Consider the following 115343-nt stretch of genomic DNA (forward strand, 5'->3'; position numbering starts at 1 on the left):
TCGATCCGCGCGGAACGCTCGCTGAGCGTTACCTTCGCGAACATCGCGGCCTGGACCTGCCTGAGAGCGTCGCGTACTCGGCGATCCGCTTTCATGCGGGCCTGCGCTATGAGGGCGGCAAGTATCTGCCGGCCGTGGTGTGCCTGCTGCGCAACATCGAGACCAACGAACCGACCGGCATTCACCGCACTTTCCTCGATCGATACACCGGCGAAAAGATCGACCGGAAAATGCTTGGTATCGCCAAGGGCGCGGCCATCAAACTGGACGCCGAGTCTTCCTCGGCACTCACGATCGGTGAAGGCGTCGAGACGGTGCTGGCGGCGCGCGCTGCCGGCTTTACTCCGGGATGGGCGCTCGGATCGAGCGGTGCTGTGCGCTCCTTCCCGGTGCTGCCGAATCTGAACGAGTTGACGGTTCTGCAGGAGAACGATCCGACCAGCCGCCGGGACGTGAAGACTTGCGCGCGTCGCTATCTCGCCGCACGCCGTCCGGTCAACGTCGTCTCGAGCAAGGTCGGTAATGACTTCAATGATTGCTGGAAGGCGTACGGAGATGAATAAGCCGTTCGACGTGCACCGGCTGGTACCGAACGACATCGTGACCGAGGACAACGCCGCCCAGCAGTTCGTCGAGTTGCATGGTGACAAGCTGCGCCACTGCCATTCTCACGGCAAGTGGTTTCGATGGAATGGATTCTATTGGGAGATCAATAACACCAACCTTGCGTTTCACCACGCCCGCGAACTGGCGCGGCAGCTCGCAGAAGACCAGAGCGATGGCAAGCGTTACAAGATCAGCGCGACCGGCTTCGCCGGTGGCGTCGAGCGATTCGCAAAGTCCGATCCGAGCGTGGCCGTCACTATGGAGTTCTGGGATCGCGACCCGTGGCTGCTCGGAACGCCGGGCGGCACCGTCGATCTCCGGACTGGGGCGCTGCGCCATGCCTCGCGTGAGGACGGCATCACCAAGGTCACGTCAGTGGCACCGGACGATAGCGGTTGCCCGCGTTGGCTTCGTTTCCTGGTCGAGACGACCGGAGACGATGGTGAATTGATCCGGTTCTTGCAGCAGTGGTGCGGTTATTGCCTGACCGGCGTCACGCGCGAGCACGCGCTGGTCTTCGTCTACGGCCCCGGCGGCAACGGCAAATCTGTCTTTCTGAATATCCTCACCACGATCTTGAAGGACTACTCCGTCACGTCGGCCATGGAGACGTTCACCGCCTCGACGAACGATCGGCATTCCACCGAGGTCGCGATGCTGGCGGGGGCACGGCTTGTCACTGCGAGCGAAACTGAGGAAGGGCGTGCTTGGGCGGAAGCTCGGATCAAGTCGGTGACTGGCGGAGAAAAGATCACTGCTCGCTTCATGCGGCAGGACAACTTCACCTACATGCCGCAGTTCAAGCTGATCGTGATCGGCAACCACAAGCCCGTGCTGCATAACGTTGATGATGCAGCCAAGCGCCGCTTTAACATCGTGCCGTTCATCCTCAAGCCGGCCACGCCGGATCGGGACCTTGAGCAGAAGCTCATGCAGGAGGCACCCGGAATCCTGAAGTGGATGATCGACGGCTGTCTCGACTGGCAGCAGAACGGGTTGGTCCGCCCGAAGTGCGTCATCGAGGCCACGGCGGAATACTTCGGCGATCAGGACCTGTTCCGGCATTGGCTCGAAGAGGAATGCATCTGCGAACCGGGGAATATCGACATCTCGGAGGCCAGCAGCGTCCTGTTCGGGTCTTGGTCTAACTACGCCAAGGCCGCGGGAAATAAGCCGGGCACGACCGCGACCTTCAAGGACAACCTGACGGCGGCGGGATTCAAGTTCTATCGCAGCGAGAAGGCTCGGGAGTTCTTTGGCATCAGCCTGAAGCCTAAGGCGTCGTTCGACGGGGGCTATCCATGAAGGGATGGATGGCTGACGGCACTGACGGCGCTGACGCAGTTTCCGGTTTAGTCGCTTATGCGCGCGCGTGGGGCGTCAAACCGAAAAAGGCGTCAGCGGCGTCAGCGGCGTCAGGTCTCGTCACCTCTCATGGATAAGCCAATCGCGCGGAATCCCACCGCGCCCGCGACGATGAAGGGACACATCACCGCGGATTCACACAGGTCCCGATCATAGTGAGGATAGAAATGCGAACTAACGATTCACAAATCTTGATCGAAATGCCAGGCGTGTGCGATTGCGACTTCGTCGGCTCATGGCTTTTGAAAGTGGCACAAGCGCAGAGCCTCTGGTCCGAAGAATTGCACGATCGTGTTTTCCAGACTTCGGCTTCCACGTTGTCTCGGTGGTTTGACCCGTTTCAACGCGCTGCACTTGAGGTTCTGAGCGCCGCGTTGTTCTCCTCCTATGAAGAGGATCCCTTCCTGGTGGTCGATTTCGATGCGACCGGGGCGTTCATCACGGCATTTGCGATGATGGTCCAGCTCGGCTTCTTCGTTTCCGACGGCGGCAGCTATCGACTGGCGATCCCGGAATCCATCACCGTCCGCAAAGTGAAGCTCGCCGCATCGAAGGTCGCGTCGAGCGAGACCGAGAGCTTGTTGCACACCCTGCCTCATCAAACTGAAGCCGCTCGGCTCACGAGAGGAGGCTACTAACCACGTCCTGGCTGCCTCGGTTTGGGTCCTTCCCAGACCGGGGCAGGCTGCGGGTAGCGCAGCCGCGCAATGCAACCCCAGAGATAGACCGTGCCTTGGACCAACGACGACAACAGGAGTAAAGATCGTGAAATTGATCTCGGCATTCGGCGCCGCCGACTTGCTAGAAGTGGACAGACAGACCGTCCGGCGTGCCCTGCGTCATGTGGCGGCCGACGCCTACGTGAAGCAACAGCCTCGTTGGCGAGTAAAGACGGTCATCGAGGCCGTCGATCGGCATCTCGGCCGCAACAGCGTGCCCCGCGCTGCCGATCAAGGTCGCTTGGATGCCGCATTCAACGAATTCGACGAAGGCTGCGCAGCTCTCGGTTCAATCGCCGATCTGAAGGCGCGCCGACAGGAAGGTCGTCGGCTTATCGGCCTCTTGGTGGAACTGGACGGCGACATGCGTTCCGACGCTCGCGCGAGCCGCGAAGATGATCTTCGCGCCTCCCTCCGTTGCGACCAGCACCTCCGAGTGGCGATGCGCCGTTTCGAGCGCCCGTGTGAGTGGACGCACGACGAGTGCTGCGAGATTCTCGACGCCATTGCGAGTGCCCCTGCGCCTTCGATTCGAGGCTCCTGACGATGGATGCCAGCATGCGAGAATCGGGCGACATCGCTGACGATGAGGATGTTGTCACTTCCTTGAAGCAGACGATCGCAGAACTGCGGGCGCGCGTTGCGGAACTCGAACAGCCGCCGCCGCAGTGGACGCCGCTGAAGCGAGCGGCATCCGTCTGTGGTCTGAATTACGAAACGGTACGTCTGTGGGCCGAGCGCGGGCTGATCGACGCCTGCCGCGAGGGCGGGCGTTGGATGGTCAACTTGACCAGCCTGAAGGCACGACAGGCGCGAATCTTTGGTGGGGCTCAGGGATAGATGTTGGCTCCAATAGAGAACTTGCCGCTCGTTGTACTGCTAGACCATGGACGGGGAGAATCTAGTCATGTCGGCTTGTCCGCTCTTGGAGGTACACCGGAAATCGCGCCCCGTTAGGGCGACCGCCGCTTTAGACCGATTGTGTTGCAAAAGTCGAAAGTTGCAGGGCTCAAGATTTTTCGCGAAAACACTGAGCAGCGAGCGATCGCTGATTCGTATGACCTCAATCGCGTTACCGAAGTCGCCTGTGAATTTTGCGTGACGCCGTGAGGTCCCTCGCATCTTGTACGCGAAAGTCGCGCCCACGGCCCGCAGAATTTTGGTCATCGGCGAAAAACGACTTTTGCAACAATATCGACCCAAAGCAGACTTCCCGTATCGCGATGGTCAAGTTCCATCAGATAATTTGGAACCGGCGTCCTGGAACCGGAATTGAACCGTATCACCGATCCTGACCTTGGCCCCTTGCCGGTGACGGAGAGACGCGACAGCGCTCCCGGCCGCGGTGCAAATGTTAGGTGGATTAAGTGCAAGCCGAGCAAGCGAAGCAGTCGGTGAAGCAGCGCACCACGGCTACTGGGCGCCAGCTCAAACCTAACCTCCGTTCCATGCTCTCGACGGAGGAGTTGCGGCGGCGTCGGTCGCGTCCGGCCAATTACGCGGCAGAGAACCAAGCTCTGATCGCTTTGGCGCAAGAATTAGCGAACTCGCCCGAAGGCATCTTGCACAAGCTCGCCGATACCGCGTTAGGTCTATGTAACGCGCACTCCGCCGGGCTCAGCCTCCTCGAGGAAGGGGACGGAAAGAGTAATTTTCATTGGCGCGCCATCGCCGGCCAGTGGGCTCCTCACTTAAACGGTGGAACACCGCGCAACTTTGGTCCATGCGGCACGGTCCTTGACCAAAACGTCGCCATGATATGCTCACATCCCGAAGTCGATTTCCCCTATTGGGAACCCATCAAGCCTGTTCTTGAGGAAGGACTCCTGATTCCCTTCTACATCAAGGCTGAAGCGGTCGGCACAATCTGGGTCGTCGCGCATGACATCAGTCGCCGCTTCGATGCGGAAGACTTGCGCGTGATGACCAGCTTGGGCGCCTTCGCAGCGACCGCCTATCAGACTTGGCTCAACCTGAGCGCGGCGCAGCGAGTCGCCTCCATCGTCGAGTCCAGTCACGACGCAATCGTCAGCAAGGATCTCGATGGGACGATAAGGAGTTGGAACGGCGGCGCGCAGCGCATTTTTGGCTATCTGGCCGAGGAAGTCATCGGCAAGCCGATTACGATTCTGATTCCCCCGGATCGCCACAACGAAGAAACCGCAATTCTTGAGCGCCTGCGCAGAGGCGAACGCATTGATTCTTACGAAACCGTTCGCCGGCGTAAAGACGGAAGTCCAGTAGATATTTCACTCACAGTGTCGCCCTTGAGGGATACGGAGGGCAGGGTCATCGGCGCGTCAAAAATCGCGCGAAACATCACCGAGCGATTGTATGCAGAACGAGCGCTGCGCGAAAGCGAGTCGAGGCTGCAGGCGGCCGTCGATCTCGTGGGGCTCGGCTGCTATGCCTGGAATCCACAGTCCAACAAGTTGCAATGGGATGATACGGTCAGGGCCATGTGGGGTCTGCCGGCGGGCGCGGTCGTCGACTACGAGGTGTGGCGGTCCTGCGTTCATCCAGACGATCTTGCGCGTGTCGAGGCCGCTATCCAGCAGAGCGCCGACCCGCGGAGCGATGGGGTCTACAATATCGAGTACCGGGTCATCGGAAAGACGGACGGCGTGGAACGCTGGATCGCGACCCGCGGTCAGACCAACTTCGAGAATGACGTGCCGGCTTCGTTTTTCGGAGTCGCCCTAGAGATCACGGATCGCAAACGTATTGAAAGCAGGCTCGAGCGCCGCGTTGAAGAGCGGACGCGCGAACTGCAGGAGAGCAACCAGCAACTACGTGCTCAAATAGAGCAACGGGAAATCGCCGAGGCCGAGTCCCAGCAACTGCAACGCCTCGAGGCGATAGGACAGATTACGTCAGGCGTCGCGCACGACTTTAACAATCTTTTGAGCGTCGTGCTCACTAACGCGCGTATGTTGTCGCGCAATCTGCGGGATGATCCCGGTGATCAGGAAGGCATGGAACTGGTTGTCGGAGCGGCAGAACGGGGTGTGAATCTCACCTCGCAACTGCTCGCGTTCTCGCGCCAACAGCGGCTTGAGCCTCAAGTTGTCGATCTCAACAGCACCATCGTGAAGATGGGTGGCCTACTCAATGCCTCGCTTCGTGGAGCGATCCAACTCCGCACGAACCTCGCCGCGGACCTTTGCCCAGCCTTTGTAGATCTAACTCAAATTCAGTCGGTGATCCTCAATCTGGTTATTAACGCGAGAGACGCCATGTGGTCAGGGGGGACTCTGACCCTCGAGACTTTCAATGCCATCACCGATAAAGAACTCTCCGGCCCGGCAGCGCCGGCTCCGGGAAAGTATGTGGGACTGACCGTCCGAGATACAGGCATGGGTATCCCCGACGATGTGCTCCCCCGCGTCTTCGAGCCGTTCTTCACTACGAAAGGACCAGGAAAAGGATCGGGTCTCGGACTCGCCCAGGTTTTTGGTTTCGCCAAGCAGTCGGGTGGAGGCATCGCGCTTAAGACGCACGTCGGCGAAGGCACCTCAGTGACGGTGTTCTTACCTTGTGCCGAAGTGGTCCCACGAGTGCGCGAAAGAGAATCTGGTGCCGAGCAAATTTCAACAGTGGAGCTAAAGCCCCGTATTCTAGTCGTTGATGATGATCGGGCAGTTCTCAGGTCAACCGTTCGAGTACTTGAGGCCCTCGGATACGCGGCGGTGCCCGCTGCCAGCGGACAGGAAGCCCTTGAGCTGATTGCAAACGGTCTGAAGATAGAGCTTGTTCTTGCGGATTTCGCCATGCCGGAAATGACGGGAGTCGAGCTCGCAAAAGCGATCTGCGCGACCGATCCCAACTTGCCCGTGATCCTCGTCACCGGTTATGGAGATCGCGAGACTTTAGAGGAGTTTCGAGAGGCGCAAGTACTTCGGAAGCCTTATGATGAAGACGGACTGATGAAGGCGATTCTAACGGCCCTAACCTAGGGTGATCTGCGTAGTTCGACTCCCGCCTGTGGCACCTAGCTGACCTGCCCAGGGCGGTCTGACGAAGGTCCGCTGTTGGCCCATCCCGTCCAATCGCAGCCCTATGCCCGATGACTGCTTCCGGCTGAACAGCGGACGCGCTCATTGGATTTCGTTGGATTGTGGCTAATGCGAACCTGTCTCGTCATTGCATAAACTAGTCGTGAAACGACAGGAGCAACGAGTGGCGATCTTCAAATCCAATCCCGACAAAACCATCCAGCGTGACATCGATTCCGCAACGGCTAACCGTGACCGGCTCTCGGCAAAGCTGAACGAGTGCGAACAAGCCATGGCTCGCCATGCGATGGTGGCCAAGGACAGCGCCCTGAGCGGCGACGATGCGGGTCTTGATGCTGCGGAGGGTTCGCTCCGCGCGGCTCAGGATCGCGCCGCTACCCTCAAGACCGCACTGACGGAGATCAACCAGCGCCTCGCCGATCTTGAGCGCGCCAAGGAGGACGCCGCCGACAAGAAGTTGCGGGCGGAAACTGCGGCGGAAATCGATCGTCTGATCGGCAAGCTGACGGAGGTTGGCACGGAATTCAACGAGACTGCGATTCGCCTGTCCACGCATACCACCAGCGCCGTCCCGCTCGTCTATGAAGCTCTTGGCCTCGATAAGTTCATGGCAACTTGTCAGGCGGAAGTGCCAGCCGCGTTGGAGTTGGTTGCCAAGCTGCTTCGTGCTCACGCGGACGCTGTGATCGCCGGCACGGCGCCAGCGACCTTGCCTCGCGGCGAGGATCAGCACGTCCCGGCGCCGGCTCAGGCTCCTGCGGAGCCGCATTTCCAGTACCGCGCCGTGAAGCCTAAACCCAGCTTCAACGGCTTCGTTCGGACTTAGAGAGGAGAATCATTTGAAATTCTGTCCGCCCGGCGCCGAACCTTTCCGCACCTTGCACCGAATTGACGGTTGGTTTGGCGGTCCCGAAGAGGTTCCTGAGGGCGTGGCTCGACTGATCGTGGGCAAGTTGCCCTCTGCCGGTCCGCGCAGCGTCGCTGAGGCTACGCGGGCGCGAATGATCGCGCGTCAGTTGAAGTACGAGTTCTCGCAGAAAGTCATTCTCGCGCGCCGCAATCGGTTCGGGCTCGAAACGCGATAATTCGTGGGCAATGTGATTCATGCCGATGTCGTAGACGAGCCACTTTCTGCACCAGATCGCGTGCGGTGATCAGCAACATCAACGATCAATGGGCACGGCGGATGTACCCAGCCTGATGATCTTCAATGGCCCTGACGCGCAATATCGTCGGGGCCATTGTTTTAGGCGCCTTCCGTTCACGCGCGGATGTCGGCTCTTAGACGCGAAGCAGAAATCATATGCTCGATCCGAGCTTTACCGGTTGTGACCCATCTGCGACATCTGGCCGGCCGGGCCGGGTCGTGGCCAATGACCAATTTCCCCCTCCACACGGTGTTATAGTCCTGCCGTTATCCCGTGCTTAGCTTGGGACACATGAGGCGGCCTGACTTGCTGGGCCGTGCGGCCCGCGTGGCGGCCAAGCGCCTGCTCGCCGCTATGAGGTGCCTACTGCTAACGAGGTGCTAACGAGCATGTTAACCTCCGGAGCAAAGACACATCGGACGTGCGCCACATCCCTGGCGGCACTATTGCTCCTATCTTGTATTTTCGAGATAGTTGCTGCGCGCGCCGTTGAGGAAGATACCGGCGTAGGTCCACCGCCCGCGCTGGCGCCGGGGCAGCCACCGCCCCTGCCCAAGCCGGGCCCGTTAGCCGAGCCCCGTTTATCAACTCAGGTCGGCTTCCCCACGGTCTTGACCAACTATGCTATCTCGCCGTCCACGCTCAGACCTGCCAGAGTCGCATTGGGTCAGAAGCTGTTCTTCGAGCCTCGGCTCTCTGGCGACGGCACGGTCGCCTGCGCCACCTGCCACGATCCGGCGCGGGCCTTCACCGACGGCAGGCCCGCGTCAGTCGGCATCCATGGCCGCGTCGGTCAACGCAACGCCCCAACCGTGTTGAACGCGCTCTATAGCAAGACGCAATTCTGGGACGGCCGGGTCAATACGCTAGAGCAACAGGCTGCGCTGCCGATCACAAATCCGTCTGAGATGGGCTCGGCCAGTATCGGCGATGCGGTGTCCGGGATCGCGGACGATAAGGACTATCAGACTCAATTCATGCAAGCCTTCGGCCGGGACGTGAACGAGCAGGATATGCTGAGCGCTATTGCAGCCTACGAACGGACGTTGGCTTCCTTCGATTCTCCCTTCGACCATTTCATCGCCGGAGACGCCAACGCGATCAGCGACTCCGCCAAGCGCGGATGGGAATTGTTCAACACTAAGGCTCGTTGCCAGCTTTGCCACGCTTTGACGGACAATCAGCTGGATACAACCCTCTTCATGGATAACGATTTTCACAACATTGGCATCGGCATCCTCCGGCATCACGTAGCCCCCTTGGCGCAGCAGGCAGAGCGCGAGCTGGCGCAAGGCCGTCTCGCGGCTATCGACACCGCAGCGATCACGAGCGAGATGTCGGTCCTCGGGCGCTTCCTTGTGACGAGAAAGCAGAGTGATATCGCATCGTTCAAGACGCCGGGCCTACGAAATGTTCTTGTGACCGGGCCCTACTTCCACGACGGGTCAATGCAAACACTGTGGGACGTAATGGATCATTACAATAAGGGTGATGGGATCACCAACCCCTGGCTCGACAAGGACATGCAGCCGTTGGCACTGACGGAGCCCGAGATCGATGATGTGGTAGCGTTTCTTGCCTCACTGACAAGCCCGCAATACAAGGTAATTGGTGACCAGGAGTATGCACGGCAACTCGCTTTATCCAAAGTGAGCCGCACTCAGCGGGATACGGCGCGGGCTTTCGGCCCGAAGCCGAAGCAGCCTGATCCGCCCCCGTTTTAATTGTATTCGGCTGGATTGCCATAATTCTTGCGATCTGAGCTGAGCCACGACGCAAGAGTCCGCTCATGGCCCAACACGGAATTCCCGCGATGTCCCCTTTCGCGCCGCTAGGGGGCACAGCGGACATCAATCGGCGTCCCCCGATTTATCGAGCGTGACGATCCCGTGGTGTCGTGGCTGATCACGACGGTGGAGATTTTGCTGCATTGATCCTAGTCTAGGTATCTCGGCCGAGTAAGGCGGCTCGCATCCGCTCATTGCTTGCAGGGCCAAGCCTCCGATTGGGCTGACCATACCGAGGATGCCGTGTTGTAACGACGCTTCGCCGGGTTTTCTCTGAGGTATTTGCAGACAACGTCGCGTGCTTGGGTCAACGTGGATTCCGCAGGGAGACAGACGGGCGCATTGTTTGCATTCAGCATCAGAGCGTCCAGAACGCCCGCAACGTAATACGTGGCCCTGATATCCTTTCGTTCACACCACTCGTGCAACGTATCGGCGCTTACATATCGCTGAATGCCGCCGGTGCTGGTCTGCGCCAGCGTTTCAGTCGTCAGAAGGGCAAGCGCCAGTGCGGTCAACATAATTGTCTTGGTCACAGGCGTTATAATTCCTCTCACCGCGACCGGGCGCACACGCCCGTATTTTGGGACGGCGCCGAAACCATGCCGAAGGGATCGATCGAGTGGCTTGATTTGATCACGCGCATATTCTTCTGCACCGTAAGCAACCCGATCGGTGTGTCGTCAGCGTTCAGTTCAACAAACGCGGTTGCGCCCATGGGGTCGGCGACAACAAAAGCCCTGTTGCCGATGCCGCGGGAGATGCCGATCCGGGCGTATTGACCGTCGCTGGAGTTGGTGTCGGGTAAAGTGGTGATGAAAATGTCTTCGCTATAGCCTTCGATTTTGCATTTCAGCACGTCGGCACGCGAAGGGATTGGCGCAATCATTTGAGCGCCTACGAAACCAGCCACCAGCGCGGCTACAACCACTTTCATTAATGCCCCCAACCTTAAACTGCCCCGCGTAGGAATGGCTTAATCATGCCGCGACCTTATCTTCCTTTTCGGTGCCGCGCATCACGATCCGCAGCGCATCATCCGGCAACGGCCGCTGCAACGCCTTCGCCTCATCCCACGACGCGCGCATCCGGACATCACGCTCCTCATCGGTGGTCAGGATCACCGGCATCGCCTTGGGAGCACTATCAACTTATCAGGTCGGGATCATCAATGCACCGACTGGCAACGCGGTGAACCTCGCCAAAGAACTCTTCCGCGTTGACGAACAAGCCCTTGTCCTGTCCATGGGGATTTGTCGCGAACGTCGGGCCATTTGGTCCGCCCCAGCCGACCCCCGCCGATGGGATGCCATTCTTAGGGTTGTCTACGTGCTCAAGCATCCAGTTGCGCACGTCACGGACGCCCACAGCTTTGAATGACTGCAAACCCGGCATTTTCCGAATGACCGCAGCTGCTCGGTGGCCTATCCAGTAAAATGTTTCGGTGAGAAGCTCGATCCTGTCCGCCCGTTCAATTTGTTCTAGTCCATAACGAGCCTGCTGCTCCTTGGGCCAAGTGGCGACACTCATCAAATCGACATTGGACGAGCACAACGGGCGGACCTCCGCGATGATTGAGCGAAGTTGCCGAAGTCGCTTGTCTGCCTCCCTGTAGATAACGTCGTTAACACCACCGACTTTTGCATACTCTAACGAACGATAGGCATCGAGCGAGGATTTTGAGCGTTGAGCTATTTCCATCACGTCGCAGCGGCCAATGGGAATGATCATGCCTCAGCGTCCTCCCGGCCACCACGTTGACGACCGATTGCTGACTGAACTCTTGGTCGGTCGCAGCGCGACCAGATGACTGCGCTTGTACGGATAGGTGTTTGACGCGAGATCGACCTGCGAAGCGGCTGCTTTCAATTTGTCGTAGGAAAGAGAGAGCATTTGGATTGCCCAACCAGCTCCCTCAAAGATCAACCTTTATTCTAAATCGATTGCCTGTGGAATCTTTTTGAAGAATGAGTTTTCGGTGATCATGGTTGGTTACCTATATCGATCTGGCCGTTCAAGCCTTGAGACAAAGCGGTCAGGGAATTTTGGCAATGACTCTGGCCGGTCCTCCGACTAGGACCTCGCGAAGCGTTGCTTCGACTGAAGGTGTCCAGTAAGCCGCCGATCCATCAACAAAGCCGTCGATCATTGGCTTTCCTGTCGGGACAGATGAAATCGCCTCGAAATCAGCGATGTGCGTCGGGACGTGATCAGCAACGTCGATCTCGAAAACATCTGCGTTCGCCCGATACCTCTGTCTGAACCGTTGCGCTTCGGCGAGTGTAGATGTTGCGTATAGGCAATCGAGTCGGCTTGGTGCCTTTGGCACAGCAAGTCGTCTGTAAATTTCTAGCGGCCCTTCCCATGCTAAGATGGTTAGCGCAAAGCCTGCATCCACGGTCGTCATCCTTGTGCGTGCCGATTTGACATGGCTGCCGTATTTACCGGGTTGAAGAACCGTCCCAATGGGATGATTGATTGGCGAAACGTGAAAAAGCTTCATGAAAAGCTGCCCTTGTCAGTAGGTGATCTTTTGTTGGCGTCGCCTGCTTCCATTCAGATGTCGAGACCGTAAAACTGCGTCAGCCATTTCATTGCCGCGCGCTTTGCGACCTCAGCACCAAGCTTGACACCTTCCTTGCCGAGATAATTGCTCATGTCGGCAAGCCAGCCCTTCGCCTTCTCTCCAAGTCCGCTTGATGATGGCTGTTCTGTTCGGATGTCGGATAGCGCCTTGATGCCCTCGGCATTAATGCCGATCTGTTCCAGGGCTTTAGAAAGGGAAGCGAAGTCGCCAACGGAGATGTTTTGATTGGTGATCTGGTTTGTGTATTCGATGTTCGATGCGATCAGGACGTCGCCGTGGAAGATGTTATTCACGACGGACCGCTCGACGACCGAGGCGGGCACGGACGTTGCTGTAGTGGCGTCGGAAGGAAGATTGTCTTTTATATCCAAAGCAAATCGGAGAACGCGGGTCCTGACCTGTTCAAGAAGAGCAACGATCACGGAGCCGGGAATACTCTGCCATGCACGGTTGAGTACCAAGTCGCTATCCTCAAAGAACTTGGTCTGGTACTTGGCGGAGAGGTGCGGATTCCAGGGAAGGTGTGAGTCCTTTGTCCGATCTGCACTATGTAAGATGCTGCAGGCTGAGCGAGGTATCCCTTCTCGATAAGCTTACGATCCTTCGGCTCCATGACGTGCAGGGAAAGTGGTTGATCGTTGAGCTGAACTGCGAGACCGACAAACGTGCCCTTGTTGACGCAATTGAAGACCCGATAACTCGGCAACTCGTCTTGGATTTCATATCCGTCAAGCTCGTTATCCAGCCAAGCCCGGAATTTCTCGTTGGGAATCTGTCGTTCGAGGATCAGGCATTTGCGCAGCAGATTTCCGATTGGCTCCTTATCGTTTGATGCTATTTCGATGATGTCGTCGATCAGTGCCATGGATGGTGGTGCTCGATTGGTGTAGTGTGGTGACCCTGCTCAGCCTACGTGGCTGTGAGGAGATAAAAGAGTCGAAGGCTCTAAGCAATCGGATGCCGCGTGAGGAAAACACAAAGCTAGCCGGTGTTCGTTGCAAGATAGAGAACTAAGGCGGAGTTGCAGTCGGTGAGTGCTGTCAGCGTGTGACCCACCACATTCCACATGTCATGAGGCACTGTTTCGTCCTCATAGAAGTTATTGACGGATCGCAGTTCTGCGGTCGCGTCGCCTAGTTCTTTGACAATCTCCTTCAGATTGGGAATCTCCGTATGTTCGCGCGCGGCTTTACGGACCGCCTTCTCCATCGCGTCTAGTTCGGTGATATGGCTCTGTAGCGCTCTAATAGTCTTCTCGCGAAACATTCGTTCGTCTGCATCCATAGCTCTCGTCCTTTCTCAACCAAACGATTCCATTGCCCGGCTCATCGCGGGAGGCGTCCGGTCTTCAACCCGACTTGCGGCCCCACGCGAATCGGGAGGCTGTACGTTGGCACAATGCAGGGTAGCAACGCGAGGATCGGGAGGCTTGTCCCGGTTATTCACAGGTTCGATCACTGCATCGTCGGAGCCGCTGGCACGATCTCGATCTTAGCCGACTTGCCGCAGCCATCCGACGAGACCACGGTTGCCGTCAGCGGCGGAACATCTTGAGCCGGTTGGGCTTCGCCGGCCCGCTGCAGATCCGTTCGACGCCGTGGGGACCGTAGCGCGTGACGCTGGCGGTGCCGCGCGCGTCGATGACAACGAGATGAAACGGGCCCTCAAATTCGCCCCCCTCGACAAAGTCGGAGATCAGCCTGGCGAAGCGCTGTTGGTCTTGCGGCGACATCAGCGGATGGTAGCAGAGCGTAACCGTACCGGGGAACTGTGTTATAAACGCGCGAGAAAGGCGAGTCGATGACTTACCCTCAATCTACGCTTCAGGAGCTGGCCGAAAGCGAACGGCAAATGGTGCTGGAGGCCGAAGGTCGGTTCGGAAAGCATTGGCTCGAAGCCCGCGCGAGTTCGATTTTTCTTTCGCGTTGCATGATTGCGATAGATCACGACCGGATGCATGTCGGCCGCTTTAGCGCGATCCTGAAGAAGCACCATCTACTAGCGATCATGTCAGCCGTTCGCCTGCACAAGTCGCAAGCAATGTGGAATCTACGACAAGTTCTCGAAGCTGGCGCGCACGCCGCCTTCGCTATCGCCAATCCCGACGACGAACATTTCTTCAAGTGGGAAAACGGCGTGCTCGTCCTTCCGCCGAAACTTCCCGGCAAGCGTTACGATTGGCTAGCGCAAAACCACAAACCGTTTTCCGACGCAATCAAAGCCAAAAAAGATTTGCTCAATGAGTCGCAGACTCACGCGAACGTCGTCGCGGCGCATGGCGTCTTCCGCATGGAAGGGAATCAGGTTCAAGCGCCGTTCTTCGACGTTGAAGACGAATATCACGTCAAGATTGATCTATGGCTAGCGGCGGCCGTCGCACTCGACGTGATGAAGCTCTTCCGGGAAGTGAACCAAGGGCATAACGTCATCGAGTTCGTCGAAGGCTTCGATGGGCACCTGACGACGTTGGAGAACAGGGTGATGGCCCTCATGGACGAGATGAAGGCGACCGAACGATGGCAACGAGCGGAAGCCGCGCGGCTGGCAGCCGAGGCGGCAACCAAAGACGTCTAGGCGCACGCCGGACTCGCGCATTTCGCCGAAGGTGATCTTTTGAAGGTAGGTCGTCATGGCACGCGCGTCAGGTGTCAGCGTCGCGAGAAGTTTTCGCCATCGCCTTCTCAACCTATCGGCAAGCTGGTTCAGATGCTGCGCCAGCCGGTCGAACATGTCCCGCTTTGTGGGGTTCGTTGCGAGGTCGCGGATCAGGGCGGCTTCAGCCGCATCCTTGCGGAGTTTTTCCAAGCTGGCTTGATAATCTTTCATGGCCTGCCATCCCGTCTCACAATAGCTTTTTTTGAGCCGGCGCGATGGGCTTTCTGATCAACAGCGGTGGCGTGCCGATCAGCCCGGATTTTTTGAGCAGCCCGTCGTCGAATGTCTCCAGCGCGTGAACCTTTGCTTCGAGCGCGGTGGCGATGTGGATGGCGTCTTTGGGCTTCACGCCGTGATCCCAAACCAACTCTTGAGCGCTTTCGGACACGACCCTCGTCACGTTTCGAAGCCGCATCGACGATCTGCGAAAAAACCGACGAACAATATCGGCCTTGTCCTTTGCAACCGGTGGCGCGTTGCGCATCCAGAGCACTTCCGCAATCGCGAGGGTAGACGTGACGATTAGCACGTCGCCAGCATCAGCGCGGAGCAGCGTGCCCTCACATAGCTCCGCCTTGCCCGGCTCCGATTGGAGCCAACCGAGAAAGGCGTCGCTGTCCCAATAGATCAATTCAACTGGCAAACTTAATTACGGAGAATTCCTCTCACGTCCCCTGCTGTCGGCAACTCGCTGTCATCGGGCAGGCTGACAACGCTGGCCGCCTCGATGCTGATCGGCATTCCGTTTTTGCGATAGTGGATCACGCCGCTAACCTCGACGCGCTTCCGGAATTTGTCGAACACGTCGGCAAGCAGGTGCTCCGGGAAAAAGCAGCGAACCTTCTGCTTCAGCATGGCGTCGCGGATTTGAAATTGCAGGGTGCCGCTGCTGCTCTCGGTGATCGTTTCCAAGCGGCCTTCGATGGTCCCATAGTCTTTATAGTCGGCGCGAAAATCCTCGCGGATGATGCTCGCAATTTTCGGGTCTAGCTCGACCGGCTTCTTGTGAACCCAAAGACGGACCGGAATCATGTGGCCCTGCGTGCCTTCGGAGATTTCCGCCAAGGTCCGCAGGTGCTTGACGGCCGCCTCTGGCAAACCGGAGTCGTCGATGTCACCTTCGGCAATGCGCTGAACACCCTTCTCCGCGCGCGCGAGAACAGCGTTCACCACCTCAATCGGAGTGGCCGGCATTGGATCAACGCCGAGCAACGTGCTGCCCTCGCGAACGCGCACGACCCATCGCGCCGGCTCACCCTCCGGAGCAAAGCTCGCACTCACTTCCTGTATGTATCCGAAGAACGCGCGGGCAGCCGTCATGAACCGCTCGGGAGATAGATTGGCACCTATCTCCAGCGTGAGTTCACTCGGTATCTGGTCGGCGGTGGCCATGACCCATCAACCAATCTGCTGCTCGCGTCCCCATGCAAACTACGCGCATTATCCGTCGCTGGCGTCAATCATCCGTTACGCCGTCACATAGGTTGGAAGGGCCTAGATCTCCCGCTATCGACCCGATCCGACCCAGACGTCGGCAGGCATCGGGCCGCCTGCACTCCATCGGGCTCCACAGAAATTCATATAAAGCGCCTTGGTCGCACGCCGGTCGGATCGCGACACAAATGTGGACACAACAGCGTCAGAGCATTGAAATATCTAAGCTTTCTGCGCCCATACTCCTCCTGCGCAGTGGTTGGACGGCTTATGCCGCGCTCTCCCGGGAGCCGAGTTCCTTCTGGCCTCCCTCACCCCAGCGAAAGTCGCCGACGCCGCGCCGGTTGACGCGACTGCCGCATTCGCAAGAGCTTGACCGTAGCAACGACGGTCAGGACCACACGGTTTTGCCGTACGCACGGCCCGCTATTTCGCCGCAGTTTTTCCGGCCCTGTCGACGGAGCCGGAAACTTACAGACGAGACGAACCTGACAGCGCCGCTCATCCGGCACGAGGCCTCGGGGCTCACGGAGAGCAATCCGCCCTGCCCTTGACCTCTCGCGCCCGACGCTGCCGCGTCCACCGCAAGCCCGGCTCGCGACAGTGACGACACAAGATCGCCCCTCAAGGATGAGCCGGGATGGACGACACATACGCCATTTCCGAATTTCGGTAAAGTGGAATATTTCTTGCAGGCGCGGCTTGACACCGGCGCAGCTCGGAATGACCCGGTGTTTTGCCCGACGGCCGGGGCCGGCGGCGTGACTGGCGGCCCGCCTGTGCGGAGCGGCGGCGGCATGCCCCACCGCATCAACACCATCTCGCATGTGCAACCTCTACAGCATCACCACTAATCAAGCCGCTATCGCCGCATTGTTTCGCGTCGTCAACCGATACGTCGGCAACCTCGCACCGATGCCCGGCGTGTTTCCCGACTATCCTGCGCCGGTCGGGTCGCAAGATCGCTACGTCGCGCACCGTGCAGGATAGATGCCATCAAAACGGTGCCAGCAATGCCGCTTTAGCCACACTTACCGGTGAGGACCTGATCTTGAAACGTAGGAGAGTACGTCATGCCGCTGACCGATCAGTCGCGAAATCATGTTGGCGAACTGAACGAGAGAAAAAATTGCGAGGAATTCCAAAATCATTTCGAAAAGCCTCCGGGTTCGAAAATTCGCTGTCGTAAAACACGCCCCAGCCCGGAGACCGCAAATCTAAAACTGTTTGTTGCGGCGTAAACGCAAAATGGAACAGTTCAACGAAGAAACAATAAATCAGTTGCCTTTCGGCAACAGCATGAGGAGATTGCGGCGTTCTCGAAAACACGCTGTCATTGCCGCCGGTCGCCCACGTCGCGCCAGCATCTATCCGTACTGTTCATCGAGTGGCGGCTCGCCGCACTTGTCGGCCATCTCCTGACAGATGCAAGCGATCTCGAACATGACCCGCCCGATGCTGCGACGGATCGCAAGATCCGCCGCGCGGCGGACACCGCGCCAGGTAGGCTCGACAGTGCGGTCAGGGTGACACCGGCAATTCCCTCGATGAGCGCATCAACATCTGCCCGCCGCACCAGTTCGCGCCTGCTTCTCCATCAGCCGCAGTTGCAGCATCTCGGTCTTGCCCCTGACGTGATCAGCACCAGCGGCGATTGCCGCCACTCGCGGCAAGCATCGAAGGTAGGCAACGCGGCCTCTGGTCGAGCGGGAAGCCGTCACCCTGCCGCTGGATCACGCTTTCGGCCTCGAGCTTCCCTATGTAGGTCCGACTGCAATCGAGGTGTTGCGCCAATGCCGACGCGCTGACCGTCGCGGGCTTTCTGGGGCCGGGTCGAGGGGAAGGCTTGGCGATGGACGCGACTGTCTCGGTCGTCAGCGTCATTCCTGCTACGTCGCGCAGGATAGCCCACTTCCGCTTTCGGCGGCATAGCGGACCACGACCAGACTTACCACAGGCTAACTCGATCTCGAATGGACCAAAACCGCCGTGTCGACGTGCCTTAGGGCAAGCGAACTACTCAGAATTGGTCAGCAACTCTGTCCACTTCGTCACACGTTCGCAACAGCAAGCCACAAACTGTAATTGCGCTTGTCGTTCGCCACACTTAAGGCAATCCACGCTCTCACCGTTCGTCAGGTCATTGCTGAAGTCGCGGCTCCTCGAAGGGGGAACGATGAGTGACAGCATCAAGCGAGCCAACGTCGATACAAAAGCGCCGGAGGTCAGCGCGACAAACGCGGCAAGATATTCGGTCCGCTTGCGCAGGGGGTGAGGTTCGCGCGCATCTGGTGGCAACGGCGGCAGTAGCGGCCTTGCTCGCGGCGACATCCGCACACGCGCAAGATGCGACTTGGCTGCGCAATCCCGGCTCCGGAGATTTCAACACCGCCGGCAACTGGAACCCCGCCACAGTGCCGACCGGTATTGGCACCGCGTTCTTCGGGCAGTCCAATATCACCAGCCTGACGTTCAACTCGGGTGCCGCAAACAGCCTCGGCGGATTTACCTTCAATAATGCCTTCGCGGGGCCCTATTCGTTCCTTCTTGCTCCCTTGAGCAGCCTGACATTTACCGGCGCGGGCATCTCCAACTTTACGCCGAACGGCGTGCAAATTACCGTTTCGCCCCTCAGCAATTTGGTGTTCGCTAGCAACAGCACAGCGGGCACTTCGGTGGGCACTGCCGCCACCACAATCACCAACGGCGGCAACGTGACTTTTGCTGGCACCAGCTCGGCGGGCACCGCTACGATCGCGAACAACTTTCAGTTACTTTTCACGAACAGCAGCACGGCTGCCAACGCCACCATCACCACGAATGGTATAACGACGTTTGCGGGCAACAGCACCGGCGGCAATGCGCAATTGATCACGAATGCTGGGGCGAACCTGACTTTTGAGTTCACGGCGGGGCCAAATGGCGACAATCAGATCACAGCCGGATCGATCGCGGGCGCCGGCAATTACATACTTCCCGGTAAAACACTGACAGTTGGCAGCAACGATCTATCGACCGGGGTCAGCGGTGTGATCGTCGGCGCCGGCGGATCGCTAGTCAAGACGGGCAGTGGCACGTTGACGCTGTCCGGCACCAATACTTACACCGGCACAACGACGGTGAACGCCGGTTCGCTGTTAGTGGATGGTTCGATCGCATCATCGAGCCTGACCACTGTGAACTCAGGCGCTGCGCTCCACGGTAGCGGCACCGTAGGCCCGGCGAGCATTAACGCGGGCGGCTTCCTCGTTCCCGGTCCGGTGGGGACGCCGAGCAGCATAAACGTCGCCGGCAGCCTCGCGTTTCAATCCGGCGCGTTCTACATCGTGCAGGTAAACCCCTCGACGGCGTCGACCACCAATGTGACCGGCACCGCTTCGCTCGCGGGGACAGTGGGGGCCGTTTTTGCACCTGGGAGTTATGTCTCGCGCCAATACACCATTTTGACGGCCGCCGGCGGGCTCACCGGCACGTTCGACGCGCTCGCCACCTTCGGCTTGCCGGCCGGCTTCGGGGCGCGACTGGCCTACGTCGGCAACGACGCAATACTTAATCTCAAGGCCCAGCTCGTTCCCGATCCTAACCCGCCAATACCTATACCACCCATACCGGGTGGACCGGCGCTGCCGCCGCCCCCACCGGTCTTCACCGAGAACCAGCTCAACGTCGGCCGTGCCATCGACAACTTCTTCAACAACGGCGGTACGCTGCCGCCGGCCTTTGTGCCGCTCTTTGGCCTCGCCGGCAGCAATCTCACCAATGCCCTCGATCAGATCTCCGGAGAAGTTGCGACCGGTGCACAGACAGCCGCATTCCAACTCGGCAGCCAGTTTCTCAACCTGATGCTCGATCCGCTCGTCGACGGCCGATGCGGTGTTGGCCGCACGGACTATCCAGCGCTCGGCTTCAGGCCCGACTGCGAGCCTCGGCCGTCGGGACCAGCTCTTGCCTATGCCTCGATGTACACCAAGACACCCCCGGCGCCGGCGCCGATCTATGAGCCGCGCTGGACGGTGTGGGGTGGCGGCTATGGCGGGGGCAACAAGACCAGCGGCGATCCCGTGATCGGCAGCCATGATCTTTCGGCACGCACCGCGGGTTTCGCGGGCGGGTTCGACTACCGCCTTGCGCCCAATTCCGTGGTGGGCTTTGCAATCGCCGGTGGCGGCACCAATTGGAGCCTGTCGCACGGGCTTGGCGGTGGTAGAAGCGATGCCTTCCAGGCTGGCGTTTACGGCGCGACCCGCTGGGGCGCGGCCTATCTCGCTACGGACTTCGCCTTCACCAATCACTGGATGTCAACCGACCGCTTCGCCTTTGGCGGCGACCATCTGACGGCTGACTTCAACGCGCAGAGCTACGGCGGGCGGCTGGAAGGCGGCTATCACTTCGAGACGCCGTATGTCGGAGTTGCGCCCTATGCGGCGATCCAGGCGCAGAGCTTCCACACGCCGAGCTACGGCGAAATCGGCACCATTCCCAATGGCTTTGCCCTCGCGTTCGGTTCGCGCGATGCGACCGACACCAGGAGTGAGCTTGGTGCGCGCTTCGACCGGTCGCTGGCGCTCTATTCCAACGCCGTGCTGACGTTGCGCGGCCGGCTCGCGTGGGCGCATGACTGGGTGAGTGATCCCACCCTCATGCCGGTGTTCCAGGCGCTGCCGGGGGCGAGCTTCATCGTCAACGGGGCGATCCCCCCGAAAGATTCCGCGCTGACGTCGGTGGGTGCGGAGCTTCGGTTCGTCAACGGCATCAGCCTGCTCGCCAAGTTCGACGGCGGCTTCGCCTCGCACTCATCCACCTACGCTGGCACCGGCACGATCCGCTACAGCTGGTAACAACGGCCCGCCACTTCTCGGGCAGGGACTTCAGCTTATGGGCCCTTGCCGCCTACAAGTGGTTCGCGTCCGCCTTCAGCGGATAAGCGGTCTAGGGCCTATTGGGGCCCGGCCATCTCACCCGCGGTTCGCTTCGTCATTCAGAGATCTGAAAAGCGTCTTGTTCTGCAAGAGATTGTCTCATCCACGGCACCCGAAAATTAGTGCTGGACGCCAGGACCACACGGTTTTGCCGTACGCACGGCTCGCCGTTTCGCCGCAGTTTTTCCGGCCCTGTCGACGGAGCCGGAAACTTACAGACGAGACGAACCTGACAGCGCCGCTCATCCGGCACGAGGCCTCAGGGCTCACGGAGAGCAATCCGCCCTGCCCTTGACCTCTCGCGCCCGACGCTGCCGCGTCCACCGCAAGCCCGGCTCGCGACAGTGACGACACAAGATCGCCCCTCAAGGATGAGCCGGGATGGGTAACACATACGACAAATCCGAATTTCGGTAAAGTGGAATATTCTTGCAAGCGCGGCTTGACACCGGCGCAGCTCGGAATGACCCGGTGTTTTGCCCGACGGCCGGGCCCGGCGGCGCGCTCACGAATATCGTCCCGAACGCGACACGCTTCGGAACCCAGGTTGACGTCACGCCGTTCTTGAGCACTATCTGCGACAATTCGAGCACGCCTCGGACATAAAGGCGCGGCAATCTCAGGGCTTGTCGATCGCCCCGCCCCTGCTTCCCCGGAGTTCCCATGCATTCTGCCGACCGGCCGGCAACGCGCCTCGCGACGCGGCTCGCCTTTCTCGTCGCGGGCTTCGGCATCGCGTGCTGGGCGCCGCTGGTGCCGTTCGCCAAGACGCGGCTCGGCGTCGACGACGGCGTTCTTGGATTGCTCCTGCTCAGCCTCGGCATCGGCTCGGTCGTTGCGATGCTTCTGACCGGGGTCATGAGCGCGCGCTACGGCAGCAAGCCGATCATCATTGCGGGCGGACTCGGTCTGGCGCTGGTGCTGCCCCTGCTGGCGATCGCGAGCTCGCCTGCAACGCTGGCGCTGGCCCTGTTCGCTTTCGGCGCCGCGCTCGGCTCCATCGACGTCGCCATGAACATCCATGCGGTCGAGGTGGAGCGCGACGCGGGCCGCCCGCTGATGTCCGGCTTCCACGCGCTGTTCAGCATCGGCGGCTTCACGGGATCCGCCTTGATGACGGCGCTGCTCTCGCTGCAACTCGGCGCGCTCGCCTGCACGCTGATCTGCTCCGTGCTGATGCTGATTGCAATGCTGGCGGCCTGGCCGCGCCTGCTTCGTTCGGTGCAGGTGCTGGACGGACCGCTCTTCGTGCTGCCGCATGGCTCCGTGCTCCTGCTGGCGCTGCTCGGCGCCATCACATTCCTCGTCGAGGGCGCGATGCTCGATTGGGGCGCGCTGCTCGTCATCGGCGCGGGCCTCGTCTCGGAGGCGCAAGGCGGGATCGGCTACATCGTGTTCTCGATCGCGATGACGGCGGGGCGGCTCGGCGGCGACGCTGTCGTTGCGCGCATCGGGGATCGCACGACATTGTTCTGGGGCAGCATCATTGCGATCGCGGGCTTCGTAGTCCTGCTCACGGCGCCCGTTGCGGCGGTCGCCATCGGCGGCTTCCTGCTGATCGGCCTCGGTGCGTCGAACCTCGTGCCGGTGCTGTTCCGCCGGGCGGCCAGGCAGACTGTGATGCCCACGGGGCTCGCCGTCGCCGCCATCACGACCGCAGGCTACGCCGGCATCCTCATTGGTCCCGCCGGTGTCGGCTTCGTCGCACGGCTTGGCGGATTGCCGACAGCGTTCTGGCTGCTGGCCGCGCTGATGTGTCTCGTCGCGCTGTCGGCGCGCATCGTCACGGCAGAGGGCCGCCAAACATCGCGCGTCGAGGCCTGAGCGGCCTTACAAATTGCTCAGCCCGATCGACTTGATCACGGGCCCCAGGCTTGCCGTTGTCGCATCGACAATGCGCTGGAATTTGTCCGGGCTTGAATCGCCGTCCGGCTCCATGCCCTGCGCGCGGTAGCTTGCCTGAAGCGCCGGATCGCCCATGGCGAGACGTGTCGCCTGCGCGATCTTGTCGATGATCGCATCGTCCGTGTCCTTGGGCGCGAACAAGCCGAACCATCCCCCATATCGGATGTCGGGCATGCCGGATTCGACGGCGGTCGGGATCTCCGGCGCCCCGCTCAGCCGCGTTTCGGTGGTGACCGCCAGCAGCCTCACTTTCCCGGTTTGAGCCAGTTGCTGCAATTGAACGGACATGACGGCAATGATCAGCGAGATCTGGCCGCTGACGAGGTCGTTGGTTGCCTGCGAGATGCCCCGATACGGAACGTGGACGATATCCAGCCCGCCGGCCTGCTGCTTGAAGGATTCGCCAACCAGATGATTGCCGGTGCCGATGCCGGGTGTCCCGTAGGACAGCTTTCCCGGATTGGCTTTGGCGTAGGCGATCAGCTCGCGCAGGTCTGCGGCGGGCACCGACGGGTTGATGGCGAAGACCAATGCACTGCTGATCAGGCGGTAGATGGCTCGGAAATCGTCAACGGAATAGCCGGGATTTTTCGAGGTCAGGGGAATGATGACCTGCGTGCTGCCGTTGCCGAGCAGCAGCGAATAGCCGTCGGGCTCCTCGCGCGCGACCGTCGCAGCCCCGATCGCGCCGCCCGCACCGCCGATATATTCCACGAAGGTCGGCCCAAGCAGCGATGACATCTTGTCCACCCAGGGACGCCCGATCTGGTCCCCCGCTCCGCCGGCTCCATACGGAAGCACGAGGCGAATGGGACGAGACGGATAGTCAGCGGCTTGTCCGCTGCGCGGGATGGCCGCCAGAGCCGCTGCGCCCGATAGCGCATGAACGAATCGTCGCCGCGAGAAGGAAGCCATGTTCGAATTCCGGAAGTCGGTAGTCACTGTCGAGGCGGGACCGGCTCCCGAACCATCCAATCTCAGCAATCTGCTACCGTCGTCAATGCGCCATCCGGGTGAGAGCACCGGCGTCATCGCCTTGTCATGTCAGCATAACCCCTTATTTTTTAAGGGTTATTTCAGCGGACCGACCGACCCAAGCCATGCGCGCAGGGCTGCCAGCTTTGCCCACTGCTTTCGGCCAGTTTACTGTACGCCTCGTTCTGATAGACCAAAAAGTAATACATTTTGACTCCCGTTGCGGGGGCAATGGCGCGTGCCAGATCGTACCGAAGACTCGGCCATTTCCTTTGGGCCATTCCGACTATTTCCGAAGTCGCGGCTCTTGGAGAAGGAGGGCTCGCCGCTTCACGTCGGCGGCCGCGCGCTCGATATTCTGATCTTCCTCGCCGAGCGCCCCGGCGAAGTCATCGACAAGAGAGAGCTGGTCAAGCGCATCTGGGCCGACGTCAATGTCGACGAGGGCAGCCTGCGCTTCCACGTCGCGGCACTGCGCAAGGTGCTGGGCGATACCGGCAAGTCGGCCCGTTATGTCGTCAATGTGCCCGGCCGCGGCTACTGCTTTGTCGCCTCGCTCGCTCAGGCGGCCCCGCCGGCCGCTCAGCCCGCCGTGAACATCTCACCTCCCCGCTCCCTTCCCTCGCCGCTCTCCAAAATGGTCGGACGGGAGGAGATCGTCGAGAAGATATCGAACGGGCTTTCATTGCATCGCTTCATGACGGTGGTCGGCCCCGGCGGCATCGGCAAGACCGCCGTCGCCGTCACCGTCGGGCATCGCAGATCGGCGGATTTCGGCGGGCGCGTATTCTTCGTCGACTTCGGTCCGCTGAGGGATGCCAGCCACATCGCGACCACCATCGCCTCCGCACTGGGACTGACCATCAGCGCGGAGGATCCGACGCCGGCCCTGCTGACATTTCTGAAGACCGGCCCAGCCCTGCTGATCTTCGACAGCTGCGAGCATGTGCTGGATGCGTTGGCACCGCTCGTCGAGCGCATCGTTCGCGACGCACCGCAGCTCCGCGTTCTCGCAACCAGCCGCGAATCGTTCCGGAGCGATGGCGAACGGATTTTCCGCCTGTTCCCGCTGGATTGCCCGCCGGAGCGCGAGGACCTTGATGTCGCCGAGGTCCTCGCTTACCCCGCGGCCCAGCTCTTCGTCGAGCGCATTGCGCAGAGCTCGGGTCCGTTCCAGCTCAGCGCGGAAGAGGCACCGCTCGTCGCGAGCATTTGCCGGCGCCTCGACGGCATCGCGCTCGCGATCGAGCTCGCGGCCGGCCGTGTCAATGCGTATGGCATTGCCGGCACGGCGTCGCTGCTCGACAGCCGCTTCTCGTTGCAGTGGCGGGGTCGGCGCACCGCCGTGCCACGACACCAGACGCTCGCCGCGGCGCTCGACTGGAGCTACGATCTGCTACCTCCCGCCGAGAGTGCCACGCTGCGACGCCTGTCGGTCTTTGCCGGGCCCTTCGCGCCGGAGGCGGCTGCCGCGGTGGCCGCCGGCGACGGCCTTGGCGCGTCCGAAACGCTGGAGGCGATCGACAGCCTCGTCACCAAATCGCTGATCTCGCCATCCGCCTCGCGAACGCTGCGCTATCGCCTGCTCGACACCACACGCACCTATGCGCATGGAAAGCTGAACGAGCTCGGTGAGACCAGTCAGTTCGCGCGGCGTCATGCAGAGCATTTCCGCGACTTCTTCGAGCGCGCGGAGGCCGATACATCGACGTTGCTGCCGGAATGGCTGAGCATCTATGGCGCGGAGCTGGACAATGTGCGCGCCGCATTGAACTGGGCCTTCGGGCCCGACGGCGACGCCGCACTCGGGATCGCGCTGACGGCGGCTGCCGTCACGCTGTGGGTCCGCCTGTCCCTGTTCGCCGAATGCCGCGAGCGCGCCAAGACGGCGCTCACCGCGCTCGGCGACAGCGGCGGCGACGATCGCATTCGCATGCAACTCCTATCGGCGCTCGGCTGGTCGCTGATGTATGGCGAGGGCCGCGCCCGCGAGGCGCGTCCGATCCTCGAGACGACCCTGGAGCTGGCTGACAGACTCGACGACAAGGACTTCAGGCTGCGCGCGCTCTGGGGCTTGTGCATCGACCAGTTCAACAACGGACAGTTCGGCAAGGCCCGTGCGCTCGCCGACCGGTTTGCGAATGCAGCGGCGAACTCGTCGGACAGGACCGACCTCATGCTGGGCGACCGGCTGATGGCGGTGGCGCTGCATTATCTCGGCGATCAGAACGACGCACGGCTGCGCATCGAGCGCGTGAACGCGTCGCTGCATGTGCTGGCGGAGAAGCCGAAGATCTTCCCGCTCGACCTCAGGATATCGACGCAATATTTCCGGGCCCGCATCCTGTGGCTTCAGGGCCTCGCCGATCAGGCGCAGGCGCTCGCCGCCCGAAACATCGAGGAAGGTCGCGCCAACGGCCACGCGCTGACTTTCTGCAGCGTGCTGGGGCAAGCCGCTTGCCCGATCGCCTTCTGGTCCGGCGATTTCGAAGCCGCGGAGCGCCACGGCATTGAGCTGCTCGAACACACCGAGCGCCACGCCATCCGGCTGTGGGGCCTGTGGGCACGGGCCTTCAACGCGGCGGTCGTCGTAAGGCGTGGCGACGTCGCAACCGGCCTGCCGCTGCTGCGCGAAGAGCTCAATCGTGCCGGCGATGCGCGTTTCCTGCCGCGCTTTCTTCCGCTGCTCGGCGAACTCGCCGCGTGTTCCGGCGAGGCCCACCAGGTCGACCGTGGCCTCGACGTGATCGAGGACGTCCTGACCCGCTGCAACGACCGGCAGGAGCTGTGGTATCTGCCGGAACTGATCCGCATCAAGGGCGAGTTATTGCTCAAGAGCCCGCGGCATGCGGGGGACGCCGAGGCGCGCTTTCGCGAGGCCATGCACATTGCCAACCAGCAGGGCGCGCGATTCTGGGAACTGCGCGGTGCGATCAGCCTCGCGCGGTTCATGATCGGAGCCGGCCAGAATGCAGAGGCCCTGGCAATTCTCGAACGTGCATGCGGGCCGTTCAGCGAGGGCGACGGCATCGCCGATATCCGCAGCGCACGCGATTTGATCGCGCAACTCCGGACTTGACGAGGCCGGCCGAAGGCCTTCGTACCACGCCACTCGCTTCATCCTGCCCGCGGAATGAATCCGGGCACGCCGGTCTCGATCACTGTGTTGAACCGGACATTCGTCGTGATGTGGTCCCGCATCTCCCGCATGGCGTCTTCAGGCAGCGTCGAAATATCGAGATTTTCCTCGATCCGACGAGGATTGGTCGAGGTCGTCAGGAAAGCCGTGCCGCGCTGGACGGCCCAGGCCAGGGCGACCTGGGCCGGCGTCTTGTGCAGGCGCTCCGCGATGGCGGTGATCACGGGGTCAGCGAGGAGGTTCGGCTTCATGGCGTGTCCCAGCGCGGCAAACGCCTGCAGGACAATTCCATGCTCGCGACAGAAGTCGAGCAGCTCCAATTCGGGCAGGTACGGATGCGATTCGACCTGCACCATGGCGGGCCTGATCCGCGCGACCTCGACGATCTCGCGCAGCTTCTCCAAGGTGATGTCCGACAGCCCGATCGACTTGCAGTGCCCCTCGTCGACGAGGCGCTCCAGCGCCCCCCATGTCTCCGCCAACGTCACGCCTGAATCATAGATCACCTGGCCACTCGCGTCCCTCGGGTCCTGCTCGTCGCCGGGTTGAAAGGCAAAGGGGGTATGGATGATGTAGCAGTCGATCTCGTCGAGTTGGAGCCGCCGGCGACCGGCGTCGAAGGCGGGCCTGACCCGCTCCGGCCGATGATTGGTGTTCCATAGCTTCGTCGTAACGAACAGGTCCTGGCGCTGAAGCGTGCCCGCCTTGAACGCATCCTGCATCGCATCGCCGACGGCCGCTTCGTTGCGATAGCGCTCGGCACAATCGAGATGTCGAAATCCGGCCTCCAATGCAGCCCTGGTGGCCTGCCGGGTCACGTGCGGATCCGGAATGAGCGTGCCAAATCCGACTGCGGGAATCGTCACGGCCTCATGCGTGGGAATTCTCGTGTAACGAAGTGAATCGGAGGTCGTCATGGTGATACTCCTTGTTGACTGCTGGCCGCGCGATGCGGACGAAGCGATCGAGGTTGCGGACACATTTCACGACTCTCCGGCGTTAGCCGACGGGACGCGGCTTACGAAGAAAGAACACCAGCGGGATCACGACGAGCATGGCGAACATCAGGATCTCGAACTGATCGATGACCGCGACCGTGGCCGCCTGGCGCGTGACCATGCCGTTGAGGGCGGCAAGGCCTGGCTTCCCGATCGGGCCCGCGACATTCGCCGCGACACGATAAGGCGTGAGATGCTTGGCGAGCGCGACATGCACGGCCTGGGTGTTGGCATAAAAGAAGAGCTGGACCACCGCGATGCCGATGGTGCTGCCATAGAGGCGCGACAGGTTGATCAGCGCACCGCCTTCAGGGCGAAGCTTCGGATCGAGCGTTCCGAACGCGGCCCTCACGAGCGCCGGCAACAACATTCCGAGACCGGCGCCCTGGAGAAAACCTGCTTCGACGACCGGCCGCCAATCCATCGTCGGCGAATAACCGAGCATCAGCCAGTTGGCATAGACCACCAGCGCCATTCCTCCCATGAGGAACGGCCGGTAGTCGACCTGCCCCGGAACCAGGCTGGTCAGCACCAGCGCTCCCACCAGCGCCACGCCGCGTGGAATGGTCATGTAGCCGGTGGTGTCGACAGGGTAGTTGAGCAACTCCTCCAGCATCGGGGAGGTCAACGCCAATGTCGGCAGCAAGACGAAGCCGAGCGCGAAGGAGATCACCGTCGAGAGGACGAGATTGCGATCCCTGAACAGCGCCGTGCGGAGAAACTGTTCCTTCTTCGTCAGAACGTGCACAATGAAGAGATAGAAGCCCAGGACCGAGGCGATCGCTTCGACCCAGATCTCCGTCGAGGCGAACCATTCGAGGCGCTCGCCGCGATCCAGCAGCATCTGCAGCCCGATCATGCCGGCGGAGAAGGTCGTTAGGCCGAAGACGTCGAAGGGCTGGCTCCGCTCTGCCCGCTTCTCGCCCAGCAGCAGGGCCATCGTCAGGGCGATGAAGGCCGTCATGGGCAGGCTGACATAGAAGGTCGACGGCCAGCCGTAATATTCGCTGAGCCAGCCACCAAGAGCGGGGCCGGTGCTGATGCCGAGCAGCGAACAGACCGTCAATGCCAGGCCCATGCGCGCTTGCCGCGCCGCCGGCGTCGCCTCGAGCAGAATCGCCATTGAGAGCGGCGCAAGTGGTCCGCTCGCCGCGCCCTGGAGAATCCGCGCCAGCACGAACTGGATCGACGTCGTCGCCAGCGTGTCGAGGACAAGACCAAGCGTGAAGACGGCAAGGGCTGTCTGATAGACCGCCTTGCGGCCGTAGCGTCCCGCGAGCCATTGCGTGATCGACATGGTCACGGCGCTTGCAGCGATATACGAGGAGAACACCCAGCCGACCTCGTCATTGGCCATCGAGAGCGTGGCCTGGATGTGCGGCAGCGCGGCGTTCGGTATCGAAATGTTGACGGCCTGCATGTAGGTCGCCATCAGGGCGGCCGCCGAGATTGCATGATGACCGCCGGTCGCGGTCGATGGGAGGGGCGTACTCATTTCATTTGACCTCCGTCGCAAGCGCAGCCTGGAGCAGATGCAGCCAGTTGCGACGATGGCCGGTGTCGACCCGCGCCGTCACGCTGATGCCGGAGAACAGTGGCCGGGTCGGATCGGGATCGTCGAGCTCGAGGCGCACCGGCAGCCGCTGGACGACCTTGACCCAGTTCCCGGTCGCATTCTCCGGTGGCAGGATCGAGAAGTCCGACCCGGTGCCGGGACTCATGCTGACGATATGCGCCTTGAATTTTCGATCCGGATAGGCGTCGACGTCGATCGTCGCCTCCTGGCCCGGCCGCATGTGGGTCAGGCCCGTCTCACGAAAATTCGCCTCGATCCAGACGTCCCGGCTCGACATCAGTGAGAACGTGGGCGCGCCTGCGTTGACGAAACCACCGATTTGCAGATCGTCGACCTTGGTCACGATACCGTCGTCGGGAGCCCTCACCGTGGCGTAGGAGAGATCGAGCCGCGCGCGATCGAGCTGCGCCCTGGCCGCGCGGACTGTCGGATGGCGGTCGACATCGATATCGGGATCGCCGTTGAGCGCGACGACCGTATTGGCGATCTGCTGTTCGATCGATGCCATCCGATGGCGCGCGACCTTGAGATCGGTCTCGGCCCGCTCGTAGACCGCGCGCGGCGTGAAGTCGGAGGCGACCAGCATTCTCTTGCGGTCGAACTCGCGCTCGTCGAAAGAGGCCGAGTCCTTCGCCGATTGCAGTTCCGCCTGCTGCTGGCGGTAGGTCGCCTTGAGGGAGTCGATCTGGAGCCGCGCGCTGCCGAGCCGGGCCTCGGCCTGATCGACGGCGATCTGGTAGGGCTCCGGGTCAATTCGAAACAGGACCTGGCCCTGCCGGACACGCTCATTGTCGCGCACGGCGATCTCGACCGCCTGGCCCGACACCCGCGCATTGATGGTGACTTTCGCGGCGCGCACGAACGCATCGTCGGTCGAGACATATTGTTCCTGCGCCAGATACATAAAGGCGCCGAACACGGCAGCCGCGGCCGGCACCACCAGCATCAGGGGCCGGCGCAGCCGCCTCGCAAGATCCGCTCCGAACAACGGCGCCGCAGCTTCGCTCCCGCGGAAGCTGCGATCGCCCAGCCAGCCGGCGATTGGCGCAAAGTTCAAACCCATCGTCCGCGTCCTCATCTCATTTAATAACGTTCGTTACAAATATTGTACCCCGATGTGAGGATCAAGCCGCGCGACCATTGATTTTTATAACGATCCATACAAATATACGTGTGGAACATGGCAACCAGGTTCGGACGACATGGCACGGAAAAAGAGCGAGACGGGCCCGGCGCGCCGGGGACGGCCACCCGCCTACGACACTGAGACGGCCCTCAAGCGGGCCACGGAAACGTTCTGGAGGACGGGCTATTCCGGCACGTCCCTGGACAAGGTCGCGGCCGCGACCGGCATGAGCCCACCGAGCCTCTACGCGGTGTTCGGCAACAAGCACGCGCTCTATCTCGAGGCCTTGGCGCGCTATTGGGAGATCAGCCTCGCGGCAACGCGCGAGGCTCTCGCAGGGGACCATCCCTTGGACGAAGCGCTGATGCTGGCCTATGACGCGGCGCTGTCGATCTACTTTTCCGGCAAGGGATCAGCGCGCGGCTGCTTCGTGGTCGGTACCGCGGTGACCGAAGTCGCCGAGGATGCGGCGATCCGCAGCAGCGTTGCGACGGGACTGCGCGCGATCGATGCCGATTTCGAGGCCCGCTTTCGCCTGGCGCAGGACAAGGGCGAGCTGGATCGCGAGGCCGATCCGGCTGCACTCGCGATCCTTGCCGCCGCCACGATGCAGACGATCGCCATCCGCGCCCGCGCCGGCGCACGCCGCGCCGAGCTGGGGGAGATTGCCCGCAAGGCGGTGACTGTGATCTGCCGACGCCGGCCGCAGGCGCATTAAGCCGCGAGGAATGCTCGTGGTCGTACGATGAGGGGAGTTCGCACATTTGCACTCCTCGTCAAAAGGCCCTCGGCGGCCGTACGCGACAAACCGGCTAGCCTCCCACCGCGGCCGCGCGCCTTGGCAGCTTCCAGTCGGGCCGGATGAAGTGGCAGGTGTAGCCATCGGGATAGCGCTCGAGATAATCCTGATGCTCCGGCTCGGCTTCCCAGAACTCAGCTGCGGGCGCAACCTCGGTCACCACCTTGCCGGGCCAGAGACCTGACGCCTCGACATCGGCGATGGTGTCTTCGGCCACTCTCTTCTGCTCGTCGCTGGTATAGAAAATTGCCGAGCGGTAGCTCGTGCCCCGATCATTGCCCTGGCGGTCGAGCGTGGTGGGATCATGGATCTGAAAGAAGAACTCCAGCATGGTCCGGAAGCTCGTCTTCGCGGGATTGAAGATGATCTCGATCGCCTCGGCGTGGCCCTCGTGATTGCGATAGGTGGCGTTCTTCACCTGCCCGCCAGTGTAACCGACACGGGTGGAGATCACCCCCGGTTGCCTGCGGATCAGATCCTGCATGCCCCAGAAACAGCCTCCGGCCAAAACTGCGCGCTCTGTCGTCATCTGATACTCCATTCGTTTCGTCGAGATAGTCAGCGCTTGTCCGCTGCCGGATGCAAGCGCGGGTCATCATGGTCATCGTGATATTCGAGGCCCAGCGGCCCGATGGCGGAGACCTGTGTGACGTATTCGCCGGACTTCGCCCAGTGAAAATGCCAGGTCTCGCCGGGCAGCACGATGACGCTGCCCGGCGGATAGGCTTTCACCTGGTCGCCATCAAACCGCTCGCCGAGCCCGATGTAGAACACACCCGACATGACCGTGTAGATGCGGTCCTCCGGATGCTTGTGCGGCATCAATTTTGTGCCACCGGGGACCTTCACCCGGACCACGTAAGGTCCGGGTTCGCTGGGATGGCCGACCATCACGGCCAGCCGCGCGCCCGGCGGGAACGCAGGGAACGGTTGCCAAGCGATGTCCTCGGGCAAAATCGCCCGGAACCTGTCTTCGTCCGGCTGATGCTGGCGAGGCAGATCTTGACGAGACAGATCTTGGCGGGACATGGCACCGCTCCCTGTGTTCGATCAGGTCAATTTGGCGTCGAGCGTGATCGCGGCGTTGAGCACCTTCGACACCGGACAGTTCTTCTCGGCCTCGCCGGCGATCTTGGCGAAACCTGCGTCATCAAGGTTCGGCACCTTGGCGCGAAGCGTCAGTGCCGACTTGCTGATCTTGAAGCCCTTGCCTTCCGGCTCGAGCGTGATGGCGGCTTCCGTCGACAGCTCGTCCGGCGTGAAGCCGGCGAGCTGAAGGCCGAAGGCCAGCGCCATGGTAAAGCAACCGGCATGGGCCGCAGCGATCAACTCCTCGGGATTGGTGCCCTTCTCGTTCTCGAAGCGGGTCTTGAACGAATAGGGCGTCCCGGCGAGCACGCCGGATTCGCTCGACAGATGACCGGTGCCGTCGCGACCGGTGCCCTTCCAGACTGCTGTTGCCTTGCGGATCATCTCAATTCTCCTTGTTGGTTTTCAGGTTGGTTTTTGGCACCGGCGCTCGGTAGCGGAGGAAAGCGACATTGGCACGACCGCCTGTCACCCCTCCAACCGGCCGAACGCCACAGCGGTTCCGTTAGCCGCTGATTTGACCCACATGGAAGCCCAACCGGTTCTCGACGTCGCCGGCGCGGTGGAAGCCGCGCGCCATCAACGCCTTGATACGGGTTTGGCTGGCGGGACGGCCGAGCGCGGCCAGGAACGCGTCCCACTCCGGCTTGATCTCGTCATCCGGTGGCAGGCTCGCAACATCGACGAGACGCTTGGTCTCGGCGATGGCCTCCTTGTCGAACGACGCGATGCGCATGGCGAGCGCCTCGACGAAGCCGTCGAGCTCGGCATCCGGCAGCGAACGGTTCACGTAGCCGTAACGCTCGGCGAGATCGCCGTGGATGTCATCGGCACCGAGCAACACTTCGAGCGCACGGCCTCGGCCCATCAGCCGCGGCAACCGCGCCATCGGCCCGCCGCCGGGCACGAGTCCCGCGCCGACCTCCCATTGCGACAGGATCGCCTTCTCGCGGCTGGCAAAGCGCATGTCGCTCGCCAGCGCGAGCTCGCTGCCGACCCCGGTGGCACGGCCCCGGATCGAGGCAATGGAGACGACCGGCGCGCGGCTGAGGCGCACCAGCATGTCGGGCAGCGCCTCAAGGCCGGTCGGCCCGGGTGGAACGCGAAGCGAGTCCTCAAGCGGCGCCAGGAAGTCGTAATGCGTGATGAAGAAGCCTTCGACGGCGCTGGCGAATACGACCACCTTCACATCCGGATCGGTCTCGATCGCGGTGATGATGTCGTTGAGCAGTGGAAGGTGTTTTGGGCCGAAGATGTTCACCGGCGGCATGTCGAAGGTGACGCGCCAGTATGTCGGCAGGCGGCGCTCCAGACGAATGTCCTCGGTGGTGAAGATCTGTACGGGGCGGTCCATTGTTGGCACTCCTGATATGTGTGTTCGAAAAGGGAACGCACGGCAGCGCGCGTCCCCTGCTCGGTTCAGATCGACTGGCGCAGCGGGCGGAACGCGGTGCGCATTTCCGCAGAGAACAGCGCGGGCTGCTCCCAGGCCGCGAAGTGGCCGCCCTTGTCGAGGCGGTTGTAGTGCATCAGCTTCGGATAGGCCTTCTCGGCCCAGCTGCGCGGCGCGGCATAGATCTCGTCAGGGAACACGCTGACGGCGACCGGGATCTTGATGTGCTTGGGCGCGAAGAACACCAGCTTGTTCTCCCAGTAGAGCCGCGCCGACGAGACCGCGGTGTTGGTGAGCCAGTACAGCGTGATGTTGTCGATCACGTCGTCCCGCGACAGGCCCTCGGTCTTGCCGTCGAACACCCGCGCAATCATCGCAGCACTGCGTGCGTCGTGATCAAGCATCCAGGACGCAAGGCCGGCCGGCGAATCGACGAGGCCATAGAGCGTCTGCGGCCGGTTCGACATCTCGATCGCATAGCCGAGGCCATGCCTGTAGAAATCATCGAGCTGGTCGTAGGCAATGCGCTCGTCGGCCGAGAGGTTCGACGGCCGCGTCCCGCCCGGCTGAAGCGCCTTGGCGATGTCGTCGGGAACGGTGGCGGGCATGTTGGTGTGAATGCCGAGCAGCTCCGGCGGTGCGATCACCGCCATCTGCTCGGTAACGGCATTGCCCCAATCGCCGCCCTGCGCCACGTAGCGGTTGTAGCCGAGGCGTTGCATCAACACGATCCAGGCACGCGCGATACGCTGCGGATCCCAGCCGAGCTCCGTCGGCTTGCCGGAGAAGCCGTGGCCCGGAAGCGAGGGGATCACCAGGTCGAATGCATCCGCAGCCTTCGCACCATGCGCGGTGGGATCGGTGAGCGGGCCGACGATCTTCATCTGCTCGATGATCGAGCCGGGCCAGCCGTGCGTGACGACCATCGGCAGCGCGTTCTCGTGGCGGGAGCGGATGTGAATGAAGTGGATGTCGACGCCGTCGATCTCGGTGACGAATTGCGGCAAGGCGTTCAGCCGCGCTTCCATCTTGCGCCAGTCGTAGTCGTTCTGCCAGTACCGCACGAGCTGCTGGAGCGTCGTGAGCTGCACGCCCTGCGATTGGTCGGCGACGATCTCACGATCCGGCCAGCGTGTCGCTGCGAGGCGGCGGCGGAGGTCAAGCAGATCTTCCTCGGGCACGCTGACTCGGAACGGACGGATGGCGCCGCTTGCAGCGGCCTTTGCCGGACGCAGCGGCAGCAGGCTCGCCACGCTGGCGGCGACCGCGGTCATTGCGGCCTGGCTCAGCAATTGACGGCGGTCGGGATTGAGAATGTCGGCTCGTGCTTGCGTGGTCATGTCGGATCTCCCTTGCTCTGGTCGGTGACGCCAACCGAATTCGAAATCGACGCGTTGTTTCGTCGTGAACAGAGATTGGCGCAGGTCCTGGCAATTTGCTCGTTATCGGTTGTTAGGCTGCGTTAGCCGTTGCGAGTCCGGGGGATGCAAGAGAGAGAGAGAGAGAGAGAGAGAGAGAGAGAGAGAGAGCGAGCGACGATGACGATACGCGCGATGCAGAAGCGACACGGCGCGCGACGAGTTCAGCCGGCGCGCGCCCTGTCAGTGAATTCAAGAGATGAGTTCACTACAACTCAGGAGGGCAGCGGTTGACCGGCCTGCTCGCGGACGATGTAGTCGGCGTACCAGTCCGCCCAGTTCTCGTCGTGTCCGCCGGTACGCTTCTCGTGCTCACCATGCGCGACAGCGGCACGCCGCAGGGTTGCGGCCAGATCGGCCGTCGAGGCAAACGTCGTGCCGTCACCCGCGATGCGTCCAGGCAGTCGCGTCGTGACCTCCTGGAACAGCCAGCCATTGCCGTCGGGATCGCTGAACGAGGCAAACGAGCTGTAGCTGCCGCGCTTCGGGTCAACACCGCTGACCCGGACGCTGCCGAACAGATACGGCTCGTCCGGACCGGCGTGAACGTCGCCCGCACCATGGAATGGTTCGCTCACCACGATGCCGCGGTCGAGCAGCTCCTGTCGCGCGGCCGCCAGATCGGAGACGATCAGGTACAGCCCGCGCGCCGAACCTGGCGCTGCCGGTGTGACGTTCTTGCCGAAGATTACCGAACAGGCCGACCCCGGCGGCGTGAACTGGATCACGCGCCATTCGTCACCTGAGGCAAAATCGGCGTCCAATCGCCAGCCGAGGCGTGTGTAGAACGCCTTGGCGCGGTCGACATCCGACACGGGGATGACGACGATCTCGAGCTTCAGATCAACGCTACGCGATGTCGAAGACGTATTCGGAGACCTCGCCGCGGCGTCGCGGTCGATTTCGGTGGTGGCCATGTCGAACTCCCTGAGTTGAAATTGAAGCGAGCTTCAAGCGGCAGCGGGCATCACGATCGTCACGCGCGTGCCGCCCCGGCCCGCCTCGCCCTGCAACCGCGCGTCGATACTGCGTGCGAGCCCTTCAAGGATGCGGCTGCCGGTGCCCTGAAGCGGACCGGTCGCGCCGATGCCGTTGTCAGCCACCGTGCAGAGCCAGGCGTCGTCGCGGTTGGCCATTTCGATGCGGATCAGCGCATCGTTCTTGTTTGGGAAGGCATGTTTGGCTGCATTCGTGACCAGCTCCGTCAGCATCAAGGCCAGCCGATGACACTGCGATGCCGGCAGCGCCCCGCTCTCGATCGCTGCCTCGCAGCGGATCCCGGCCGGTTCCAGCACTGCCTCGGAGAGCGCCTCGCACAGGTTTTCGAAGAAGGCCTCGACGGAGACGGCGGTCAGGCTGTCACTATCGGACAAAAGCTGATAGAGCCTACCGAACGCGACGATGCGTTGCTCGAACCGGTCCACCGCGCCCGACATATCCCTGGTGCCCGGCCGCGAGAAGTCGCGGCGGACTGACGCACCCAGCAGCGTCAGGGTGTTCTTCATCCGATGGTGGGATTCTCGCAGCACGAGTTCCCAATCACGCGACTGATCATCAGGGCTGGCAATGTGTTGAGAACGAAAGAAATGGTCGCTCGTCTCCAAGCCGATAGCGGACATGATAGCCTCCCCGTTGGACCTAGGACCTAACTCGAAGCGTATACTGGATGCGTCGCGCGCGTTTTGCTCGTTAGACGTTGCAAGATTTTGTTATGATCGGCGGCATCACAAGTTGGCGGCCAGACTGTCCTCTCGACGGTCAAGCACGCTGACGGGTCGTCCCGTTCGCTTCGCAAGCCGCTCGCGTTTAAGCGAAATTTGTCACGCATAGTCCTTGTGTGGCCGGCTGATTTGCCGCGCGATTTCGCCACTTTCGACCAGTTTACTCATGACCTCGTTCTGCTAGATCAGGATGCGGACAACAGCCCCTTCACTGGATTCATTGGCGCGTGGTGGACACTAACGACCAGGATGCGGCGATTTCCTTCGGGCCATTCCGGCTGTACGCGAGGTCGCGCCTGCTCGAGAAGGACGGCGCTCCGCTTCACCTCGGCGGCCGCGCACTCGACATCCTCATTTTTCTCGTCGAGCGCGCCGGCGAGGTCATCGACAAGCGTGAGTTGATCAAGCGCGTCTGGGCCGACGTGACGGTCGATGAAGGCAGCCTGCGCTTCCACATCACGACGCTACGCAAGGCCCTGGGCGATGCCGGCGAAGGCTCCCGCTATGTCGTCAATGTGCCCGGCCGTGGCTATTGCTTCACGGGCCCGCTGGTCCGGTCCGAATCGTCGGAGACGCGGACAGGCCCGGCCGTCCCGTCGCCTCACATACTCCCCCCGCCGCTTGCCAGGATGATTGGACGGGACGACGCGGTCGAGCGGATTTCCACCGAGCTTGCGCAGCATCGCTTCGTGACAATTGTCGGCCCCGGCGGGATTGGTAAGACTTCCGTCGCGCTCGCCGTCGCGCATCGCGAACTCCAGGCCTTCGACGGACAGGTCGACTTCGTTGATTTCGGCGCGCTGACGGATGCCAGGCTCGTTCCAAGCACCATCGCCACCACGCTCGGCCTGACCGTCAATTCCGAGGACCCAATGCCGGGCCTGCTGACGGTCCTGCGCAACCGTCGGATGCTGCTGATCTTCGACAGCTGCGAGCACATCATCGACGAGCTCGCGCCCCTGGCCGAGCACATCGTCCAGGAAGCGCCCGAGCTGCATATTCTCGCGACCAGCCGCGAATCCTTTCGCACCGAAGGCGAACGCGTCCACCGGTTGTTTCCGCTGGACTGCCCGCCCCAGCGCGACGGGCTCGGCATCGCCGACATCCTTGCCTATCCCGCAAGCCAGCTCTTCGTGGAACGCATTGCCGAGAGCCTGGGCGAATTCGAACTGAGTGAGGAGGATGCACCGCTTGTCGCCGAGATCTGCCGGCGACTGGACGGCATCGCGCTCGCGATCGAGCTCGCCGCCGGACGCGTGAACGCCTATGGGATTGCCGGGACCGCCTCGCTGCTCGACAGCCGCTTCTCGCTGCTGTGGCGGGGGCGCCGCACCGCGATCCCGCGGCACCAGACCCTGAGCGCCGCGCTCGCCTGGAGCTATGATTTGTTGCCGGCAGCCGAAAGCGCGACGCTGCGCGGATTGTCGGTGTTCGTCGGGCCATTCACGATGGAGGCCGCGCTCGCCGTTGCGTCCAGCCAGGGCATCAGCGAGCCCGAGGCGGTCGAGGCGATCTCGAACCTGCTCTCCAAATCGCTGATCGCAACCTCGCCTGCGGAGCGGCGGCTGCGCTATCGTCTGCTCGACACCACCCGCGCCTTCGTCGGCGCGAAGCTCGTCGAGAACGGCGAAGCGCCCCGTGTCGCGCGCGCTCACGCCGAATATTTCCGCGACTTCCTGCGCGACATCGCGCTCAAATCCACGGGCATGCAGACCGCGGGCGGCTTCCTTCCCTATGCCGACCATTTGCCCAATGTCAGGGCCGCGCTGACCTGGAGCTTTTCGGATGGCGCCGACCGGACGATCGGCGTGGATCTGGCGGCTTCGGCGGCCCAGTTTTTCCTCGAACTGACATTGCTGACGGAGTGCTATCGCTGGACGCAGCAGGCGCTGGTCTCTCTCGATACGAATTCGATCGACCGCCGCCAGGAGATGACGTTGCAGGCCGCGCTCGGCGTCTCCGTGATGTTCACGCAGGGCAATACCGAAGCGGTCCGGTCGGCGTTCACACGCAGTCTTCAGCTTGCGCGGGATCTCGAGGATCTGCACTGGCAGCTCTGGCTGCTGCGCGGATTGCACATCTACCTGACCAGGGTCGGGGATTTTCATGGCGCGCTCGGCACCGGCGAGCAGGGCGAGAGCGTTGCACGCAAGCTGAATGATCCAGCCGCCGCGCTGAACGTGGAATGGATGCTGGGCGTCGCGCACCATCTGATCGGCAATCAGGACAAGGCCGTGCAGTTCTGTGAGAGCGCGATGGTGCACAATCCCGGCTCGCAGCGGCTGAACATCGGGCATCTCGGTTATGACGACCGCATCGTCGCGCTGGTCGCGCTGGCGCGCGGGCTCTGGCTCACCGGCCGGCCCGATCGCGCGATCGAGGCGGCGAGATATACCGTTCGCGAGGCCGAACTGCTGGAACAACCGCTCACCCTCGGCATCTCCCTGATCTGGACGATCTACGTGTTCCTCTGGGTCGGCGACTGGGCCAATGCCGAAATCCTGATCGAACGACTGATCGACCATTCGGCGCGGCACTTCCTCGGTCCCTATCACGCCGTCGGCATCGGCCAGAAGGGCGAGCTCATGCTTCGCCGCGGCGACATCGCGGGCGGGATAGAGCATCTTCGCCGCAGCCAGGCCACGCTGTACGCGACGCGGCACCGGATCATGACGACGGTATTTGCGACGGCATTGGCGGAGGGCCTCGTGGCGGAAAACCAGCCGGACGAGGCCCTGCGCACGATCAATGAGGCCATTGCGCAGATTCCAGATCATGGCGAATCCTTCGACATGCCGGAGATGCTCAGGGTCAAGGGCGACATCCTCGTCCGGTCAGGCAACGCCGCGGAGGCCGAGCGCTGCTTCCGGAAATCGCTCGATCTGTCGCGCCGGCAGTGCGCGCTCGGCTGGGAGCTGCGGGGGGCGATCAGCCTCGGCCGGCTCCGGCACCAGGCCGGACAAGCGGGCGAAGCACGCGCCCTGCTCGCCCCGCTCGTCGCGCGGTACCAGGAAGGCCTCCAGACCCGTGATCTCGTGGCGGCCAGGGATCTCCTGAGCGCGCTGAATTGACAGTATCTTCAACGGGATACCGCCCAAGCACCTGCTCGCAACTCCTAACAACTTCTAACATGCCAAGCCGCATCCGCCCCGCCATGGTGGCGGCACTTCACGGTGGATATGGCGGGACATGGCGCTCCTTGACGATGTGATTGATGCCAGCGGCGGGATGGCCCGCTGGAATAGCTTGAACCGATTCACGCTCCACCTTTCCGTCGGCGGCTCGTTGTTCTCCAGCGCCGGACATGCCAGCGAATTCAAGGACGTGACGGCGGAGGGCTCGACCCGCGCCCAGTCGGTCCGCTTCACCGGCATCACCGGGGGTGAACACTCCGGCTGCTTTCAGCCCGACGCGATCACGATCGAGAGCCTCGAGGGTGAGGTGCTGCGCACCTGGAATAACCCGAGCCTTGCATTTCCCGAGACCGGCTCGCCTGCGCTCGCGGACGAACTGCACCTCGTCTTCTTCTGCGGCGTTGCGATCTGGAACTATCTGACCAACCCATTTCTGCTCGCCCATCCCGACGTCGTCACGGAGGAGCTTCCGCCGTGGCGCGAAAACGCTGACACGTGGCGGCGGCTGCGCGCGCAGTTTCCGCCGAACCTGATCACGCTCGCGCCCGAGCAGATCTTCTACTTCGACGAGAACGCGCTGCAACGGCGGACGGATCACGATCTGTTCGGAACCAAGGTCGCACATTATTCCTGGGCCCATGACAGCTTCGGCGGCATCGTCGTGCCCACATTGCGGCGAGCGCAGACGCTGCGGCCTGATGGAAGCGTGATCGCCAAGCCCGTGCTGATGGACGTCGAGATATTCGACGCGGTGTTCGAGTAGCGGTGGCGACGCGCGAGAGCTGGAACCGTTGCTCTCAACGCCTAACAATACATAACGAGCTAACACGCGGCCTTGGGTGCAGGATCGGGCTCACGAGCAACGAACAAGTGTCGTGCTCGAACGAGACCGAGACCGTCGCACCTCCACCACGAGGGGATGCGTCATTACAGCGAACGCACTCAAGGAGATCGTCATGAAGATTCTTATGGTTCTCACCTCCCACGACCAGCTCGGCAATACCGGACGCAAGACCGGGTTCTGGCTCGAGGAGCTCGCCGCCCCCTACTACGTGTTCAAGGATTCCGGCGCGGAGATCACACTCGCTTCGCCCAAGGGCGGCCGGCCGCCCCTCGATCCAAAGAGCAACGAGCCCGAGTTCCGCACCGACCTGACGCTGCGCTTCGAGGCGGACGCTGCCGCTGAAGCCCAGCTCGACAAGACGGTGCGCCTCGACAGCGTCAAGCAGGAAGACTTCGACACGCTGTTCTATCCCGGCGGTCATGGCCCGATGTGGGACCTCGCCGAAGACAAGAACTCGGTCAAGCTGATCGAATCCTTCCTCGCCGCCGGCAAGACCATCGCGGTGGTGTGCCACTCGACCGGCGCGCTGCGCCACGTCAAGACGCCCGATGGCAAGCCTTTGGTCGAGGGCAAGGAAGTCACCGGCTTCACCAACGGCGAGGAAGAGGACGTGGGCCTGACCAATGTCGTGCCGTTCCTGGTCGAGGACGAGATGTTGAAGCTGGGCGCGGTCTTCTCGAAAACGGCGAACTGGGGCGTACACGTCGTCAGCGCGGGCCAACTCATCACGGGACAGAATCCGCACTCCTCGGGCCCGGCCGCGCAGACGCTGCTCGCCGCCTTGAAGGGCAAGCCGCTGGCGAGGGCTTCGTAAATCCTGGATGCCACATCTCGAGAGGCGCCTACGATGACGCCTCTCGACGCCACGGTATCCCTCAGAGAGGCCACGATCATGAATTGGCTTACCTTCGCCCTCTCGGCCGCGCTGGCCTGCGTGACCGTGCAGGCCTCGGCACAGGATCTGCGGTCGAGCCGACGCTCGATCAGTTATCACACGATCGATATCGGGGGTCTCAACATCTTCTACCGCGAGGCCGGGCCCGCCGATGCGCCGACCGTGCTGCTGCTTCATGGTTTCCCATCCTCGTCGCGGATGTGGGAACCCCTGCTGCCACTGCTCGCCGACAAATATCACCTGATCGCGCCTGATTATCCCGGCTTCGGCAACAGCAGCGAGCCGCCGCCGTCCGACTTCACCTACACTTTTGACAACATCGCCGGCGTGATGGGCGAGCTGACGAACAAGCTCGGCCTGACCAACTACGTGCTGTTCATGCAGGACTATGGCGGCCCGGTCGGCTTCCGCATGGCGCTGGCGCATCCAGAGCGCGTTCGCGCCATCATGATCCAGAATGCCGTCTCGCATGAACAGGGACTGAGCCCGCTCTGGGAAGCGCGTCGCAAGTACTGGGCTGATCCGGCGCATGAGCTCGAGGCGCTCAAGGCGAACTTCACATCCTTGGCCGCGACGCGCCAGCGGCACCTCGGCTCCAGCCCGCACCCCGAGCGCTACGACCCTGACACCTGGACCGACGAATACGCATTCCTGACGCGTCCGGGGCAGGCCGAGATCCAGACCGCGCTGTTCCTGGATTACCGGACCAACGTCGCCTCCTATCCGAAATGGCAGGAGTGGCTGCGCAAGGCGCGGCCGCGGACGCTGGTGGTCTGGGGCAAATACGATCCGTCATTCACCGTCGCCGGCGCTTCGGCCTATCGCGACGATGTGCCGGATGCGGCGGTCCACATCCTCGAAGCCGGCCATTTCGCGCTCGACGAGGCGACCGACGAGATCGCTACGCTGGTCCGCGACTTCCTTGCGCGTCTGGACGGGCACAAGGGCTGACGGCGACTTGCACACTGCACCGACCACAGGAGGCACGTATGACCGACAACATCAGCCACGAACGACGTCGTTTCGTCGGCAGGGCTGCGATGGCACTCGCCGCGACCCAGCTTGCGCTGAGCACGACGGCTACGGCGAAACCGGCGAAGTCCGCCACCGTCGTCAAGCCCGTCGCCAACACCTCGTTCGCGTCCCTGAAACAGATCGACGCCGGCCTCCTCAACGTCGGCTATGCCGAGGCGGGTCCCGCGGATGGCCCGCCCGTGATCCTCCTGCATGGTTGGCCCTATGACATCTACGCCTTCGTCAATGTCGCACCGCTGCTCGCCGCGGCCGGCCGTCGCGTGATCGTGCCTTACCTGCGCGGCTACGGCAGCACGCGTTTCCTCTCCGACTCGACGATGCGGAACGGGCAGCCGGCGGCGATCGCGGCCGACATCGTCGCCCTGATGGACGCGCTCGGAATCGACAGGGCGACGATTGCCGGCTTCGACTGGGGTGCGCGCACCGCCAACATCATCGCTGCACTCTGGCCGGAGCGGGTCAACGCGACGGTGTCGGTGAGCGGCTATCTGATCGGCAGCCAGCAGGCCGGCAAGATGCCGCTGCCGCCGAAGGCCGAGCTGCAATGGTGGTACCAGTTCTATTTCGCGACCGAGCGCGGCCGCGAGGGCTATGACAAGTACCGTCACGATTTCTCCAAGCTGATCTGGCAGCTCGCGTCGCCCCAATGGCATTTCGACGACGCCACCTTCGACCGCAGCGCGAAGGCGTTCGACAATCCGGACCATGTGGCGATCGTGATCCATAATTATCGCTGGCGGCTCGGCCTCGCCGAAGGCGAACCGAAATACGCCGACGACGAGGCACGGCTGGCGCAAGCGCCCGTGATCGCCGTGCCTACCATCACCATGGAGGGTGATGCCAACGGCGCGCCGCATCCGGAACCGTCCGCTTATGCGAAGAAATTCTCCGGGCGTTATTCGCACCGGACCATCAAGGGCGGTATCGGCCACAATCTGCCGCAAGAGGCGCCGAAGGCCTTTGCCGACGCGGTGCTGGACGTCATGGCCGAAGCCTAGGCGCCGGGCCGGCCAACGGCACTTAACAACGCTTAACGGGCGATCGTCTGCGCACGGGGGTATCTCTATTGGGGCGACACCAACGATGCGAGAGGAAACGGCCGGATGATTCCGCTGCTGGCGAATGCGATCGAGGCCCATGGCGGGCTCGATCGATGGAATGCCCACGAGCGACTCACCGCCACGATCGTGACGGGCGGCGACCTCTGGATATTGAAGGGCGTCGATCAGGACCAGGCGCCGCGGACGATGCGGATCGAGCTGCATCGTGAGCGGGCTTCCGTGGAGCCGTTCGGCAAGCCCGGCCAGCGCACCGACTTCAGCCCGGAGCGGATCGCCATCGTGGCTGCGGACGGCCACGTCGTCGCGGAGCGCAACAATCCGCGCGGCTCGTTCGCGCGGCACGATATGCGCACGCATTGGGATCCGCTGCATCGCGCCTATTTCAACGGCTACGCGCTCTGGACCTACATGACTGCGCCGTTCCTGCTGGCGGCGGACGGGTTCGAAGTCCGGGAGATCGCACCCTGGCGCGAGGGCGCGGAGGTCTGGCGCGGATTGCGGGCGACCTTCCCGGCCGTGATCGCGAGCCACAGCGCCGAGCAGGATTTCTATTTTGGCCCCGACATGCTCATCCGCCGGCATGATTACCGGGTCGAGATCGCCGGCAATTTTCCGGCAGCTCAGTACGTATCCGATCCCGTCACCGTTGACGGCTTCAGGCTCCCGACCCGCCGGCGCATCTATCTGCGCGGCGACGATCTGATGCCGCTGCGTGACGAGCTGATGGTGTCGATCGATCTCGCGGATTTCCGGTTCGACTGAGCCTTGTCAGGCAGATGCCTCGTCCAGCACGAGCCGTGCGGCCTTCAAATCCGCCGTCTCGAATCCTTCCGAGAACCGCGCATAGGTTGCGGCGAGATCGTCGAGCGGATTCTTGATGCCCTGCTGAAGCCGAAGCGCCGCAAGCGACATCTCGGTCCGCAATCGCCAGGACAACGCGCCCTGCTGCTCGGCCAGCGCGAGCGATGCGGCAAAGCTCGCTTCGGCGGCCCCGAGATCACCGGTCCGCGCCTCGAGGTCGCCGCGCCGGCGCAGGAGCTCGGGCATGTCAAAACCTCCGCCGCCCTGCTCGACGCGAGCGATCGTCGCGTGCAGGACTTGCAACCCTTCCGTCAACCGTCCCAGCGCCGCCAGTCCTTGCGACAGGTCTGCGGCGAACGCGGATGCGTAGAGCTCGTAGCGATCAGCATGCAGGCGCGGCAGCGCGCTCCGCAGCAAATCGACACCGTCGGCCACCTCGCCGCGGGCGATCATGGTCTGCGCGCGAAAGCCGCTCGCGACGGCTTCGTACGGCGCGAGCCCGTGCAAATTCGCATGGGTCGCGAGGCGTCCCGTCATCGTCTCGACGGCGGCCCAGTCGCCGACCCAGCCGAACACCGAGGATGACCAGCACAGCGCGATGCAATGCATCACCACATCGCGCGGCGCGGCGGCGCCGACGAGCGGGCGGACGCAATCGAGTGCGCGGTCGGGGAAGCCGCGTAGCCACAGCACCCGCGCGAGCGGAATCTGCGGCGTGCGCGAATAGGCGAAATGCCCGGGCTCCGTTCCGCGCAGCGCGGCGTCGTCGCGCACGCCTTCGTCGAGATGGGCCTGCGCCTCGGCCTGGTCGCCGGCGAGATGATAGGACACGCCGAGAAGTGCCTTGCTGCCTGCGATCCCCGCGGTGTCGCCGATCTGGCGGGCGATGCGCTCGGCCTGGCGTGCGGTCGGCACGAGGTGCCTGTAGTCGCCGGTGCGGCGATAGAACATGTTCAGCCGCGACAGCAGCCTGAACGCATTGGCGTGATCGTCGAGCGATTCCGCGATCTCCAGCCCGCGCCGCAGTGCGGCCTCGGCCTGCTCGCTGTTGCGCTCCGTGAACATAAAGGCGTGGCCGAGCGTCGACTGGAGCTCGAGCTCACATTTACCGCCCTGGTTGGCATCGTCGAGCATCGTGAGCGCGCGGCCCGACCAGATGCGCGCCTCGTTCAGCAGATTGAGCTCGACGAACAGCCTTGCGGCGCTGCCGGCGAGCGGCACGCGCAGGGCGGCACCGTCGTGGTTGGCAAAACTCCATTCCAACGCCGCACGAGCATCTGCGAGCAGGCTCGCGCGCGCCTGCAGGCGCGAAGCCTGGTCGCCCTGTTCCGCCAAGCCGGCTTCGAGCGTGCGCTGAACATAGGCCGTGTGACGGCGCGCGATCGCCGCCGCTTCGCCTGCGTCGACCAGCTTCTGCATGGCATAGGCGCGCGTGGCATCCAGCAGGCGATAGCGTCGCGATGCGCCATCGGGCTGCGCCGACACCAGCGACTTGGCCACGAGCTGCTCCAGCGCATCGACGACACGATCACCCGGCGTTCCCTCCTCCGCCGCGACCGACATCGCACCCTTGAGCGTGAAGGGGCCAGCGAAGATGGCGAGCCGCTGAAGCACGGTCCGCTCGTTGTCGCCAATCAGGCCAAAGCTCCAGTCGAGTGTCGCGCCGAGCGTCTGCTGCCGTGGCGGCGCCGTTCGCCGTCCGCGCCATTCGAGCTTGAGCCGGGAGTCAAGCAGCGCGGCCATCTCCCGCAATCCGTAGACGCCGACGCGCACGGCGGCGAGCTCGATCGCGAGCGCGATGCCGTCGAGCTTGCCGCAGATCTCGGCCAGGACCTCCGCATCCTCGTCCGTGATATCGCCGCGATGGCCTGCGGCCGCGGCACGATCGATGAACAGCTGCGCGGCCGGATAATCCAGCACTTCGCCGGCACTGAGGCGGGCGCCTTGCGGCGGGCCGGCCAGCGGAACGAGCTCGAAGATCTGCTCGCCTTCCACCAGCAGCGACTCGCGGCTGGTGGCTAGAATGGCGATGCCCGGCGCCTCGCGATAGATGTTTTCGGCCAGACGCGCGACCTCGTCGATGACGTGCTCGCAGCTGTCGAGGATGAGAAGCAGCCGCCGTCCGCGCAGGAAATTGATGATGCTGCCTGAGGGATCATCGTGATGCACGACGAGGCCCAGAGTGGCGGCAACCGTGCTCGCGACCAGCGTGGCGTCCTTCAATGGGCCGAATTCGAGGAAATGAACGTGGCCGTCGAATGCCTGCCACATGTCATGCGCGAGCGCGGTTGCAACCGTGGTCTTGCCGATGCCGCCCGGTCCTCGCAGCGTGACGAAGCGGTCGCTCAGCAGACGCGCCGACAACTCGGGCAGCACGTCGTCCCGACCGATCATCCGGTCCAGCCGATGCGGCAAGGCCGCCGGCGCCACCGCTCGTTCGGGCGCACGCAACACGGGCACGGGCGCCACGTTGCGTTCGTTACGTTGCACAGGCGCGACGAAGCAATAGCCGCGGCTCGGGACGTTGGTGATGTAGCGAGCCCCATCCTTGCCGTCGCCAAGCACCTTGCGCAGCTCCGCGACATGGACGCGCAGGCTGATCTCCTCGACCGCGAGGCCGGACCACGCGTAGCTCAAAATCTCGTTCTTCGGCACCACTTCGCCGGCACGGCTGAGGAGCAGGCGCAGAATGTCCATCGCGCGGCTGCCGAGCTTGACCGGCGCTCCGTCCCTCTCGAGCAACCGCGACCGCAGCGAAAACGGTCCGAACGAGACTGCGTCGAAATCAAGGCTCGCCCCGGCGCCATTGCCGGGCGAGCTATGTCCTGCCGGGGGTTCGGTCACTTCTGACTCATCTTGACGGCCATTTCATTCAAATGCGCGGCGACTATACCCGCCGTCGATGCAGGGTCCAGCAAGGCCCCGCGCCGGCCTCACACCGGCATATCGATCGCCGCGCGATGTTCTGCAATGTCCTCACACCGCACCGATCTGCGCAAATAATTGAAAAGCTGGACAGAATCGAACGTCCTGCGGCGGGCTGTCACACTTTATGCGCACGCACAAAATCTAACACCTCCTAATCATCACTAACGGGCTTCTTGCCTGGCTCACGCCTATCCTCTGACCGTGGAGAGCACCCAGAGTTGGCCGATCGTTGCAAGCGGCGGCGAGACCAGGAGAGGACGCGCTATGTTCAATGACTTGCAGGCAGCGCATGCCTGGATCGAATTTCCCGCCAGCCGGTGTGATCGCGAGGTCGCGCACGGGATGCGAGCAATCGCGCAGGAAAGCGGATGGCGCAAGATCGACCGCGGTCTGGACGCGGACATCACGATTTCGCGATGGGGGGACTCGCGGGCGATCTCGTCGCACGAAGCGACGACGCCGCCGGACCGCTATTTCGTCGCCATCGCGCTGAAGACCGCCCGGGTCAAGCTGACGCGTGACCGTCAGATCATCTTCGACGGCACCATGCCTGCGGGCACGCTGTACGTCAGTGCGCCATCGAAGCTTCTCGGCGTGCAATTCCAGTCGCCCTGCGCTTTCCTGCACTTCCACGTCTCCACCGCTCATTTCTCGGCGGCGCGGCCCGCGACGGAGGGCCTCAATGACCTCGTCCTGCTGCGCGACCCGCTCGCCGCCGAGCTCGCCAAGGCACTGACCGAGCATGGCGATACTGCGGACCAGCAGTTCGCACGCTGCATCGGCGAGACCCTTGCGATGCATCTGACCCGGCTCGAGCTGCCACGCGCAAAAGTCAATGCCTTGCCGAAATGGCGGCTGCGGCGCGTCGAGCAATTTATCGCCGATCACTTTGATCGCTGTATCAGCCTGTCCGAGCTCGCCAATGTCGCTGGCCTCTCGAGGATGCATTTCGCGGCACAGTTCCGCGCCGCGACCGGCTACCGTCCACGTGAATATCTGCTCAATCATCGGGTCGAGCATGCGAAGACCTTGCTCACGACGACCGAGCGGCCCCTGGCGGAGATCGCACTTGCCGTCGGCTTCAGCACCCAGGCGCATTTTTCGACCGTGTTCAAGCGCATCAGCGGCGAGTCACCGGCACGCTGGCGTCTGGCCAGCAGGACCCTGCTGCCTGCTACGGAGGCGCTTCCGCGGCGGCGCCCTGCCGCGGACATGGATTGGATGGTCGGCGCAGCGGCGTAGTTCTTTGGCGTGAGTGCCTACCACTCGCGCCGGCTCGAGCCCTTTTTCCTCCCGGGGCCTGCGAGCCTCTCGGGCCGTCCCTGCGCCCACAGAGGGCGGCCCCTTTTTCTTTCTGCCTCTCGTGTCCCGGACGCGCTGCGGTTCGCGGCGCATTTCGCGCAGCCCGGACGGAGCGCAGCGTAATCCGGCGCCTTCACACTACAGCGCAACAATCCCGGCGACGCGCCTACACCGGATCGAACGCGCGGATCGGCGGCAGGTTGCCGGTGAACTTCTCCACCTCGACCGTCGTGAGCTGGCCGGTGCAGCCTTGCGCGAAGGACGAGGTGCCGATGTCGCGGGTGAGAACATTCGGATTGCCGTGAACGCAGAGCGGCGCCTCGTCCTCGGGGTCCATCGGATCGTACCAGGCGCCGGTCGGAAGCTGCACGACGCCGGCCGCGATGCCGTCGGTGACGTGGACTGCGGCGAGGCAGGCGCCGCGCTCGTTGAACAGGCGGATGATGTCACCATCCCTGATGCCGCGCGCATCCGCATCGCGCGGATTCATGCGCGCGACCTCGCGGCCGCGATGTTTTGCGGCAAGCGAGTGGCCACCGAAATCGAGCTGGCTATGCAGGCGCGTCACTGGCTGGTTGGCGACGAGGAAGCACGGCGCGCCGGGTTTCGGCATGTCGGTCTTCTTCAGCCAGACCGGATGGCCGGGGCAATCGGCATCGCCGTGCGCGGCGATCTTGGCTGAATAGATCTCGATGCGGCCGCTCGGCGTCGGCAGCGGATGATTGACCGGATCCTCGCGAAAACTGCGCAGCCGGCCGCCGTCGTCGGGCTGTTGCGGTACGACCAGGCTGCCGCGCCGCCAGAATTCGTCGAAATCAGGCGCCTCAAGGCCACGCGCTTGAAGCGAGGCACGAGTCGGCTCGTACAGATGTTCGAGCCACTGCCGCACCGTGCGCCCTTCGGTGAAAGGTTCGCGTGCACCTAGGCGCTCGGCGAGATCGGCAAAGATGTCGTAATCGTCACGCGCAAGGCCAAAGGGCTCGGCGATCTGGTGCATCGCGACCATCAGGGGATCGTTGGTCGAATAGCCGATGTCCTCGCGCTCCAGCGTCATGGTCGAGGGCAGCACGATGTCCGCGTGCCGCGCCGTCGCGGTCCAGGCGAGCTCGTGCACGACGAACGTATCGAGCTGCGCGAAAGCCTTGCGCAAGCGGTTGATGTCCTGGTGGTGATGGAAGGGATTGCCGCCGGCCCAGTAGACGAGGCGGATGTCCGGATAGGTACGCGTCTCGCCATTGTAGCGATAGGTCGTGCCGGGATTGAGCAGCATGTCGGCGATGCGCGCGACCGGAATGAAATCGCGCACGCCGTTGCGACCCTGTCCCAGCGTCGGTCCCGGCGCGTCGTTGACGCGGCGGCCGTAATAGCCGATCGCGCCGAGCGAATAAGCATAGCCGCCGCCAGGCAGGCCGATCTGGCCGAGCGCTGCTGCGAGCACCATGCCCATCCACACCGGCTGCTCGCCATGCTCGGCGCGCTGGAGCGAATGCGAAACGGTGATCAGCGCACGCTTTCCGGCGGCGCGGCGCGCGAGCTCGCGGATCGCCTCCGCATCGACACCGCAAATCGCGGCGGCCCATTCGGCATGCTTGGCCTGCCCGTCGCTCTCGCCGTTGAGATAGCGCAGGAACACGGGCCAACCTTCGGTGTAGCGATCGAGGAAGGCCTGGTCGTGCAGACCTTCGCTCACAAGCGTGTGGACGATGCCGAGCATCAGGGCGGTGTCGGTGCCGGGCAGGCACGTCATCCATTCGGCACCGGCCTCGACGGGAAGATCGTCGCGCAGCGGGCTGACCAGGATGAACGCGCAGCCGCGCCGGCGCGCGGCTTCCATGGCGCCGCGCTCGACATGCTTGCTGATCGAGCCGCCGGCCACCATGGAGTTCTTCAGCGCCATGCCGCCGAACGCCAGCACGATGTCGGTGTTCCCGGCAATCTGCTCCCAGGTGACGTTGCGCTTGGTGATGTCCTCGTAGCCGGCGAGAATTTGCGGCAGCAGCACCGAGGAAGCGCCCGAAGAGTAAGTGTTCACCGAACGCACATAGCCGCCCATCGCGATGTTGAGGAAGCGATGCACCTGGCTCTGGGCATGATGGAAGCGGCCCGCGCTCGACCAGCCGTAGGAGCCGCCGAACACGGCGCCGGGGCCGCGCGTGTCGCGGATGCGGCCGAGCTCGTCGCCGAGCAGATCGAGCGCCTTCTCCCAACTGACGGAGACGAACTCGTCGCGGCCGCGGCGATCGTCCGGGCCAGGTCCGCGCTCGAGCCAGCCGCGGCGGATCGCCGGCTGGGCGATGCGCGCCTGATGACGCAGCGCGCCGGGGAAATTGCCGATGATGCCGTTCGGATCGGGGTCGCCCGCATAGGCCCTGACCTCGAGCCCGGCTTCGCTTTGACGCGCGGAAAACACGCCCCAATGCGAGGTGTGCGGCTTGAAGCCGTCAGACAGGTCGAGGCCGGGGTCGGGAAAGCCAATCGTATCGTCCATCGTCTGATCCTTGTTCCGGTACGGCACGGGTCCAGCCGCGACCGCGTCAATTCCGGTGGCAGTATACCGATCCGCATCCTGATGTCGTCGGGATCAGGGCCGCCGGAAACGCCGGGCTCCCGCGCGCAAGTACAGCTTGGTGACCGTCCGACCGCGCGACCAGCGGCGATTCTTGAGCCAATTTATTCTTTATTTTCAATATCTTGTGGATGATCCTCGGGGCGCTCCGGCCGCGAAATCTCTTCAAACGACATCGACATGGAAATGTGCGATATGCCGCCCATCCCCGCAGCAGCATCGGTCTCATCATGATCCAGCGCGTCTTGCCCTACGAAGGACTCCTCCACGAAGTGGTCGAGCATAATGGCGTGCTCTACATCGGCGGGATCGTCCCCGAGGACACCAGCCTCGATATGTCGGGCCAGGCCAACGACGTCCTCGGGCAGCTGGCGCGGCTGCTGAAGACGCTCGGCTCCGATCTCGCCAACGTCTTGCAGGTGACCATCTTCATGACCAACCTCAAGGAGAAGGCGGAGTTCAACGCTGCCTGGAAGGCGCACTTTGCGGAAGCCCACCTGCCGGCGCGCGCTGCGATCGGCGTGGCTGATCTCGGTCCGGGCGTCAAACTCGAGATGACGGCCATCGCGGCCCGGTAACCCAGGCTCGAGGCGCTCACTTCCAGGCGATCGTGATCGTGCTGATGTTGGAGGCGAGCTCGAGTCCGGCCTTCGGGCCTTGCAGCACGATCGTCACGCCCTTTTCGTTGCGCAGGTGGACGCCGTTCACGCCGCCGACGAGGGCGAAGCCGCCGCCGACGGAGCTGTAGGTGCCGACGAAGTCGCCGACATCGCGGATGCCCGATGCGCGGCCATCAAATCTGCCGATGGTCGCACCGGCCGTAATGCCGACGCTCAAGCCTGAGATCTTGAAGGGATAATTCCGGCCACGGTAGTTCAGCACGCCACTGCCGGTACCGCCTCCGACCAGCAGACCAGCCTTGACGAACGTCACCTGGACATGGCCGCTCGCTTGCGCAAACGACGGCGTGGCCGGCATCGCGAGCAGGAAGAGCGCGAACGTCGCAAAGCCGATTGCGATCGCGCGCCGCATGCGTTCCGATTTAAGGCTTCGCGGCATCGACCTTCTTCCAGGTTTGGTCGGGATCGAACAACGTGGTGCGTTCGGCGATTGAGGCCGTGCGGTTGCCGAGATCCTTCTGGTAGACGGTGCCGGCATGATTGACGAGAAAAGTCATCACGCCGGAATTGCCGTATTCCGCCGGCCAGGCAATCAGTGCGAAGCCGCCGATCATCTTGCCCTTGACGACATAGTTGAGCGCGCCGCCCGGCGCATCCGGGCCCTGCCCCTTGAGGATGCGGAAGTAGTAGCCGTGGTAGGGCGCGGGTCCGACGTCGCCTGCGCGATAGCCTTCTTTCGAAGCATCGGCCGCCAGCGCGCCGAGCGGGCTCGGATCGCTGTCGTCGCGCCAGAACAGGCCGTCCTTCTTGCCGGGCGACGAGACGATACGTTGCGCGTAGACGCCGGCACCCTCGCCGCGATCCTTGTCGGCATATTCATTCTGGGCATCGACATAGGCGAGCGCGGTCTGGATCGCATCGAGCTCGTTGCGGCCGATGCGGCGACGAAGCACTTCGATCCGTCCTTCGTCGGTGTCGAACGCCCAGCCCGTCTTGGTGTTGACCAGTGGAATCGGGAACGGGAAATCGTCCGGCCCCAGCATCAAGGTCGCGGTCTTGTTGCCCTCCGCCTTGATGCCGTGCTTGGCGTCGTACATCGACGTGAAGCGCTGACGGATGTCGTTGTCGGCGACCTCGTCACCGGACGAGACGATATCCTCGGCGGCCCTGCCGAGCACCTTCAGAATGTCGCTCGGTCCGCTTTTGACCGCGGCCGCGAGCGCGGCGGCCGCATCCTCCGGTGTCTTGTAGGATTGCTGCGCCTGTGCCGCCGAGCCAAGCATGGCGAGCGCCACCACGCCCGGCAGGATCGCGCGATGGAGCGATTTCAGGCCGATCATGGCGTCACCTCCGCAGGGATCTTCGCGCCGTCGGCGAGCCAATCGCGGTAGGTGCGGAACGTCAGGCCAAGCTTGTCATAATAGACGCGCAGATAGCCATCGCTGCCGCGCGCCACAGCGTCAGGCATCACCCGCTCGACTTCCTGCGCCATCACGCCGACATAGGCCTTGTCGCTGCCGATGTAGCTGAAGCGATAATAGCCGAGGCCGTTGGAGAGATGGCCGAGCAGCGTGATGTCGTGCTTCAGCGCGATGTCGGAGCGCCGGCCACCGCCGCCACCGCCGCGGCCTCCTCCGCCGCCTCCACCACGGAAGCCGCCACCACCACCACCATGCATGGCCATTCCGCCACCGCCGCCGCGCCCGGCAAAGCCTCCGCCGCCACCGCCGCGCGGCATGCTCGCCATGCTGGAGCGTCCGCGCGCCGATGCTGCAGCCGCCGCCCGGCCCGACGAGACGTTCATCGCACCGCCGCGATTGCCGCCACCGCCACGATTGGCGGCAGCGCCGCCGCCGGCACGGTTCGCAGCCTTTGCACGATCGCCGCCGCCCTTACCTGCATTCTTGCCTGCATTCTTGGCGCGATCTCCACCACCCTTGGCACGATCTCCCGCGCCGGCGCGATCGCCGCCGCCGGGCCGGTCGCCGCGATTGCCGGCACGATCACCGCGATCACCAGCACGATCTCCTGCACGGTCACCCGGACCACCACGATCACCGGCACGGTCGCCGGCGCGATCTCCCGCCCGGTCTCCCGCACCTTGGCTCGGGCGCAGCACCTGGTTGCCGTCCCGGCCGCGGAAATCCATCCGATCCGACGCGCCGGCCCTGATGTTGTTGTTGCCGAAGCGCTGCTGGACGTTGATGTTGTTATAGCGCACTCCGCCGCGATGCGCCGGATTATGCTGCCAGCCGTTGCCGATGTTGGTGGTGCGATGATTGACGTAGACGTTGCGGTTGCCCCAGTTGCAGCCGCCCCCCCAGTAATTGCCCCAGCGCCCGATCGCCCAGGCCGAGCCGAAGGCAATGCCGGCCGCGACCACGCCGGCGCCGATATAGGACGGATAGCCCCAATAATAGGGCGGGTACTCCGCGTAGGGCCAAGCGCCGTAGACCGTCGCCGGATCGTAATAGGGCACGTACATCTCGGCGGGATCGGCCTGCTGGATGACCACCACCTGCTTGCCTTCCTGGCTCTGAACGCTGACCTTCTGCTGCTTGGTCGTGACCAGCTTCTTGTTGTCGTAGGCCTTGTTGCGCAATCGCTGGATCGCGTCCATCACATCGGGTTGCTGGGCCAGAAAAGCGTCGCCGAGTTTCTGGGTCCATTCGAGCTTGTCGCTCATCATCGACAACACATCGGCGGTGCTCGCCAGCGCCTTGACGCTGTCGTCCCAGGCCTGCTTGTCGACCTCGGCCTTGAGCGCATCGCCCTTCAGCGACTTGCGCTCCTTCAGCCAGCGATCGGCCTGCACCACTTCCAGCGGATAGGTCGATGCCGCCAGCACATTGGCCAGCAGCTCGTCGGGATAAAGCGCGATCGGCGCCACCAGTGCCTCGAGCTGTTCGGGTTTCAAGAGTTCGGCGCTCGGCGGAGGCGGACTTGCGGGCTGTGCCTGCGTGCTTGGCGCCGCCGGCTGGTCAGCTGTCTGCGCGGTTGCGGTGATCGGCATCGTCAGCATCAACGCAAGCGCCATCAGGATCTTGCCGCAGCGAAACATGCCATCCTCCATCGAACTTTCCGGCCACCAAGATCGGGCCGCGGTATGGGCGTTTATTGATCAAGATCAACGAAGGGCTGCTTCGCCGCCGTGTTGCGGCGCGAGAGCAATGCCGCGCTGCCGGATCGCAAAACGTTCGCCCTAGTGGATGATCGGAAGCCTGATCGTGAACAGCGCGCCGCCCGACGGCTGGTTCTCGGCGGCTATGGTGCCGCGATGGGCCTCGACGATGGTCTTGACGATTGCAAGCCCCATACCCATGCCCTGAGGCTTGGTCGTGAAGAATGGATTGAAGATGTTCGCGAGGTCGCCGGCCGCAATGCCCGAACCGGTATCTGCGATCCTGATCTCGGCGTGGCTTCCGGCGCGCCCGGTCGATACGCTGACCTCGCGCTTCTTCATGTCCGCGTCGGAGACCGCGTCCAACGCATTGATGATCAGGTTGAGAACGACCTGCTGCAGCTGCACGGGATCGCCCTTGACGTTCAGCTCCACGGCGGCTGGCGCATATGCCAGCGTGATCCGGCGCCCGTCGGCGACGCTTGTCACCAGGCCAATGGCTTCCCGTACCGTGTCGTTCAGTTCGGTGTCCCTGATTTCAAACGGCCTCTTCTTCAGGACGCTGCGAAGCCTGCGGATGACCTCGGACGCCCGCTGATCGTCCCGCCTGATGTCGGCCAGAATCTGGCGGATCTCGTTGATGTCAGGTGAAGTGGCTTTGAGCATGAGCTCCGCCGTCTCGGCATTGGTCAGAATGGAGCCGAGCGGCTGGTTCAGCTCGTGGGCAATCGACGTCGTCAACTCACCGACGGCCGCGTAGCGATTGGCGTGGGCGAGCTCCGCCAGGCGCTGTCGCGACTCGATCTCGGCCAATTGACGGCGATGGCGCTCGTGCAGGAGCCCGCTGATGAAGCCGGCCTGTATCAAAATCACGGCCGCGATCAGCAGCATCTGCCAGCTATAGCGATCCCAGACGGTCGGCTCACGAAACAGGATTTCGCTGCCCAGCGGCAGACTGCTCTCGCTGATCCCCCAGCGCTGCAATTCCCGCCAATCATATTTCGGCGACCCGAATCCGATCGGCTCGTATTTGATGCGGGCCGGCTTCTCGCCGCCGAGGATGCGGATCGCGGCACTGACGGTCTTCGAACTGGTTTCGGCGACGGAGTGCATGGGCCCGCCGACGCTGGCGTTGCCGAAGAAAGGCTCCTGATACGAGAAGATCGGCGCGTTCGCGACAGCATGCAGCCTGTGCAGGGCGATATCGCCTTCGTGGACAACGCCGGCGGCATCGACCGACATCAACCCCCAGAACAGCACCGTGTGCGGTGGAAGCGCCGATGCGCGCTTCAGGATCTCCTCAAACGGAAGGTCGGAGTACCAGACGAGATCGAGCCGTCCTTCCAGCGGTTTCAACTCCCGCTTCACCTCGTCAATCCAGAATTTCTCGAGGGGCGAGGCACCGACCACAACGGCAACCGTCTTGGTACCGGGCAAGAGCTTGAGAATGTTCTCGAAGGCCGCCACGAAATCATTGCGGACGGACACGACCACGTCATTGTCGGTGAGATCCAGGCGGTTCACCAGCCGTTGTTCGACCACGGTCAGCACCGCCGGCGTTTCCGGAAAGAGCTTCGCGCGGTATCTCTGCACGAACCGCGCCGCGGGTGCGCCGATGCTCAGCACGATGTCGGGCGGCTTGCCCTGGTAGAGCGAACCGAGATAATCGACGAAGGGCGCTTCGGGGCCTGGATTGTTGAAGCGCGCGCTGAGCAGAGTGTGCTCCTGGACGTCGAGCGGCCAGGGCGATTGCCGCTCGAGCTCGGCCTTGATGCTCCGCGCATATTCGCTCCAGGGGCGAAACTCGCGGCCGAAGGAGTGCAGGATCAGCACGCGCTTGAGCTCGCCGCGCAGGCTGCGCTCGACGGCAGCGGCGGGGCCGGACAGGATGCAGGAGGCAAGCAGCAGGCCGAGACCCAGCCACGCGGCCACGACTGTCCGCGACCTGACCGACGCTATGAAGCTGCGCCTGCTCATCCGCCTCCCCCACGGCTTCATCCGGCCGTTGTGGCGGCAATTCTAGCCCGAATTGCGCCATTTCGACAGACCCGGAAGAGGCCGTTGCCTGCCGTCAATGGCCGCTCAGCACCAGCGTCTGGATCGGCAGCAGCAACGCCTGGATGCGCAGCAGCAGGGCATGGACCAGGCCGACGCCGTCGACGACGTGCAGCGCGATCTTTCGGCTGGTCGGCGTGTCCTTGGCAGAAATCTCTTCATGATTGCTGGTGTAGGCGTTGACGATACAGCTCGAGCCCGGCGTCACGCCCTCGAGGCCGCCTTTGTAGAGCGGCTCCAGGAACACCAGGATCGTGCCGGGCCGAACGGCGTTCTGTGCTTCCAGTAACTGCTCACCGGAGCGGAATTGGCCGGCGGCGATGTAGTCCTGCACCGTCGTGATCACCATCGGGATGATGACCCACGGCTTCGAGATGCAGGTCGCCTCCGCCACCATGCCGGTCTTCATCACCTGGGCCTCGATCTGACCGAAGCCGGCCTGAAGGTACGTTCGGCCGGCCTCCGTCGGAATCAGGATTCCCGCCGGCCGCATCAACTGGTTGACGACGTCGCCAGAGCGGACAAGGAACTGCTCGACGCGCCCGTCTACGCCGGCGCGGACCTGTGTCTTGTCGAGCTCGACCTGGGCCTGATCAAGCGCCGCCTCGGCACTCGCCTTCTGCGCCGGAAGCGAGGTCGAGACCTGCAAGGCCGCCGACTGCCGCGCGGCCGTCGCGGCATCGATGCCGGACTGGCGCTGGTCGACCAGCACCTGGAGCTTTTCGATATCGCGCTGCGGTACGATGCCGGGATTTCGGCGCTGCAGCTCGGTCTTGACGTCGAGCTCGTCCTTGGCCTGCTGGTAGTTCGCCTTCGCTTCGCCGATCTGCGCATCGGCCTTGACCACGTCAGCTTGTGCCGTCTGCATGGCGGCATCGACTTCGGCGATCTTGCGCCTGGCGGTCTCAAATGCGGCCTGCTGCTTCGACGCGTCGAGCGTGAACAGCACGTCGCCCTTCTTCACCGGCGCGCTGAAGCCGAACTTGACCTCGGCCACGCGGCCCGAGCCTTCGGGCAGGATCGGCACGGTGCGGAAATAAAGCGTCGCGTTGGATGTCGACGGATGGAAATAGAAGATCATGGTGATCAGCGACACTGTCAGCATCAGGCAGCCGGTAATGCCCCAGCGCAGCTCGTACCAGACGGAGAAGAAGGTGATCTCCTTGCCAAAGCGCTTGCCCTGGACATAGCGGCGGTAGAGATAGTCGGGCAGGATCGTCAGCAGCGAGCAGAACATCAGCTCAAACATGGCTGTGCTCCTTCTCCTTCGCGGGCCCCGGCTTTTCTGGGGGCGGCGTGTCGCCGCCTGTCGGTCGCGAGCTGGCCTGCTTGGCCGCGTCGCTGTCTTCGGGCGTCGCATCCGCGATCTTCTCCACGGAATCGGCGATGCTGCGCAGCGGACCGCCGAAGTCGGGAATGTCGATCATGGCCAGCAGCAGGCCTGCGATCCAGAAGATGTGCATGTGCGTGAAGAGCGAGATCAGGCCGAGCACGGCTACGAATTCAAATTGCAGTTTCTGCGACTTGTGCGCCATTCGCTCGGGCAGGCTGTGCAGTTTCCAATAGAGAGTACCGACCCAGAGCACGGTGCCGATCAGGAAAATTCCCATCACGACCATCAGCGGATCCACCCCGCTTCCCGGAGCGAGATAGAACGGCAGATGATGCGGGGCCATCGGATGAAGCTGATCGCTCAACGTTCTCTCCTCGACAGGCGCGTATCCACTTGAATGCGTCGAATGCAGTGTCGGTAACGGGTGGCGCAATTGCTTGATTTGGATCAACGGGCCTGGAACGGCCCCACCTAGCCTCGCCTGAAAGTTGACGTGCAACAACAGGAGCCGCCTGCCATGCCCGGCATCGATGATCTCATCCCCAGCGCCACGCAGATCCGGAAGGAAGTAGCCCTCAAGGAGGCAGAGAAGGCCGACGAATATGCGCGCCTTGCCGCCGCCGCCGAAGCCGAGAAACACGCCCTCATTGAACGCCTCACCAAGCCTTCTGGCAAGACCGAGGACGAGAAGATCAAACTCGCTTCGACCATCATCCAGCGTGCAGTGCGAAACGGATTGACGGAGGTTCAGGTCTACCGCTTTCCCAACACGCTGTGCACGGACAAGGGTCGCGCCATCAATCAAATGGAAAAGGGCTGGGAGGACACCCTGACCGGGATTCCGAAGGAAATCTTCCAGCTCTGGAGCGATTACCTGAAACCGCGCGGCTATCGCATCGCCTATCAGATCATCGATTTTCCAGGCGGTGTGCCCGGCGACATCGGCGTGACCATTTCCTGGGGTGATTGAGCATGGCCAAGGACGCGCCCGCGGAGCGGATGAAGCGGAAGGACTATGAGAAGGAACTCGAAAAACTCCAGGTCGAGTTGTGTCACCTTCAGGAATGGGTCAGAACCCAGAAACTGAAGGTCATCATCATCTTCGAGGGGCGCGACGCGGCCGGCAAGGGCGGGACCATCAAGGCGCTGACCGAAAAAGTGAGCCCGCGCGTGTTCCGTGTCTGCGCCCTGCCCGCGCCCTCCGACCGGCAGAAATCCCAGCTGTTCCTGCAGCGCTATATCGAGCAATTCCCGGCCGGCGGTGAGATCGTGATTTTCGACCGCAGCTGGTACAACCGCGCCGGCGTTGAATACGTCATGGGCTTCTGCTCGCCGACCGAACATAAGCGCTTCCTGGAATTGTGTCCGCTGGTCGAGAAATTCGCCGTGGACGCCGGCATCGTCCTGATCAAGCTCTGGCTCGAGGTCGGGATGGAGGAGCAGGAGCTCCGCTTCAAGGCGCGGATCGAGGATCCGCTGCGGCAGTGGAAGCTGAGCCCGATGGACACCGAATCGTTCGGGCGCTGGTACGATTACTCGCGCGCGCGTGACATGATGTTCGAGGCGACCGACACGAAGCATGCACCGTGGCGACTGATCCGCTCCGACGACAAGCGGCGAGCGCGGCTCAACGTCATCTCGCACATCCTGAGAACGATCCCTTACAAGAGGGTCAAGCGGGAGAAGATCAAGCTGCCGCCGCGGTCCCACAAGGGACGTTACAACGACCAGGCGAGCCTGCGCGGCCTGAAGTTCGTCGAGGAACGCTACTGAAACGCGAAACGGGCTGCGATGACGCAGCCCGTTTAGCTTGAGCGCCCTGCCGAGCCTATTTCAGCCGGATCGTGACGCCGCCGACCGCGGCCGACACCTCCGCGCCGACCTTCGGTCCACTGAGCTGAAGGATCACCCCATTGCCGTTCTGCAACTGCACGGCTCCGGCCCCCGCAGCGACGGCGCCGCCGGCGCCGCCCGCCGCGTAAGAGCCTTCGATCGACTGCGGCCCCCTCAGATTGAGGGCGCGGCCGACAAGCTTGGTCGTCGAAGCTCCGATCGTGAAACCGACGCTCATGCCTGACACGGTGAAGGGATATTGTTTGCCCCGCAACACCAAAACGCCCTCGCCGCCGCCGACGCCGACGATGAAGCCGCCCTTGGTGAAGACGACGGCGACCTGACCGGTCTCGGCACGCGACGGCGTGCTGAAACCGGCAGCGACGGCGAACGAGGTGATCAAGGCGGCGGCGATGGCAGATTTCCTCATGACGTTCATTCTCCTTTGGGTTGATATCGGAGTGATCCGGATCGACCGGCACTCCCATTGGTTCGCGTTACTTCGAGCCGCCCTCGGCCGCCTCGTAGGCGTCCCGATAGCCACGCGCAATGCTGCGAACACCGCGTCCGATATCGTCGTAGACATCGTCCGGAAGGTTTGCCAGCGACACGCGCAGCGACCATTCGGGCGCATCGAAACCGCCGCCGTTCAGCAACACAATGCCGTGGGCTTCGGCCAGTCGAAACGCGAGATCGAGCGGATGAACGTTCTTCTTCAGGTAGTCGACGGCGTCGTCGCCAATGTTCTTCCGCGCCCAGAACTCGAAATCGATCAGTCCGTAATACGCATCATAGTTGGGGTTCGGGTTCAGCTTGTCGGCAAGTCCCAGGCCATCGAGCAACGCCCACAGGCGCTTGTTGACGATTTCCATGCATGCGGCCTGATAGGCCTTCTTCGCGTCCATCATCTCCGCGAGCGAGAAAAGGCTCATCATCACCTGCTGCGGCAGCGACAGGCCCGCCGTGTGATTGAGCGCGACGTCGCGACTGTCGGCGACGATGCGGTCGATGAACTTCAGCTTGCGCGGCTCCAGCGTCAGCGGCCCGTAACGCTTGTCGAGCGCCTTCACGGCTGCCTCGGGCAGCTTCGCGATCATCTTGTCAAAGATGTTGTCTTCATGAATGGCGATGGCGCCGAGCCGCCATCCCGTGCAGCCGAAGTATTTCGAATAGGAATAGACGCCAATGGTGTTGTGCGGAAGCTCGCCCAGCAGCGAGCGGAATCCGTGAACGAAAGTGCCGTAGACGTCGTCGGTGAGCAGCATAAGATCGGGGCGCTTGGTCTTGACCAGCTTGCCCAGCTTGGCGACCGTCTCCGGGCTCACCCCCATCCCGGAGGGATTTGCGGGATTGACGATGAAGAACGCCTTGATCTTCGGATCTTCCAGCTTCTTGATTTCCTCGTCGGTGAACTGGAATTTGTTTTCCTGCGGCGCCTTGATCTGGACGACCTTGAGGTCGTAGTCCTCCAAATGCGTCATCTCGATGTAAGGCGTGAAGATCGGCGTTCCCAGCGCGATGGTGTCGCCGGGAAGCAACAGGCGATTGGCCTTCAGTGACTTGAAGAGGTAGCACATCGCCGCAGTGCCGCCCTCGACCGCATAGATGTCGAACTTGCCGGCGGGCCGCGGGTCACCGCAAACGGCCCACGTCAGATATTCGTGCACGACCTTTTCGTTGTGCACCAGCATGCGGTCCGGCACCGGATAATTGTCGCCGATGATGGAATCGACCAGCTCGTGGACGAAGGCGTCCGCATCGAAGCCGAATTTCTTGACCGCAAAGGGCAGCATCTCCGACAGGAAGGTCGCGCCCGGCATGTCAGAGTGCTTGGCGAGCCAAGCCTCGTACCTTGCCGCAATGCCCTTGGCCTGGGGCATGCCGCCAATCCCGGCCGGGTGTTCCATGACGCGCTTGCTCTCGGTGATCGCGAACTGTCCGAGCAGGAAGAAGCCTTCGCGCGGCGTGGTGGCCACCCAGTTCGGATTGCCGCGGCCGGCGTTCAGGAACGCGGATTGCGTTCGTTTCGACGTCGCCTTGGCGAGATTGATCAGTTCGTCCTTGATCTCGAACGGGCTCAGTGCCTCGAATTTCTTCAGGGTCAAGATATCGGCCATGTGACGCTCCCGAGCGGTGCGAGCTGTTGAAACGAGGTGGAGCCCTCGCCTGTGCAATCGCGCTCAGGATGATCGGCGTCCGGTGACCTCCCTTGATCTACCTCAAGGTCCTGGCCGTAGAGCGGTCCGGATCGCCCCATGTCGCAACGCAGTGAGACGATTTCGTCGGCGGGGTCGCGGATGCCATCCCCCCGCGCGCTTGACATAAATCAACATGACCGGCTCGGACGGGTCGCTTCATCCGGATCGATGCGGCTTCAGCGCTCGTCGCCGGGGTCTTCGATCCCAAGACGTCGCGCAGGAGCGAAGCGGGGCGCGTGCGACTGCGTGAAGGGGTGACATCATGATCGACTGGTTCTTTCAGACGCTCAAAAGCTATCCGGAAATCGCGATCTTCCTGTCCTTGGCCTTGGGCTATTATTTCGGCTCCTTCACCTACAAGGGCCTCGGGCTCGGTGCCGTCACCGCGACGCTGATTGCCGCCGTGATCATCGGCCAGATCGGGATCACGGTAACGGGTCCGCTCAAGCCGTTCTTCTTCCTGATGTTCCTGTTTGCCATCGGCTATGGCGTCGGGCCGCAATTCGTGCGCGGCATCGCGCAGGACGGCGTCCCACAGGCGATCTTCGCGGCCGTCGTGTGCGTGTTCTGCCTGATCGCGGCGTATGTTGGAGCAAAGCTTGCAGGCTACGATGTCGGTTCGGCCGCCGGACTTTATGCCGGCTCGCAGACGATCTCGGCATCCATGGGCCTTGCGACCGATGCCATCAACCGGCTCGGCCTGTCGCCGGAAGAGACCAAGAAGATTCTCGACGGCATGCCGGTCGCCTACGCGGTCACCTATATCTTCGGCACGGTCGGATCCGCGATCGTCCTGGCTCTGCTTGGTCCGGCACTGCTCGGTATCGATCTCGAGGCGGCCTGCAAGAAATATGAGGAGGAGCACGGGGGCAAGAAGCAGACGGGCGGTCCGGGAACGGCCTGGCACCAGTTCGATGTGCGCGCTTTTCGTGTCAATGAGCGGGGTCCGGTGGTTGGAAAGACCGTGCAGCAGGCGGAAGCATTGCTACCCGACCATCGGGTGTTCGTCCTGCGGATCAGGCAGGACGGCAAGATCACGGATGCCACCGCCGATGCCGTCATTCACGCAGGCGCCGTCGTCGCTGTGGCCGGCCGACGCGACGTTCTCGTCAGTCTGATCGGCGAGCAAGCGGAAGAGGTCGACGATCGCGAGTTGCTGGCGATGCCGATCGAGGGCGTCGACGTCTACGTGACCAGTAAGGACGTCGACGGAAAGACGCTGGAGGAGCTGTCGCGAACGGCAGGCGCTCGCGGAGTGTTCCTTCGCAAGATCACCCGTGGTGCGATCGCCGTTGATATCCCTATCCTGCCGAACACGAAGATCAATCGCGGCGACATCGTCACCATCGTGGGACGCACGCCGGATGTGGCGGCCGCGACAAAGATGCTCGGCCGCCCGGATCGCGCGACCGATGTGGCCGACGTCGCCTTCATCGGAGCCGCAATCGCGATCGGCGCGCTGATCGGCGCCATCGTCTACAAGATCGGCAGCGTGCCGTTGACGCTGTCCACGTCAGGTGGCGCCTTGATCTCAGGCCTGTTCTTCGGCTGGCTCCGCTCCGTGCACCCGACCTTCGGCCGGATTCCTTCGCCGACCGTCTGGTTCATGAACTCGGTCGGCCTGAACGTCTTCATTGCGATCGTCGGCATCTCGTCGGGACCGGGCTTCGTGGCCGGCCTCAAGGCGCAGGGCATCGGCCTGTTCCTCTGGGGCGTCGGCGTGACGACCGTGCCGCTGATCCTCGCAATGTATGTCGGAAAATATGTGTTCCGCTTCCATGACGCCATCGTGCTCGGATGCTGCTCAGGGGCGAGGACCACGACAGCTTCTCTCGGCATGATCAATGACCGCGCCAAGAGCCAGATCCCGGGTCTGGGATATACCGTGACATACGCTGTCGGAAACACGCTGCTGACAATCTGGGGAATGGTGCTTGTCATGTTGATGACATAGCAAGGCCGCCCGCGATGCTGGTTTGGCTGGAGCAGTTTCTCGTCCGCTATCCGGAGCTCGCGCTGTTCCTGGTGATCGCCGCGGGCTACTGGATCGGAAGCTTCAAGATCGGCGCCTTCAGTCTTGGTCCGGTCACGGGCGCGCTGTTCGCCGGCCTGATGGTCGGCGACTTCGCGCATGTGCCTGTTTCCAGCATGACCAAATCTTTCCTGTTCCTGCTATTCCTGTTTGGCGTCGGCTATTCCGTCGGTCCGCAATTCGTGCAGGCAATGAAGCGCGACGGGCTGAAGCCGATGCTGCTAGCCGTCGTCGTGTGCCTCACGGGCCTTGCGGCCGCAATTGTCGTCGGCAGGATACTCGGGCTCGATCCCGGTTTTGCGGCGGGGCTGATGTCGGGAGCGCTCAGCCAAAGCGCGGCGATGGGAACGGCGACCGACGCGGTCAACGGTCTCGCGGTGCCGGAGGCGCAGCGCGCCCTTTTCGTCTCGCACATCGCGGTCGCTGATGCAGTCTGCTACATCTTCGGCTATGCGGGCGTGATCATGTGGTGCACAGTGATCGCACCGGCGCTTCTGAAGATCGACCTGCGAGAAGAGGCGCTCAAGCTCGAGCAATCGCTGGGAATGAGCCGCACCAAGCCGGGTCTGGCGTCCGCTTGGCGAAAATTCGAGCTGCGCGCCTATCGGCTGGACGAGCACTCTCCTCTCGCCGGATCGACAGTCGCGGCCGCCGAAGACCGCCTGCCCGAGCATCGCCTGTTCATCCATCGGATCCGCCAAGGAGAACGCATCTTCCAGGCAGAGCCCGGCACCATCCTCGCGCCAGGCGACGTCATCACGATATCGGCTCCGCGCCAGATCATCGTAGAACTCGTCGGCTCCCGCGCCGAGGAGGTCGAGGACAAAGAGCTGCTCGACATTCCCTTGATCTCCGCTGACGTGTTCCTGATCAACACCAAGCTCGCGGGCATGAACCTGCAGGAGGCCTCGCAGCATGACTGGACACGCGGCCTCTATTTACGCTCGTTGAGCCGGGGCGGCCAAGAGCTTCCGATTGCTCCCGGCGTCGTCCTGCAGCGTGGCGACCTGCTGCGCATCGTCGGTCCAGAACCGGTCGTGGAGAACGCGGCGAAAAATATCGGTGTCATCGTTGCCCCCAGCACCAGCATCGATTTCGTGGTGCTGGGGCTCGCCATCTTCTTCGGCGGCATCGTCGGCGTTCTCGTGAGTTTTCCTGTCGGCGGCATCCAGATCGCACTGAGCACGAGCGTCGGCACGCTGCTTGCCGGGCTTTTGGTCGGCTATCTCCGCACGCTCAATCCGCGCTTCGGCCGGATTCCGGACGGCGCCGTCAGCCTGATGACGTCACTCGGACTGGCCGCGTTTGTCGGGCTCACCGGGATCCATGCCGGGCCGATCTTCCTCTCCGCCTTGCGGGAATCGGGCATCGGCCTGCTGCTCGGCGGCATGGTCGTGACCCTGCTGCCGCAGATCGTCGGATTCTGCTTCGGTCATTTCGTCTTGCGCATGAACCCAATCCTTCTGCTCGGCGGTTTGACCGGGGCTCAGACCGTGACGGCGGCAATGGCCGCGCTCCAGGAGCGCTCCGGAAGCCCGGTGCCCGTGCTCGGCTATACGCCGGCCTACCCGGTCGCCAACATCCTGTTGACGACCTGGGGCTCCGTTATAGTGGTCGTCTTCGCCTGACCTATGACGCGGCCTTCAGCTTCGGCTGCGCGCCGGGCCTGGGCTTGCCGATCTTCGCCAAGGCTTCGGCGCGCACGAGCTTGAGGCCTTCCTTGGCGTCGTAGCCATGGATCTCCTTCACATCGAGCTTGCGCATGAAGTCGATGGTTTCCTGGGTGATCACCTGCCCCGGCACCATGATCGGGAAGCCCGGCGGATAGGGAATCACGAAACTGGCGGAGACGAGGTCGGGGCCGGCTTTCAGGCGGCGGTCGATCTCGGGATCGGCGAGCCTGATATATTCGCATCCCGCCGCGTTGTAGGCCGCGTAGAATCCGCTGCGGATATCACCCTCATTGGTCTTGCTGCCGGCATCGCCACGGAAGCTCTGGTGGAAGTGCGAGAAGTTCGGCAGATCAGGCACGTCAGTCATCAGGCTCTTCACCCGCGCCTCGAAGGTCTTCTTCGCATTGTCACCGCCTTGGGCGAGGCCGCGATCAACCTCGCCCGCGATCTCGGCCAAAACCCTGACAAGATGCGCGACGTCGCTGCGGGTGTTGTTGATGTTGGACTGGATCAGCACCGAATTGCGTGAGGTCTTGTTGACCTGGATGTTGTAGTCGTTCGCCAGGATCCCCTTGAACTGCGTGCCATCGTAGCCGGCGGTGCCGCACACCAGGGTCATGCGGGTCGGATCGAGGCAGAACTCATCCTCGTCCAGGCTCTTCAGCGCGCTCGCCCAGTTCGCGCCGGCGGCCAGATAATCGGTGAATCCGCTCTGGCGATATTGCGCCGGCACCATGGCGTCGGCGCCGAGGATGCGGAAATATTTCGACAGCAGCGGATTGCTGTTGACGGCGTGACGGATGGCGAGCGCGATCTCGATCGCATTGGCCACCAGACCATACCCTTCCAGCTCCATCTGGCGCCGCGAGACGTCGAGGCTAGCGATCAACTGCTGGTTCGGACTCGTGGAGGCATGGGTAAAGACGGCCTCCTTGAACTGCTGCTCAACCGTATGGAATTCGACGTCCTTGACCGAGAGCATCGAGCCCTGACGGATCGCCGACATCGACTTGTGGGTCGAATTGGTCTGATAGACGCGCAAGCGGATCTGGCGCGGATCGGGGATCAACCGGGTCTTGAGCAGCACCTCGTTCGAGGGGTTCTTGCCGAGCGTGGCTTGTTGGGCTTCGTAAGCTGCGACCGATCTCGGATCGCGCATCCAGGCCTCGATCTCGTTGGCGGCGCCCATCGCGGTGCGCCGTCGCAGGAACGGTGAAAAGCGCGCAAAGCCGAACCAGGCCTCGTCCCACAGGAAGATCAGGTCGGGCTTGATGGCGAGGCATTCCTCCATCACCCGGCGGGTGTTGTAGATGTGGCCGTCGAAGGTGCAGTTGGTCAGATCCAGCAGCTTGACGCGATCGAGCCGGCCATCGGCCTTGGCGTTCAGCAAGGCCTGCTTGATGGTCTTCAGCGGCACGGCGCCGTACATCGAATATTCCGTCATCGGGAAGGCTTCGACATAGAGCGGCTGCGCGCCGGCCAGCACCATGCCGTAATGATGCGACTTGTGACAATTGCGGTCGACGATCGCGATGTCACCTGGCGCGAGTAGCGCCTGCACCGCCATCTTGTTCGAGGTCGAGGTGCCGTTGGTGACGAAGAAGACGCGATCGGCGCCAAGCGCGCGTGCTGCCTTGTCCTGCGCCTTCTTGATGTTGCCGGTCGGCTCCAGCAGACTATCCAGGCCGCCAGTGGTCGCGCTGCTTTCGGCCAGGAACAGGTTCAGGCCGTAGAATTCGCCCATGTCACGGATCCAGTCCGACTTGAAGACCGATTTGCCGCGCGCGATCGGCAGCGCATGGAACGTTCCGATCGGACGCTGTGCATATTTCTTCAGATTGTCGAAGAACGGCGTGTCGTAACGATCCTGTACCCCTTCCAGGATCGAGAGATGCAGCTCGAGCAGTTCCTCGACCGAATAGAAGATGCGGCGGACGACATCGGCCTCGGGATTTCCGGCCATCGCCTCAACGTCGCGATTGGACATCAAATAGAGGTCGAGCTCGGGGCGGACCCGCTTGATGACGTGGGCGAGCCGCAGCGCCGAGGCATCGGACTCGTCGTTCAACCCGGCCGACGAGGTCATCGTACGGAGCACCGGCGCGTCATGGCGTGAGCGCAGCGCAAAGCCCTCATTGATGACGACGGCTGCGAGATTGGGATTCAGGATGGCGGCGCAGAAGGCATCTTCGAGGCTGCCGACGATGACCGGCTCATAGACGAATGGATCGACCGGCCGCCGCAGCTTGCGCCATTCGTTGGCGAGCGCGGGCCAATTGCCGGACGAGAGGCCGGTGACGATCAGTGTCTCGAAATAGGGACGGCGCGCACCATGCTGCCCGGACATTTGCGGCACCAGATCGGGGGTGTCACCGTTGCCCTCGTCATTTCCGCTCCCGTCGCCGGCATGTTGGCGAAACGACCTCGTCGTCAAGGCCTGCATCATCCGTGTCGCAAGGGCGAGTGAGCCCGCCGCATCGCCAGCCGCGGCCGCGTCCCGCAGGGCTGTCATGAGGTGAAGGCCGGGATATCCGTGAAATTCCTCCGTTATGGAGAGATCGGCCAGCGCAGCATCATATTTCGCGCGATCCCCGCCACGCACCCACGCCTTTGCGGCCTCCACCAGATCGCGCCAGTTGTCCGCCCGTCCGCCGGGCCCGGAGAAGAACTGATCGATGCGCTTTTGCGCGGGCTTGGCTTCTTTGGACATGCGGCTCTCCCGATCCCATAGGCAAGGGTGATGCGGGATCGTGAGTGCGGGGCTGGTCGCTCCATTGATCCAAGTCAACGGTCGCGCATTCTGATCGGGCGGACGGACAGGACGATGCCCTCGGCATCGCAATACCGGGGCGTCAGACCGTTCGTTGCGCGGTGTTGGCTGAATCGTCGCCCAGGACGCTGTCGAGCGACCGCAGCCACTGGCCGCTGTCGGTTTTCTCCGCCAGCCCTTCGGCACGCAGCAGGTCGCGTAGCTGCGCATGCGCCCCGACGATGCAAAAGCTGACTTCGCGGACGGCCAGTTCGTCGTAGAGCTCGTGCAGCATGCGCGCGCCGGCCAGATCGATATAAGGCGAGGCTGAAAGATCGCAGGCCACCAGCCGGATGCCAGGCGACCTCCGGAGCGCGATCAGGACCGTCTCCAGGATCGTCTCGGCATTGATGTAGAGCAGCGATGCTTCGGGGCGGAATGCGATGATTCCGGCCAGCGGCTCGACGTCCTCGTGCCTGGCACTGTCCGAATAGCGGCCGCTGCCGGGCAATCGGCCAAGGAACGCGACGTTCGGCCGCGAGGCGCGCGCCAGCAGCAGGAAGATCGACGCAATCGCTGCCAGCAGGACGCCCTGGAGAATGCCGAGCAGCAGCACGGATACCAAGGCAATCGCCGCCGCGTAGAAGTCGATCCGGCTGACCCGCCACATCCGCAGCAGCGCACGCACATCCACGAGCTTATAGACCGCGGCAAAGACGATGGCCGCGAGCACCGCCTTGGGCAGGTTGGTCAAGAGGCCGGTAAAGAACAGAAGGCACAGCCCGAGTGTCACTGAGCAAATCACCAACGCCAGCGGCGTCCGTGCGCCAGCGCTGTCATTGACGGCCGATTGCGATAGGCCGCCGGCGACGGGATAGCCATGGCCAAAGGCAGCCGCGAGGTTGGCGGCGCCAAGACCCAAAAATTCCTGCCGGACGTCGAGCGGGTAGCCGTGCTTGGCGGCAAAGCTGCGGGCCGCCGAGACGCCTTCGATATAGGCCAGCAGCACGCAACCGGCGGCGAGCGGAAACAGATCGTCGAATTCCAGCAGGCCGAAGGTCGGCGTCGCCAGAGCCGGCAACCCCTCGGGTATCTTCCCGGTGACGGGCACACCGAGAGAGGGGAGACCCAGCACCGTCGCCACGACGATCGCGAGTGCGACGATGGTGATGCCGACCGGTTTTCCAGGCAGCAGCCGCTCGCCGAGCAAGAGCAGCAGTAGCGCGACCGCGCCGATCGCGAGCACAAGCGGATTGATGGTACCGAGCTGCCCCGCGAGCTTGATGGCGCGGTCGAAGAAATTGTGGCCCCCGCCAGCAACGCCGAGCAGGCTCGGCAACTGGCTCATGATGATGGTGAGCCCTGCCCCCGCCTTGAAGCCGACCAATATGCTGTCGCTGACGAGGCGCACGAGCACGCTCAGCTTGAACAGCCAGGCGATGAAGCACAACACCGCCACGGCAAACGCCGCGAGGCTTGCGATCTGCGCATAGCGCACCGCGTCCCCACCGGCGAGCGCGCCGACGGTCGCGGCGATCATCAGGGAGATCGCGGAGGTCGGGCCGATCGCAAGCTGGCGCGACGAGCCGAGCAGCGCATAGCCGATGCCGCCGAGCATGTAGCCGTAGACCCCGATCTGCGGCGGCAGGCCGGCAAGCGCGGCATAAGCGAGCGAGACCGGGATCGCGTAGGCCGCGAGCGTGATGCCTGCGACGGCATCGGATGGCAGCCATTCGCGCCGATAGGCCGCGAGCCAGCCGAACGGTGGGAAGAAACGCATCCAGCTCGCTTCAGGAGGCGAATTCATCCGGTCACCTCACGAGGCGTCGTTTCGTAGCGCAGCAGGACGATCAGCAGCGCGATCACGGGCAAACCGAGCGCGAGGTTGGGAATAATCTTGGTGGCGTAGGCACCGGCGGCGGCACCGAAGCCGAACACCGCGCACAGGGCGAAGAAAATGCCAGATTTGCGCAGTGTCCCGAGCGGCGCGTCTCCGTACACCACCGCAAAGATGTTCTCGATGGCCTGGCGCATGTTGCCGGTGATCATCACCGTGCTGCAAACCGTCCCCTTGACCTTGATGAACATTGCTGCGTGCATCGCTGCGACCACGGAAATGCCGAGCGTTCCGGCCATATCGGGCAGCCGGTTGTGCAGGATTCCGATCACGATCAGGAGCGCGATCTCGACCAGAGTGCTGATCGTGCGGGCCCGCTCGCCGGCAGCGCGGCGCAGCCAGGCGGCGATCACGATGCCGACCGCAAAGGCCAGGATCGGCGGCACGAAGTGAAACGCCTTCGCCCAGTTGCCGGCTGTCGCATAGACCCAGAGAAAGATCAGGTTGGCGGTCTGGGCATTGGCCATCACGCCGTGGATGATCCAGGTATAGGCATCGATATAGCCGCCGGCGAAGGCGAGCAGCAGGACGATCTCGACCGTCTCATCGCGGCGCACCGCACCGGCTACGACATCCAGAGTGCTCATGCTGACAATGCGGGCCGTCGCAGGTTCTGCATGCGCGCATAGGCGGCGCCCTGCCGTCGGCAAGGCTTGATCTGGATCAAGCAATCTCCCTTCCCCGCAAATCAAATCGGCCAAAGCACCGGGGGAATTGCGACCATGGAAACCGTCAGGTGGATCATCTCCACCGCTCCGGAAATCTTACTGCTGCTGGCCATTGCAATCGGCACCCTCCTCGGCCGGATCAAGATTCGCGGCTTCTCGATCGGAACGACCGCCTGTGTGCTGATCGTCGCCGTCCTGATCGGACAACTCGGAAGCTTTGCTTTTCCGCCGATCCTCAGGGCCATCCTGTTCAGCCTCTTCGTGTTCACCATAGGCTACCGCTCCGGCCCGGAGTTCTTTGCTTCCTTGAGCTTTCGGACCCTGGCGCAGGTTGTCCTGGCGCTGGTGATCGGCGCCACCGGCCTCGTCATCGTGCTCGTCTTCGCTCATGTCTTCGAGCTCGATACCGGAACTGCGGCGGGGCTGACCGCCGGCGCGCTGACCCAGTCCTCGGTGATCGGCACCGCGTCGGGCGCGCTGGCGCAACTCGGCCTGCCGAAGGCGGCGCTGGAGCAGCAGGAGGCCAATATCGCGGCCGGCTATGCGGTGACCTACGTGCTCGGCTACATCCTGACGCTGTTGTTCGTCCCGTTCGTCGCACCCATCCTGATGCGGGTCGATCTCAAGGCGGAGGCTGCGAAGCTCGAAGCCGAGCTGGCCGGCGGCGCGCCACCGAAGACCGAAAACCTGTCCTATCGCAAATTCCAGGCGCGCGCCTATCGCGTCTCGACCGGCGCGGGCTTCACGATCGCGGCGATCGAAGCCGAGATCGGCAACCGCACCGTCGTGGAGCGGATCGTCCGCGCCGGAGCAGACATCAAGCCCCAGCATGACACCCGCCTCGAAGCCGGCGACGATGTCGTGATTGCCGGCCCCACCACGGCAATCGTGGCGGCCAAGCCCCTTCTCGGCGCCGAAATCGACGCCGGCGAACTCCTGCGCAACCTGCCCGGCAACGTGACAGAGGTCCTCGTGGAAAACCGCAGGCTGCACGGCCGTTCGATCCGGGACATCGCCGAACGGCTCGGCGACGATGCGCGCGGCGTGTTCCTGCGTTCTCTGACCCGCATGGGCCGCGAGGTGCCGCTCGGTCCCGACACGCGCGTCTATATCGGCGACGTCATGACGCTGGTCGGCAGCACCGGCAATATCGCGCGGGCGACGACGCAGGTCGGACACGCCCTCAACGCGTCCGACCGGACCGATATTGCCTTCCTCACCGCAGGCATTGCCGTCGGTCTGTTGGCCGGCCTTGCAAACTTCAAAGTCGGCGCCGTCGCGCTGACGCTCGGCGGAGGAGGTGGCGCACTGATCTCCGGCCTCGTCTGCGGCTGGCTGCGGTCGCGAAACCCGACCATGGGCGCGCTGCCGCCGGCGGCGCAACAGACGCTGAGCGATCTCGGGCTTGGCGGCTTCATCGCGGCGATTGGGCTCGGCAACGGCCTCGCCGCCTGGACAGCCATTCAGGCGCACGGCCTTCTGCTGGTCGGCATGGGCATCGTCGTCACGCTGATCCCGCTGACGGTTGGGACCCTGTTCGCCCGCTACGTGCTCCGCATGAACCCGGTCGTGACCTGCGGCGCGCTCGCCGGTGCCATGACGGTCGACGCCGCCGTGACAGGCGCGTGCGACGTCGCCGAGAGCAAGACGCCGGTGCTCGGTGTCGCCGTGCCCTACGCGGTCGGCAACGTGTTGCTGACGGTGCTGGGCCCGATCGTCGTTGCCGCTACGTATACGGGGTGAAGGAGATCGCGATGCACTCGCTTCTGGCTGTAACGCTCCGGTCCCTGGCGACCACCCTGCTCGTTCTGGCCTCGCTCTCTGCCCCAACGCGGGCTGAGGACGAGGTCCGAATCCAGGAGGAGATCTGGGCTCTGCCACTGCCGTTGCCGATGTTCGCCTATCTGGTGCGCCCGGTCGGCGACGGCCCTTTCCCTCTGGTGATCATGAACCACGGCGTCTCTCTCAATCCGACCGACCGGAGCTTCTTCCCGCTGGTGGAATTCCGCGACGCTGCAAAGTGGTTCGCCAAGCGCGGCTATCTCGTGGTCGCACCGGTCGGCAGCGGCTATGGCGCCGCGGCCATCGACATTCCCGAGCGCGCGCTCTATGGGCCATTCTTTTCCAAGGTCGGAAAGTGCACGAACCCCAACTTCCATGATGCGGGCCTCGCAGTCGCCAAGGTCGATCTCTGGATCATCGACTACATGGCCGCCGAGAAACGGATCATTCCAAAGGACGTGATCGTGGTCGGCCAGTCCGCCGGAGGCTGGGCTTCCATCGCCTTGTCCAGCGTGAACCCACCACAGGTGAAGGCCATCATCACCTTCGCCGCCGGCCGCGGCGGGCGGGTCGGCGGCAAGCCGAACAACAATTGTGCACCCGACAAGCTGGTCGAGGCGACCGCGGATTTCGGCAGCACGTCGCGGGTGCCGATGCTGTGGATCTACATCGAGAACGACACGTTTTTCGGCCCCGATCTGTCGAAGCGCATGCATGCAGCATTCACGGCGGCTGGCGGCCGCGCCGAATATCATCTGATGCCGCCGTTCGGCGGCGAGGGCCATTTCTTCATCGGCTCGCCGGACGCGATCCCGCTGTGGTCGCCGCTGGTGGCGAAGTTCCTCGACGCGCAGAAATAGAGTTCAGGTTCGGAGGCACATCATGCCAAGTCCCCGCAATTGTCTCTCTGGCCTGCTCGTCGTCGCGGTCGCCGGAAGCGCGACATGTGCCGGCATCGCCGCGCCGAAATCCGCGCAGGCCGATAAACCCGCCGAGGTCGCGACGCGCGGCCAGCGCGAGGCAAAGGACATCGTCTACGGAGACTGGCAGAAGCTCTGCTTCAAGGCAGGCGGTGCGCCGACGCTGTGCCGAACCTCGATCACCGGCAAGTTTCCAACCGGCCAGACGGCGGTGCGCGTGGACCTGATCGAGCGCGAAGGCACTCCCTCGGCAAGGCTGCAGCTCTTCGTGCCCGTCGGCATGTACCTGCAACAGCCGGCGAAGCTGACCGTCGACCAGGGCAGCCCCCTCCGCATCCCCTACAGCTGGTGCCTGACCAACGCCTGCATTGCGGCCGACGTCGCGCCGCCCGCGATCATCAAGGAGATGGGGTCAGGGAAGACACTTGCCCTCGAGGTCGTCGATTCAAACCTTCTGGCATTGACGACCTCGGTGCCGCTGGCGCAGTTCGCGTCCGTCCACAAGGGCGCACCGGCCAGGACGCTGGAGCAATATGTCGACGAATGATCGGCCATGCTGCATTACGCAGCCGACGCACGCGCCACCGACTCGATCAGGGACTCCGCCGTGAACGGCTTGACCAGATAGGCAATGCATCCGGAGGCGACCGCGGCGGCGCGATTCGCCGAGCTGTCATTTCCCGTGATGTAGATCACCGGCGCAGTGACGCCCTCCTCTGCCAGTTGCCGGCGCAGGTCGATGCCGGACCTTCCGTTCAGGTCGATATCGAGAACGATGCAGATCGCCTTGTCGAAGCTGCCGTGATGGAGCAAGGCTCCTGCGGAATCGAAGAGCGTCGCGGCAAAGCCATACTCGCGGAGCAGCCTGTTCAAGCTGGTCCGAATGGAGGGATCGTCATCGACGACGAAAACAGAGCCACGCTCTGGCAAGGAAGTGTCCCTTCGAGACGGACGGACTGATCACGGCGGCGCTGGCGCCATATTCGCCTGGTCTACTTGCGTGTCAGGCAAACCGCCGCATTCGCCGCCCTGCATGGCAGCACCGCACCAACGAATTTCATATTGTCTCTTGGGGAAGTCACACCGCGGGAACTGTGCCGTGACGAAAAATCAGCTAATCGTCGCTCGTATCGAGCATTCCAAGCCGTTCCGCGATCGAAACGAGCTCCGCCAGCGAACGAACCTGCATCTTCTCCATCACCTGGTGGCGGTGCGCCTTCACGGTGCGCTCGGTGGTTCCAAGCTCATGCGCGATCTGCTTGTTGATCCTGCCGCGGACGATGAGATCGAACACCTGACGCTCGCGATGCGTCAATGCGGCGAGGTGAATGCGGAAGGTCTCGAGCCTGCCGCGATGCGCCTGCGCGGTGTGCTGGCGCACCATCGCGCGCTCGATCGCAGCGATCAACTGCTCGGAGGATACCGGCTTGGTCAGGAAATCCTCCGCGCCGGCCTTGATGGCCTGCACCGTGGTTGGCGTGTCGGCGTGTCCGGTCAGGAATATGATTGGCAACGTCGAGCCCGACGCGACCAAGCGGGTCTGCAAGTCGGGGCCGCTCAGCCCCGGTATCCACACGTCGAGCAGGATGCATCCCGGCTGCGCGTCGTCAGGCGCCGCATCCAGTAAATCCTGCGCCGATGCGTAGGTCGCAACGTCGTAGCCAGCGAGCTTCAGTCGGCGCGCGATCGCCGTCCGGAAGGAATCGTCGTCGTCCACCACGTGAACAAGACCGGGCACGCATCACCTCTTGCTGAATTCCGACAGCTTCTCAATCCGCGCAACAACCTCCCAACGGCCGTCCACGCTGTCCCTTGGTACAATGAACCTTGGGACAATGGATGAGAATGCCGCCTTAGTCGTAAATCAACTTCGGCGGGAGTGGGACGGCGTGGCGCATTCCCGGCGGCGAGAGTTTTCGTCCGACAGACCAATTCGGCGATGAGCTGAGGAGTTGGCCCATGTTCGTTCGCATCACAGCGGATTCGACGCCGCGTCCCAACTCCCTTCGTGACCTCGGCATGAGCAGCGATTCAAATACGCTCGTCAGTTTAAGCCAATTTACTTATAAAAAGGGCAGCGAAATCTACGGGGAGAGAGAGCCCGCCGAATATGTCTATCAGGTGACGTCCGGTGCGGTGCGAAGCTACAAGCTGCTGTCGGACGGCCGCAGGCAGATTGGCGCCTTTCACCTCGCCGGCGACATTTTTGGCCTGGAGAACGGCAACGAGCACCGCTTCACCACGGAAGCGATCGTCGACACTACGGTGCGCCTGGTCAGACGGCAAAGCCTCGAAATGGTGGCCGAAAGCGATGCGATGGTGGCCAGAAACCTCCTCAGCATGACCACGAACAACCTCCAGCATGCGGAGGACCACATGCTGCTGCTGGGACGCAAGACCTCGCTGGAGCGGGTCGCGGCGTTCCTGCTCGAGATGGACGGGCGATTGACGGCGTCCGGCGTCATGGCGCTGCCGATGTCGCGGCGCGATATCGCCGATTACCTCGGCCTGACGCTGGAGACCGTATCCCGCGCGCTGTCACGGCTCCATGAGCTCGGCGCCCTCGGCTTCGTCGGCAACACTCAGCGTCAGATCGTGCTGCTGGATCGGCACCAGCTTGCAAGCCTCGATCTGCAGCCTTGAGCGAGCCGACCCCGGCGAATGGCACAAACTGCACATCACACCGGTACAGTCCGATGCTAGCCTCTTCCGATGTGGAACGAGACCGCATTTCGGATCGCAGTCGTTGTGTTCGGGACGCTGCCGGTGGCGTTCACGGCCATGATCCTTTTCCTGGGGTGAGCTCGGCTCCGACCGAAGCCGCCATCGGTATCAGGGTCATTTAAGGCCAGGCGCCTGGGTTACACCGAGGTGCTCGAGAGTCTTGCGCAAGACCTCGAACAGGATGGCGGCCGACCAGCCGAACAGCAGGACACCATTCATAGCCGTCAACGGGCCGATCAGGCGCCAATCGCGCACCGGGGTGATATCGCCGTAGCCCAGCGTGGTGTAGTTGACGAAGGCGAAATAGAGCAAATCACTGCCCGGTGCGGCGGCCTGAACGACTTCATACATCCGAGCCCACACCAGAACCTCCAGCGTGTGCGCGACCTGCAACACCACGGCTGTCGCGACCATGACACCCATCAGGTGCACTCTTGGTCTCCTGGTTTGCCGCAAGCCCGCGCCGCGGGCGATCCCGACGGCGACGATGGTCACCAGCGCATGGATGCCGATATTGATCACGCTGACCAGCGTACCGACGAGGAATTGAAGAAGCATCGCGCGCCGCCAATCCTTTTCAGGTTTCCGGGAAGCTGCCTCAACGTGGCGACGGCCCGTTCAGCAAGAGCGCTAACGTGTGCCGCGCGATGGTCAATTCGTCGTCGGACGGGAGCACGTAGATTGGGATACGGCTATCGCGGCGCGAGATCAGCCGTGCGTTCTGGGCGTTGGCCTTAGCATCCAGTGTTGCACCGAGCCAGCTCAGCCTTTCGGCGATGCGCGCGCGGGTCGCTGTCGAACCTTGGCCGATCGCGCCGGTGAAAACAAAGGCATCGAGCCCCTCCAGCGCGGCCGCAAGCAGGCCGGCGTTGAGGCCAGCGCAGTAGGCGAGGTGCTCGACGGCCTGCTCCGCTCGCAAAGAACGAGCCGCTGCGTCGTCACCCGGATTGGTGAACAGAAACGCGTCGCAGGGATCGATTTCGCCTGTGGAATAGTCCGACGGCGATGCACCAAAGGCATAGAATCCATTTGTGCTTTCGACGCTGCGGCCATCCTTCAGCGCACACATCGAGCTGGTCTCGCCGAGGCACGCAACGATCACGCGGCGCGCGGCAATCCCGGGAGCCTCGAGCGTCAGAGCTCGTGCAATCGATTCGTAGCAAAGACCGTGAAACCCGTGGGGCCTTACGTCACCTGCGTAGAGTCGATGGGGGATAGGATAGCTGCCGTTCTCTACCACCTTGCCAAGATGGAATGCAGTATCGAAACAGGCGACTTGCGGCAGCGCCGGATGATTGGCCTGCATGATACGGATCGGCGCAAGATTATGCGGCTGAAGCAGCGGCGCCAGTGCAATCAGCCGTTCCAGACGCGCCATCACGGCGTCATCGATCAGGGCCGGCCGGGCGTCATCCGGTCCTCCCTGCGCGACGCGATGTCCCACGGCCAGCGGCTGGATTCCCAATTCGTCCCGCAGCCAGCTATCGACAACCGCGCATGCCGCCGGAACGTCATCGACGTCGTCGTTCTGATAGGTGCGGTGCGCCAGCGGATCGCCGTTCGCTCCGCTCGCCCTGAGGCGCGGATGGCTGCCGAGCCCGTCAAGCCGTCCCTTGATTTGCCGTTCCAGCCTCCCCTCGCCGCGTACGGAGAAGAGCTGGAAGTTCACGCCTCCTGCATTCGCATCGATGGCAAGGATTGCATCCATGGCGGTCAATCGACGCCCGTCATCGCCGGGGACGTTTGCCCGAATGCGCAATCCCGCTGCGACGTTTGATGAGCCATCGACATGCCTGAAGTCAGATCTGCCTTCACTCAATCAAGGTGCATCGGGAGTCGAGAGGATTGACTTAGGTCAAAGGTGGTGATGCGCGCGGAGATTCAGGTCTCTTCCGGCCTTTTCGGCGCAGCCGCGCGGTCGTTCCGGATCCAGGCCGCCGCGAGCTCCCAGGCGACCGACAGGATGATCGGCCCGATGAAGAGGCCGATGATTCCGTGCGCGAGCGTTCCGCCGATCACCCCGATCAGAATCACGATCGTCGGCGTGGTCAGGCCGCGCCCCATGACGATGGGCTTCAGGACGTTGTCGAGGAGGCCGACGGCGCCGAAGAAGACGGTCAGGAGCAGTGCCGTGGTCACGTCCTTGTCCATCCAGATCCAGACTACGACAGGGAAGAGAACGAGGAAGGGACCGATCTGCACGATCGACAGCAACAGGACGACGAATGCCAGCAGGCCGGCACTCGGGACGCCGGCGAGCTTGAAGCCGATGCCGGCCAATAGCGACTGCACGATTGCGACACCGATCACGCCCTGCGACACCGCGCGGATGGTCGCGCCGGCGAGCTCTAGAAAATGCTCGCTCTGCTCCGGTACGACCCGGAACAGGAAGCCGCGCACCGCGTCGACGAGCTGCGGACCGTAGGGAAAGAGGAAGCCGGCGACAAAGACCGACAGCAGGAACTGGAGCGTGCCAACACCGGCCTCACCCGCGAACGACAGCATCATCCCGGCAAGCGGTTTGAGATACGGCATCACCTGGCTCAGCGCCGCGCGAATATTGCTGTTGGCCTGGGTCCAGAGATCGTAGAGCTGGGTGCCGATCAGCGGCCAGCTCTTGATCTGTTCGGGCGCCTCCGTAAGCCTGAGATCGCCGCTGCTGATCTGGCCCGCGAGATCCCTGATCCCGTCCACTGCGCTCATGCCGAGCCAGGCCGCGGGACCAATGACGATACCCAGCGTAACCAGCGTAAGAATGAAAGCGGCGGTGCGCGGGCGGCCCCCGAGGCGCTTGGCGAGCCAGCCGAAGACTGGATAGAACGCCACCGCGAGCACCGCACTCCAGGCCAGGATTGGCACGAAGGGGCGGATGATGAGGAAAGTCCACACGATCAGCAGCGCCAGCAATCCGAGCCGGATCACGAGCTGGATGATGCCATCGGCAAACAGATACTGGCGAGGGGTGTACAAGGCCTGTGTCTCGGGCAGCGCTCCTGCTGCAAGCCTAGCAGCCCCTATCCCGCGGCAGGCTTGATACAGATCAACAGCACGCCCAATGCTCGCGCCAATACACGCTAGTCTACGACGGGCACGTCATCGACCTCTGTCATCGGATCTGCGCGCTGCAACGCTCGGATGAGACAGGCTTTGTGCTGCCGCCTGAAATCAAAAAGCCCTAGGCCACGCAGCGAAGTCCCTCAGCGGAACAGGCTCGTCTTCCATCTAGTGCCTGGGATTGAGGGCATCGTTCAGGCCGTCACCCATCAGGTTGAAGCCGATGACGAGCGCAATGATCGCGAGGCCGGGCCAGAAGGCCATCCATGGCGCCTCGCCGAGAAATTGCCTGGCAACGTCAAGCATGGCGCCCCATGACGGGGCCGGCGGAAGCTGCCCAAGCCCCAGAAAGGCCAGGCTCGCCTCGGCGAGAACTGCAATCGCCATGGTCAGCGTCGCCTGCACAATCGTCGGCGCTAGCACGTTCGGCAGCACCTGTCCGGTCAGGATGGCGAGATGGCCGAGGCCTTGGGACCGGGCCGCCGCGATATAATCCTCGGTGCAGACAACCAGCGTCTCGGCACGCGCGACACGAACGAACACCGGCACGGCGGAAATGCCGATGGCAATCATCGCATTTTGCAGGCTGGGGCCCAGGAACGCGGCGAGCGCAATCGCCAGCACCAGAAACGGGCAAGCGAGCAGCGCATCGGCGAAGCGCGAGATCACCATGTCGGTGAGGCCGCCGAAATAGCCGGCCATGAGACCAAACGGGAGGCCGATCAGCACCGCGACCGTCACGGAGACGATGCCGGCGGCAAGCGAGGCTTGCGTGCCGAAGATCACGCGCGACAGCACGTCCCGACCGAGATCGTCGGTGCCGAACCAATGTGCCGCACCGGGTGCCGCGCGAATCGCCATCCAGTCCGGCGAGTTTGGATCGTATGGCGCGATCCACGAGGCAAACACCGCCAGCACGACGAAGAACAGGATGATCGTGGCCCCGATGACGGCGGATGGTTCGCGCAACAGGCGACGAATTTCCGAAGGAGCGGCGGCGCGCGCCTGACTTGCGACCGGCACCGTCTCAATCGAGCTCATGATCTGAGCCTCGGATTGAGCAGCACATAGGCCACGTCGGCAATCAGGCTCATCAGGAGGAATACGGCTGCTGTGCAGAGCACGACCGCCTGAACCACGGCATAATCGCGGCTGAACACGCCGTCGACGACCATCTTGCCGAAACCCGGGATGGAAAAGACCTGCTCCGTCAACACCGCGCCGGCCAGCAGTTCGCCAAATTGCAGTGTGCCTAGCGTGACCACGGGAATCAGCGCGTTCGGCAACGCATGACGCAGCACGATGGTGCTTTCGCGCACGCCCTTCGCGCGGGCGGTGCGCACGTAGTCCTGCTTCATCGCCTCGATCATCGCGCTGCGGACATGGCGCATCATGATCGCAGCCGTGCCCGTGCCGAGCACCAAGGAGGGCATCAGCATCGAAAGCAGGTTGCGTCCCACGCTCTCGGACGGCGGAACGAAACCTCCGGCCGGAAGCCAGCCGAGATTCACCGAGAACAGAAGGATCAGCATGATCCCGAGCCAGAAATGCGGGATCGACAGTCCGGCAAGCCCGAACAGACTGGCACCGTAGTCGAACGGCGTTCCGCGCCCCAGCGCCGCGAAGATCCCGATCGGCAACCCGACGAGCAGCGCGACCAGCATCGACAGTATTGCGAGCTCGACGGTCACCGGCAATTTTTCCGCCAGCATGGTGCCGATCGGCAATCGGGTGCGTACCGAAGTGCCGAAGTCACCGTGCACCAGGGCTTTCAGCCAGACGGCGTATTGCACCGGGATCGGATCATTGAAGCGATACTTCTGCCGAAGATACTCGACGACTTCAGGATTACGCTCTTCACCGGCGAGCGCCAGCGCAGGATCGCCGGGCAGCAGTTTCAGCAGACCGAACACCATCATCGACACCAGCAACAAGGTCGGCAGTAGGACGGCAAGCCGGCGCAGAAGCAAGGTCTTCATCGGGGCAGACCAGTCCTCACCAGGGCGAGCGCGTCGGCGGGCGCAAGGCGCTGCGCATCAATTCACAGGCCCGACACCGACCAGACGCAAGAGACCGTCCGGCACCATGACGATGCCGCCGACCGATTTGCGGGCCGCGAAGAACCAGTTCGGGTGATGGAGGGGAATCGACGAGAGCGCCGTCAGGTAGATGTCCGTCGCTTTGGCGTAGAGTGCCTTGCGCTTGGCTTCGTCAGCCTCGCCCCGGGCCTGGTTCAGGATCGCATCGAGGTCCTTGTTGCAGTACTTGTTGACGTTCTGGGAGCCCGCGCAACTGAAAAAGGCGACCAACGTCGGGTCCGGGTCGGCGCGGCCGCTCCAGTTGCCGATATAGGCTTCGAAATTTCCGTTCATGTAGCGCTCGATGGCCGTGGTCGTTTCCATGGGCAGCAGCTTGACGTCAAAGCCGGCCTCGCCCGCCATCGACTGTATGATCTGTGCGACCCGGGAATCGCCGGCCGTATTCTCGTACTGGATCTCGACCGGCACGCGAGTCATTCCGGCGGCGGCAATCATTGCCTTGGCCTTGCCAACATCGCGAGCCGGCGCCTTGCGCGCGCTATCGTAGAACGGAGATGACGGCGGGATCATCTGGTTATCCGCCAGGAACTCGCCGTTGAAGGCAACGCGGTTGATGACATTGCGATCGATCGCCAGCTCAAAGGCCTGACGCAGCGTCGAGTTCTTGCCGAGTGGCGTATCGGCCTTCGCGCCCGCGCCGACATTGAACATCAGATGCGAGACGGCAAGTCCCTGGCCGGAATGCAAGGCGAGGTTGGGATCGTCGCGTACGGTCTTGAGATCGGTCGGCGCGATACGCTCCGCGAGATCGAGATCGCCCGCCCGGACACGCGACAGCCGCACGGTCGAGTCGGGAACGTAGTAGTAGACGACCTCGTCATAGCCGACCCGTGCGGCGTTCCAGTAGCCGGGATATTTCTTGACGCGAATGAGATCGCGCGACTTGCGCTCGGCAAATTGATACGGACCGGCACAGACCGGCGCGGCTGCAAATTCCCCGGCCTTCTCCGTGGCAGCCTTGGGCGAGACCATCATGCCGGCACGATCGCTGAGATTGGCAAGCAGCGGCACGAACGGCTCCGACAGGTTGAACTTCACCTTGTCCGCAGCAAGCGCTTCGACGCTCGCGATCGGCGCCAGTTCGGCCTTGCGCTTGGAATCCGGCATCGTCTTCATGCGCTCGATATTGAACTTGACTGCCGCTGCATCGAACGCGGTGCCATCGTGGAACGTGACGTTCTTGCGCAGCATAAAGGTGATCGACTTGCCGTCAGCGGACCACTCCCATGCCTCTGCCAGCTGCGGCACGATCTTGAGGTCGGGGGAGATATCGACAAGCTTGTCGCACAGCGCCGCAAACACGAAGCGGCCGGAGTAGGTGCCGCTGAGTGCCGGATCGAGCGCATCGGGATCGTCCTGGATGCCGACCCGCAATGTCGCGGCACTCGCCGAGACAAGGCCCGATGCGATCATCAGAATTGCCGCCAACGCCGTGCCCGTCCGCTTCATACGGAATTCCTTTCGTCGCACGCCTATCCCAAGGCATCCAAGCCTCTGCTGTGGAAGGTCAAGACAAGCACGACTGAACCTATTTGTAAATATCTCGAACAAATCGTTCTAAGATATGGAACTAAATTACAATGCACCGCTTTCGAAAGCGCAAAATCCTCGCATTAAACCCCTTGACGGCAGATCATGCGAGGTATTAGTTCGGTATGTTGACTAATTGGATTGAGGCCCATGTCAGACGCCCCCTCATCGCCCGTTGCGCGACAGCAATCCGTGCGCCTTGTGGTTGAGCGCCTGCTGCGCGATCGCTCGGTATCGCGCGCCGAAATCGCCCGCAGCACAGGCCTGTCCAAGCAGACCATCTCCGAAGTGATGCGTGATCTCGAGCGCGACGGCTGGGTCCATGAGGACGGTCAAATCCAGGGCAGCGTGGGGAGAAGCGCCGTCACCTATGCGCTCCGGCCGGACGCCGCCTTCGTGCTGGGTATCGACCTTGGCGGTACGAAACTGCATGTCGCACTTGCCGATCTGCACGGTGAGATCGTCGCCGAGAGCATCGAGCCGACATCCTGCGACGGCGGCGCTGCCGTGGTCGCACAGATCGATCGCATGAAGGATGCCCTGCTTCAGCGTGCGTCCGTATCGGCGCAACGTTTGCGCGGCGGCGTGATGGGAAGTCCGGGAATGGTCGACCCGGCGTCGGGCAGTATCGTCATCGCACCCAATATCCCCGGACTGGATAGCCTGGACGTGAGGGCCGCGCTGCGCGAACGGCTCGGGATCGACGTCGCCATCGAGAATGACGTCAATCTCGCCGCAATCGGGGAGCATTGGCGCGGCAACAGCCGCAAGGCTCGCAGTTTCGCCTTCATCGCAGTCGGCACCGGCATCGGCATGGGCATCTTTTCGGACGGTTATCTCGTGCGCGGTGCACGCGGGGCGGCCGGCGAGATAGCCTACCTGCCGCTTGGGGGCGATCCCTACGATGCGCGCGGCCTTCGGTTCGGCACCCTGGAAACCGCGATCGGCAGTGCCGGCATTGTCGAACGCTATATCGGGCTCGGCGGCGCGCCCGGCAGTACCGTGCGCGATGTCTTCGATCGGCTCGTGGTCGAGGAGGCGGCACGAGTGACGATCGACGAAGTCGGCCGGATCCTCACGACCGCGATCCTGGCGGTGCACAGCATCCTCGATTCGGAAATCATCATCATGGGTGGCAGCATCGGCGCGCGGCCCGAGTTGAAGGTCCGGATCGATGAACATCTGGCACGCTGCATGCGCGAGCCTGTTCGTATCGAGCTCAGCGCGCTCGGCAATCGCGCTACGCTGATCGGCGCGATCGGCAGCGCGATCGACCTCGTGCATCGCTCGTTGTTCGGCATCGGCAAGGATGCGGGCCCGCTGGCTCTTCCTTTCACGGCAGAAGATGTCGCCGCATGAAGGAGCAGGCGCCGAGAATCGAAGTTTTCGGCAATGCCGCCGCCGTCGCGGAACGCGCGGCCGCGCTTGTCATCGCGCGGCTGCACGATCGACGGCCGATGACCCTCGGTCTTGCGACCGGAGCGACCATGGCGCCGCTCTATGCCCGCCTTGTCGCCGCGACCCGCGCCGGCCTCATCTCATTCCGGACCGTGTCGAGTTTCAACCTCGATGAATATGTGGGCGTCGCACCCCAATCGCCCGGAAGCTTCCATGCCTATATGCAGCAGCATTTGTTCGGGCATGTGGATATGGAAGCCGGTCGGGCAAAGATCCCCGATGGCACGGCCGACGACGTCGCCGCCGAGGCCGCGCGTTATGAGGCGCAGATTGCGGCTGCCGGGGGCATCGACCTGCTGCTCCTCGGCATCGGCGCCAACGGCCATATCGGCTTCAATGAGCCAGGTTCGGATTTCGCCTCACGTACCCGCGAGGTCAGACTCGACGAAGCCACCCGCATCGCGAATGCCATCAATTTTCCCGATCCGGCGTCGGTTCCCGAACGTGCGATCACAATGGGCATAGCGACAATCCTGGAGGCTCGGAGCATCCTCCTGATCGCCAGGGGGCCGGAGAAAGCCGCCGCGGTCGCAGCCGCGATCGAGGGTCCGATCGCAGCAGCTTGTCCTGCCTCGGCGCTCCGCCTGCACGGCAACGTCGATATCCTTTGCGATGAACCGGCTGCAGCAGCCCTGGCCACGCGGCCCCAGAACAACAATCGGAGAAGGGCATGAGCTGGGGACAGCGCGATTTCATGGTGCCGGGGCGCTCACTGGCGGTTGGCGACCGGGGCATGGCCGCGACCTCTCATCCCGCTGTCACGCTCGCTGCGGTCGAGATCCTGCGCAGTGGCGGCAATGCAGTCGATGCCGCCATTGCCGCGATCGCCCTCCAGGGTGTCATTGATCCGCTTATGACCGGAATCGGCGGCGACTGTTTTGCGATCTATGCTCCCGCCTCCGGCAAACCCGTCGCCGTCAACGGCTCGGGCCGAGCGCCGGCGAAGGCCGAGCTCGGCTGGTTTCGGCAACACGGGCTGGCGTCGATCCCGGACGATTCACCCCATGCAGTCACAGTTCCGGGCGCAGTCGATGCCTGGTGCCGCCTCTCTGGCGACTATGGTTCAAAAAGCCTGGATGAGGTTCTGGCGCCAGCGATCCGCGCGGCCGAGACCGGCTTTGTGGTGACGCCCCGCGCCGCGCTGGATTGGGCACGTTACGCCAATCGCATCGAACGACATCAGACTGGCGTGCCGGTCTATCTGCCCGGCGGCGCTGCGCCCGCCGTCGGCAGCAAGCTCAATCATCCCGCACTCGGCGCGACGCTGCGCCGGATTGCGCGCGAGGGACGCGCCGCGTTTTACGAAGGTGCCGTCGCCGAAGAAATCGTCGCGACATTGAAGGCGCTGGGCGGAATGATGCAGCTTGAAGATCTCGCAAGTGCCCGATCGGAGTACGTTGAGCCGATCAGCGCCGACTACCGCGATCATCAAATCCTGCAATGTCCGCCTAATGGACAGGGCGTCGCGGCGCTGCTGATCGCCCGCATCCTTGCCGGCTTCGACATGGCCAATCCGGCGCTCAGTGAGGCGGATCGCATTCACCTCCTTGCCGAGGCAACCAAGGCGGCCTACCGGCAGCGCGACGCGCTGGTCGCCGATCCGGAATTCCGTCCGCTCGATGTCGACGCGCTCCTCTCGGAGGCGTCAGTCGCGGCGTTGCGCTCCTCCATCGACCGGAATCGTGCCAGCGCATCGGCGGATTTTGACATGCCTGTTCATCGTGACACGGCCTACGTTGCAGTCGCCGACCGCGACGGCAACATGGTATCTTTCATCAATTCGCTTTTCTTTGCATTCGGCAGCGGCATCTACGCCCCGCGCGCGGGGGTGCTATTGCAGAACCGAGGTTCGGGATTCTCCCTCCTCGAAGGACATCCCAATGCCATCGCGCCGCGAAAGCGTCCCTTTCACACCATCATTCCGGGTCTGCTGGCGAAGCACGGCAAGCCGATCATGGCCTTTGGCGTGATGGGTGGACAATACCAGGCGGCGGGACATGTGCAGATCCTGAGCGGCGTGCTCGATCGTCGGCTCGACATTCAGCAGTCCTCGGATGCGCCGCGCAGCTTTGCGTTTGATGGCACGCTGAGCCTCGAACCCACGATTCCCGGCTCCGTCGCTGACGAACTGATTGCGCGCGGTCATCGCGTGATCCGGGCGGACGAACCGCTCGGAGGTTGTCAGGCCGTGCACGTCGATCCTTCCAGGGGCGTCATGCTCGGCGCGTCGGACCATCGCAAGGACGGCATTGCACTGGCGGCGTGACCAGGATGAGAAAGACGTGATGTCGGATCGGACAGCATGAGCGAGACAACGGAGGCGATCCTGTCGATCGAGCGGCTGACGCTGGCGCTGCCCGCCGGCGGGGATCGCGCCTCTGCCGTCGAGGACGTTTCGCTGGCTCTGCATCCGCGACAAATCCTCTGCGTCGTCGGTGAATCCGGCTCCGGTAAATCGGTCTGCGCCTCTGCTGTAATGGGCCTGCTGCCCAGGGCCATTCGCCCGGTTGCAGGGGCCATACACTTTGAGGGACGCGATTTGCTGAACCTGCCCGCGGCAGAATGGCGGACGTTGCGCGGGCGACGCATCGCGATGATCTTCCAGGAACCGATGACAGCGCTCAATCCTGTGATCAGGATCGGCGACCAGATCATGGAAGCGTTCGAGGCGCACGGACAATTCACGCCAACTGAGCGGCAGGCCCACTTGCGCGCCCTCCTCGAAGAGGTCGGCATGCGCGATATCGAGCGGATCATCCGCAGCTACCCGCATCAGTTGTCGGGTGGCCAGCGTCAGCGTGCAATGATCGCGATGGCCCTTGCGCTCGAACCATCGATCCTGGTCGCGGACGAACCAACCACGGCACTCGACGTCACGACACAGGCACAGATCCTACGGTTGATCCGGGACATTCAGCAGCGGCGCGGCATGGCGGTGCTGTTCATCACCCATGATTTCGGCGTCGTGGCCGACATCGCGGACCGCGTCGCGGTCATGGAGAAGGGTCGCGTCGTCGAACAGGGGTCCGTGGAGGACGTGCTCGAGCGCCCGCAGCATCCCTATACGCGCCGGCTTCTCGCCGCGGTGCCCGGCGGGACTCCGCCGGTCCGGGTCCGGGTCGCGGATGAACCGATCGCCTGCGCTGCGACCGGACTTGCGAAGATCTATCGTGGCAGCGACTGGTTCAGCTCGCGGACCGAGGTCGCAGCCGTAAAGAATGTGACCTTCGAAATCCGGCGCGGCGAGACGCTCGGCCTCGTTGGAGAGTCCGGCTCGGGCAAGAGCACGATCGGTCGGCTGGTGATGCGCCTTACCGACGCCGATGCGGGCGTGGTCCGCATCGGCGAACTGGATTTCTCCGAGGCTCGCGGTGCCCGCCTGCGGGCCGCCCGCAAGCACGTCCAAATGGTGTTCCAGGATCCCTTCGCCTCGCTCAATCCACGTCGCCGCGTCGGGCGAATCATCGCCGACGGGCCGATCGCGCACGGCGTCCCGCCGGCGCAGGCCTTCGCGCGTGCCGAGGAACTGCTGGCGCTCGTGGGTCTCGACCCGAGCGCCGCGCGACGCTTTCCGCATGAATTCTCCGGAGGGCAACGCCAGCGGATCGGAATTGCGCGCGCGCTGGCGCTCGACCCGGAGGTGCTGGTGGCGGACGAACCGGTGTCGGCGCTCGACGTCTCTGTCCAGGCGCAGGTGCTCACCTTGCTCGAGACATTGAAGGCGCGGCTGCGGCTGGCGGTGCTGTTCATCACCCACGATCTCAACGTCGCGGCCCAGGTCTGCGATCGGATCGCCGTGATGCGCCTCGGAGAAATCGTCGAGATCAGGCCGACGGCAGATCTGCTGACACGGCCGGAGCATCCCTACACGCAGGCACTGCTGGCGGCGATCCCGGGCAGGCAACGCAGAATGCCCAATTCGGTCTGAACCACCGCATTTTCATCGAAGGAGGTCTCTGACATGCAGAAGCTCACGGAACTTCCACTGCTGCGCATCGGCCTTGTCGGCAGCGGCTTCATTGCCGCGTTCCATCTGCAGTCCATGCTCGGCGTGCGCAACGTCAGCGTCGGCGGCGTCTACAGCCGTTCTGCCGAGCGGCGGACGCGGATCGCCGACAAGGCGCGCAGTCTTGGCCTTGGGCCGGCGCATGTGTTTGACAGCATCGAAGCGATGGCAATGTCCGGCGAGGTCGATGCGCTTTGGCTGCTGACGCCGAACGACAGCCGTCTCGACATCATGCGCGAGATCCACCGCGTGACCAAGGCCGGGGCTCCCTTGCGCGCCATCGCTTGCGAAAAGCCGCTCGCCCGCACGCTTGCCGAAGCACGGGAAATGCGCAGGCTCGTCGAAGATGCAGGCCTGCTTCACGGTTATCTGGAGAACCAGCTTTTCTCGACCGCGGTGATGCGCGGCAAGGACATCATCTGGCGGCGAGCCGTACCCGGAAGTGGACGCCCCTATCTCGCGCGTGCCGCCGAGGAACATTCAGGACCGCACGAGCCGTGGTTCTGGCAAGGCGACAAACAGGGAGGGGGCGTGCTCTCCGACATGATGTGCCATTCAGTCGAGGTCGCACGCTTCATGCTCACCGCGCCAGGCGCAAAGCGCGATTCCTTGCGGCTGCTCAGCGCCAGCGCCACGACGGCCAATCTCAAATGGACGCGCCCCCACTACGCTGCCGACCTCAAGAGGCGAATGGGAGTCGATTTCACCAAACGTCCGGTCGAAGATTTCGCGCGCGGGATACTTGCGATGGAAGATGCTGATGGGCATCAATTGATGATCGAGGCGACGACCTCATGGGCGTATGTCGGCGCGGGCTTGCGCATCCAGCTTGAATTGCTTGGTCCCGAATATTCGATGGAGTTCTCCTCGCTCTCAACCGGCCTCAAGGTCTTCCTCTCCCGCGCAATCAGCGGATCAGAGGGCGAGGATCTCGTCGAGAAGCAGAATTCCGAGCAGGGTCTGATGCCGGTTGTCGAGGATGAAGCCGGCATCTACGGCTACACCGACGAGAACCGCCATATGGTGGAGGCATTCAGGCGAGGCATGAGTCCGGCAGAAACCTTCGATGACGGGGTCGGCGTCATGGAAATGCTTATGGGGCTCTATCGCTCCGCAGAGCTTGGCCGGACCATCCATTTCCCGGACCCCGAACTCGAACACTATGTCCCTCTCGTGGCGCGCTGACGGCGCGGGACGCGCCCATCGCGTCTTCCCGAGGATGGCGCGCTGCTATTTCGCCAAACGGAACTTCCCGCCCTCGACCTTGATCAAAAAGGCTGAGCGTTCATCATAGCCGTTGTGGTCGGTCTTGCTCATGTTCGACAGCCCATTGTTGAGATAGATGTTCTCCCCGCGCTCGAGTTCGTCCCGCAGAGCTGCACGAAACTCGGGCGTGCCCGGCTTCGTCGTCTTCAGCGCGTTCGGAGCAGCTTTCCCGATCAGCGCGACGACATCCCAGAGGTGAGCCGCGAACATATTGGGCTTCTGACCGTTCACCGCCTCATAGGCGGTCACGAACTGCTCCGTCGCGTGACGGAACGGGTCTCCGGCCGGAAGATCGGCCGCAACGGTAAAGGCCTCGCCGGCGAAAATAGCGCCTTCGACGGTCGCGCCTCCGAGCTTGATGAACTCCTCGCTGGCCACGCCATGTGTCTGAAAGATCTTTCCGGTGTATCCGCGCTCACGGAGCGCCTGTTGCGGCAGGACCGCCGGGGTACCTGCAGAAGCAATGAAGACCGCGTCAGGATTCGTCGACATCACCTTCAACGCCTGGCCGGTGACGCTGGTGTCCGCACGCGCGTAGACTTCATGCGTCGTCACCGTCAGGCCCAAGGTCGGTGCCAGGCGACTCACCTCTTTATAGTAACCTTCGCCATACCCATCCGAAACACCGATAAAGCCAAGCGTCTTCGCGCCGGATTTCGCGATGTATTTGAGAATGGCGCTCGCCATCAGGTCATCGTTGGGGACGACCTTGAAGGCCCAGGCCCGTTTGTCGTCCAGCGGCTGAACGATGGCGGTGGCGGCCGCAAGCGATAGCAGCGGCGTCTTCGACTCCAGCGCGACGTCGAGCATCGGCATGGTCACCGGCGTCAGGGAAGACCCGACCAGCACATCGACCTTGTCCTGGATCACGAGCCGGCGCGCGTTCTGGATTCCTTTGGTCGAGTCAGACTCGTCGTCCAGGGTGATGTAGGTCACCTTCTCTCCGCCGATCTCCTTTGGCAGAGCTGCGACAGTCTTGAGCTGGGGTTGCCCCAAGGCAGATCCCGGGCCGGTGGCCGAAATCACAATTCCGACCTTAATTTCCGCGTGCGCCGCGTATCCATAAAGTACGCAGGCCACAACAAGACAAACTCGCGTGAAACCGATCGTCATGCAGCACCTCCCTGTCCGCCCCAGTGTTTCGGCCGGCTGCATCGGACCCCGCGGGGCAGCATCAAGGACCCGGAGGAGATCGTCCGATATTCAAGCCCTGCCCCGCGGCTACGAGCAACCAGGCGAGCGACCCTAAGCGGATCGCAGGGCCGTGTCTGTCCCTATGCCTAGGGACAAGGACCAGCGTCTCAAGCCAGGCGCCGGCCTAAGCCACCCAATCGGCAGTTCACGTCGTGCGCGCCATGATCGAGCTGTCTTGCGTCGCGTTCGACGCCCCGATCGACTGGCTGGTGAGGCCGGACTATCGCGCTATTCGGTGCGCGGACGAACGCAGGCAAGATGCCTACGCCTCTGCCCGGCGCGCCTCGATCAGGCAGAATGGGCACGCGACCTTACCAATAGTCCATGCCTGCGGCCGCCGGATGCGGTCAAGCTATCGGCCCGATCGTGCGATCGGGCTACTCAGCCGAGGCGATCATCGATGTAGCGCCTGAGCGCGGACGCGGCGTTCAGCATGTGCGCACGCATTCGGCGCGCGGCGGTCTCTCCGTCACCTTCCGCGATCGCCTGCATGATGGCGTCATGCTCGTCGCGGGACTTGCGAATGCGATCGCCCTGTCGCAATTGGGTACGGCGGAAGGCGCTGAGCCGCGAACGCACGTCCTGCGCCTGCTCGGCGAGAAACGAGTTGTGCGTTGCCCGATAGATGCATTCGTGGAATTCGCGGTTGAACGCGTCATAGGCATCGACATCGTTCGCCTCGACCATCTGCAGCGAGGCGTCATGAAGCTCGATCAGATGGCTGCGCTCGAGCGGGGTCATGCGGTAGGTCGCGAGCCTGACGCACATGGCTTCCACCTCGGCGCTGGTCTCGAACATGTCCATGATGCGCTCCGGCGTCATCCGCGCAACGACGAGGCCGCGGCGGCCGCGCACCTCGACGAGGCCGCTGACCACGAGCTGGCGAAGCGCCTCCCGCACCGGCGTGCGGGAAGCTCCAAAACGATCGGCAAGCTGCTGCTCTTCCAGGGCCGAACCGGCGACGAGCGCACCTGAGGCAATCTCGTCCGTGAGCGCGTTCCGGATACGATCGGAGAGCAGCCCGCCATCGTCCTCAGCGTCGACTGCGACCTTCAATACTTCTGCCATTCAGCCTCCCGTGATCGCGCGCACCGCGAAGTAAAGGATCGAGGGCGCGACCAAGCATCCGAGCCCGGTGTGGAATGTCGCCGTCAGCGCACCGTAGGGCACCAGACGCCGGTCAGTCGCCGCCAACCCTCCAGACACGCCGCTGACCGTTCCCATCAAGCCGCCAAACACCATCGCGCTACGCGGATTGTTCAGGCCGATCATCTTCGCCACAAAGGGCGTGCCGATCATGACGATGACTGCCTTGAATACACCGGTCGCGATCGAGAGCGCAATAACCGGTGAGGATGCGCCGATCGCCGCGCCCGTGACCGGGCCCACGATGTAGGTGACCGCACCGGCGCCGATCGTCGTCAGCGATTCCGCGTCAGTGTAGCCAAACGCCGCGGCGACGAACACGCCGAGAATGAACGGCACCACCGTTCCCAGTCCGAGTGCGATTGCACCGATCACCCCGGCCTTGCGCGCATGGACGACATCGACCTCGAAGGCGGTGGCGACGATGGCGAAATCGCGCAGCATCGCTCCGCCCATCAAGCCGATCCCGGCCAGGGCCGGCAGGTCGGCCACGCCCTTCTCGCCGCCGGTGGAGATGCCTCCCCAAAAGGCCAGCGCAAGGCCCAGCATGATCGCGATCGCCGAGGCGTGAATGCGCCCGAAGGTGAGATGTTTCGAGATCGCCCCGGATATCCACATCAGGATTCCGACGGCCGCGAACGCGGTGATCAGTGCATTGGCGGCGAGAATGTGAGACATCATGGTCATCCGATCCTCCCGGACTTGAAGTGGGGCACAGGTGCAGCGAGTGCCTCGGCCTCTCGCGCCTCGATCTCGTCCATGGTCTCGACGCGACCGCTGAACCGCCCGATCAGGGCCACCATCGCGAAACACACCGCGACCGCGCCGATCCCCGCAATGACGACGACCGGACCGCCTTTTGCCGCGGCGACCACGTTCTGCTGCGCGGCCATGGCGACCACGATCGGAATGTAGAAGCTGCCCCAGAACTCGACGCCGGTCTTGAGCCCGTGGCTGAGTATGCCGTGCCGCATTAGCCAGAGCCGGGCCGCGATCAAGAACATCATGGCGATGCCGACGCCGCCGACATTGGCCTTCACGCCGAGGGCGACGCCGAGCAGGTCCCCCAGCAGGCCCCCTAAGAGGGTGCAGATCGCGAGCAGCGCTACGCCGGAAATGGTCACGGGCGCCTCCCCTCGGCGAGCAGCGCACGATCCCCAGGACTTGGACTATCTGCATGCATTCGCATCGTAAATTCCCTCCTGTGTATGCGAACATCCATCGCTTATGGATTTGTGTATACACTAATTGACATTAGAAGGCAATACGCATACATTGAGGCAATCGAAAGCCAACCCCGCATGCCAAGGAGCCGAAATGAGCGATTGGGGTATGCAAAAGGCCGCCCTGGCGGAGCGCCTGGCGGCCGGCGACCAGCACGCGAAGGGCAAGATGGTGCCCATCGCGAACCTGCCTGCATTCCTGAAGGCGGTGATCCGGTCAGGGGACCGGGTCTGCCTGGAGGGCGATAATCAGAAGCAGGCCGACATCCTCGCCTCGGCGCTCGCGAACCTCGACCCCCGGGATGTCCATGACCTGCACATGGTGCAGTCGGGGGTGGTCCTGCCCTCCCACCTCGACATCTTCGACAAGGGAATCGCGCGGCGGCTCGACTTCTCCTATTCGGGCCCGCAATCAGCCCGCATCGCGCGCATGCTGTTCGGCCGCAAGATCGAGCTCGGCGCGGTCCATACCTATCTCGAGCTGTTCGCCCGGTATTTCATCGATCTCACGCCGAACGTCGCACTCATCGCGGCGGTGAGCGCCGACAAGGACGGCAATCTCTATACGGGGCCGAACACCGAAGACACGCCGACGGTGGTCGAGGCGACGAGCTACAAGAACGGTCTCGTCGTGGCGCAGGTCACCGAAATCGTCGACAAGGTGCCGCGCGTCGATATTCCCGGCGACCTCGTGCATTTCGTGGTCGAGGCCGGCCGTCCCTTCTATGTCGAACCGCTCTTCACCCGCGACCCGGCCGCGATCACCGAAACCCAGATCCTGACGGCAATGCTCGCGATCAAGGGCATCTACGCGCCCTACGGCGTGCGCCGCCTCAACCATGGCATCGGCTTCAACACCGCCGCGATCGAGCTGCTGCTGCCGACTTATGGCGAGAGGCTCGGCCTCAAGGGCAAGATCTGCACCCATTTCGCGCTCAACCCGCATCCCACGATCATTCCGGCGATCGAATCCGGCTGGGTCGACCAGATCCACTGTTTCGGCTCGGAAGTCGGCATGGAGGATTACGTCGCGGCGCGTTCCGATGTCTTCTTCACCGGGCCCGACGGATCGTTGCGATCGAACCGCGCCTTCTGCCAGACAGCGGGCCTCTATGCCTGCGACATGTTCATCGGTTCGACGCTGCAGATCGATCTCGATGGCCACAGCTCGACGGTGACGACCAGCCGCATCGCCGGCTTCGGCGGCGCGCCCAATATGGGCTCCGATCCGCGCGGCCGCCGCCACCCGAGCGAACCCTGGCTCAAGGCCGGCGCCGAAGCCGATCCCGACTCCAATGCGGCGCTGCGCCGCGGCCGCAAGCTGGTGGTGCAGATCGGCGAGACCTTCGGCGAGCGCAAAGCGCCGCTGTTCGTCGAGCGGCTCGATGCGCTCGATCTGGCACGCGAGCTCAAGCTCGATCTCGCGCCGGTCATGGTCTACTCGGACGACGTCACCCACATCGTCACCGAGGAAGGCATCGCCAACCTCTTGATGTGCCGGAGCAAGGACGAGCGCGAGCAGGCGATCCGCGGCGTTGCCGGCTACACCGACATCGGACGCGCGCGTGATGCGAAGCTGGTCGAACAGCTCAGGCAGCGCGGTGTGATCCAGCGCCCCGAGGATCTCGACATCGATCCGCTCGACGCCGACCGGAGCCTGCTGGCGGCCCGCTCGATCAAGGACCTCATGCTGGCCTCCGGCGGTCTCTACCGCCCGCCCAGCCGCTTCCGCAACTGGTGAGGAGTTTTGCATGGAAAAGCTCAGCTTCAGACTGACTGCCCCGCGATGCGCCGGCGGCACCCGCACCCAGGCGATCGTCGGCGTCGTCGCCTCCGGCAATCTCGAGGTCCTGCTGGAACGGGCCTCGCCGGCCGACATGTGCACGATCGACATCGCAACCGCGGCCCATGGCTTCGGTGCGGTGTGGGACGCCGTGGTCCGCGACTTCGTCGCCCGCCGCTCTGCCGGGGGCTTACGCATTTCCATCAATGACGGCGGAGCCAGGCCCGACACAGTGGCGCTGCGCCTTGCGCAAGGCGTCCGCAAGATCGAGGAGCCGGAACGATGACAACGGCCAAAGCCGACAATGTTTCGCTGAGCTGGTACGAGGCCAGCGCCCGCCAGCGCATCGACGCGTTCGTCGATGCCGGCAGCTTTGCCGAACTCATCGGCCCCGAGCTGCGCGAGATGAGCCCGCATCTGGCGATCTTCGACCTGCCGGAGCAGTTCGACGACGGCATCGTCGTCGGGCGCGGCCGCCTGGACGGCGTGCCGGTGCTCGTCGCGGCACAGGAGGGACGCTTCATGGGCGGTGCCTTCGGCGAGGTCCATGGCGCCAAGCTCACGGGCCTCTTGCGCGCCGCGCGTGCGCTTCATCAGGACGTACTGATCCTGTTCGACACCGGCGGCGTGCGGCTTCAGGAAGCCAATGCCGGCGAGCTCGCCATCGCCGAGATCATGCGCGCGGTGATCGAGGCACGGCGCGCCGGCATCCACGTCCTCGGCCTGATCGGCGGCCGCGCCGGCTGCTATGGCGGCGGCAGCCTGATCGCCGGCACCTGTTCGCGCCTGATCGTATCCGAACAGGGGCGGATCAGCGTCAGCGGCCCCGAGGTCATCGAAACCAACAAGGGCATCGAGGAATTCGACTCGCGCGACCGCGCGCTGGTGTGGCGCACCATGGGCGGCAAGCATCGCTACCTGATCGGCGGCGCTGATGCGTTCGTCGACGACGAGGCGCTGGCGTTTCGTCAGGCGGCAATCGACGCGCTCAAGACCATGCGGGGTTGCGATGTTGCGGTCCTGGAAGCGGAGCAGAAACGCCTTGAGCGGCGGCTGCAGCGTTTCGGCGAGGCCGCGGACGCCGTCGAAATCTGGCAAGCACTCGGCATCGACCAGCCGACCGGGATCCCCGCACTTCCCACAGCCGCATTTCTTCGCGCGGCAAGCAACAGGGAGAACGCCGATGACGCTCGATGACACTCTGGCCAGTCTCTTTCCGAACGGCAGCAAGATCGCAACCACCGGCGCGATGATCGCGGGACAGGCGATCCTTCCCGATGGAGGCCCCGTCCACGTGCTGGGCGTCACGCAGGGTCAGCCGCTCGGCGTGGACGAGGCGATCGTGCTCGCAGGGCGCGTGATCGAGATCGTCAAATCCGGCGATCGCGCGCCGATCCTGGTCCTGGTGGATTCCGCCAGCCAGCGCATGAGCAAGCGCGACGAGCTGCTGGGACTCAGCGAATACCTGTCGCATCTCGCCAAGTCTCTGCTGCTGGCGGAAGCCGAGGGACACCGCACCGTCGGCCTGCTCTACGGCGGCAGCGCGGCCGGCGCGTTCATCGCCACCGCGCTCGCCACGGCTACGCTGGTGGCGCTGCCCGGCGCGCATCCCGCGGTGATGGACCTGCCGTCGATGGCGCGGGTCACCAAGCTTCCGATCGATGTGCTGAAGGCCAAGGCGGAAGCGACGCCGGTGTTCGCGCCGGGCCTCGACAACATGATGCAGACCGGCGGCATTCACGTTGTCTGGAACGAAAGCGCCCCCTTGGCGCCGCAGCTTGCCGCCGTGCTGCGACGGCCGCAGGGACAGGACGATCGCGCGCGGCTCGGCGCCGAGCGTGGCGGCAGGAGGAAGGCGGCCGAGATCGCCGATCGGGTTGTCACACTCGCGGCAGCCGCGCATCAGGGGGCGCAACATGGCTGAAGCCCTCCAGCGCCATACGATGGTGACGGCCTCGGCCACCGGATGGGCCGCCGCGATGAGCCGAAACCCCGCACTCGCCAGCGAGCCGATCATCGAGGGCTGGGCGCGCAGCGGCCGCCCTCTCGTGGTTCGCAGGCCGGCCTGCAACGATCCCGCAGGCATGATTCCGCTCGGCCTGCCGCTGCCGCCGGGCCACGGCAAGCGGCGTATCGCGGTCGCGCTCGCCCCCGGCGATCTCATCGCACACGCGCCGCCGCCATTGCTGGCGGATGCGGCAGCAGCCGCGCCTGCGTCGTGGCGCGAGACCATCGACCTGCTCGTCCGCCTTCTGCCGCAGACGCGCACGTTCGGCAGCCTGGCCTGGCAGCATCTCACCGGCCTGCCCTATCTGTCGGATGGATCGGACCTCGACCTGCTCTGGCCGCTGTCGTCGGCGAGGCACGCGAACACCCTGCCGTCCGACATCGCGCGGATCGCAGAGACGGCGCCGATGCGGCTCGACGGCGAGATCGTCTATCACGCCGGCGGCGTGCAATGGCGCGAGCTGACCGGCGCTGACGAGGACGAGGTCCTCGTCAAGGGCGCGGCCGGCGTTCATGTCACCACGCGTGCGGCGTTTCTCGCGGGTGGCGCGTCATGAATGTCGCGCTGAGATGGCAAGCGCCGCCGCAACGCGCGCTCCGCGCGGAGCAACTCGGTCATCTCGCATCGCTGTGCCTGAAGCTCGAAGTCGAGACCTATCCGAAGCCGGGGCTCGTCAGCCACGTCGACAACGGCGCGCATCGCGATATGGATGCCGGGCTCCTGCGCCGGAGTGCCGACACGCTGGCTCCGTTCTTCCGCAACCTCGCAGCCGCGGGCGCCGAGAGCGCCGGCATGGACCGGTTGCGCGCGATCGGGGTTGCGGCGGAGCGCGCGATGTTGGCTGCGACCTCAGGTGTGAACACGCATCGCGGCGCGATCTTCGGACTGGGTCTGCTCTGCGCCGCGGCCGGATATCGCAGCGCTCTCGGCATTCGCAAGCCGCTCGGCGAATTGGTGTCGCAACGTTGGGGCGACGCCATCCACGCAGGCCCGATATCCCTGCGCAGCCACGGCGCGCTGGCGTCACGTCGCTACGGCGCCGGCGGCGCCAGGGCGGAAGCGGCTTGTGGCTTCCCCTCCGTCTATGACATCGCCCTTCCCGCGCTGCACGCGGCGCGGACGCTCGCGCCTCGGGATGAGGAGGCGGTCCGGGTTCAGACCTGCATGGCGCTGATCGCAGATGTTGCCGACACCAATTTGTTGCACAGGGGCGGAGCTGACGGCTTGCGCTTCGCGCAGGTCAGTGCATCCGCATTCCTTGCCGCGGGCGGAATCGGTTGCCCAGGCTGGCGCAAACACGCCGACGGCATTCACCGGGCGTTCGTCGCGCGCAATCTCAGTCCGGGCGGATCGGCAGATCTGCTCGCCATGGCTCTGTTTGTGGACGCTCTCTTCGTCGATCGGCCGGCCCCCTGATGCTTGCACTGCTCTGCGGCGGACAAGGCACCCTGTCGGACAAGATATTCGATCTCGTCGCCGAACGGCCTGCTGCGGAATCGATCTTCGCCGCCGCGACTGCTTGTCTCGGCGAAGATCCGCGGAAGCTCATCAGGACGCGCAGCGCGGACGAGCTGTCCGCCAACCATGCCAGCCAGATCCTGACCGTCACATCGGCGCTCGCGATCCACGCCTGCATCGCGGACTTGCTGACTGAGGATACCGCTGTCACGGGCTACAGCGTCGGCGAGATGGCGGCCTGGAGCGTTGCGGGAATATGGACCGCCGCCGAAGCGTTGCGACTGACCGATATTCGCGCCCGGTTGATGGACGGCGTGGCGGGGCCGGATGGGCGGCTCGGCTATGTCCGCGGGCTCGAACGAACCGCGCTCGAACACCTGCTCGAGAAGCACCGCTGCGAGATCGCAATCCGGAATCCCGGCCTTCTTGTCGTGGTTGGAGGCGCGGAGCGCGATGTCATCGACCTCTGTCAGGAGGCGACGACACAAGGCGCCGCCCGCGCCGGTCTCCTCGCCGTCAAAATCGCCTCGCATACGGCGCGTCTCGAACCGGCCTGCACGCCCTTGCGGCAGGCGATTGCGACCAGCAGACGCGCTCCTGTCGCAGACCAAAGGACCCTCCTCGCCGGGGATGGCGGCGAGCGCATCTTCTCCGTGACCGATGCGACAGCAAAGCTCGCATGCCAGATCGCGCGCCCGATCGACTGGGCGGCGACGCTGGAGGCTCTCGTAGAGCTCGGGGTCGATCAAGTCCTGGATCTCGGCCCAGGACACGCGCTTGCGGAGATGATGCAGGGCTTCCATCCATCGATCCGCTGCTACGCCGCCGACGGATTTCGCACGATCGATGGTCTGCGAAATTGGGTTTCTTCCGAATAGGCAGGGCGCCCGGCGGCTCGCGATTGAGCGAACGCATGAAATTTCTCGAGAGAACTCGCCCTCGACAAGAGAAGCCTTCAGATTTCACCGCGATCGGTGCTGAAAGCTGTGGTGTTGAACAACGCCAGGCATTGCTCCATAAGCCCTGTTGCGCCCAAACCAGGGAGCCGCGCCGCCGGGGAGTTCGAGGCCCATTCTGCCTGCTGGCGTCAACTCGCAGTCGTTCAATATATCCCTGTTGGGATATTGCGCCTGAAACGAAGCTGGATTTTGAGTCGCCCACGTCGGGCACTGGGCACTTGCAGAGCCTATCGCGCCAATCGACATCATCGCTGCAATAATGGAAGTCCTGAATCCAATCATAGTCGTGCTCCGAACGGTTGTTGTTTTCGTGCGGAGCGTTCGCGCTGGCCAGAATCGGCTGCTCTGTTGAAAGCGTTTCCTTCGAATTTTTTTGGACAAGGATTACGTAGGTATGCGCTTGAGAAAAGACACGCGGTGGAAAATCACGGCTGCGCGAACGGCACTCACCGTTGCGTGACCCGCATCCACGCATGTTTGAAGCGGGGATTACGGTGCATTCAATATCCGCGGCCGCTTTCGCGGATTCGAAGACCCATGAACCAAGTGCACCGTCTCTGTAATATGTAACGCTGGATGGCGAAGACCTGCGGACGCTGAGGCTGTTCGGGCGGACGTAGAAGCAGGCCTCCATGCCTGAGCACGACAATGGATCGCCGTCGCCGATTCAAGATCGGGCCCTGACGCCTGTTCGGAAAGTCCGACCTGAACCAAAGACCGTCTCAGCTGTTCAGCTTGCGGCCGGAGCCGATCGGTTCAGGCCGAATGGCCGCTTGACCCCCGCCCCCCCGCGTAGTCGCGTCTTGACCAGCAGCAGCCGCTGGCAAGCGAATGATAGCTCGTGCAGCAGCACGGCCCACCGAATGGTTGGACTCGCGCTCAAGACGGAGACAAGCCCCAAAGCCATCAGCAGCATGCCAAGCCAGGTCCAGACCCGTCCGTCATCGCCCGCCTCTGCGGCGGACAAGGCGAGCGGCGCCGCCGAGGCGGCAACCACGTCACTGGCGGCCGGCACCGCCGCCAGGAGTGCCTCCACGTCGACCTGGACGTCGACCTGGCGCGGCGTGATCTCGTCAGCGGTGAGCCGGTCGCGTTTGGAAAGCGGGGCCGGCGACGCGCGGGTTGCGATCCCGGTGGCGAGGATGGGACTGGCATCAACCACCTGCGCGGGCACGGACGGGCTCGGCCGGGACGTATCCGCAGGTGCGGAGCGCGGCAGCTCCGCGCGCGCATCCACCACCGCCTTCCGCTTGCGCGCCGCGGTCTGGTTCTCTTCGGCCGCGGCGACACGATGTTTGGTGGCGCGTTGCTGAACCAGCTTCTTCGCCTTCTCTGTTCCTTCGGCGATCTGGAACCAGCATCTGCGCTGGCTTTCCACCCGATAGACCCAGTGCTGGCCATCGGCGGTCGACTTGCCGGGCCGCGTCAAGCACTCCGCTTCCGCGGAAGCGGGCGCGGGGGCCGTGGCGGGACCGGCATTGAAGAGTTCGGAAAGAGGGGTCGAAAACGCGGATGATGTCGAGAGACCTGCAAGAAAAGCAAAAGTGGCGCAACAAATTCGCAAATGACCGGACATGAAAAACCCCGGTGTTGCGCCCCCGCCCGGACGGGAGCTTTGGCCGCGACCTGGGTCGCAATGCGACTTAAATCCGGCAACGCGGTGGATTCATTTTGGCCGCAGGCGAGATGCAGGCGACCTGGCCGTCAGCTCGATTGTCCATTTTCGCCATCCCCTCAGGGTCGCACTTTCGAGCATCGGCCCACGCAAAGTTGCAAAGGCTGTAACTTTACCCGAACGGATGTAGCCGATGTTACGGCTGCCAGACGAAACGCTATATCCGAACTGACGACTGGGCTTTCGACCTTCCCGGGATGACATTCCGTCCGGAGTGCAGGACCCGTCCGATTGCGTGGAGCGATTGCGATGAGGGAGGCTACGATGGATTTTTCGCGGATGTCGGATGGGATCCGGCTGCATCACGCCTCTCATCGGCACGATGGGTACGATGGCGACGACGAAGCGGGTCCGGGACCGAGCGCCCCGTTCGTGACCGAGGCGGTCGGCGGTGGCGCCCTGGTCCATGGTCCCGGCCCGTCTGCAGGTCAATTTGCAGGTACTGAAGCGCACGCCGCGGGCGCGAATACCCAGCATCATGACTCCGACCCGATTCAAGCCAAACATCCCACATCGGTGGGCGACACGGGCGGCCACGCCGGCAACCACGCTGCGGCGGACCCTGATGTTTCGTCTACTACGCCCGCTTCCGGCGCATCAGGGATGGGCATTGCTACGGTCGAAAGCGGAGCCAACACGGCCGGGAACGGCGGAGATGGCTACTTTTACGGTAGCGTCATTCACGCGTCCCTGTTGATCTATCAACCGATCAACATCTCGGTGAGCCTGGGATACGACTCGGTCGCCCTGGCCAACCAGTCCAACAATTTGAATGTCGATCAATCCGCCTTTCAGATGGCCGGCGTCGGCGGCCATGGCGGCAATGACAACATTGCATCGGGAGGCAGCGTCAGTACGTCCTCAGGCGCCGGCGTGATCGCGAGCGGCGACAACGGCGCCGGAAACGGCGGCAGCGGCTATTTCTCGGGTGCGATCTTGGACGCTCCCGTGGTGATCTATCATCCGATCAATATTGCGGTGGCGGCCTCGAGCGGCACTGCGCATGCAAGTCAATCGAACACGGTGGACATCGATCAGTCGGCCACCCAGATAGCGGGCGTCGGCGGAAGTGGCGGACATGGCAATTTGGCCGCCGGCGGCAGCGTCATGACGCTCGACCCCAGCTGGGGATCAAGCAACGGAGGGAGCGTCTTTGGCGTTCAAACGGGCGGAAGCCAAGCCGGCAATGGCGGTGACGGCGTGTTCTACGGTGAACTCGTCCATACCTCGTTTGTAATGTACAACCCGATCAACATCGCAATCGCGGGCTATGGCTCCAGCACTTACGCGGTCCAGATAAACGATGTCTCCGTGGATCAATCCGCGGTTCAGATCGCCGGCATTGGCGGGCACGGCGGCAACGACGACGCCGCAGCGGGCGGCCACGCAAGCCTTCTCTCCCATCATCTGTGGGGCGGCTCCGATACGATCGCGACCGGTTCGAACGGCGCAGGCAATGGCGGCAACGGATATTTTTCCGGCAGCCTGATCGATGTCAGCGTCGCGATCTATGCACCCATCAACATCGCAATCGCAGGTCCACATTCGACGGCCGTAGCCGATCAGGTCAACAACGTGCACATCGACCAGAGTGCGGTCCAGACCGCCGGTGTTGGCGGGGACGGCGGCCACGGCAATCTCGCGCTGGGCGGCGATCTTTCCGCCCATCTTCTGTCGGATCTTCACCTGATGGCTTAGCGAAGCATCGCGACGCTAGCACAAGCCCGATCGCGAGCTGCGTCGACACTCTGCACACGCAAGCTCCCCCTGCGGGCTCTCCCGGACGTCTCGAGCTCCGGTGTTGCGCGACGAACGCCATACTTTCGTACGTAGGTCGACCACACCGGATGGTGTCCGATTTGACATCTATCGCCTTCGCGCGTGGGCGGATCAGACTTGCCGCGCGCGTCCGCCTGATCGGGATGGATGTTGCACGACAGCCAACAAAACGACGGAGGCCTCAAATGATGCCAAAGGCAATCAACATCTCGGATACGATCAAAGTCAAATCGATCGACACCGGTGGTCAAAGTGCCGGAAATGGCGGCGACGGTACTTTCAAGGGAGCCATCATCAGCAAGCCGACTGTCAACTTCGATCCGACCAACAAGGCGGAAGGTGCCGACGTGCACGTGAACACCGGCGATCACGTCAAACAGACGGCGGATTGGGATGCCGGCGGCGCAAACGCCAAGGCCTCGTATTTTTCGAAGGCCCATGGCGGAGACGCCGAGTCGAACGGAAGCCAGAAATCCTACAGCGGCTACGATACCTCCAAGGTCTACGCCAATACGGATGCCACCCAGATCAACAAGGTCATGGTGGACCAGCACCAGGAAGTTGTGGCCGGCATCGGCGGCGATGGCGGAGACGGCAACGTCGCATGGGGTGGCGGAGTGACCTTCCATCTCGATACGCTCTGACCAGCCGCTCGTCCGACTGGTGGGACCGGCGGCCGCGGCCGCCGGTCCTGGATTTCACGCCAATGATTTACCGATGCCGTTGCCGGATTGCGTTGGCCATCGGTCAAGTGCGCCGGACCTCGATTTCAGGCGGTGACGATCATGCTGATGCCGCCCATCCGGTTGCCTATCCTGCCGCAGATCGGGACGCCACTGCACGCGGCCCTCCGGTCCTGCGCGGGACCGCTCGGTCTCGTGTTCGCGTATAGCTGCAGCTACAACCTGCTTCTGTTCGCGCCCTCCATCTATCTTCTTCAAATCTACGACCGGGTATTGTCGAGCCGGAGCGGCGACACGTTGCTCCTGCTCACGCTCATTGTCGCGATCACGGTGGTCGTCGGGGGCGTGTTCGATGCATTGCGGCGCGCCGTCCTTGGACGCCTTGGTGCCTGGCTCGACGATCGCCTTCGTCCTTGCGTGCTTTCGGCCGGCCTCGAATCGGCGCTTCGCAGCGATTGGACGCAAGCGTCGGGCGCGTATCGGGATCTCACCGTGCTGCGCCAGTTCGTCGAGTCCGGCGCATGTACGATGCTGTTCGACGCGTTCTGGGCGCCCTTGTTCCTCCTTGTCCTCTTTCTGATCCATCCCCTGCTTGGCGTGGTGGGCGCCTGCTGCGTCGCCTTCCTGTTCGCGCTCACGGTTGCCGGAGAGCTGGTCACGGGAGACGCTCTGCTCAGATCCGGCGCCGCGCTGTCCAGCAGCTGCGGCCGCCTCCAGACTGCGGCGAGCAACATCCACATGATCCGCGCCATGGGAATGCTCGATAGCGCTGCGCGCATGATCCACCGTGACGCGCGGCACGCCCGCAGAGAGCACGATGTGGCACTGCGGCGAGGCGAGATCGTCTCACTGGCCACCAAGCCGGTTCGCGCGCTGTCGCAGGTCCTGATCATGGGGGCCGCCGCATGGCTCGTCCTCGATCACGGGAAGAGTCCGGCCATCATCTTTGCTTCCACGCTGATGTTCAGCCGGGCGCTCGCGCCGGTCGAAAGTGCGGTCGCAGGCTGGAAATCACTCGTGACGGCCATGAGCGCCTGTCAGCGGCTCGGCGCACTTCTCGCCGCATTCCCCGTCGCCCGGCAGCAGAGCGCGGAAGTTTCTCCGCTGCAGGCGCGAAGCGGCCTCGTCGTCGACAATGTCGGCGTGAGGCTTGCGGGGACCAACCATCTTCTCCTGAACGGCGTCTCGTTCAGCCTCATGCCCGGAGAATGCCTTGGCATCATCGGTCCGTCCGGGTCGGGCAAGTCCTTGCTCGGCCAGGTGATCGCCGGGCTGTCGATGCCGACGCATGGCCGTGTCGCGCTCGACAATACCGACGTCTCGCTGCTTCGCGAGGGCCTAAAAGGCGACCGTCTCGGATATCTCCCCCAGGACATCAACCTGCTCGGCGACACGATCAACGACATCATCGCACGCCTTGAAGATGCCGACCGGCGCAAGGTCATCGAAGCGGCCAAGCTCGTCGGCATCCATGGGGCGATCATGCGCCTGCCGCTGGGCTACGACACGGTGATTCAGAGCGAAGCAACCTTCTCGCGCGGGTATCGGCAGCGCCTCGGTCTTGCCCGCGCCTTTTTCGGCAGTCCACGCCTCGTCGTTCTCGACGAACCCAACGCCAGCCTCGACTACGGGGGCGAGCGAATGCTCCTGGATGCCATCGAGCACATGAAGCTCGCAGGCGTCATCCTTGTCGTCGTCACCCACAGGATGGGTCTCCTCGCCGCCACGGACAAGATTGCCATCATGGAGGGCGGTGCGGTCGCCGCGTTCGGCGACAGCGAGGACATCTTTGAACGGCACCTGAGCCGACCCCAGGTTACTTCGCAGATAGCGCCATGATCTGGAACTCTCTCACCATCTGGAAACATCCCGCCGTCTCGAGACTTCCCATGATCTGGGGCCAGCTCGTGCGAGCGCCGGCGAGCCCCCCGCCCGCCCGGCGATCTGGCGTCGTGGTGACCGCAATCGACGATTTCGAACCTCTGGAATTTCCATGGTGTTCGACGCCCACGCCGACCTCTCCGCGCGGAAGGCTTCGCGGCATCACCGTCGCGGGCAATCTGATGGTGCTCTGCTTCATGCTGGGGCTTGGGACATGGGCGAGCCTAGCGCCTCTTGAGAGCGCCGCGATCGCGTCCGGCGTCGTGGAATCGGAATCGAGCCGCAAGACGATTCAGCATCTGGAAGGCGGTATCATCAGGAAGATCCTGGTTTCGGATGGCGATATCGTGCGCAGCGGCCAAACGCTGATCGAGCTGGACGACACCCGGGCCGGCTCGGAGATGCAAAGCCTCCAAGGCCAATTTTGGGATGCAGCTGCTCGTGCCGCACGGCTTCAAACCGAGCAGCAGAGATTCGAGAGGATCGCAATCCCGGACGCGCTGGAACAGGACAGCAAGCAGAGCGGGGTGGCTGCCGCTGCGGTGTCGGCGCAGCAATTCATTTTTCAGGCACGCCTGCAGGTTCACGAGTCGCAGCTTGCGGTCATTCGCGAACGAAGGGGTCAAGTCGAGAAGGAAATCCAAGGTCTTAAGGCTCAGGAAACCGCCACCGGGCAGCGCGTCGACATCGTTCGGGAGGAACTGGATATGGTCGCGACCCTCGTCAACAAGGGACTCGAACGGCGGCCGCGGCTTCTGAACCTGCAGCGGGAGCTGGCCGACGTCGAGGGCCGCCGCGGCGAGATCGCCGCGCAGATTGCCCGCGCCGGGCAGGTCATCAGCGAACAGCAGGCCACCCTGTTCAAGCTCGAGAGCGAAAGGCAGAACGAGATCGCACAGTCGCTTCGTGAGGCACAGAACCAGATATTCCAGCTCCGCGAGCGGTTGCTTGCGGCCAGGGACCAGCTATCGCGAACGGAGATCAAGGCGCCCGAGGACGGCGTGATAACCGATCTGCGGATTCATACGGTCGGTGGCGTCATCGCAGCGGGCGCTCCGCTCATGGACCTGGTGCCCCGGCAAGACCGCCTCATCGTGACCGCGCGCCTCAGGCCCGAGGACATCGATGTGGTTCATCCCGGCCTCAATGCCGAGGTTCAACTCGTACCGTACAATCAGCGTCGCGTGCCTCGCCTGAAGGGAACTGTCGTGCACGTATCCGCAGACCGGCTGCTCGACAAGCGTACCGACCAGCCATACTACGCGACCAGGATCCGGATCGACGACGGGCAGATCGTCGCGAACGACATCCAGATCGTCCCCGGCATGCCGGTTCAGGTGTTCATCACGACGGGGCGCGGCACCGTGGCGCTCTACGCGCTCAGGCCCCTGCTCGACAGCTTCCGTGGTGCCTTCAGAGAGGACTAAAGCGCGGTGAGATCGGGGTCGATCGTCATTGCACTTTCCGGGTCCGGATCATGCTTCACGTCTCCCGCATGAGAGCCGCGCCGGGGTCGTGATCGCGACTCTGCGCGGGCAACCGGCCGCGCCAGCGGAGGACGGCTTCCGTGCGATTGTGCGCGGCACATTTCCTCATGATATGCTGGATGTGCATTTTGACCGTGCTTTCCGACAGACCCAATTTGGCGGCGATCAGCTTGTTGGGCAGGCCGAGCTCCAGTTCCGCCAGAACCTGTTGCTCACGAGGCGTGAGATCGGTCACGCTCCTCTCGATAGCCGCTCTGGCTCCATCATTCATCAGATATGCGGGCGTAAGCCCGCGCGCATCCGGCGGCTCGAAGTCCGGTATCCTGTTCATCCCGGCCACGGGCAACGGCCTGTAGACGCCGCCGACAAGAACAAGGCGCAGGCCGGCTATGACGATCTCGATCGGTAGCGAGGTGGAAAGAAAGCCGCGCACGCCCCGCTGCATCGCGGCCTGCACGGTCGGCTCGTCGTCAAGGTTTGACAGGACTGCAACGGCGGCGTTGGGACAACACTCCGCAACGAAGCCGAGATCGTCCTCAACCGAGGGATCGCCGATGGGCTTGTTCGCGATACTCAGCATCACCAGACGAACATCGCGGGCTGACGTGCAGTCCAGGCCTTGGACCGATGCCATGTCAAGGATCTCAAGTTCGTCCAATTCCCGCCTGAGGACGTTCAGAATGCATGTGCGAGGCAACAGGAGCGGCTCGATAATCACCAGAACCGGCAAGTGAAGCGAGCCATTGAGTCGTTTCGAGGTACTGGTTATGTCGTGCATGATTTCCTCGAGATGAAAAGAACTTCCGCGATATTCCCATTCCGTATTGCGTCTCCCCTGCCGCTGCATTCAACCTGAATGCATCATCACGAGAGCGGCGCAGAGCCGCCGTTGGTGCCATATCCACTGCGGGATCACCTGGCGTCTGGGTGGAAATTCTTTCCGCTCAAATCATTTGGACGTGTACCGCGCGGTGGCGCAGTCGACGCATCCTCTATTTGCAGATATTTCGATACGCCGTTGACGCCGCCGACCCTGACTTGCCGTCGACGACATATGCTTCATCCTCCTTCACGAGATACAGAAACGGCGTCTCGTCAGTCTCGCTACCTGACGCGCTTCTTCCTTTCACGCGCCCGCAAATCGTATCGACGCGGCGTCCAAGCATGTTCTTTCGCATTGCGCGCTTCACATCGCTGAATTCGGCCGTTTCCAGATTCCCCATCTGCGTCGCGATCGCAACCTTCGCCTTGTCCAGAGCGGGATCCGACGTTTCCGCGGGCCGTTCGGGTGCCGGGACGCTGATCATCGTCCGCGGGGACGCCGCCTTGGCAAGGTCGGTCGATCCGCGCTTCTTCGGAGATTTCGGAGATGATGTCTTGCCGGGCCTTGCCGGCGTTGCGGAACTCGATCTGACAGCCGCAGGCTCTTGCGCCAACGCCGTCGGCATTGGCTGCGTGGGTTGGGCGACAGCGAAACAGGGGCGTGACGCGCATCCGAGGAAATACCCTCGGGAAGGCGCGAACCAGCCAAAGCCGATCAGCACTCCTGCCAGCACTCCGACAAAAAGCAGTCCCATCCGATTCCCTCCTCAGGAGCTCGGCTCGCACTCGTAACTAGGACTAATTCCGCGCTGGTGATCTATCTGTTGCGCAAAAGCATTAAGCGCCCATTAAGCGCGCGCCGTTGTCCGGCCCATCCATCGACCGGCTCGAATTGCAGGTGAGCAAGGAAGGGCTGAAGCGCTGATCTCAGATCGACCAAATTCGGCAACCCAATACGCCCTGCGCACCCCATCGGTGTCTTTGATCGCATCGCGTGTCGGTGGTATGATGGTGCGCGCTGAAGCCCATGGAAAGTCGAAAGTGTAAGCCAAGGTTGTCGTTTCAATGCGGACCAGGCCCCGACTTCGCGACGTGACCAAGCCCCTGGGCCAAGCGGCGGTGGGCGCGTTGACGATCGGAATATTGCGTACCGCTCGCTATTTCGATCCAACCAAGACCGCCAACTTATTCGCTCGGATCACTCGCTCAATCGGGCCCATGATGCGGGAGCAAAAGACCGGTCGAGCCAATCTAACCGCCGCATTTCCGGAAAGATCGCCTGCGGAGATCGAGACCATTCTCGCAGGCGTCTGGGACAATCTCGGTCGAGTCGGCGCCGAATTCGCGCACCTTGATCACATCTGGAACTACGATTCCGCGCGGCCAGAGGATAGCCGGATCGAAATCGACAAGCGCTCGTATGATCTGTTTACGCAGCTGCGGCTCGACGGGAAACCGGCGCTGATCTTTGCCAGTCATCTCGCTAACTGGGAAATTCCGGCCCTGGCAGCCGTCGCGCACGGGCTGGATACCGCGATCCTGTATCGGCGACCCGACATCGCGTCTGCCGACCGCATCATCCAGGATTTGCGCGCCGTGAAAATGGGCACACTCATTCCAGCGGGTCGTGACGCGCCCTTAAGACTTGCCGAGGCCCTTAAAAGTGGCCAGCACGTTGGAATGCTGGTCGATCAGTATCTGACCAACGGCGTCGAGGTCACTTTCTTCGGCCGCAAGACCCGGGCCAATCCGTTGCTTGCCCGGCTGGTCCGGCAGATTGAGTGCCCAATTCACGGCGTGCGCATCACCCGTCTGCCCGGACAGCGCTTTCGTGGCGAACTGTCTGAAGAAGTGAAGCCGGTCCGCGATGCCGCCGGACAAATCGACATTCAGGGAACGATGCAGGCGGTCACATCGGTCATCGAGGGCTGGATCCGCGAATATCCCGACCAGTGGCTGTGGCTACACCGTCGCTGGCGGTAGCACCTGGCCAACCGCCGTAGCCCTCGGCAGAGGAACATCGTCCAACTCGGCAATGCGGCGGTCAATCTCGCCGATGACGCGTTCCGAGAACGGCCCGAGGTGCATGTACAGCGCCATCAGCATCACTATGTACCGCAGCGCGCCTGGATTGGTCTCGGCGACGTCGACGAAGGTCTTCCAGAACGGCTCACGAACCTTCGGCAAGGCCCGCATGATCTTGTGTACGCTGTCGACGCCGCCAAGCCTTTTGCGCACATCGCCATCCGGAAGATCGCGGCGCCGGTCGGACCGGTCGAGCATGGCTGCGAGACGCGACAGCCGTCCTGCATAGGCTGCCGGACTGTAGACGTGCCCGAGCACGGCCTTGTAATCGGCAAGGATGTCACGAAGCGGACGCTTGGTATCGAAGTTACAGCCGAGCGTGCACTGATCGCCCGCCTGCTCGACGTTCATGAGGTCATGGCCCTGGTGCAAGCGGCCTTCCGCGGCCAACCGCCGTGTAAGCTGCGTCCCAGGCAGCGCATAAAGCAGTCCAACGATGGAGACTGGAATGCTCGCCTCCTCGATGAGGTCGGCCATTGCCTGTCCTATCGAGGCATTTTCGCTATCGAACCCGACGATGAAGCCAGCGGTGACGAACATGCCGTAGCCGTAAATCTTGTGAATGCACTCGGCGATGTTGCGCCTGGTGTTCTGCTTCTTCTTCATCTGCACGAGCGTCTCGGGATCCGGGCTCTCGATGCCGACGAAGATCGCGAAGAAGTTCGCATCCTTCATTGCCTGCAACAACTCGCTGTCGTCCGCGATGTTGATCGAGGCTTCGGTTGAGAACTCGAATGGATAGTCGTGGTCTTCCAGCCAGGCTTTGAGCCGAGGCATCAAGGTGCGGAGGTTCTTCTTGTTGCCGATGAAATTGTCGTCGACGAAATCGACATGCCCGCGATAACCGTGATCGTAGAGGGCCTGCAACTCTGCGAGAATCTGATCGTTGGTCTTGGTACGCGGCACGCGACCATACAACTCGATAATATCGCAGAACTCGCAGGTGAACGGGCAGCCGCGCGAATACTGCAGGCCGATGTACAGATAGTGATCGAAGTTGAGAAGATCGTAGCGAGGCATCGGGCTCAGCGTGACATCTATCGTGAATTTCTCGGCGATGAACACGCCTTTGCGTTCGCCGCTTTCCCAGGCGGCGATGAACTGCTCGATGACATGCTCGGCCTCGCCGATCACCTGAAAATCCGCGTCCGCGTAAAGATGCGGGCTGGAGGAGACGTCCGGCCCACCGACACATACTGGCTTGCCGCGCAGGTGAGCGAGATCGATCAGGTAGATGGCATCCGGTTGCTGGTTGAGCATACCGCCGATCATCACAAGATCGGCCCAATCGAGGTCCGCCTCTGTCAAAGCCTCGGTATTGCGGTTGACGAGCCGGATGTCCCAATGCTTCGGCAACATAGCGGCGACGGTGATCAGGCCGAGCGGCGCCGTTGGATACTTCGCGCCGACGAGTTCGCAGGCCTCCGCATAGTTCCAAAACGAATTCGGAACGAACTTCGGATAGATCATCAGGACGCGGCAGGGGATTGTCATGCTGTCCAGCCCGGGCGTTGATGGCACAATGCCCCGCTGTTTATCGGGGCTCAAGGGTTCGCTTCCGCTCGTCGATAAGGCGTCGAGTGCTGATCGTGGAGGTGTGCAATGCGGTTCAGTTCGCGCACCTCGGCGGTAGTGCATTGCGAAACAATCTAGCCTGACGCGAACATCGCGGACCGTAAGGCTAGCACCAGTATCTGCAGATACGCGTTCTAATTGGATTTTTTTGGGGCACGCATTTTCGATCCAGTTCCGGTGGACGCGTCGTCCCCACGGCAGGGCCAAGCATCCCTGAATGCTTCGATGGCGACGGTGATCCCCGGTTCCTTCACTCGATCCGGATTATTATCAAGATACCGCAGAAAAACCTTGGCACTTTGCAAAGCGCTGCCTTGCGCGGGGGGGCATGCACGCACGTTAGCTGGCAGATTTGGTGAAAAGAGCATCGCAGTCTCGATCATTCCCTCACATACGCCAGCGGACCGAGCTTCGTCCTGATTGCGAAACGAGTTCTGAACAAGCAGTTCGCAAGACTTTTGCGCGTCGGTTGCTTTATCGACAACCGTGGCGCTGGCCTTCCCGATGACCAACAGGATTAGGCCGGCAACAATAATATGAACCCGCATCCGCGTCCCCCGAAACAACGGCGCGATAGCTTACTGCATTCAGTATGCCGCAATAGAGTGGCCGCCCGCGCCGTTCCAGGCGGCTCAGACGGCTTAGCTCAAAAAAAGCGTCTGATCCACCGCGCTCAAATAGGAGCGAAGTGAACTCAGCTCTTCCATTTCCACAAAGCTGAAAGAGCGCTTGTTGACTTGACAACACGCAGCTTTACGCGCCGTGATCACCGCAAAGGTCGGCTACACCGCGATCATGATCGCGAATCAGCATCGGCGGCGACAAGCGTGCTGATGGTACAGATCCCGATCCGGCGCGGAGAGCGTCTATTGTCCTGCCGTGTGTACGCGACGTGCAGAGGTCGATTGATGTTGATGCTCGGCCTCGACGCAGAACCATGGCCTAAGCGGTGACCTTCGTCTGCAACGACAAGTTCTGCGAACCTTCCTCAACTACGCCAAGGAGGACTTCACCCTCAGAACGGTTTCCAACAAGAGCTTAGCCACGACCAAGCGGAGGTGGACTGCCTTGCAGCGCAGCGCCACGGACGTTCCGATGATCTCCCGGCCTATTCATCAACCAAGCGAGGCAGCGCACGAATGTTTGTCGTATCGAACCGCATCCTCAAAGAACAAGCTTGCTTGAATTTCTTGAAGACCTCACCCCTATCCTGACGCAAGGAAAACCGGATGAACTCGGTCCGAGGATTCTAGCCTCGACCGGATTCAAGCTGCACCGTTTTTCGCCCCCCGTTCAGCTCTCTGAGTTTGTTGACGTATTCCTCAGGCTTTAGCAGATGAAACGGAGCGTTGAGGCCCATAAAAGTCGCTATGCGGCCGATAAAGGCAGTACAGTTTGCCGTTGCTGCATTCCAGAGCGGCGAAGACTCCTGCTGGCGCTTGATATAAGCAAAGACCTTCTTGGCGTCTGCCTCAGACAAATAGACGCGATAGCTGGCCGTCAGATATTGCTCGTCAAGATCACCGTAGGTCGCTCCCGTCTCAGAAGGGACAAACATGATGTGTCCCAGGAGATAGGGCACCTCGTCGCCGGCCGGAGCCAGACCAGCGACCTCGACCTTCTTCTCGCTCGTCTTTCCGTACCAGACGAATGCATGACCGTACGTTGCTGCCGTGCGGGCACGAAAATCAACGTAGTAGGGACCCGTGGCGACAGCTCTTCGAGCTGGCTTTACATCGGATATCGACGGCGTAGCAGCAGCCATGCTCGCCGCATGCTTCGTCGCCGAACTGGGGAGAACGTCCCGTTGCTGCTGGTCGGTACGCGCCACGAGTGGTTGCGCGCTACTGATCCCGGTCCCCAAGCCCACAAAGGCCGCCAGCATGGCGGCCTTTGCAAGAAGCTCTAGACCCGGATATTTCCGAATCACTCCCGCCATCCACGAATCCTCTTGGATCCAAGATCCCATGCCACAGGTAGTCTGCTACCCCAAACGAACGCCACTGGCGTACGAATGGATAGTCAGATCAACCCTTGGTCACCAACGGGGCCGGGGCGGCAACCGGATATTTGCCCACCGGGCTCTTACCCACGGGATACTTGCCGATCGGAGCTTTGCCAACGGGCGCCGCGGCGGCAACCGGCTGAGGCCGCGGCAGATCCGCAGCAACTGCGGTTCCCACGAAGGCCAACGAAGCAATTCCCAGTACAACGAATTTCAACATCGGATCTCACCATTGTTCGCGAGCGATTGGATTCACCTGACACGCATAGGAATAACCTGACACTCGCCACGACACCAACGATTAGACCGGGGAGTCGGCGGCTCCGGCAGCTTTTTCTACCGTATGTTGCGGAAATGGCACGCAAATGACGCGTCTGGTTCCTAATCACTCCCGTGGGCACAACGGACGCGCCGGAACCTACCTCAGAGTATCCACGGGAAGACCCGACCGGTCCGCGCCATATACTCGCGATAGCTGTCGCCAAACGCCTGCAACATCATTCGCTCTTCTCTTGCAACGCGGCCAAAGAACAAAATCCCGAAGCCGGCAATGCCTGCAAAACCGGCAATCCAATTCGGCAGCAGCAATGCTTGGGCGATAGCCCACAGCCAAAATGCCGA

Annotated in this window: 103 protein-coding genes and 2 pseudogenes (1 of these 105 running past the window's edge); 49 read left to right on the plus strand and 56 right to left on the minus strand. The window is 63.0% G+C overall.

What is annotated here, in order from left to right; genetic code table 11:
- From OWC48_RS33935 to OWC48_RS33975, 9 genes are all read left to right on the plus strand, one after another.
- The coding region (locus tag OWC48_RS33935) for a toprim domain-containing protein (protein WP_282523877.1) at positions 1-563 on the plus strand (563 nt) is incomplete at its 5' end.
- A complete protein-coding gene (locus tag OWC48_RS33940; protein WP_282523878.1) occupies positions 556-1911 on the plus strand; it encodes a phage/plasmid primase, P4 family in 1356 nt (451 codons plus the stop codon). The genes OWC48_RS33935 and OWC48_RS33940, both read left to right, overlap by 8 nt.
- Before the next feature lie 227 nt (positions 1912-2138).
- Positions 2139-2609, plus strand: coding sequence for a hypothetical protein (locus OWC48_RS33945; RefSeq protein WP_282523879.1), 471 nt, complete (start codon positions 2139-2141; stop codon positions 2607-2609).
- Positions 2610-2736: 127 nt separating this feature from the next.
- Positions 2737-3234: a hypothetical protein gene (locus OWC48_RS33950; RefSeq protein WP_282523880.1), complete on the plus strand. Its 498-nt coding sequence runs from the start codon at positions 2737-2739 to the stop codon at positions 3232-3234.
- Between the two features lie 2 nt (positions 3235-3236).
- Complete coding sequence (locus OWC48_RS33955) at positions 3237-3530, plus strand: hypothetical protein (RefSeq protein ID WP_282523881.1); 294 nt, start codon at positions 3237-3239, stop codon at positions 3528-3530.
- Between the two features lie 527 nt (positions 3531-4057).
- Complete coding sequence (locus OWC48_RS33960) at positions 4058-6646, plus strand: PAS domain S-box protein (protein ID WP_282523882.1); 2589 nt, start codon at positions 4058-4060, stop codon at positions 6644-6646.
- Between the two features lie 223 nt (positions 6647-6869).
- Positions 6870-7532 carry a hypothetical protein gene (locus OWC48_RS33965; protein ID WP_282523883.1) on the plus strand — a complete coding sequence of 221 codons (663 nt, stop codon included), beginning with the start codon at positions 6870-6872 and terminating at the stop codon, positions 7530-7532.
- A 13-nt stretch (positions 7533-7545) separates the two neighbouring features.
- Entirely contained in the window at positions 7546-7791 is a 246-nt protein-coding gene (locus OWC48_RS33970) for a hypothetical protein (RefSeq protein WP_282523884.1), read from the plus strand.
- Positions 7792-8516: 725 nt separating this feature from the next.
- A complete protein-coding gene (locus OWC48_RS33975; protein ID WP_282523885.1) occupies positions 8517-9578 on the plus strand; it encodes a cytochrome-c peroxidase in 1062 nt (353 codons plus the stop codon).
- A gap of 254 nt (positions 9579-9832) precedes the next feature.
- Here OWC48_RS33975 and OWC48_RS33980 read toward each other — a convergent pair whose 3' ends face one another.
- The 9 genes and pseudogenes from OWC48_RS33980 to OWC48_RS34020 form a co-directional block, all read right to left on the minus strand.
- Positions 9833-10177 carry a Rap1a/Tai family immunity protein gene (locus OWC48_RS33980; RefSeq protein WP_282523886.1) on the minus strand — a complete coding sequence of 115 codons (345 nt, stop codon included), beginning with the start codon at positions 10175-10177 and terminating at the stop codon, positions 9833-9835.
- 17 nt (positions 10178-10194) lie between these two features.
- A complete protein-coding gene (locus tag OWC48_RS33985) occupies positions 10195-10578 on the minus strand; it encodes a hypothetical protein (RefSeq protein ID WP_282523887.1) in 384 nt (127 codons plus the stop codon).
- A gap of 43 nt (positions 10579-10621) precedes the next feature.
- Complete coding sequence (locus OWC48_RS33990; RefSeq protein ID WP_282524003.1) at positions 10622-10765, minus strand: hypothetical protein; 144 nt, start codon at positions 10763-10765, stop codon at positions 10622-10624.
- A gap of 22 nt (positions 10766-10787) precedes the next feature.
- Positions 10788-11372, minus strand: a complete 585-nt coding sequence (locus OWC48_RS33995; protein WP_282523888.1) for a hypothetical protein — start codon at positions 11370-11372, stop codon at positions 10788-10790.
- Positions 11373-11676: 304 nt separating this feature from the next.
- Positions 11677-12144 (minus strand): hypothetical protein, encoded by a 468-nt coding sequence (locus tag OWC48_RS34000; protein ID WP_282523889.1) that lies wholly within the window; start codon positions 12142-12144, stop codon positions 11677-11679.
- A 53-nt stretch (positions 12145-12197) separates the two neighbouring features.
- Entirely contained in the window at positions 12198-12806 is a 609-nt protein-coding gene (locus tag OWC48_RS34005) for a hypothetical protein (protein ID WP_308777021.1), read from the minus strand.
- Positions 12788-13093 (minus strand): annotated as a pseudogene (locus OWC48_RS34010) (hypothetical protein); the annotation flags it as partial. The gene OWC48_RS34005 and the pseudogene OWC48_RS34010, both read right to left, overlap by 19 nt.
- Positions 13094-13209: 116 nt before the next feature.
- Complete coding sequence (locus OWC48_RS34015) at positions 13210-13512, minus strand: hypothetical protein (RefSeq protein WP_282523890.1); 303 nt, start codon at positions 13510-13512, stop codon at positions 13210-13212.
- A 250-nt stretch (positions 13513-13762) separates the two neighbouring features.
- Positions 13763-13960, minus strand: a complete 198-nt coding sequence (locus OWC48_RS34020; protein ID WP_282523891.1) for a hypothetical protein — start codon at positions 13958-13960, stop codon at positions 13763-13765.
- A 68-nt stretch (positions 13961-14028) separates the two neighbouring features.
- Here OWC48_RS34020 and OWC48_RS34025 point away from each other — a divergent pair, with 68 nt between their 5' ends.
- On the plus strand, positions 14029-14802 hold the full coding sequence (locus OWC48_RS34025; RefSeq protein WP_282524004.1) for a hypothetical protein: 774 nt from the start codon (positions 14029-14031) through the stop codon (positions 14800-14802).
- A 268-nt stretch (positions 14803-15070) separates the two neighbouring features.
- On the opposite strand, the gene OWC48_RS34030 is transcribed toward OWC48_RS34025, so the two are convergent.
- Entirely contained in the window at positions 15071-15514 is a 444-nt protein-coding gene (locus OWC48_RS34030; protein ID WP_282523892.1) for a type II toxin-antitoxin system VapC family toxin, read from the minus strand.
- 14 nt (positions 15515-15528) lie between these two features.
- On the minus strand, positions 15529-16275 hold the full coding sequence (locus OWC48_RS34035) for an OB-fold nucleic acid binding domain-containing protein (RefSeq protein WP_282523893.1): 747 nt from the start codon (positions 16273-16275) through the stop codon (positions 15529-15531).
- Between the two features lie 867 nt (positions 16276-17142).
- Between OWC48_RS34035 and OWC48_RS34040 the strand changes: the two are divergent.
- The 4 genes and pseudogenes from OWC48_RS34040 to OWC48_RS34055 all read left to right on the plus strand — a co-directional run.
- A pseudogene (locus OWC48_RS34040) lies at positions 17143-17268 on the plus strand (SOS response-associated peptidase); the annotation flags it as partial.
- Between the two features lie 122 nt (positions 17269-17390).
- A complete protein-coding gene (locus OWC48_RS34045) occupies positions 17391-17558 on the plus strand; it encodes a hypothetical protein (protein WP_282523894.1) in 168 nt (55 codons plus the stop codon).
- 1074 nt (positions 17559-18632) lie between these two features.
- Positions 18633-21155, plus strand: a complete 2523-nt coding sequence (locus OWC48_RS34050; protein ID WP_282523895.1) for an autotransporter domain-containing protein — start codon at positions 18633-18635, stop codon at positions 21153-21155.
- Between the two features lie 744 nt (positions 21156-21899).
- Complete coding sequence (locus OWC48_RS34055) at positions 21900-23060, plus strand: MFS transporter (RefSeq protein ID WP_282523896.1); 1161 nt, start codon at positions 21900-21902, stop codon at positions 23058-23060.
- A 6-nt stretch (positions 23061-23066) separates the two neighbouring features.
- On the opposite strand, the gene OWC48_RS34060 is transcribed toward OWC48_RS34055, so the two are convergent.
- Complete coding sequence (locus tag OWC48_RS34060) at positions 23067-24056, minus strand: tripartite tricarboxylate transporter substrate binding protein (protein ID WP_282523897.1); 990 nt, start codon at positions 24054-24056, stop codon at positions 23067-23069.
- Positions 24057-24354: 298 nt separating this feature from the next.
- Here OWC48_RS34060 and OWC48_RS34065 point away from each other — a divergent pair, with 298 nt between their 5' ends.
- Positions 24355-27195: a winged helix-turn-helix domain-containing protein gene (locus tag OWC48_RS34065; protein ID WP_282523898.1), complete on the plus strand. Its 2841-nt coding sequence runs from the start codon at positions 24355-24357 to the stop codon at positions 27193-27195.
- 38 nt (positions 27196-27233) lie between these two features.
- On the opposite strand, the gene OWC48_RS34070 is transcribed toward OWC48_RS34065, so the two are convergent.
- The 3 genes from OWC48_RS34070 to OWC48_RS34080 all read right to left on the minus strand — a co-directional run bounded on the left by OWC48_RS34070 (position 27234) and on the right by OWC48_RS34080 (position 30892).
- On the minus strand, positions 27234-28172 hold the full coding sequence (locus OWC48_RS34070) for an aldo/keto reductase (RefSeq protein WP_282523899.1): 939 nt from the start codon (positions 28170-28172) through the stop codon (positions 27234-27236).
- Between the two features lie 82 nt (positions 28173-28254).
- Entirely contained in the window at positions 28255-29748 is a 1494-nt protein-coding gene (locus OWC48_RS34075) for an MDR family MFS transporter (protein ID WP_282523900.1), read from the minus strand.
- 1 nt (position 29749) lies between these two features.
- Complete coding sequence (locus tag OWC48_RS34080) at positions 29750-30892, minus strand: HlyD family secretion protein (protein WP_282523901.1); 1143 nt, start codon at positions 30890-30892, stop codon at positions 29750-29752.
- Between the two features lie 139 nt (positions 30893-31031).
- Between OWC48_RS34080 and OWC48_RS34085 the strand changes: the two genes are divergently transcribed.
- The gene (locus tag OWC48_RS34085; RefSeq protein ID WP_282523902.1) at positions 31032-31673 is read left to right on the plus strand and encodes a TetR/AcrR family transcriptional regulator; all 642 of its coding nucleotides are present in this window, start codon (positions 31032-31034) and stop codon (positions 31671-31673) included.
- A gap of 94 nt (positions 31674-31767) precedes the next feature.
- Here OWC48_RS34085 and msrA read toward each other — a convergent pair whose 3' ends face one another.
- The 7 genes from msrA to OWC48_RS34120 form a co-directional block, all read right to left on the minus strand.
- Positions 31768-32283 carry a peptide-methionine (S)-S-oxide reductase MsrA gene (gene msrA, locus OWC48_RS34090; RefSeq protein ID WP_282523903.1) on the minus strand — a complete coding sequence of 172 codons (516 nt, stop codon included), beginning with the start codon at positions 32281-32283 and terminating at the stop codon, positions 31768-31770.
- A 29-nt stretch (positions 32284-32312) separates the two neighbouring features.
- The gene (locus OWC48_RS34095; RefSeq protein WP_282523904.1) at positions 32313-32783 is read right to left on the minus strand and encodes a cupin domain-containing protein; all 471 of its coding nucleotides are present in this window, start codon (positions 32781-32783) and stop codon (positions 32313-32315) included.
- A 21-nt stretch (positions 32784-32804) separates the two neighbouring features.
- Entirely contained in the window at positions 32805-33227 is a 423-nt protein-coding gene (locus OWC48_RS34100; protein ID WP_014493564.1) for an OsmC family protein, read from the minus strand.
- 121 nt (positions 33228-33348) lie between these two features.
- Positions 33349-34197: an enoyl-CoA hydratase/isomerase family protein gene (locus tag OWC48_RS34105; RefSeq protein ID WP_282523905.1), complete on the minus strand. Its 849-nt coding sequence runs from the start codon at positions 34195-34197 to the stop codon at positions 33349-33351.
- Positions 34198-34262: 65 nt separating this feature from the next.
- Positions 34263-35576 (minus strand): epoxide hydrolase family protein, encoded by a 1314-nt coding sequence (locus OWC48_RS34110; protein WP_282523906.1) that lies wholly within the window; start codon positions 35574-35576, stop codon positions 34263-34265.
- Positions 35577-35869: 293 nt separating this feature from the next.
- Positions 35870-36571, minus strand: coding sequence for a VOC family protein (locus OWC48_RS34115; protein WP_282523907.1), 702 nt, complete (start codon positions 36569-36571; stop codon positions 35870-35872).
- A 33-nt stretch (positions 36572-36604) separates the two neighbouring features.
- Positions 36605-37273, minus strand: coding sequence for a sensor histidine kinase (locus OWC48_RS34120; protein WP_282523908.1), 669 nt, complete (start codon positions 37271-37273; stop codon positions 36605-36607).
- Positions 37274-37602: 329 nt separating this feature from the next.
- Here OWC48_RS34120 and OWC48_RS34125 point away from each other — a divergent pair, with 329 nt between their 5' ends.
- The 6 genes from OWC48_RS34125 (at position 37603) to OWC48_RS34150 (ending at position 45106) form a co-directional block, all read left to right on the plus strand.
- Complete coding sequence (locus OWC48_RS34125; protein WP_282523909.1) at positions 37603-40446, plus strand: winged helix-turn-helix domain-containing protein; 2844 nt, start codon at positions 37603-37605, stop codon at positions 40444-40446.
- A gap of 118 nt (positions 40447-40564) precedes the next feature.
- A complete protein-coding gene (locus OWC48_RS34130; RefSeq protein ID WP_282523910.1) occupies positions 40565-41272 on the plus strand; it encodes a hypothetical protein in 708 nt (235 codons plus the stop codon).
- A gap of 193 nt (positions 41273-41465) precedes the next feature.
- Positions 41466-42167 carry a type 1 glutamine amidotransferase domain-containing protein gene (locus OWC48_RS34135; RefSeq protein WP_282523911.1) on the plus strand — a complete coding sequence of 234 codons (702 nt, stop codon included), beginning with the start codon at positions 41466-41468 and terminating at the stop codon, positions 42165-42167.
- A gap of 78 nt (positions 42168-42245) precedes the next feature.
- A complete protein-coding gene (locus OWC48_RS34140) occupies positions 42246-43199 on the plus strand; it encodes an alpha/beta fold hydrolase (RefSeq protein ID WP_282523912.1) in 954 nt (317 codons plus the stop codon).
- A 38-nt stretch (positions 43200-43237) separates the two neighbouring features.
- Complete coding sequence (locus OWC48_RS34145; RefSeq protein ID WP_282523913.1) at positions 43238-44281, plus strand: alpha/beta fold hydrolase; 1044 nt, start codon at positions 43238-43240, stop codon at positions 44279-44281.
- A gap of 105 nt (positions 44282-44386) precedes the next feature.
- Entirely contained in the window at positions 44387-45106 is a 720-nt protein-coding gene (locus OWC48_RS34150; RefSeq protein WP_282523914.1) for a hypothetical protein, read from the plus strand.
- 6 nt (positions 45107-45112) lie between these two features.
- Here OWC48_RS34150 and OWC48_RS34155 read toward each other — a convergent pair whose 3' ends face one another.
- Positions 45113-47989: a winged helix-turn-helix domain-containing protein gene (locus tag OWC48_RS34155; protein ID WP_282523915.1), complete on the minus strand. Its 2877-nt coding sequence runs from the start codon at positions 47987-47989 to the stop codon at positions 45113-45115.
- Between the two features lie 348 nt (positions 47990-48337).
- Between OWC48_RS34155 and OWC48_RS34160 the strand changes: the two genes are divergently transcribed.
- Complete coding sequence (locus OWC48_RS34160; protein ID WP_282523916.1) at positions 48338-49315, plus strand: helix-turn-helix domain-containing protein; 978 nt, start codon at positions 48338-48340, stop codon at positions 49313-49315.
- A gap of 226 nt (positions 49316-49541) precedes the next feature.
- Here OWC48_RS34160 and OWC48_RS34165 read toward each other — a convergent pair whose 3' ends face one another.
- Complete coding sequence (locus OWC48_RS34165) at positions 49542-51863, minus strand: molybdopterin guanine dinucleotide-containing S/N-oxide reductase (protein ID WP_282523917.1); 2322 nt, start codon at positions 51861-51863, stop codon at positions 49542-49544.
- Between the two features lie 182 nt (positions 51864-52045).
- Positions 52046-52225 (minus strand): hypothetical protein, encoded by a 180-nt coding sequence (locus OWC48_RS34170; RefSeq protein ID WP_282523918.1) that lies wholly within the window; start codon positions 52223-52225, stop codon positions 52046-52048.
- Here OWC48_RS34170 and OWC48_RS34175 point away from each other — a divergent pair.
- A complete protein-coding gene (locus OWC48_RS34175; protein ID WP_249814683.1) occupies positions 52214-52519 on the plus strand; it encodes a RidA family protein in 306 nt (101 codons plus the stop codon). The two genes, OWC48_RS34170 and OWC48_RS34175, sit on opposite strands and share 12 nt — an antisense overlap.
- Before the next feature lie 16 nt (positions 52520-52535).
- Here the strand turns inward: OWC48_RS34175 and OWC48_RS34180 are convergent, their stop codons facing one another.
- From OWC48_RS34180 to OWC48_RS34205, 6 genes are all read right to left on the minus strand, one after another.
- Complete coding sequence (locus OWC48_RS34180; RefSeq protein WP_282523919.1) at positions 52536-53000, minus strand: hypothetical protein; 465 nt, start codon at positions 52998-53000, stop codon at positions 52536-52538.
- On the minus strand, positions 52984-53901 hold the full coding sequence (locus OWC48_RS34185; RefSeq protein WP_282523920.1) for a DUF2950 domain-containing protein: 918 nt from the start codon (positions 53899-53901) through the stop codon (positions 52984-52986). The genes OWC48_RS34180 and OWC48_RS34185 overlap by 17 nt, the downstream gene beginning before the upstream one ends.
- Positions 53898-55622 (minus strand): DUF3300 domain-containing protein, encoded by a 1725-nt coding sequence (locus OWC48_RS34190; protein ID WP_282523996.1) that lies wholly within the window; start codon positions 55620-55622, stop codon positions 53898-53900. Before OWC48_RS34190 ends, OWC48_RS34185 begins: the two co-directional genes overlap by 4 nt.
- Positions 55623-55763: 141 nt before the next feature.
- Entirely contained in the window at positions 55764-57659 is a 1896-nt protein-coding gene (locus OWC48_RS34195; protein WP_282523921.1) for a HAMP domain-containing sensor histidine kinase, read from the minus strand.
- Positions 57660-57753: 94 nt separating this feature from the next.
- Positions 57754-58986, minus strand: a complete 1233-nt coding sequence (locus OWC48_RS34200; RefSeq protein WP_282523922.1) for an HlyD family secretion protein — start codon at positions 58984-58986, stop codon at positions 57754-57756.
- On the minus strand, positions 58979-59413 hold the full coding sequence (locus tag OWC48_RS34205; protein WP_282523997.1) for a hypothetical protein: 435 nt from the start codon (positions 59411-59413) through the stop codon (positions 58979-58981). The genes OWC48_RS34200 and OWC48_RS34205 overlap by 8 nt, the downstream gene beginning before the upstream one ends.
- A 174-nt stretch (positions 59414-59587) precedes the next feature.
- Between OWC48_RS34205 and OWC48_RS34210 the strand changes: the two genes are divergently transcribed.
- Together OWC48_RS34210 and ppk2 are read left to right on the plus strand one after the other, a co-directional pair.
- Positions 59588-60040 (plus strand): hypothetical protein, encoded by a 453-nt coding sequence (locus OWC48_RS34210; protein WP_282523923.1) that lies wholly within the window; start codon positions 59588-59590, stop codon positions 60038-60040.
- Between the two features lie 2 nt (positions 60041-60042).
- Positions 60043-60843 carry a polyphosphate kinase 2 gene (gene ppk2, locus OWC48_RS34215; protein ID WP_282523924.1) on the plus strand — a complete coding sequence of 267 codons (801 nt, stop codon included), beginning with the start codon at positions 60043-60045 and terminating at the stop codon, positions 60841-60843.
- A 55-nt stretch (positions 60844-60898) separates the two neighbouring features.
- Here the strand turns inward: ppk2 and OWC48_RS34220 are convergent, their stop codons facing one another.
- Both OWC48_RS34220 and aspD read right to left on the minus strand, forming a co-directional pair.
- On the minus strand, positions 60899-61333 hold the full coding sequence (locus tag OWC48_RS34220) for a hypothetical protein (protein ID WP_282523925.1): 435 nt from the start codon (positions 61331-61333) through the stop codon (positions 60899-60901).
- A gap of 67 nt (positions 61334-61400) precedes the next feature.
- Positions 61401-63020, minus strand: a complete 1620-nt coding sequence (gene aspD, locus OWC48_RS34225) for an aspartate 4-decarboxylase (protein ID WP_282523926.1) — start codon at positions 63018-63020, stop codon at positions 61401-61403.
- Between the two features lie 343 nt (positions 63021-63363).
- Between aspD and aspT (OWC48_RS34230) the strand changes: the two genes are divergently transcribed.
- A complete protein-coding gene (aspT, locus tag OWC48_RS34230; RefSeq protein WP_282523927.1) occupies positions 63364-65055 on the plus strand; it encodes an aspartate-alanine antiporter in 1692 nt (563 codons plus the stop codon).
- A 14-nt stretch (positions 65056-65069) separates the two neighbouring features.
- Complete coding sequence (gene aspT / locus OWC48_RS34235; protein WP_282523928.1) at positions 65070-66761, plus strand: aspartate-alanine antiporter; 1692 nt, start codon at positions 65070-65072, stop codon at positions 66759-66761.
- 1 nt (position 66762) lies between these two features.
- On the opposite strand, the gene OWC48_RS34240 is transcribed toward aspT (OWC48_RS34235), so the two are convergent.
- From OWC48_RS34240 to OWC48_RS34250, 3 genes are all read right to left on the minus strand, one after another.
- Entirely contained in the window at positions 66763-69516 is a 2754-nt protein-coding gene (locus OWC48_RS34240; RefSeq protein ID WP_282523929.1) for a decarboxylase, read from the minus strand.
- Positions 69517-69658: 142 nt separating this feature from the next.
- Entirely contained in the window at positions 69659-71362 is a 1704-nt protein-coding gene (locus OWC48_RS34245) for a SulP family inorganic anion transporter (RefSeq protein WP_282523930.1), read from the minus strand.
- A complete protein-coding gene (locus OWC48_RS34250) occupies positions 71359-72039 on the minus strand; it encodes a YoaK family protein (protein ID WP_282523998.1) in 681 nt (226 codons plus the stop codon). The genes OWC48_RS34245 and OWC48_RS34250 overlap by 4 nt, the downstream gene beginning before the upstream one ends.
- Before the next feature lie 135 nt (positions 72040-72174).
- On the opposite strand from OWC48_RS34250, the gene OWC48_RS34255 reads away from it, so the two are divergent.
- From OWC48_RS34255 to OWC48_RS34265, 3 genes are read left to right on the plus strand one after another with little or no spacing between them, the layout of a single operon-like run.
- Positions 72175-73863 carry an aspartate:alanine exchanger family transporter gene (locus OWC48_RS34255; RefSeq protein ID WP_282523931.1) on the plus strand — a complete coding sequence of 563 codons (1689 nt, stop codon included), beginning with the start codon at positions 72175-72177 and terminating at the stop codon, positions 73861-73863.
- Positions 73864-73874: 11 nt separating this feature from the next.
- Positions 73875-74762 carry a S9 family peptidase gene (locus OWC48_RS34260; RefSeq protein WP_282523932.1) on the plus strand — a complete coding sequence of 296 codons (888 nt, stop codon included), beginning with the start codon at positions 73875-73877 and terminating at the stop codon, positions 74760-74762.
- A 22-nt stretch (positions 74763-74784) separates the two neighbouring features.
- Positions 74785-75369, plus strand: coding sequence for an invasion associated locus B family protein (locus OWC48_RS34265; protein WP_282523933.1), 585 nt, complete (start codon positions 74785-74787; stop codon positions 75367-75369).
- A gap of 14 nt (positions 75370-75383) precedes the next feature.
- Here the strand turns inward: OWC48_RS34265 and OWC48_RS34270 are convergent, their stop codons facing one another.
- A complete protein-coding gene (locus OWC48_RS34270; RefSeq protein WP_282523934.1) occupies positions 75384-75752 on the minus strand; it encodes a response regulator transcription factor in 369 nt (122 codons plus the stop codon).
- A gap of 184 nt (positions 75753-75936) precedes the next feature.
- Entirely contained in the window at positions 75937-76560 is a 624-nt protein-coding gene (locus OWC48_RS34275; protein WP_247303629.1) for a response regulator transcription factor, read from the minus strand.
- A gap of 221 nt (positions 76561-76781) precedes the next feature.
- Here OWC48_RS34275 and OWC48_RS34280 point away from each other — a divergent pair, with 221 nt between their 5' ends.
- A complete protein-coding gene (locus OWC48_RS34280; RefSeq protein WP_282523935.1) occupies positions 76782-77465 on the plus strand; it encodes a helix-turn-helix domain-containing protein in 684 nt (227 codons plus the stop codon).
- A gap of 195 nt (positions 77466-77660) precedes the next feature.
- Here the strand turns inward: OWC48_RS34280 and OWC48_RS34285 are convergent, their stop codons facing one another.
- From OWC48_RS34285 to OWC48_RS34310, 6 genes are all read right to left on the minus strand, one after another.
- Positions 77661-78104, minus strand: coding sequence for a potassium channel family protein (locus OWC48_RS34285; protein ID WP_282523936.1), 444 nt, complete (start codon positions 78102-78104; stop codon positions 77661-77663).
- A 40-nt stretch (positions 78105-78144) separates the two neighbouring features.
- Positions 78145-79254 carry an acetate kinase gene (locus OWC48_RS34290; protein ID WP_282523999.1) on the minus strand — a complete coding sequence of 370 codons (1110 nt, stop codon included), beginning with the start codon at positions 79252-79254 and terminating at the stop codon, positions 78145-78147.
- A 173-nt stretch (positions 79255-79427) separates the two neighbouring features.
- On the minus strand, positions 79428-80516 hold the full coding sequence (locus tag OWC48_RS34295; protein WP_282523937.1) for an AI-2E family transporter: 1089 nt from the start codon (positions 80514-80516) through the stop codon (positions 79428-79430).
- A 252-nt stretch (positions 80517-80768) separates the two neighbouring features.
- Complete coding sequence (locus tag OWC48_RS34300; protein ID WP_028149198.1) at positions 80769-81641, minus strand: ABC transporter permease; 873 nt, start codon at positions 81639-81641, stop codon at positions 80769-80771.
- A complete protein-coding gene (locus tag OWC48_RS34305; RefSeq protein WP_282523938.1) occupies positions 81638-82579 on the minus strand; it encodes an ABC transporter permease in 942 nt (313 codons plus the stop codon). The genes OWC48_RS34300 and OWC48_RS34305 overlap by 4 nt, the downstream gene beginning before the upstream one ends.
- A gap of 57 nt (positions 82580-82636) precedes the next feature.
- A complete protein-coding gene (locus tag OWC48_RS34310; protein WP_282523939.1) occupies positions 82637-84148 on the minus strand; it encodes an ABC transporter substrate-binding protein in 1512 nt (503 codons plus the stop codon).
- A 231-nt stretch (positions 84149-84379) separates the two neighbouring features.
- Between OWC48_RS34310 and OWC48_RS34315 the strand changes: the two genes are divergently transcribed.
- Genes OWC48_RS34315 through OWC48_RS34335 form a run of 5 tightly spaced genes read left to right on the plus strand, consistent with a single transcriptional unit; the run spans position 84380 to position 90878 of the window.
- On the plus strand, positions 84380-85588 hold the full coding sequence (locus OWC48_RS34315) for an ROK family transcriptional regulator (RefSeq protein WP_282523940.1): 1209 nt from the start codon (positions 84380-84382) through the stop codon (positions 85586-85588).
- On the plus strand, positions 85585-86361 hold the full coding sequence (nagB, locus tag OWC48_RS34320) for a glucosamine-6-phosphate deaminase (RefSeq protein WP_282523941.1): 777 nt from the start codon (positions 85585-85587) through the stop codon (positions 86359-86361). Before OWC48_RS34315 ends, nagB begins: the two co-directional genes overlap by 4 nt.
- Complete coding sequence (ggt, locus tag OWC48_RS34325; RefSeq protein ID WP_282523942.1) at positions 86358-87953, plus strand: gamma-glutamyltransferase; 1596 nt, start codon at positions 86358-86360, stop codon at positions 87951-87953. The genes nagB and ggt overlap by 4 nt, the downstream gene beginning before the upstream one ends.
- 36 nt (positions 87954-87989) lie before the next feature.
- A complete protein-coding gene (locus tag OWC48_RS34330) occupies positions 87990-89615 on the plus strand; it encodes an ABC transporter ATP-binding protein (RefSeq protein WP_282523943.1) in 1626 nt (541 codons plus the stop codon).
- A gap of 33 nt (positions 89616-89648) precedes the next feature.
- Positions 89649-90878 (plus strand): Gfo/Idh/MocA family protein, encoded by a 1230-nt coding sequence (locus OWC48_RS34335; protein WP_282523944.1) that lies wholly within the window; start codon positions 89649-89651, stop codon positions 90876-90878.
- A 45-nt stretch (positions 90879-90923) separates the two neighbouring features.
- On the opposite strand, the gene OWC48_RS34340 is transcribed toward OWC48_RS34335, so the two are convergent.
- The 4 genes from OWC48_RS34340 to madL all read right to left on the minus strand — a co-directional run bounded on the left by OWC48_RS34340 (position 90924) and on the right by madL (position 94423).
- Complete coding sequence (locus OWC48_RS34340) at positions 90924-92072, minus strand: ABC transporter substrate-binding protein (protein ID WP_282523945.1); 1149 nt, start codon at positions 92070-92072, stop codon at positions 90924-90926.
- Between the two features lie 462 nt (positions 92073-92534).
- Positions 92535-93221: a GntR family transcriptional regulator gene (locus OWC48_RS34345; RefSeq protein ID WP_282523946.1), complete on the minus strand. Its 687-nt coding sequence runs from the start codon at positions 93219-93221 to the stop codon at positions 92535-92537.
- The gene (gene madM, locus OWC48_RS34350; protein WP_282523947.1) at positions 93222-93986 is read right to left on the minus strand and encodes a malonate transporter subunit MadM; all 765 of its coding nucleotides are present in this window, start codon (positions 93984-93986) and stop codon (positions 93222-93224) included.
- Entirely contained in the window at positions 93983-94423 is a 441-nt protein-coding gene (gene madL, locus OWC48_RS34355; protein WP_282523948.1) for a malonate transporter subunit MadL, read from the minus strand. The genes madM and madL overlap by 4 nt, the downstream gene beginning before the upstream one ends.
- A gap of 193 nt (positions 94424-94616) precedes the next feature.
- Here madL and mdcA point away from each other — a divergent pair, with 193 nt between their 5' ends.
- The 7 genes from mdcA to OWC48_RS34390 are packed head-to-tail and all read left to right on the plus strand — an operon-like array spanning position 94617 to position 100649.
- On the plus strand, positions 94617-96263 hold the full coding sequence (gene mdcA, locus OWC48_RS34360) for a malonate decarboxylase subunit alpha (protein ID WP_282523949.1): 1647 nt from the start codon (positions 94617-94619) through the stop codon (positions 96261-96263).
- Between the two features lie 10 nt (positions 96264-96273).
- Positions 96274-96591 carry a malonate decarboxylase acyl carrier protein gene (gene mdcC / locus OWC48_RS34365; RefSeq protein WP_282523950.1) on the plus strand — a complete coding sequence of 106 codons (318 nt, stop codon included), beginning with the start codon at positions 96274-96276 and terminating at the stop codon, positions 96589-96591.
- Positions 96588-97502: a biotin-independent malonate decarboxylase subunit beta gene (locus OWC48_RS34370; RefSeq protein ID WP_282523951.1), complete on the plus strand. Its 915-nt coding sequence runs from the start codon at positions 96588-96590 to the stop codon at positions 97500-97502. Before mdcC ends, OWC48_RS34370 begins: the two co-directional genes overlap by 4 nt.
- On the plus strand, positions 97489-98229 hold the full coding sequence (mdcE, locus tag OWC48_RS34375) for a biotin-independent malonate decarboxylase subunit gamma (protein WP_282523952.1): 741 nt from the start codon (positions 97489-97491) through the stop codon (positions 98227-98229). Before OWC48_RS34370 ends, mdcE begins: the two co-directional genes overlap by 14 nt.
- Positions 98222-98869, plus strand: a complete 648-nt coding sequence (mdcG, locus tag OWC48_RS34380) for a malonate decarboxylase holo-[acyl-carrier-protein] synthase (protein WP_282523953.1) — start codon at positions 98222-98224, stop codon at positions 98867-98869. The genes mdcE and mdcG overlap by 8 nt, the downstream gene beginning before the upstream one ends.
- On the plus strand, positions 98866-99729 hold the full coding sequence (gene mdcB, locus OWC48_RS34385) for a triphosphoribosyl-dephospho-CoA synthase MdcB (RefSeq protein ID WP_282523954.1): 864 nt from the start codon (positions 98866-98868) through the stop codon (positions 99727-99729). Before mdcG ends, mdcB begins: the two co-directional genes overlap by 4 nt.
- A complete protein-coding gene (locus tag OWC48_RS34390; RefSeq protein WP_282523955.1) occupies positions 99729-100649 on the plus strand; it encodes an acyltransferase domain-containing protein in 921 nt (306 codons plus the stop codon). Before mdcB ends, OWC48_RS34390 begins: the two co-directional genes overlap by 1 nt.
- Before the next feature lie 811 nt (positions 100650-101460).
- Here the strand turns inward: OWC48_RS34390 and OWC48_RS34395 are convergent.
- Positions 101461-102306: a hypothetical protein gene (locus OWC48_RS34395; protein WP_282523956.1), complete on the minus strand. Its 846-nt coding sequence runs from the start codon at positions 102304-102306 to the stop codon at positions 101461-101463.
- A 363-nt stretch (positions 102307-102669) separates the two neighbouring features.
- Here OWC48_RS34395 and OWC48_RS34400 point away from each other — a divergent pair, with 363 nt between their 5' ends.
- The 4 genes from OWC48_RS34400 (at position 102670) to OWC48_RS34415 (ending at position 108175) form a co-directional block, all read left to right on the plus strand.
- A complete protein-coding gene (locus OWC48_RS34400; RefSeq protein WP_282523957.1) occupies positions 102670-104103 on the plus strand; it encodes a hypothetical protein in 1434 nt (477 codons plus the stop codon).
- Positions 104104-104369: 266 nt separating this feature from the next.
- Entirely contained in the window at positions 104370-104828 is a 459-nt protein-coding gene (locus OWC48_RS34405) for a hypothetical protein (protein ID WP_282523958.1), read from the plus strand.
- Positions 104829-104969: 141 nt separating this feature from the next.
- The gene (locus tag OWC48_RS34410) at positions 104970-106706 is read left to right on the plus strand and encodes a type I secretion system permease/ATPase (protein WP_282524000.1); all 1737 of its coding nucleotides are present in this window, start codon (positions 104970-104972) and stop codon (positions 106704-106706) included.
- Positions 106707-106756: 50 nt separating this feature from the next.
- Positions 106757-108175, plus strand: coding sequence for an HlyD family type I secretion periplasmic adaptor subunit (locus tag OWC48_RS34415; RefSeq protein ID WP_282523959.1), 1419 nt, complete (start codon positions 106757-106759; stop codon positions 108173-108175).
- A gap of 55 nt (positions 108176-108230) precedes the next feature.
- Here OWC48_RS34415 and OWC48_RS34420 read toward each other — a convergent pair whose 3' ends face one another.
- Together OWC48_RS34420 and OWC48_RS34425 are read right to left on the minus strand one after the other, a co-directional pair.
- A complete protein-coding gene (locus tag OWC48_RS34420; RefSeq protein WP_282523960.1) occupies positions 108231-109013 on the minus strand; it encodes a response regulator transcription factor in 783 nt (260 codons plus the stop codon).
- Between the two features lie 214 nt (positions 109014-109227).
- Complete coding sequence (locus tag OWC48_RS34425) at positions 109228-109812, minus strand: hypothetical protein (protein WP_282523961.1); 585 nt, start codon at positions 109810-109812, stop codon at positions 109228-109230.
- 310 nt (positions 109813-110122) lie between these two features.
- Between OWC48_RS34425 and OWC48_RS34430 the strand changes: the two genes are divergently transcribed.
- Positions 110123-111040, plus strand: coding sequence for a lipid A biosynthesis lauroyl acyltransferase (locus tag OWC48_RS34430; RefSeq protein ID WP_282523962.1), 918 nt, complete (start codon positions 110123-110125; stop codon positions 111038-111040).
- Here the strand turns inward: OWC48_RS34430 and OWC48_RS34435 are convergent.
- The 5 genes from OWC48_RS34435 to OWC48_RS34455 all read right to left on the minus strand — a co-directional run.
- Positions 111020-112636: a B12-binding domain-containing radical SAM protein gene (locus tag OWC48_RS34435; RefSeq protein ID WP_282524001.1), complete on the minus strand. Its 1617-nt coding sequence runs from the start codon at positions 112634-112636 to the stop codon at positions 111020-111022. The genes OWC48_RS34430 and OWC48_RS34435 overlap by 21 nt on opposite strands.
- Positions 112637-112851: 215 nt before the next feature.
- Positions 112852-113265: a Rap1a/Tai family immunity protein gene (locus OWC48_RS34440; RefSeq protein WP_282523963.1), complete on the minus strand. Its 414-nt coding sequence runs from the start codon at positions 113263-113265 to the stop codon at positions 112852-112854.
- A 701-nt stretch (positions 113266-113966) separates the two neighbouring features.
- Positions 113967-114656, minus strand: coding sequence for a hypothetical protein (locus OWC48_RS34445; protein ID WP_282523964.1), 690 nt, complete (start codon positions 114654-114656; stop codon positions 113967-113969).
- Positions 114657-114744: 88 nt separating this feature from the next.
- Positions 114745-114942 carry a hypothetical protein gene (locus OWC48_RS34450; protein WP_282523965.1) on the minus strand — a complete coding sequence of 66 codons (198 nt, stop codon included), beginning with the start codon at positions 114940-114942 and terminating at the stop codon, positions 114745-114747.
- A gap of 203 nt (positions 114943-115145) precedes the next feature.
- On the minus strand, positions 115146-115343 hold the final stretch of the coding sequence (locus OWC48_RS34455; RefSeq protein ID WP_282523966.1) for a protein-S-isoprenylcysteine O-methyltransferase. 387 nt of this gene lie beyond the right edge of the window; the window shows 198 of its 585 coding nt (coding positions 388-585); the start codon falls outside the window, past its right edge; the stop codon is at positions 115146-115148.

The sequence above is a fragment of the Bradyrhizobium sp. Arg816 genome (genome assembly GCF_029989365.1).
GTDB lineage: Bacteria > Pseudomonadota > Alphaproteobacteria > Rhizobiales > Xanthobacteraceae > Bradyrhizobium.

Coding starts and splice junctions, on each gene's coding strand:
- OWC48_RS33940 (WP_282523878.1), top strand. CDS start 556: ATGAATAAGCCGTTCGACGTGCACCGGCTGGTACCGAACGACATCGTG.
- OWC48_RS33945 (WP_282523879.1), top strand. CDS start 2,139: ATGCGAACTAACGATTCACAAATCTTGATCGAAATGCCAGGCGTGTGC.
- OWC48_RS33955 (WP_282523881.1), top strand. CDS start 3,237: ATGGATGCCAGCATGCGAGAATCGGGCGACATCGCTGACGATGAGGAT.
- OWC48_RS33985 (WP_282523887.1), bottom strand. CDS start 10,578: ATGAAAGTGGTTGTAGCCGCGCTGGTGGCTGGTTTCGTAGGCGCTCAA.
- OWC48_RS33995 (WP_282523888.1), bottom strand. CDS start 11,372: ATGATCATTCCCATTGGCCGCTGCGACGTGATGGAAATAGCTCAACGC.
- OWC48_RS34000 (WP_282523889.1), bottom strand. CDS start 12,144: ATGAAGCTTTTTCACGTTTCGCCAATCAATCATCCCATTGGGACGGTT.
- OWC48_RS34015 (WP_282523890.1), bottom strand. CDS start 13,512: ATGGATGCAGACGAACGAATGTTTCGCGAGAAGACTATTAGAGCGCTA.
- OWC48_RS34020 (WP_282523891.1), bottom strand. CDS start 13,960: ATGTCGCCGCAAGACCAACAGCGCTTCGCCAGGCTGATCTCCGACTTT.
- OWC48_RS34025 (WP_282524004.1), top strand. CDS start 14,029: ATGACTTACCCTCAATCTACGCTTCAGGAGCTGGCCGAAAGCGAACGG.
- OWC48_RS34035 (WP_282523893.1), bottom strand. CDS start 16,275: ATGGCCACCGCCGACCAGATACCGAGTGAACTCACGCTGGAGATAGGT.
- OWC48_RS34045 (WP_282523894.1), top strand. CDS start 17,391: ATGCCGCTGACCGATCAGTCGCGAAATCATGTTGGCGAACTGAACGAG.
- OWC48_RS34055 (WP_282523896.1), top strand. CDS start 21,900: ATGCATTCTGCCGACCGGCCGGCAACGCGCCTCGCGACGCGGCTCGCC.
- OWC48_RS34060 (WP_282523897.1), bottom strand. CDS start 24,056: ATGGCTTCCTTCTCGCGGCGACGATTCGTTCATGCGCTATCGGGCGCA.
- OWC48_RS34070 (WP_282523899.1), bottom strand. CDS start 28,172: ATGACGACCTCCGATTCACTTCGTTACACGAGAATTCCCACGCATGAG.
- OWC48_RS34075 (WP_282523900.1), bottom strand. CDS start 29,748: ATGAGTACGCCCCTCCCATCGACCGCGACCGGCGGTCATCATGCAATC.
- OWC48_RS34080 (WP_282523901.1), bottom strand. CDS start 30,892: ATGGGTTTGAACTTTGCGCCAATCGCCGGCTGGCTGGGCGATCGCAGC.
- OWC48_RS34085 (WP_282523902.1), top strand. CDS start 31,032: ATGGCACGGAAAAAGAGCGAGACGGGCCCGGCGCGCCGGGGACGGCCA.
- msrA (WP_282523903.1), bottom strand. CDS start 32,283: ATGACGACAGAGCGCGCAGTTTTGGCCGGAGGCTGTTTCTGGGGCATG.
- OWC48_RS34095 (WP_282523904.1), bottom strand. CDS start 32,783: ATGTCCCGCCAAGATCTGTCTCGTCAAGATCTGCCTCGCCAGCATCAG.
- OWC48_RS34100 (WP_014493564.1), bottom strand. CDS start 33,227: ATGATCCGCAAGGCAACAGCAGTCTGGAAGGGCACCGGTCGCGACGGC.
- OWC48_RS34105 (WP_282523905.1), bottom strand. CDS start 34,197: ATGGACCGCCCCGTACAGATCTTCACCACCGAGGACATTCGTCTGGAG.
- OWC48_RS34110 (WP_282523906.1), bottom strand. CDS start 35,576: ATGACCACGCAAGCACGAGCCGACATTCTCAATCCCGACCGCCGTCAA.
- OWC48_RS34115 (WP_282523907.1), bottom strand. CDS start 36,571: ATGGCCACCACCGAAATCGACCGCGACGCCGCGGCGAGGTCTCCGAAT.
- OWC48_RS34120 (WP_282523908.1), bottom strand. CDS start 37,273: ATGTCCGCTATCGGCTTGGAGACGAGCGACCATTTCTTTCGTTCTCAA.
- OWC48_RS34130 (WP_282523910.1), top strand. CDS start 40,565: ATGGCGCTCCTTGACGATGTGATTGATGCCAGCGGCGGGATGGCCCGC.
- OWC48_RS34135 (WP_282523911.1), top strand. CDS start 41,466: ATGAAGATTCTTATGGTTCTCACCTCCCACGACCAGCTCGGCAATACC.
- OWC48_RS34140 (WP_282523912.1), top strand. CDS start 42,246: ATGAATTGGCTTACCTTCGCCCTCTCGGCCGCGCTGGCCTGCGTGACC.
- OWC48_RS34145 (WP_282523913.1), top strand. CDS start 43,238: ATGACCGACAACATCAGCCACGAACGACGTCGTTTCGTCGGCAGGGCT.
- OWC48_RS34150 (WP_282523914.1), top strand. CDS start 44,387: ATGATTCCGCTGCTGGCGAATGCGATCGAGGCCCATGGCGGGCTCGAT.
- OWC48_RS34160 (WP_282523916.1), top strand. CDS start 48,338: ATGTTCAATGACTTGCAGGCAGCGCATGCCTGGATCGAATTTCCCGCC.
- OWC48_RS34165 (WP_282523917.1), bottom strand. CDS start 51,863: ATGGACGATACGATTGGCTTTCCCGACCCCGGCCTCGACCTGTCTGAC.
- OWC48_RS34170 (WP_282523918.1), bottom strand. CDS start 52,225: ATGCTCGACCACTTCGTGGAGGAGTCCTTCGTAGGGCAAGACGCGCTG.
- OWC48_RS34180 (WP_282523919.1), bottom strand. CDS start 53,000: ATGCCGCGAAGCCTTAAATCGGAACGCATGCGGCGCGCGATCGCAATC.
- OWC48_RS34185 (WP_282523920.1), bottom strand. CDS start 53,901: ATGATCGGCCTGAAATCGCTCCATCGCGCGATCCTGCCGGGCGTGGTG.
- OWC48_RS34190 (WP_282523996.1), bottom strand. CDS start 55,622: ATGTTTCGCTGCGGCAAGATCCTGATGGCGCTTGCGTTGATGCTGACG.
- OWC48_RS34195 (WP_282523921.1), bottom strand. CDS start 57,659: ATGAGCAGGCGCAGCTTCATAGCGTCGGTCAGGTCGCGGACAGTCGTG.
- OWC48_RS34200 (WP_282523922.1), bottom strand. CDS start 58,986: ATGTTTGAGCTGATGTTCTGCTCGCTGCTGACGATCCTGCCCGACTAT.
- OWC48_RS34205 (WP_282523997.1), bottom strand. CDS start 59,413: ATGGCCCCGCATCATCTGCCGTTCTATCTCGCTCCGGGAAGCGGGGTG.
- OWC48_RS34210 (WP_282523923.1), top strand. CDS start 59,588: ATGCCCGGCATCGATGATCTCATCCCCAGCGCCACGCAGATCCGGAAG.
- ppk2 (WP_282523924.1), top strand. CDS start 60,043: ATGGCCAAGGACGCGCCCGCGGAGCGGATGAAGCGGAAGGACTATGAG.
- OWC48_RS34220 (WP_282523925.1), bottom strand. CDS start 61,333: ATGAGGAAATCTGCCATCGCCGCCGCCTTGATCACCTCGTTCGCCGTC.
- aspD (WP_282523926.1), bottom strand. CDS start 63,020: ATGGCCGATATCTTGACCCTGAAGAAATTCGAGGCACTGAGCCCGTTC.
- aspT (WP_282523927.1), top strand. CDS start 63,364: ATGATCGACTGGTTCTTTCAGACGCTCAAAAGCTATCCGGAAATCGCG.
- aspT (WP_282523928.1), top strand. CDS start 65,070: ATGCTGGTTTGGCTGGAGCAGTTTCTCGTCCGCTATCCGGAGCTCGCG.
- OWC48_RS34240 (WP_282523929.1), bottom strand. CDS start 69,516: ATGTCCAAAGAAGCCAAGCCCGCGCAAAAGCGCATCGATCAGTTCTTC.
- OWC48_RS34245 (WP_282523930.1), bottom strand. CDS start 71,362: ATGAATTCGCCTCCTGAAGCGAGCTGGATGCGTTTCTTCCCACCGTTC.
- OWC48_RS34250 (WP_282523998.1), bottom strand. CDS start 72,039: ATGAGCACTCTGGATGTCGTAGCCGGTGCGGTGCGCCGCGATGAGACG.
- OWC48_RS34255 (WP_282523931.1), top strand. CDS start 72,175: ATGGAAACCGTCAGGTGGATCATCTCCACCGCTCCGGAAATCTTACTG.
- OWC48_RS34260 (WP_282523932.1), top strand. CDS start 73,875: ATGCACTCGCTTCTGGCTGTAACGCTCCGGTCCCTGGCGACCACCCTG.
- OWC48_RS34265 (WP_282523933.1), top strand. CDS start 74,785: ATGCCAAGTCCCCGCAATTGTCTCTCTGGCCTGCTCGTCGTCGCGGTC.
- OWC48_RS34280 (WP_282523935.1), top strand. CDS start 76,782: ATGTTCGTTCGCATCACAGCGGATTCGACGCCGCGTCCCAACTCCCTT.
- OWC48_RS34285 (WP_282523936.1), bottom strand. CDS start 78,104: ATGCTTCTTCAATTCCTCGTCGGTACGCTGGTCAGCGTGATCAATATC.
- OWC48_RS34290 (WP_282523999.1), bottom strand. CDS start 79,254: ATGGATGCAATCCTTGCCATCGATGCGAATGCAGGAGGCGTGAACTTC.
- OWC48_RS34300 (WP_028149198.1), bottom strand. CDS start 81,641: ATGAGCTCGATTGAGACGGTGCCGGTCGCAAGTCAGGCGCGCGCCGCC.
- OWC48_RS34305 (WP_282523938.1), bottom strand. CDS start 82,579: ATGAAGACCTTGCTTCTGCGCCGGCTTGCCGTCCTACTGCCGACCTTG.
- OWC48_RS34310 (WP_282523939.1), bottom strand. CDS start 84,148: ATGAAGCGGACGGGCACGGCGTTGGCGGCAATTCTGATGATCGCATCG.
- OWC48_RS34315 (WP_282523940.1), top strand. CDS start 84,380: ATGTCAGACGCCCCCTCATCGCCCGTTGCGCGACAGCAATCCGTGCGC.
- nagB (WP_282523941.1), top strand. CDS start 85,585: ATGAAGGAGCAGGCGCCGAGAATCGAAGTTTTCGGCAATGCCGCCGCC.
- ggt (WP_282523942.1), top strand. CDS start 86,358: ATGAGCTGGGGACAGCGCGATTTCATGGTGCCGGGGCGCTCACTGGCG.
- OWC48_RS34330 (WP_282523943.1), top strand. CDS start 87,990: ATGAGCGAGACAACGGAGGCGATCCTGTCGATCGAGCGGCTGACGCTG.
- OWC48_RS34335 (WP_282523944.1), top strand. CDS start 89,649: ATGCAGAAGCTCACGGAACTTCCACTGCTGCGCATCGGCCTTGTCGGC.
- OWC48_RS34340 (WP_282523945.1), bottom strand. CDS start 92,072: ATGACGATCGGTTTCACGCGAGTTTGTCTTGTTGTGGCCTGCGTACTT.
- OWC48_RS34345 (WP_282523946.1), bottom strand. CDS start 93,221: ATGGCAGAAGTATTGAAGGTCGCAGTCGACGCTGAGGACGATGGCGGG.
- madM (WP_282523947.1), bottom strand. CDS start 93,986: ATGACCATGATGTCTCACATTCTCGCCGCCAATGCACTGATCACCGCG.
- mdcA (WP_282523949.1), top strand. CDS start 94,617: ATGAGCGATTGGGGTATGCAAAAGGCCGCCCTGGCGGAGCGCCTGGCG.
- mdcC (WP_282523950.1), top strand. CDS start 96,274: ATGGAAAAGCTCAGCTTCAGACTGACTGCCCCGCGATGCGCCGGCGGC.
- OWC48_RS34370 (WP_282523951.1), top strand. CDS start 96,588: ATGACAACGGCCAAAGCCGACAATGTTTCGCTGAGCTGGTACGAGGCC.
- mdcE (WP_282523952.1), top strand. CDS start 97,489: ATGACGCTCGATGACACTCTGGCCAGTCTCTTTCCGAACGGCAGCAAG.
- mdcG (WP_282523953.1), top strand. CDS start 98,222: ATGGCTGAAGCCCTCCAGCGCCATACGATGGTGACGGCCTCGGCCACC.
- mdcB (WP_282523954.1), top strand. CDS start 98,866: ATGAATGTCGCGCTGAGATGGCAAGCGCCGCCGCAACGCGCGCTCCGC.
- OWC48_RS34390 (WP_282523955.1), top strand. CDS start 99,729: ATGCTTGCACTGCTCTGCGGCGGACAAGGCACCCTGTCGGACAAGATA.
- OWC48_RS34395 (WP_282523956.1), bottom strand. CDS start 102,306: ATGTCCGGTCATTTGCGAATTTGTTGCGCCACTTTTGCTTTTCTTGCA.
- OWC48_RS34400 (WP_282523957.1), top strand. CDS start 102,670: ATGGATTTTTCGCGGATGTCGGATGGGATCCGGCTGCATCACGCCTCT.
- OWC48_RS34405 (WP_282523958.1), top strand. CDS start 104,370: ATGATGCCAAAGGCAATCAACATCTCGGATACGATCAAAGTCAAATCG.
- OWC48_RS34410 (WP_282524000.1), top strand. CDS start 104,970: ATGCTGATGCCGCCCATCCGGTTGCCTATCCTGCCGCAGATCGGGACG.
- OWC48_RS34415 (WP_282523959.1), top strand. CDS start 106,757: ATGATCTGGGGCCAGCTCGTGCGAGCGCCGGCGAGCCCCCCGCCCGCC.
- OWC48_RS34420 (WP_282523960.1), bottom strand. CDS start 109,013: ATGCACGACATAACCAGTACCTCGAAACGACTCAATGGCTCGCTTCAC.
- OWC48_RS34425 (WP_282523961.1), bottom strand. CDS start 109,812: ATGGGACTGCTTTTTGTCGGAGTGCTGGCAGGAGTGCTGATCGGCTTT.
- OWC48_RS34430 (WP_282523962.1), top strand. CDS start 110,123: ATGCGGACCAGGCCCCGACTTCGCGACGTGACCAAGCCCCTGGGCCAA.
- OWC48_RS34435 (WP_282524001.1), bottom strand. CDS start 112,636: ATGACAATCCCCTGCCGCGTCCTGATGATCTATCCGAAGTTCGTTCCG.
- OWC48_RS34440 (WP_282523963.1), bottom strand. CDS start 113,265: ATGCGGGTTCATATTATTGTTGCCGGCCTAATCCTGTTGGTCATCGGG.
- OWC48_RS34445 (WP_282523964.1), bottom strand. CDS start 114,656: ATGGCGGGAGTGATTCGGAAATATCCGGGTCTAGAGCTTCTTGCAAAG.
- OWC48_RS34450 (WP_282523965.1), bottom strand. CDS start 114,942: ATGTTGAAATTCGTTGTACTGGGAATTGCTTCGTTGGCCTTCGTGGGA.